Below are 115343 nucleotides of genomic sequence, written 5' to 3' on the forward strand. Positions count from 1 at the left end.
CCTGACTCGTTTCGTTTTCGCTTTAGTGCGTAGCGCTCCGTGTCAGTGGGGTCGCATTATAGGGCGGCGAATTAAAAGCGCAAGCGTTTTTTAGAAAATTTCTGAAGAAAAGTGATAAAAATGGATTGTTCGCGTGATTTTCGAACGAAACAGCTATTTTTGGTAGTTTTATGTACATATTAACTATGCATCAGCTAAATAAACTCGCTATGGCTTCTTTATATTGAAAGCTCTACACTAAATTTAAGAACAAAAAATTGGTATTTATATATGTTGAGAAGTTACAAAAAGATCACGCCTAAATTAGCCGAGGGCGTTTATGTTGATGAATCATCGGTATTAGTTGGTGATATAAGCATTGGTAAAAATAGTAGTATTTGGCCATTGGTTGCAGCAAGAGGCGACGTCAACTACATCAAGATTGGCGCTAGAACTAATGTGCAAGACGGTTCCGTACTCCATTTGACCCGCGCGAGTAAAAGTAATCCTAATGGTTATCCGCTGATCATAGGTGATGACGTGACCGTTGGACACAAAGTCATGCTACACGGCTGTACTTTAGGTAATCGCATTCTGGTGGGTATGGGTGCCATTGTGATGGACAACGTGACTGTTGAAGATGATGTGATCATTGGTGGCGGTGCACTCGTCCCTCCTAATAAAACACTTGAGTCTGGTTTTTTGTATGTCGGCAGTCCAGCAAAACAAGCCCGCCCTCTGACAGAGGATGAGCTTGCTTTTTTGAAAATCTCAGCACAAAACTACGTACAATTAAAAAATGAGTATTTAGAGGAAGGCGAGTAAGACACTACCGTCGTTTTGAAACTCTTCATCTTCGATAAGTTGTTCCGCCATCATTTCATAATCAAATTGCTTTACCTTGAAATGAGCTAACGCCTCTTCTTCATTTATAGGAGGCGTTGGAATTCTACATTCCACCATCATCCCTCCAACCATTGCTGAGAACTTTAGGACATTCGCTTTGCTGTCCATACTCACATCATCATTAAATAAAATACTCTGATTCATCTATAAGGTGCCTTGTTTTATGGCTGCCATCACTTGGGTTACATCAGGTTGTTTAACTCGCCACAGGTTATATGCCTCTGCAGCTTGCCCAATGAGCATACCCAAGCCATCAACGAGTTTGGCTTTATCATTATAGGTAGCCACCCAATTTAAAAAACTGGTTTGCTCGTCACTGTAAAACATATCGTAGGCAAGATGGCAGCTTTGAATATGAATTGAATCTATATTAGGCGTTTCACCAGTGACACTTGATGAGGTGGAATTAATTACGATTGAAAAATCATGGTCATTAATATTATCCAGCCCACACCCTGTTACATTACCCAAACGACGAAACTCATCAGCCAAGGCCTGTGCTTTACTTTGTGTTCGATTGGCTATCACTATTGATGATACATTTGCTTGTAATAGTGGATATATACAGCCACGTGCCGCACCACCCGCGCCAAGCAATAATACCTTCGCACGTTCAAGCGGCGCACCTTGTCTCAGGAGATCAGCAACTAAACCCGCACCATCCGTATTATCACCAAGTAACTCCCCTGACTCTAAGAGCTTGAGAGTATTTACAGCACCCGCCAGTTTCGCGCGTTCGGTGAGTTGATCTGCTAGTGAAAATGCCTGTTCTTTAAAAGGCAGAGTTACATTGGCTCCTTTGCCACCAGCAGTAAAAAACGCGTCTATAGACTCTTTAAATCCGTCCAAAGGTGCTAGAATCGCCTCGTAACTGATATTTTCATCACATTGCCGCGCAAAGGCTTGGTGGATCATCGGTGATTTAGAGTGTTTTATTGGGTGACCAAACACCGCATATTTGTCCATGTCTATGCCTAGAAGTTATTGAGTTTATGAAGCAGTTAATTAAACGCATCTTCAATAAAGATGCAAGCCAAGAAAATACCAACAGTACACCAACGCCAGAAAAAACACCTTATGAAATCATGGGTGGCGAGTCTGGTGCACGTGCATTAGCTGATAGATTTTATGACATTATGGAAAGCGACCCTTATGCAAAACCGCTTTATGACATGCACCCGCAGCCGCTCGATAGAATACGTCAGGTATTTTTCGAGTTTTTATCGGGTTGGTTAGGTGGCCCTGACTTATTTGTTGAAAAATACGGCCACCCAAGATTGAGAATGCGCCATATGCCCTTTCCTATTGACCAATCGCTTAGAGATCAATGGATGCACTGTATGAACAAGGCGTTAGATGCGGAAATTGACAACCCATTGCTTCGTGAAGGACTGCGTCAATCCTTATCTCAACTGGCAAGCCATATGATCAATCAAGACTAAAGTCGCAAGCGAACTTAGCTGCTCTTTGCGCTAAGTCAAAATCTGGTTCTACCACTTTATTCATAATACGCATCCTATAACGGAGATTTGTGCGATGCGTGTGACTTCTATTCAACATAAAATATATGCCTTACTGGCAGTAACCGGTATTTTGGTACTGATCGCCAGCATTTTAAGCAGCTCAAGCCAACAACAACAATTGGCACAAGATACAGTGGCTGAGAATATCCGCTTACTTGCGGATAACTATTTCGACTCGATTAATACCATGATGCTCACAGGCACCATGGCCAATAGAGAAATACTCAGCGAAAAGCTCAGAGCTCACCCAAATATCGAAGATGCGCATATTATTCGCGGTTCACAAGTAGTTAAAATTTACGGTGCGGGTAATGCCAATCAAGCCGCAGCAAATGATACCGAACGCCAAGCGTTGAACGGCAAAGAGTCCTTATTTATAGAAACTAGAGGTGACTCTCGCATTATGACCTACTTGCGACCTATGATCGCAAAAGCAGATTATAAAGGCACGAATTGTTTAGGTTGCCACCAAGCACAAGAAGGTGATGTTCTTGGTGTAGTTAGGATCAGCTATTCATTGGATGATATTGACTCTTCCGTACAAACCAACACCTGGTTAAGCACAGGCCTCCTCACGGGGATTTTCATGATCACCTTTGTGATTTTAGGTACGTTGTTTCGCAAACTGTTTATTACGCGCTTAAAAACGCTTGGTCGCACCATGCGCTTGGCTTCACAAAATAAGGACTTAAGCCTGCGTATCGACGATACCATTAACGATGAACTAGGCCGTTTAGCCATTAACTACAACAAGATGATGGCTTCTTTCAAAGAAAACATGAGTCAGGTATCTCACACCTCAAAGGTGTTGATCCAATCTGCGGAAACCATCTACACCTCTGCAGATACCACTGAGCAAGCAATCCAGCAACAAAAGCAAGGCACTGACTCCGTTGCAGCAGCAATTAATGAATTAGAAAGCTCATCCAGTGAAGTTAAAAATACCACTCACTTTGCTTCTGAGAAGTCTGACAGCAGTAATCACCTTGCGGAAGAAAGTATGGCCGTAGCTGAACATACGGAGCAAAGTATCAATCAACTGGCGCAAGATGTTCGCCAAGCAGCAACACAAGTAAGCCAATTACAAGCACAAACACTTGAAGTAGGTAAGGTACTTGAAGTGATCAGTAGCATTGCTGAGCAAACGAACCTGCTTGCACTGAATGCTGCAATTGAAGCGGCTCGTGCAGGGGAAGCAGGTCGAGGCTTTGCTGTAGTGGCCGACGAGGTACGTACACTTGCAACGCGTACACATGATTCTACAGATGAGATAAAACGTACCATCGACAAATTACAAAGTGAAGCCGAGCAAACGGTAAAAGCCATGAGTGCCTCATGTGAAGAAGCCGATGATAGGGCCGCGCAAGTTAAGAAAGTGGCGCAGGCGTTGAAAAATATTTCTAACCAAATGCACGAAATTAACGACTTGAACGTACAAATTGCCGATGCGACTGAGCAACAAAATTTGGCCGCCGAAGAGATAAATCAAAGTGTGATCGCAATTAGAGATAATGCTGAGCAATCGCTCATTGATGCCCATGGCAGCAAGCAGGTAAGTGAAGAGTTACTTTCGCTAGCACGCTCTTTAGATGAGCAGGTAAGAAGTTTTAAGTTAGATTAAACAATCTAATTCGGACAAGAGTTGTTATGCTGTGATTCAGGCGCCCCACAAGGCGCCTTTTTTATTTAGTTAGAGCATTAGCCAGTTTTGTGGCTTTAAATAAAAGTCGTACAACTTAGCTTCTGCACTCCCTACTTCAGGAGTGAAGTTATACTCCCAACGTGCCAAAGGCGGCATAGACATTAAGATAGATTCAGTGCGTCCACCAGTTTGCAAACCAAATAAGGTACCTCTATCCCATACTAGGTTAAACTCCACATAACGGCCACGACGATAAAGCTGAAATTGACGTTCGTGCTCAGTGTATGCGGTCTCTTTACGACGCTCAATGATTGGTACATAGGCATCCAAATAGCCCAGACCAACCGCTTGCATAAACGCAAAGCTCTTTTCAAAACCCCATTGGTTTAAATCATCAAAGAACAGCCCACCCACACCGCGGGTTTCACCACGATGCTTTAAATAGAAATAATCATCACACCACTTTTTATAATCATCATAAACTTGCTCACCAAAAGGCGCACATAAATCGTGTGCCACCTGATGCCAATGCTTAACATCATCCAGTTCAGGGTAAAAAGGCGTTAGATCAAACCCCCCACCAAACCACCAAATTGGCTCTTCACCCTCTTTTTCAGCAATAAAGAAGCGAACATTGGCATGACTTGTCGGGATATGTGGGTTTTTTGGGTGGATCACAAGTGACACTCCACAGGCATGAAAACTACGACCTGCAAGCTCTGGGCGATGTGCAGTGGCTGAAGCCGGCATAGATTCACCAAAAACATGTGAATAGTTCACGCCACCTTGCTCGATGACCACCCCGTCTCTGATCACACGGGTGCGTCCACCGCCACCCTCTTCACGGGTCCAGGCATCTTCCACAAACTTGGCTTGGCCATCGGCCGTTTCTAAGCCTGCGCAGATTGAATCTTGTAATGATAGTAAAAACGCCTTAACTGTTTCTAAATTCACCTTACTCATAACTGTGATTAATTCCCTCGAATAACTGCACCCGTAAGTGCGTGTTTTATTTGACTAGGTGCAGTATTACCGCCAAGTTCCCCTTGCACATAACAATCCACTTGCTTATTAAAAACGACACGCGCTTCATCTAAGCTCATGACGGGCTGTTCACCCGATAAATTAGCACTGGTTGACACCAAAGGCTTACCGAATGACTGACATAATGCTTTGCATTGTGGATGAGCTGTAATGCGCACCGCGATGGTGTTATGAGTGCCCGTCAACCATTTGGGTGTGTTTGCCTTTGCTGGCAATAACCAGGTAATAGCGCCTGGCCACGAAGAAAATAGCTCGGTACGCTTATCCATCGGGATCTTTGCATCATCAACGTAGGGTAAACATTGCCCATAATTGTCCGCAAGCAAGATCAACCCCTTGCTCACATCACGTTGTTTAATGGCTAATAGTTTTTTGACCGCTTGTTGATTATCGGGGTCACACCCTAATCCGAATACCGCTTCAGTGGGATAGCAAATTACCCCACCAGCATTCAAAGTATCACATACATCATTGAAGTTATTAGGATTGTTTGTCACTCGGGATCTCGACTTTATGCTGACATGCCTTTTGTGGGCATTGTAACACAGCTTTACCGGCACGTTGTTTTTCCAACATCACAGACCAACCACATGCTGGGCACGCATGTGCCACAGGTTTTTGATTAAGGCTGTATTTACAATGCGGGTATGTATCACACGAGTAAAAGAACTTACCGTACTTATTCTTACGTTTAGTCAGTGACCCTTTATGGCATTTAGGACACGCCACGCCTTGCTCAGAATCTTGTTCTTGCTCATCATGAGCTATGTAATGACAGGCAGGATAACCCGTACAGCCGATGAACATACCATAACGACCATTACGGATCACCAGCGGCAAGCCGCATTCAGGGCAAGGTGAATCATCAAGTACTTTAATATCATGATTATCGTGTTGAGCTAGCGGGCGAATAAAATTGCAATTTGGATAACTAGCACACCCTAAAAACGGCCCATTTTTACTGTGCTTCATCACTAATTCTGAGCCACATTCGGGGCACACTTCATACTCTTTTTCTAAGGCATGACGATCCGCGTTAAACAAAGAATGGTCTATCTTACTCATCAGGTTTTATAGCTCGTGTTCAACTTTGCGCCTAATATAACCGTCATATATTTGGGGTCAAGGTTTGACCCCAAAAACCAACTAGTGCAAATAGCCGCCCGGCTCATCAAAGATCAGGTCTTCCATCTGTGCATAAGCTTGTTCTTTGCCCGGGACGTTAAAGAGTACCATTAAAATGACCCATTTTAAGTCATCTAAACCTATGTGGGATTTTTCGAGGGCAAACAAACGATCAATGACCATTTCGCGAGTGGTAGAATCAATCACGCCGACTTGCTCAACAAACATTAAAAAACCGCGACACTCAACATCTAACATTTCGCACTCTTCTGGGGTATATATGCGGATGGCACTTTCCGCCTTGCTATTTAGGTAGGGAATTTCATCACTATGCTGCAAGTCAGCCAGCTGCTCTAACCAATCTAGCGCTTTGTAAATTTCCTCTTGATTAAAACCTGCCCGTAACAACTCATCGGTTAACTCATTTTGCTCAACAAAGATATCCGCTTCACTGTGGATATAGTTCTCAAAAAGATACATTAGGATATCAAACATGATTAACCCCTCGCTAATTTAATGTAGCCGTCTAAGACGCGTTCTACTTTATCTTCAAGCTCTAGGTCCAATAAACGTGTCACCACACGTTCAACTGGCCATTGGGTCCTTTGCGATAAGGTGTCCACTGAAGTGACCTCAAAGCCAAGGTTTTTTAGTACTGGGCAGTCCTCCTGTGGTAAATCGTTTTTTATCACGCTTTCTATATTATATAGACCGTTTTGGGACAAAAAGCTCACATCTTCGATGATGTCTTCAACATTCTCGGTCAGCTTTGCCCCTTGTTTTATCAAATAGTGGCTACCTTGTGAAAGTGAACTTTTTATTGAACCGGGCACCGCAAACACTTCGCGGTTCTGCTCTAACGCATATCTGGCAGTAATCAGTGAGCCGCTTTTTAACTGCCCTTCAACGAGTACAACTCCTAACGAAAGTCCAGATATCACTCGATTTCGACGCGGAAAATGTGTAGCACTTGGTGCGGTACCCGGAAAAAACTCGCTCACTACCAAGCCTTTTTCTAAAACTTGTTCATATAAAAGGTTATGGCGTTTGGGGTAAACAATATCAACCCCTGTACCAAGGACAGCAATCGTTTCGCCCTTACTGGCAAGTGCACCTTTATGAGCCGCACCATCAATACCACGAGCTAACCCTGACGTTACAACGAGGCCTATATTATTCAGTTGATGTGCAAATTCAGAAGCAATCTCTAAACCAGTCGCTGTCGCATTACGACTGCCAACAATGGCAATTTGTGGCCTATGTAGAAGCGACACTTCCCCTTTACAGAACAAAATAAGCGGTGGACTGGCGATTTCCTTTAACAGGTGGGGATAACATTCGTCAAAATAGCTGACGATTTTGATTTGAAACTCGTCACAAAACGATTGCACGTGCGATAAATAAGCCCAATCTGTTTGAGCAAGATTAAGGGCGATTTGTTCATTCAAACCGAGCTGAGTTAATTCCCGTTGGGGTAAGCTAAACACGGTTTGAATAGGAAGTTTCTTTTGAAGCGCCGATATGGTGGCCACGCCAAGCCCCTTACACGCATGCAACGCTAGGCATTGCTCAATAGATAAATGCTGTGCCATGCTCCCTCCTTAGAGCAAAATAAAAACTTGTTAATTTACGCCAACACTGTCTCCAACTCGAATTGGTTGTGTGGCGCTGGTGACCAGTGCATAACTCACTTTGTCATACACCTTAAACACCATAAGTTCCCCAACTTTTTCCTGGGGCATAGTCCACACGACGTTTTGCTCAGATGTATCAGCACCAAATAATTCTTGCACATTTTTGCTGAACTTCTCAAAGCTGTTGGCATCTTCTACGTAGCGAGGTCCCGCACCACCTTCGATAACTGTAGGTGAACGCTTGCTAATATCAAGCACATGTCCTTCTTTAAGCTGTTGTTCTCTACCGAGATTAAGCACAACCACCGAGGTTGAACCAAACTCACGAAGATTGTTATCACTGGCGATGATATTTCCAGTGATCGCTTGCTTTGGTCTTTGCATACCAAATTGCGCACTGAAACTCTGCCCCTCTGATAAAGGTATTAGAATATCCTGCGCTTTGATTTCCTTCTTAACCATTTCAACTTTAACGGTGGCGGGTTTACCTTGCGCCAAATTTCCTTCATCCAATACCCGGCCAGAGCCTACAAGCGTTGTTCTGTATGCCAAAACATTATTGGATTCAGGGTCCAAATAGGGCTCACCTACACGATAGATGCCGTAATGGGTATACCGCTGTAACTCCCCTTTAACGTAAAGTAAGTGTCCTTGCGTCGCGAGCTTGATATTGTAGTTTGCACCCAAGATGTATGGGCGATTTTCGGTTCGCGCTTTATCAAGCGCGAGTTCATAGGCCAAAATAGGCTCAACTACCGACATAGGCAACGTCGGGATTGCGTTACTCTTTTGTAACGCAACACGCGCACTCGGAGAGAGCTTTTTGACACTCTTTTTAAACGCCAGAATAGGGTTGCCTTGTGCATCATACTTCAGCTGCAGCACATCACCCGGGTAAATGAGATCGGGATCTTCAAGCTGGGGGTTTTGCTTCCAAAGAATTTGCCATTGCCAAGGAGTTGATAAATAGATGTTAGAAATATCCCATAACGTATCACCTTGCTTGACGACATATTCGGTTGGTGCATCATTTTTGACCTTTACAGTGTCTGCAAGAGTATAAAATGACACACAAGTTGCAACGAACAGAGCAGTAAATGGATATTTCATTACGGCTTCCTTTAGTTATTTTTCGATATTATCAACCAAAACCTGTTAAAGGGGAACGCGAATGGCTAAAATAAGAACATACAAAATTATGCAGTTAAGCTTAACGATAAAAGGTAAACATGGCAAAGTTAGAAGTACTTAGATTTCCAGATGAAAGACTACGCACAGTTGCGAAACCAGTAGCTGAAGTAAACGACGAAGTACGTCAAATCGTCAAAGACATGTTAGAAACCATGTATGACGAAAATGGCATTGGCCTTGCAGCAACGCAGGTCAATATTCATCAACGTATTGTGGTTATCGACGTATCAGAAGAGCGCAACGAGCCATTGGTATTAATCAACCCTGAAATCACTAAAAAATCAGGTTCAACTACCAGTGAAGAAGGCTGTTTATCTGTGCCACATTCATGGGCAAAAGTAGATAGAGCGGAAGAAATTACCGTTAAAGCACTCAATGAGCAAGGCGAAGAATTCAGCTATGATGCAGATGGCTTATTAGCGATTTGTACTCAACACGAACTTGATCACCTAATGGGTAAGTTATTTATCGATTACTTGTCGCCGCTAAAGCGCCAACGTATTCGCAAAAAGTTGGAAAAAGAAGCAAAGTTTGCTGCTCGCTAACTTTGCCACAATCACCCACTCTTATTAATTTACTTTGGATAGTTCAGTGACCAAGCCATTACGTATTGTTTTTGCAGGTACGCCCGATTTTGCGGCCCGCCACCTACACGCACTTATCAACTCACATCACGATGTTGTCGGTGTATATAGTACACCCGATAGACCCGCTGGACGCGGTAAAAAGCTCAAAGCCAGCGAAGTGAAAAACCTCGCACTTGAGCATGATTTACCTGTCTATCAGCCAGAGTCCTTAAAAACAGCAGAGGCGCAAGCACAACTGGCTGAACTGAACGCTGATGTAATGGTTGTGGTGGCTTATGGCGTATTGTTACCTAAGGCAATCTTAGAGACGCCAAAACTGGGCTGTTTAAACGTACATGGCTCTATTCTACCTCGCTGGAGAGGCGCTGCGCCAATTCAACGCGCGTTATGGGCAGGAGACACTGAAACTGGCGTGACCATTATGCAAATGGATGAAGGGTTAGACACGGGCGATATGTTACATATTGCAACTTGTCCAATCACAGAACAAGACACCAGCGCCAGCTTGTACGATAAACTAGCGGAACTTGGCCCTGTGGCATTACTTGAAACGCTTGAGCAACTTAATAATGGCACGGCGGTGGCGACCAAGCAAGATGATGCACAAGCCAATTACGCTAAGAAGCTACGTAAAGAAGAAGCCGATATTGATTGGACTATGAGCGCCAAGCAAGTTGCTCTTAATGTTAGAGCATTTAACCCATGGCCCGTGTGTTTCACGCAAATGCAGCAGCAAACCGTGAAAATTTGGCAAGCATCGGTTATAGAACGTCAAGGTGAACCCGGCACGGTGCTAAGCAGCGACAAAAATGGCATCGTGATCGCCTGCGGTGAACAAGCGTTGAATATTACTTTGCTGCAGCCACAAGGTAAGAAACCGATGACAGCACAAGACTTTTTGAATGGTCGCGCTGATTGGGTAGAAACTGGTTCTAAGGTAGGTCACCCATAATGGCCAATGTTCGCGCGCTCGCCGCAGAAACCTTATTTCAAGTCGTCGATAAAGGGCAATCGTTAAGTGCTTTACTCCCCAAAGCCGCACAAAAACTAGGGCCGAAAGACAAAGCACTCTTACAACAAATTTGCTATGGCGTTCTGCGCTATTTACCAACACTAGAGCATTATTGCCAGCAACTTCTGGAACAGCCATTAAAAGGTAAACGACGTGTTTTTCAGTTTTTGCTTTATGTTGGGATGTATCAGCTACAGTATATGCGCACGCCTGAGCACGCAGCCGTTGCTGAAACCGTCAATGCATTACAAAGCATGCGCGCACCGGGTTTAAAAGGGCTAGTCAACGCAATTTTGCGTACCTTCCAACGTCAATTTAACGAACTTGAAGACAGTGCCAGCCGCATTCCGGTATGTGAGTACAATCATCCAGGATGGTTTATAAAAAAAGTGCAAGCGGCTTACCCTGAGCAATGGCAAGCGATTTTACATGCAAACCAAGAGCAAGCCCCCATGTGGCTGCGTGTTAACCGCGCTCATTACACCGTTGCTGAGTACAGTGAATTATTAGCTCAGGCTGGTATTGCCCACGATATAGATAGCACATTTACCGACGGTATTATTTTGCAAAAGCCATGCGATGTATATGCATTGCCGGGATTCAGAGAAGGCGCTTGTTCAGTACAAGACGCTGCCGCGCAGCTAGCGGCCCGTTACCTCACCCCTAAAGATGATGAACGTATTTTGGATGCGTGTGCCGCGCCTGGTGGTAAAACTTGTCATATTTTAGAACTCGCTAATGCTCAAGTGGATGCACTTGATGCTGATAGTGAGCGATTACTTAGAGTTCAAGAAAACTTAACGAGACTGGGGCTGCGCGCAAACTGTATTCATGCTGATGCTTCCAAGCCACAGATGTGGTGGGATGGCCAACAGTATGACCGTATCTTGCTAGATGTGCCTTGTTCTGCAACGGGCGTTATTCGCCGTCATCCAGATATAAAATGGCTACGTCGCAATAGCGATATTGACGAGCTGGCTGCTTTACAAAAACAGATCTTAGACAACATTTGGCCACTACTTAAACCAGGTGGAACGCTGGTTTATGCTACCTGCTCTGTTTTACCTGTGGAGAACAAAGAGCAAGTGGCCAGCTTTTTAGCTCGAACTGACGATGCACTACATCAACCATTGCATGATAACGACACCACGTCATCACCTGGCTTACAGTTGTTGCCAGGCAACAGTGATGGTTTTTACTACGCAAAAATAACCAAAAAATAATAAGCTACCATTATGAAAATCATCATCTTAGGCGCCGGACAAGTCGGTGGTACGTTAGCGGAAAACTTGGTTGGCGAACAGAATGAGATCACCGTCGTTGATATCGACGCGGATCGATTGCGCGAACTTCAAGATAAATATGACCTGCAAGGCGTGAACGGCCACAGTGCTCACCCCGATGTACTTCGTCAAGCAGGTGCCGAAGATGCTGATATGATCATTGCCGTTACCAGCTCCGACGAAGTCAATATGATCGCCTGCCAGGTAGCTTATAGTATTTTTAACACCCCCACCAAAATTGCCCGTATTCGTTCCGAGCAATACTTAAAATACAAAGAAAAGCTATTTCAAAACGATGACTTACCTGTGGACCACTATATTGCACCAGAGCAGTTAGTAACAAAGTATATTCGCCGCTTGATTGATTACCCAGGGGCATTGCAGGTATTGCAGTTCGCCGACGGCATGCTGTCATTGGTGGCTGTAAAAGCCTACTACGGAGGTTTGCTGGTTGGTTATGCGTTATCTGCGTTAAAAGAGCATATCCCAAATGTAGATACCCGTGTGGCGGCCATTTACCGCCAAGGTAAAGCCATTAAACCGCTAGGCACCACCGTCATCGAAGCAGACGATGAAATCTTTTTTATCGCTGCGACTAAACATATTCGTGCGGTAATGAATGAGCTACAAAAACTCGAACGTTCTTATCGTAAAATTATGATAGCCGGTGGTGGTAACATTGGTGCTGGTTTGGCGCGTTCACTCGAAAGCAATCACAGTGTGAAACTCATTGAGCGCAATCAACAGCGCGCCACAGAGCTTTCAGAAATGCTTGATAACACGGTTGTCTTTTGTGGGGATGCATCTGACCAGGAGCTATTGTCGGAAGAGCATATTGAGCAAGTCGATGTATTCATCGCCGTTACCAATGACGATGAAGCGAATATCATGGCCGCCATGCTCGCCAAACGCATGGGCGCACAAAAAACGATGGTACTGATCCAACGAGGTGCCTATGTCGACTTAGTGCAAGGTGGCGAGATAGATATTGCTATTTCACCACAGCAAGCCACCATTTCTGCCCTGCTGACACACGTACGACGCGGTGATATTGTGAACGTTTATTCATTGCGCAAAGGTGCTGCAGAGGCCATCGAAGCAGTGGCGCATGGCGATGAAAATACCTCAAAAGTCGTCGGTCGGACTATTGGCGAAATTAAACTTCCGATAGGTACCACCATAGGTGCTATCGTACGTGACGATGAAGTACTGATCGCCCACGACGATACCACCATACTATCCGGCGACCACGTGATCATGTTCCTTATTGATAAGCGACAGATCAGCGTAGTGGAAAAACTATTCCAGGTAAGTGCACTATTTGTTTAGTTTACTGCTGGTTATGCAGCGCTGTTAAATCAATAAGATACTCTTGTAACAGCGCTTCTATTTGTGTTTCTTCAGACAATAGCTTAATACCAATCATCGCCAACTCATCTTGATGCACCATGCTACATACTTCACCTTGCAGCTCTATGGGCTTTTTATTTTTACCTTCGATGAGCACATGACAAGATTTGTCATGAACTGGTAAATCCACTTCAGATTCGAGCATGCTAAATTGTACGCCGCTGCGTGAAATATCCTTGATAACCCCATTGCAGGTAGAACGTTTGGTCATCAATTTAGCTGGGATCAGCGTTGGTACACGTACGTGAGAGCGCAAGCTATGGCTTTGTATTTCTTTAGGTAAATACAAAAATATCAATTTGGTTGGAGTATATGAAATTGCTTTGACATCGGTTTTAAATGCAATGATTTGACCATCACTGTGATCAGCAACCGCCCTAATAATCACGTTTGCACCTTCTTTAATATGGTCAGCAGCATTTCCCAATGCCTTTTGATTAGGGTAATTGATGATCAAATAATGCCCTTTTAGATAGCCTATAAATTCCGTTTTCACCCGCTTGGAATTAGCAGCCATAAGAATTTCCAAGTCGATCATATTACCAACCGAGATCAACTCTATCTTTTTACAGCCTCGGGTGGACTTACTTTTAAACATGGTCAATCCAAGTACATCCTATGAATTAACAAAGCTTACAACAGTTCCGCTTAGGTTGATATAAAACATATAAAAAAGGGAACACTTGTGTTCCCCCTTATTAGCCTCTTTGACAAGACTTAGCCACGCCAAAAAGTAGGCGTAAATAGCACCAATAACGTGAATATTTCTAAACGGCCAAATACCATAGCAAGCGTTAATATCCATTTGGCCGTGTCACTAATATCACCATAGTGCGCAGCAACGGCACCAAGCCCTGGGCCGAGGTTATTTAAGCACGCAGCGGTTGCCGAGAACGCACTGATGTTATCAAGCCCTGTGCCTAGCAGCGCTATCATGATAATCACAAACACCAGCGCATACGCCGAGAAAAACCCCCAGACCGCTTCAACCACTTTGTCGGGCAACGCTTTACGCCCAAGTTTGATAGAGTAGATAGCGCGAGGGTGAACTAAGCGGTTTAGCTCTCGCACGCCTTGTAAATAAAGTAAGAACACCCGAACAACCTTCATGCCTCCGCCAGTCGAGCCCGCGCACCCGCCGATAAAGCTAGAAAAAATCAACAGAATAGGCAAAAACAATGGCCAAGCGGAGAAATTATCTGTCGCAAAGCCTGCGGTCGTACTGATAGAAACAGCCTGAAACACGGCTTGATCCAGCGTCTCATCCCCATTAGCGTATATTTGATTGGAAGATAACACCGCAAAACAAATCACCACCAGAGTCAGCTGGATCATTAAAAACACTTTAAACTCGGGGTCACGTAAATATGAACGCACGCTGCGGCTGGCTACCGCCGCATAATGCAGTGAGAAGTTAACGCCGGCAATAAGCAAAAACAACACACAAATAAAGTTGATCATTGGGCTATCAAAGTGGCCCATTGACGCGTCATACGTTGAGAAGCCGCCAATCGCAATCGTTGAGAAGGCATGACAAATAGCATCAAACCAGCCCATACCTGCAAGCCAGTAAGATATCGTACACGCAGCAGTCAGCGATACATAGATATACCAAAGGTGCTTGGCGGTATCAGCAATACGCGGCGTCATTTTTGAGTCTTTCACCGGCCCCGGTGTTTCTGCACGATATAGCTGCATACCACCTACGCCAAGCATTGGTAATACAGCAACGGCCAATACGATGATCCCCATACCGCCAAGCCACTGTAATTGTTGGCGATAAAACAACACTGATTTTGGTAGGTATTCGATCCCCGTCAATACGGTCGCACCCGTTGTTGTCAGCCCAGAGAAAGCTTCAAAAACCGCATCGGCCAAAGACAAGTTGGGAGACTGTAAGAAAATCAGCGGTACCGATGCGAAAAAACCCAGCACCAGCCAAAATAACACCACGATTAAAAAGCCTTCACGAGCTTTTAAATCACCGTTTTCCTTACGGTTTGGATAGTAAGCAATTAAGCCAATAATGATGCTAAACACAAATGCAAGCACAAATGGCACACCACCACCATCTCGATAAATCAAGGAGACCAATGCAGGCGGCACCATGGTCAGGCTAAATAAAGCCACCAATTGGCCGAGTATTTTTATTATGGTACGAAATTGCATGCTGCGTTTCGCTATCTCAGTTATTTGAAATTATAGAATGTTGATTGTCTTATGCTTTGATTTTTAACTCAACCACACCATGGCTCAAATCATAAATTTCTTGGCAGGCACGTTTAGCCTCTCGGTGGTCAATTTCTATTTGCCAATCGATGACTGCGCCATATTGTTTATCAACGGCTAACACCGTAAAGTGTGTATTAAGATACTGCTCGATTATTCCTTGTAACCCATAATCGGATTGCCCAACTAGCACCAGCGAAGGTATTTTGACGCTCGTTTGTAACTGGGCCAATGCATTATTTAGCGTGCCTCCGTAGGCTCTCACCAAACCGCCAGTCCCCAGCTTTATTCCACCAAAATAACGCGTGGTTACCGCTGTGATCTCCCCTAAACCAGATCCAATCAGCACATTTAGCATCGGCTTACCTGCCGTGCCATTTGGCTCACCATCATCAGAAAACCCGTAAACATGGCTGCCCCCAGGTTGACCTGCAACATGCGCCCAACAATTATGCCTCGCATCAGGATACTGATCATTTATCTGCTTGATAAATGCTTTAGCATCCTCGACCGTTGGTGTATGCGCGAGGTGCACAATGAAGGTGCTTTTTTTGATTTCTTCGTGATAACTCAACGAGTCGCTGGGTATAGAGTATTCAGACATGGAAATATAATACGCCTTAAAACAAAAAAGGGAGCCATCCGCTCCCTTCCATAATACAACGACTAATTAGTCTAAGTCTAAATCACGAGTCATATTTTCGAGTCTATCCTCATGGACGATAATATTATCTTCAATGCGAATACCACCGTAAGGCTTGAACTGCTCGACCTTTTCCCAATTGATATACTGCTTATTGTCCGTTTGGGCTAAATCTCCCAACAGTGAATCAATAAAATACAAACCTGGTTCAATAGTGAACACTTGCTTAGCCTCTATCTTTCGAGTGCAACGTAAAAATGGATGCCCTTCAGGAGGTGCTTGATGAGAGCCCTGCTCGTCGGCCATAAAGCCACCCATGTCATGTACTTGTAATCCTAGGTGGTGACCTAATCCATGTGGGAAGAAGGTTGAAGTGATGCCTTTGGCAAGAATATCTTCCGCTGGGAGTTTAACAATGCCAAAGTCCGCTAGCACCTGAGCGATACGCGCATGACAATCTATGTGTAATTCACCGTATAACTTACCTGGGTTTAGTGCTTTACCTAATTGAATTTGGTGATCGTTCATGACCTTAACCAGCTCAGCAAATTCACCTTGCTTTGCAAAATCATAGGTACGCGTAATGTCTGACGCATAGCCATTAAAGTTGGCACCAGCATCAATCAAGAATGAACGGTGCTGTGCAGGTGCCTGACGCTCAAAGTGAGTGTAATGCAAAATGGCACAGTTTTCGTTCAGAGCAACAATATTGCCATATGGCGTATCATTTTCCATGTGCTGACACGCCGATAAATATGCTTGCTGGATAGCAAACTCTGAGCCACCGGCATAAAAAGTATCGCGAGCCGCCTTATGACCTAATACCGCCAAGCGGTTCGCTTCGCGCAAACAGCTTAATTCGTATTGCGTTTTATAAGCACGATGATAGTGCAAGTAATTCATGACCGTTTCTGGGTTCATCAATGAGAACCCTAGTGCTTGTGCCACTTCTAAATATTCACCAATGTACGCAAAGTTAGCTTTATCGTATGGCAAAAACTTTTCTACTTGGTCCGGTTGAACCAGTAGCTCAATATCAAAATAATCAGCCCAAAAATCACTCGGTACGTCGGGCACCTTGTGCCAAAAATCGACGGGGCGATAAAAGACTAATTTGGGTTTATCAATCCCATTGACCACTAACCAACAATGCGGATTATCAATTACAGGCAACCAAGCTTTAAACTGTGGATTGACCTTAAATGGATAATACATATCATCCAAAAATTGACGTTTCGCCTGACCAGAATGGATCACCAGACCTTCCAACCCTTCTCGTTCAAGAATGGTTTTTGTGCGCTGCTGCAAAGTTGCGATGTGCTCAGCGTAGTATTGTGCTAATTGTTCCATGGTTAACCGTTTTGTTAGTAGTGATGATTTTGAGTCTAACACATGCCCAGAAAAGCAATCCAGCGAAGTCGCTAGATTGCTATTTGCAAGGTCGTCAAGCTGTCCACTTTCTAATACAGGTACGTTTAGCCACCAATTTGCATCTCAAGTATTGGCGCTAACACATTTCCCTCTCTACCTAGTCGAGTATGGTACACCTGCCGATATGCAAACACATTTTTGACGTAATCGCGCGTTTCTCTATAGGGAATAAGCTCGATCCACAGTTCTGCTGGCATCGCTTCTTTTGGCAACCATCTTTTTATGCGGTGGTAACCGGCGTTGTAAGACGCGGTGGCTAAGATCTCGTTACCGTTGTTTTTCTTTTTCAAGTACTCCAAGTAATCAGTGCCCATTCGAATGTTGGTCGCAGGCTGGAATAGATTCCGTTTGGACACACTTTGTTTACTGATATAACGTGCGGTACTCGGTAATAGTTGCATCAACCCATAGGCATTAGCATGTGAACGCGCGTCAGGTGCAAAAGAGCTTTCTCTGCGTGCAATCGCAATACTCCATGCCACATCGACGTGATTGCGCTTGCTATAGCGGTTAAACAGCTCTTCAAAGGCCATAGGAAAACGCAAGTCAACGTAATCCCACGCTTTGATCTGTGCCAATGTATAAATGGTGCTGTCATACCAATCGAACTCAGAGGCCAATATTGAAGCCGCCAACTTCTCCGCAACACTTGATGTATTGGTCAAATAGTTCCACTCTCGTCTTGCTTGGGTATATCGCTCTAGCTCGTAGAGCGCTTTGGCGCGTTTAAACCCTGGAGCTTGAGATACTTTGGCTAGCAAGCTTGGCGGCACATCCAATGACTTGTTATTGAGAGAAATATCTAAACCCAGACGCCCTGCTGCAAGAAACCCGTAATAATCGCGCTCCGATGCAATGCTTTGCCATAATTGCTCCGCTCGTTCGGTTTGCCCACGTTGTGCATAACTGTATGCCAACCAATATTTTTGCCCATGACTAAGAGTATCAACCCCTGTAAACAAGGCCGCAATACCTGACCAGTCTTGCTCTTTGAGCATGTTACTCATGAGCCATTGGCGCAGCTTGCTATCTTGTTTTTCAACAGGCACCTTATTTAACCAAAACCGAGCTTGAGGATGACCTTTGGAGGCCAATGCCAAAGCAAATCGGTAGGCCACACTCTCCTTTTGCTGATCGCTAAACTCGAACATTCTTTGCAATTTATCCCACGCACGTAACGCCAATTTTTGGTCACGCCAAATCAACCTACGAATACCATAAACCGCAATCTCAGACTCTTTTTTATTGCGCTTTTTATAGCGATAAAGCCCCGCAGCAGCGCTCGGATCACGCCTTACCGTGGTATAAAGATCTGCAAGATATGCTTCATGCTCGGGTAGCAATGTTTTCAGGTAGCGAAGTAGTGACACTTGGCCGCCTTGCGCAGCCGAGGTGATACGTTTCCATACACGTTTGTGCGTTAAATACCCGCCCTTTTTCCACGATGAGAATAACCTATCACAAGCTTTGGGCTGCGATTTACCCACAGTCCACAAATCACTGACTTGCTCAAGTATGGCTTTTTTCGGAGCGCCCAAATCAAGTTGATACTGCAAATAAGTGCACTGCAAATTTGCATCTGTGGTATCGCGATAATATTCCACAAACAGCGCTTTTTTATTGCTGCGCTTTAAATGTTTCAGCCAGCTTTCTCGCACAGGCCATTCGAGCGGCGTGCTTTGATAAACATTTAAAAAATTGGCGATTTCTTGATGATATTTCATACGTGGATGGCGTTCATAAAATGCCATTTCAACATAAGGCTTAAGCGGATGATCTAACTGCCCAATCGCCTGTTTGTATGCTTTGTAATTGCCAGACCAAGCAATGCGCTCAGCCCGCTTAAATACTTCATGGTCGTCGCTCCCCGATGAAAACCAGCTGGTGATCCCCAAACCAGTCGCAACAACCGATAAGATCCATGATTTCATATCAACCTGTTAAGTAGTTTGTCTTTAAAAACGCGCGAAGAATACAGGCTTACATAATTCATCTTCGCAACCCAACTTATAAAGCAAAGCCAGAAAATCCTGACTAGGCTGTAAGTGCTTAAAACGAGACTCAGTCACCATAACATCAAAGCACGTGCTTTTTAAGGTATGGGTAAACACTGAGTAAATTTTTCATTGCAATTTTCATTTAAAGCGGCCAAACTGGGTGAAATAGCAACTCATCGTACCAGTGTAAACACACGGGAGAACAAGCATGTTATACAAGAGCGAGTCCTTTGTTGTTGATTTTTGCAAAGGCAAGATTGCTGAATTCAAATTTTGTATGCCGGGTTCGGTTAACAAACTATCTCAGCAAACCCTAAAAGAATGCGCTCAAGCATTCCAAGAATTAAGCCAGCGCGACGATATTGACGCGATGGTATTCACCAGTGATAAAGACCACTTCATTATTGGTGCTGACATCTTCGAATTTTTACCTACTTTCCAGCGCCCAGAAGAAGAACTTGTTGGCTGGATCAAAGATGCCACTGACGTATTTGACGCCATTGAAGATTTACCTTTCCCAACCGCTTCTGCCATCCATGGATTAGCATTAGGTGGCGGCTGTGAATGGTTACTTGCTACCGACTTCCGTATCGCGAGCAGCACCGCAAAAATTGGCTTGCCAGAGGTAAAACTCGGCATCATGCCAGGCTTTGGTGGTACCGTACGTCTTCCTCGCTTAATCGGCGCTGACAATGCCATGACATGGATCAGCACAGGTAAAGAAAACCGCGCTAACGATGCACTCAAAGTAGGCGTAGTCGACGGTGTGGTTGCACCAGAGAAGTTATTTGATGCTGCAATTCGCGTATTAGAGCAAGCGGTTGAAGGTAAGCTTGATTGGCGCGCAAAACGTCAAGTGAAGCTTGAACCACTGAAAATGAACCGCACAGAGCAAGGCATGAGCTTTGCGATGGCAGAAGGCATGGTATTGGGTCAAACAAAAGGCCATTACCCTGCACCACTGATGGCGGTTAAAACCATTAAAGCAGCAGCAGGTTTAGGTCGTGCTGAAGCAATGGCACTTGAAAATGCTAACTTCGCCAAATTGGCGAAAACCAAAGAAGCGGCTGCGCAAACTGGTATCTTCTTAGCAGATCAATACATCAAAGGTGTCGCGAAGAAACAAGCCAAAGCCTCAAAGCTTGAGATCAAACAAGCCGCGGTACTCGGTGCTGGCATCATGGGTGGTGGTATTGCTTATCAGTCAGCCTACAAAGGCACACCGATTGTGATGAAAGACATCAACCAATCAGCCCTTGATCTAGGTATGAATGAAGCGGCAACCATCCTTGGGAAGAAAGTACAACGTGGCCACATGGCCATGGATAAAATGGTTGCAACCCTAGGTAAAATTAAGCCGACATTGGAAGAGCGTGATTTAGAGCATGCTGACATCATTGTTGAAGCGGTTGTTGAAAATCCAAAGGTAAAACAAGCGGTGCTTTCAGCTTTGGAAGAGCAACTACCAGAAGGCACAGTGTTAACTTCTAATACTTCGACCATTCGTATTGATGAATTGGCATCAGCGTTAAAGCATCCAGAAAACTTCTGCGGCATGCACTTTTTTAACCCTGTACCCAAAATGCCATTGGTTGAAATCATTCGCGGTGAACAAACGTCGGAAGACACTATCAACGCCGTTGTTGATTACGCATTAAAGCTTGGTAAGTCACCGATTGTTGTCAATGATTGCCCGGGCTTCTTCGTTAACCGAGTACTGTTCCCATACTTCGCTGGCTTCAGCCAAATGGTTGTTGAAGGTGCTGATTTCACACAAATCGACAAAGTCATGGAAAACATCTTCGGCTGGCCGATGGGTCCTGCATACCTCCTTGATGTTGTCGGTATAGATACCGCAAATCATTGTACTGGTGTGATGGCAGATGGCTTCCCTGAGCGTATGGCTCGCCAAGAAAAAGACCCTGTTGCGGTGCTCGCTAACGCAGAGCGTTTTGGCCAGAAGAACAAACAAGGCTTTTATCAGTACGCACCTGATCGCAAAGGTCGCCTGAAAAAATCTAAAGATGCAGCATCGGTTGAACTACTGAGCAGCATTTGTGAGCCAAGCAAAGAGTTTGATAAACAAACCATCATTGAACGCTGTATGGTACCTATGCTGAACGAAGTCCTCCTTTGTTTACAAGAAGGTATTGTCGCTTCTGCGCAAGAAGCTGATATGGCATTGATTTATGGTATCGGCTTCCCTCCATTTAGAGGGGGTGCATTCCGCTACCTTGACCAAGTTGGTTTAGCAAACTTTGTTGCCATGGCAGATAAATACGCACACCTAGGTGCGATTTATCAAGTGTCTGAGCAAACTCGCGCATGGGCAAACGAAGGTAAAGTGTTCTATTCAGTGGAGGGCCAGTAACATGTCAACTATGCAACAAGCTGTAATCGTCGATTGTCTTCGCACCCCAATGGGCCGCTCAAAGAATGGCGTATTCAAACATCGCCGCGCTGAAGACTTAAGCGCACACTTGATGAAAGGTATTTTAGAGCGCAACCCAAGTGTAGATCCTGCGTCTATCGACGACATTTATTGGGGCTGTGTCCAGCAAACCTTAGAGCAAGGATTTAACGTTGCGCGTAACGCCGCACTCCTTGCAGGTATTCCTCATACAGTACCAGCTGTAACCGTAAACCGTTTATGTGGCTCATCAATGCAAGCACTTCATGATGCTGCGCGCGCTATAATGACCGGTGCCGGTGATACGTACTTGATCGGTGGTGTTGAGCATATGGGTCATGTACCAATGACCCATGGTGTCGACTTCCACCCAGGCCTATCCACATCAATTGCACAAGCTTCAGGTTCGATGGGCTTGACCGCAGAATACCTAGCGACTATCCATGGTATTAGCCGTGAGCAACAAGACCAATTCGCTTATCGTTCACACCAACGTGCTCATGCAGCGACTGTCGAAGGCCGTTTTTCACGTGAAATCTTACCGATGGAAGGCCATGACGATGATGGTGTACCGGTATTGGTAGAGCACGATGAAGTAATTCGTCCAGAAACAACAGTTGAAGGCTTAAGCCAGTTGCGCCCAGTATTTAACCCTGCATCGGGTACTGTGACCGCAGGTACCTCTTCAGCGTTGTCTGATGGCGCTTCTGCCATGTTGGTCATGAGTGAAAGTAAAGCCAAAGAGCTTGGTTTACCTATTCGCGCTCGTATTAAGTCAATGGCCGTTGCTGGCTGCGATCCATCTATCATGGGCTACGGTCCGGTTCCAGCAAGTAAAAAAGCGCTACAGCAAGCAGGTATCACAATTAACGATATCGATGTAGCAGAGCTTAATGAGGCATTTGCCGCACAGTCACTGCCTGTACTTAAAGACCTAGGGCTACTTGAAGTCGCTGACGAAAAAGTAAACCTAAATGGTGGTGCCATAGCATTAGGTCACCCACTAGGTTGTTCAGGCTCACGTATCAGCACATCTTTGATCCACATTATGGAAGATAAAAACGCTAAATATGGCTTAGCAACAATGTGTATCGGATTGGGGCAAGGTATCGCGACGATATTCGAACGAGTCGATAATTAATCATCCCTGAGCCAAGTAAGTTGTCAGCTTGGCTATTTCAATTCAACTTGGTGACAAAGGCAAAGTAACGTTTTTACTTTGCCTTTTTTCTTGCCATATTGCACTGTTTAGTTTATTTGTCACTTTTCTATGGTTAAAATAGCACCCCAATAATTTTAGCTAGATGTAAGTGAGTTAGCCTATGCCATTTTCGAATCCCGATCATACTCTTGATGCTGTGGGACTTCGCTGCCCAGAACCAGTGATGATGATCCGTGGTATGGTGCGCAAAATGGATGATGGCGAAACCTTGCTGATTCTGGCTGATGACCCGTCAACAACGCGAGACATTCCCAGCTTCTGTGAATTTATGGATCACACGTTAGTTGCCCAAGATATTGAGCAAGTACCTTTTAGATATGTGGTAAAAAAAGGCCTCTAGGCCTTAGCTTAACTAACCACGACTGATCATTACGGTTGGTGTACTGCTATCAGTGTAATTAAAAGTAATGGTATACCAGCCCTTTTTGTCTGGCACAAAACTGAAATAGTTGTACACGGTATTGCAATCAGCCAAAGCCGGTTTATTCAATACCAATGAGCCCTGCACCTTGTAACCGCAGTTGTAACCTTGACTCCAATCAGCATCCGCCAATTTAAATTCATACACCTTACCGGGCGTCATAAACTTTGCCTTAACGGTATAAACCCCAGGCTGAGCTTCTTTTATCAGATAATGAGGCTCAGCATCCCATAGTGTAAAATCACCGCGTAGAAACATCGCTCTATCTAACGTATTAACGATGGCCAATTGCCCATTTTCATGACTTAATTGCACTTGGCTTGAGCACGCAGACAACAGCAAAACCATGGTTAAAGTTGCGATTTTCTTCATTTGTGCACCCATAAATTCTTTCATTTTAAACTCTTTAAGTGAACACTTGCTTACTTTATAAACACTTCATTTTGGCTGAAAATAAAAAAGCCAGCACGTTTGCTGGCTTTTAACAATCACTCGCTACTAGTTCTGTAATACAGAAATATCGGCTGTATTTAAGAATAAGCGGCTTAGTTGGCTAAGTAGGGCTAAACGATTTTGCTTCACTGCTTCATCATCTGCCATCACCATCACGTTATCAAAGAAGTTATCAACTGCTTCACGTAGGCTTGCTAGACGCGTTAATGCTTGCTGATAATCACCTTGCTCATAAATTGGCGCAAGCTCTGCTGACAATGCCGCAACTTGCTCTGCAAGTACTTTTTCTGCGGCTTCAGCTAATAGCGCGTCATTTACCTTGGCATCGCTGGTAACATTGTTCTTAGCTAAAATGTTATTTACGCGCTTGTTTGCCGCCGCTAATGCGTCTGCCTCAGTCAATGTGCGGAAATGGCTCACTGCTTTAACACGACGGTCAAAATCAACCGGCGCGCTTGGACGACGGGCAAGTACAGCTTGAATCACATCAACGCTGATCCCTTCATCTTGATACCATGCTCGGAATCGACCCAGCATAAACTCAAGAACATCTTCAGCAACATTATCATTACTTAATTTATCACCGAATAAGGCTTGTGCTTTAGCAACCACATCGTTGATATCAAGCGCGAGCTCTTTTTCCACCATAATACGTAGCGCACCAATTGCAGCACGACGTAAAGCAAATGGGTCTTTATCGCCTTTTGGCGCTTGGCCAATGCCAAAAATACCCACCAATGTATCAAACTTATCAGCTAGCGCAACGGCATAGCTGATGGGGTTTGACGGTAAATCATCGCCTGCAAAACGTGGCATATATTGCTCGTTTTGTGCCAATGCTACTTCTTCTGCTTCTCCATCGATACGCGCGTAATGCATGCCCATTACACCCTGTACATCGGTGAACTCCATGACCATTTCGGTCATTAAGTCTGTTTTACTGAGCAAACCCGCACGCTCAGCCAGTGCTTTATCCGCACCTACTTGCTCAGCAATATAGCCAGCTAACGCAGAAATACGCTCAGACTTATCTTTCAGCGTACCTAATTGCTTTTGGAATAATACAGTATCTAGTGACGCTAAGCGGCTTTCTAGCGTTTTCTTCTTATCGGTTTCAAAGAAGAACTGTGCATCAGCTAAACGCGGACGAACCACTTTCTCGTTGCCTGAGATCACCACGCTTGGATCTTTACTTTCAATGTTCGACACAAACAAGAACTTATTAATTAGCTTGCCGTCATTATCCAGTAACGGGAAGTATTTTTGGTCATCCTTCATCGTGTAGATCAGCGCTTCTGCAGGGACTGCCAAAAACGCTTCTTCGAACGATGCCGTAAGCGTCACTGGCCACTCTACCAATGAGGTGACTTCTTCAAGCAAGTCTTCATCCATCGCTACTTTAGCATTAACCGCTGAAGCCGCCGCTTCAATTTGCTTACGGATCATTTCTTTACGAGTTTGGTAATCAGCTACAACGTACGCGCTTTTAAGCACGTCAAATACTTCGTCCGCATGTTGTACTGTCACACGTTCTGGATGATGGAAACGATGACCTTGAAGCTCATTACTGATCTGCTTGCCCAGTACTTCACCTTGTACTTGAGTACAACCTAATAAAGCCGTCACAGTGTGAACCGGACGAATAAATTGTGTTTTGTGTGCCCCCCAGCGCATAGGCTTAGGAATCGGTAATTTTGCTAGCGCTTTGTTGATTGCACCTGCTAACAGCTCAACCGTTTGTTGACCTTTCACGGTCGCACGGTGCATCAGCCATGCACCTTTATCGGTTTCTAAAGTTTGCGCTTCGCTCACTTCAATACCGCAGCCACGAGCCCAACCTTGCGCTGCTTTAGTTGGATTACCATCAGCATCAAATGCGGCCTTAGTCGCAGGTCCACGCTTTTCTACAACTTTGTCTTGTTGTTGCGTTTCTAGTGCAGCCACTTTTAAACCAAGACGACGTGGCGAGGCATACCAGTCAATAGCTTGATAACCTAATTCTAGCGCAGCTAACTCTGCTGCCATATTTTCACAAAACGCTTCTGCAAGTTTACGCAGTGCTTTTGGTGGTAACTCTTCAGTACCAATTTCTACTAATAGATTGTCAGTCAACATGCTTAATCCTTACAAAGCGGGAAACCAAGCGCTTCACGCGCATCATAATAAGCCTGTGCACACGCTTTTGATAACGCACGTACGCGTAAAATATAACGCTGACGTTCGGTTACAGAGATCGCATGGCGCGCATCTAACAAATTAAATGCATGAGACGCTTTCATAACTTGCTCATAGGCCGGTAAAGGTAAGCCAGCTTCAATCAGCTTTTCACTTTCTTTTTCGCACTGATCAAACTGCGCAAATAACGCGTCGACATCAGCATGTTCAAAGTTATAAGTCGATTGCTCAACTTCGTTTTGATGGAATACATCCCCGTATGTGACTTTACCCATCGGACCATCAGTCCATACAAGGTCGTAAATACTATCTACACCTTGTATATACATGGCTAAACGTTCTAAACCATAAGTAATTTCACCGGTAACTGGTGAGCATTCTAAGCCACCCACCTGCTGGAAGTAGGTAAACTGAGTCACCTCCATACCATTAAGCCATACTTCCCAACCAAGTCCCCAGGCACCTAACGTAGGTGATTCCCAGTTGTCTTCTACAAAACGTACTTCGTGCGTCAGTGTATCAATCCCCATCGCAGCAAGAGAGCCTAGGTAAAGTTCCTGAATATTGTCAGGCGATGGCTTAAGTACCACTTGGAACTGGTAGTAGTGTTGTAAACGGTTAGGGTTTTCGCCGTAGCGGCCGTCAGTAGGACGACGACATGGTTGCACATAGGCGCTCGACATTGGCTCTGGGCCAATCGACTTAAGGAAAGTCAACGGGTGGAATGTACCCGCACCAACTTCCATATCAAGTGGCTGTGCGATTACACAACCCTGTTGGGCCCAGTAGTCCTGTAAAGCCAGGATCAACCCTTGAAAGGTTTTAACGTCATATTTTTGCATAGTTGGCTTATTTATAATTAGGATCGTATTAGCCTTGAAGCATGCCTTATTTAGTTGTGACAGCCAAGGTTTGATGATTGAAAATTACGCTCAGTATACCGCGTGCAGGGTCACGTTTTAAGCGTTAAAATGCAAAAAAGCAGCCATTTGGCTGCTTTTTTTCGGCATTGTATAAATTGTTAAACGTCTAAGTTTACAACTCGTAATGCGTTTGTTTCGATGAACTCACGGCGAGGTTCAACTTGGTCACCCATAAGCGTTGCAAACAATTGGTCAGCTGCAATTGCATCTTCAATGGTCACACGTAACATGCGGCGTGCAGTTGGATCCATGGTTGTTTCCCAGAGTTGGTCTGGATTCATCTCACCGAGTCCTTTATAGCGTTGTGTATACAAGCCGCGCTTAGATTCACCAATCAGCCAATCTAATGCTTCCACGAAACTCTCAACTGGTTGCGTCTTCTCGCCACGCTGAATATATCCACCCTCTTGGATCAGCGTGCTGATCTGCTTACCTGTATGTGCAATACGTACATAGTCTTTAGAAGTGATAAAGTTATAGTCAAGTGTATAAGCCTTATCAACACCGTGCTGACGAATTTTCACAACTGGGTAATACATATGACGTTCATCGTCATAGCTTACTTCAGAGCTAAAAATAGTGGCATCTTCATCACAGTCAATAAGGTCTTTCACGAGCGCTTCTGTCCAAGCCGTTACCTTCGCTTGATCAGCTAAATCCGCTTCAGCTAGTTCTGATTGATAGATAAGGCGGTTGGTTACAGACGCAGGGAATTTACGATTGAGTCGCTCGATAATTTTAACCGTACTTTGGTAATCATTAACGATATTTTCTAAATCCTGACCTTCTACCGGCGTTGCACCTTCGCTTGGGTAAAGCGCTGCACCATTCAGAGCAAGTGACGTTAAGTAAACCGTTAAAGCGGCATCATCTTTGATGTACTGTTCTTGCTTGCCTTTCTTCACTTTGTAAAGCGGTGGCTGTGCAATATACACGTAACCGCGCTCAATGATTTCCGGCATTTGACGGTAGAAGAAAGTCAACAACAACGTACGAATGTGAGAACCATCGACGTCAGCATCGGTCATGATGATGATTCGGTGATAACGCAGTTTCTCTGGGTCATATTCATCACGGCCAATGCCACAACCTAGCGCAGTGATTAATGTTGCGACTTCTTGTGAAGACAACATTTTGTCAAAGCGTGCTTTTTCTACGTTTAGAATTTTACCTTTAAGTGGCAAAATCGCTTGGTTCTTACGGTTACGCCCCTGCTTTGCAGAACCACCCGCAGAGTCACCCTCCACTATATATAGTTCTGAAAGCGCGGGATCTCGCTCTTGGCAATCAGCCAATTTACCAGGTAAGCCAGCTAAATCCATCGCGCCTTTACGGCGTGTCATTTCTCGGGCTTTACGTGCAGCTTCTCGAGCACGTGCTGCGTCAATAATCTTACTTACAACGGTCTTGGCATCGGTTGGATGTTCTAATAAGAACTCACTTAGCTTTTCAGCCATTGCCTGTTCTACTGCAGACTTCACTTCGCTAGATACGAGTTTGTCTTTAGTTTGAGATGAGAACTTAGGGTCAGGCACTTTTACGCTAACAACCGCTGTTAACCCTTCACGCGCATCATCGCCCGTTGCATTACTGGTTGTTTTGGCTTTTTTATTAAAGCCCTCTTTTTCCATGTAATTGTTCAACGTACGTGTTAAAGCAGCTCGGAAACCAGCTAAGTGTGTACCACCATCGCGTTGTGGAATATTGTTTGTAAAACAATAAATGTTTTCTTGGAAACCATCATTCCACTGCATTGAAACTTCAACGCTGATGCCATCTTCACGCTCAGATGTGAAGTGGAAAACACTTTGATGAACAGGTGTTTTCTTACGATTCAAGTACTCAACAAATGCTTGAATACCACCTTCATATTTGAAGTGATCTTTCTTATTCTCTTCTCGTTCATCAGATAAAATGATACTCACACCTGAATTAAGGAATGAAAGCTCGCGCAGGCGTTTTGCTAAAATATCATAGTGAAAGTTGGTGTCTGAGAACGTTTCGCTACTAGGCCAAAAGCGTAACTCGGTGCCGGTTGTATCCGATTCTCCAATCTCTGCCAACGGAGCATCTGGTACACCCATGGTATATTTTTGCTGATGCACTTTGCCTTCACGGCGAATTGTTAATTGTAGTTTTTCAGAAAGTGCGTTTACAACAGAAACACCTACACCGTGTAGACCACCAGAGACTTTATATGAGTTGTCATCAAACTTACCACCCGCATGTAGAACAGTCATGATAACTTCCGCGGCTGATACACCTTCTTCTTCGTGTATAGAAGTAGGAATACCACGGCCATTATCTCGTACTGAGACAGAGCCATCGGTATGGATGGTCACATATATATCGTCACAGTGACCCGCCAGCGCTTCGTCGATTGAGTTATCTACAACCTCGAATACCATATGATGTAGACCAGTCCCATCATCAGTATCCCCTATATACATTCCTGGACGCTTTCTTACCGCATCCAATCCTTTCAGTACTTTAATACTGGACGAATCGTAATTTTCAGACATGGTTTCTTCCAATTATTTTGTTATTAAGCTGCCATGTTTCACGTGGAACATACTACATGCTCTTTGCATGGATTCCACCACAGCAGAAATACTTTCAGAGGTGATCGCCGTAATGAACAGTTGCGACTGACATTGTGCTAACAAGGCAGATACGTTCTGCATTGTCTCTTCACCTAATTCTGAAGGTAAATCATCTATAAGCAGTATTGACTGCTTATCTGTCTCTGACTCAATCAAACTATTCTGCGCCACTTTGAGTGCATACAAAAGTAGCTTGAGTTGGCCACGAGATAATATATTCTCTACGCCATGGCCTTGAACATAAAAGCTAAAGTCAGCTTTATGGGGACCCTTACTTGTATAGCCAAGCTTTGTATCCCGCTCAAATTGCTGCTTTAACTGCGTTGCCAGGCAATCTTTCCACCCAGCATCATAGCGTATTTCTAGCTCAGAAAATATGGGTATTTGACATACTATTTTATCAAAAAATAGCGCCTCAAACCTACTTATATAAGCTTTTCTGTAATTATTTATTTGTTCCGCTAGACGTACAAATTCTTTGTCCCAAAATTGCACCTGTTCCGTGTAATTTGAAGGCCGAGATTTGAGTAAAGCGTTGCGTTGTTTCAATACTTTATTAAAGCTACGCCACGCATCAAAAAAAGCATGTTCCACGTGGAACACGCCCAAATCTAAAAATTTTCGTCGCTCTTTTGGCCCACCAAAAAACAATTCGTAGCTCTCAGGGGTGATCACTTGAACGGGAATTAACTGAGCAAGTTCAGACATTTTTCGGCTTGCTTGGCCTTGGATCTTGAGCTTAGTTTCACCCTGCGTATCTTTACTAATACCGACCGGTATAGACAAGTTATGTATTTGTTTTTTGGCGTGAACGACACAACGTGTTCGTTCGTGGCGAATAAGGATTTTATGTTTGTTAGTACGAAAAGACTTGCCGTGAGAAAGAAAATAAATCGCTTCGAGTAGTGACGTTTTACCGCTACCATTGGCCCCGTATATAATATTAATATCTGGACTGGGCTGAAACGATAATGCCTCGATGTTTCTAAAATCACCGAGGCTTAAATGGGTCAAACTCATAAACTACAGACGCATTGGCATCACAACATAAGTGGCTTCTTCGTCCCCAACACCCTCAATAAGCGCACTGCTATTTGAGTCGAGCAAAGTAAACTGCACATCTTCTGTTTTTAGGGTGTTCAATACATCGAGTACATAAGACACATTAAAGCCGATTTCTAAATCGTCTCCCTGATAGCCCACTTCAACCACTTCTTCCGCTTGCTCTTGCTCTGGGTTATTCGCACTAATTTTCAAAATGCCATTAGACAAGTTCAAACGTACGCCACGAAACTTTTCATTAGATAGAATTGAAACTCGTTGGAACGCGCTACGTAACCACTCGCGATTAGCATGAACCAACTTGTCGCCACCTCTTGGCAACACACGTCGATAATCCGGGAAACGACCATCAACCAACTTACTGGTAAAAATAAATTCAGAATCAATCAAACGTACATGATTGGCGCCGAACTGAATGGTGATGAGCTCATCATCCGCTGGCATCAAGCGCATGATTTCTTGCACCCCTTTTCTAGGAATGATCAATTGACGCTGAGTGTTTACAGAGCTGCTTAATGTTTTTTGCGCAATGGCTAAACGATGTCCATCAGTAGCAACCGTTTTGATTTCGTTGTTATCAACTTCAAAAGACATACCATTCAAGTAATAACGTACATCTTGGTTTGCCATCGAAAAATGCGTGCTCTCAAGCAACTTTCTCAACTCCAAACGTGTACATTGAAACTCAACTTCACCATCCCATTGTTCGAGGTTAGGGAAATCTTCCGCTGCTAGCGTGGTAAGAGAAAAGCGACTTTTGCCACTTGTCAGCAGCAGTTGGTGTTCTTGGCTCGCTAACTTTAACTCACTGCTATCGGGTAAGCTTTTACAAATATCGAGCAGCTTTTTTGCTGGCAATGTAATTTTCGCATCAGCTGATGGTGCATCCAACTCAACTGTAGCAACGAGTTCAATTTCAAGGTCAGTACCTGTCATAGCCAAAGTACCATCTTTTATTTCCAACAATACATTAGAAAGGATCGGCAACGTGTGTTTGCGCTCAATCGCTCCCGACACCTGCATTAATGGCTTCAAAAATTGCTCTCTGGAAATCGTAATTTGCATAACTTAAACAGCCCTTAAGATGACAATGTTCTGATCAGGTTTTGGTAATCTTCTTTTACTTCATGAGACTCATCACGAAGTGCCTTCACTTTACGACATGCATGAAGAACCGTAGTGTGGTCCCTGCCACCAAACGCGTCGCCAATTTCTGGCAAGCTATGGTTTGTTAATTCTTTTGATAACGCCATCGCAACTTGTCGAGGTCTAGCCACTGAGCGGCTGCGACGTTTTGATAATAAATCAGATACACGAATACGATAATATTCAGCCACCGTACGCTGAATATTGTCGATGGTTACGAGTTTATCTTGTAGCGCCAACAAATCGCGCAACGCTTCTTTTACAAAATCGATAGAAATAGGCCGCCCGGTGAAATTTGCATTTGCGATAACGCGGTTCAACGCTCCCTCTAACTCACGCACATTCGAACGCAATTTCTTAGCAATAAAAAACGCCACTTCATGAGGCAAAGTAATATTACTTTGCTGCGCTTTCTTCATTAATATTGCGACACGAGTCTCAAGCTCAGGCGGTTCGATGGCGATGGTTAAACCCCAACCAAAACGAGATTTCAATCTGTCTTCAACACCTTCAATTTCTTTTGGGTAACGATCAGACGTTAGAATGATTTGCTGATTACCTTCAAGCAAAGCATTAAAGGTATGGAAAAACTCTTCTTGTGAACGCTCTTTATTAGCAAAAAATTGAATATCATCAATCATCAAAGCATCGACACTACGATAGTAGCGTTTGAATTCCTCAATCGCATTATTTTGCAACGCTTTAACCATATCTTGAACAAAACGCTCTGAGTGCATATAAACAATTTTTGCATCTGGTTTTTTATCTAAAATGCCATTGCCTACTGCATGTAATAAATGCGTTTTACCTAAGCCGGTTCCACCATAAATAAACACAGGGTTAAACGCTGAACCCGGATTATCTGCAACTTGCGTTGCAGCCGCTTTTGCAAGCTGGTTTGATTTACCCTCAACAAAGTTATCAAAGGTATAGTTTTCTTTGATGTTTGGTTTATAAGCTGATTTTGGCGCGGGTTCGACTTTTTCCGACACCGCACTGGCTTTAGATGGACTGCTTGTTTCGTTAGCAGGTGTCGCAGCTGTAGTCGGTTTATCCGCAACCGTTGCCGCGGCATTACCAAGTATTGGCTTGCTACCCACGTCAAAACGAAGCTCGGGCGCTTCATCTCCACAAATCTCAATGAGTAACTCATTAATGCGGTTTAGGTATTTTTCTCTCACCCAATCCAATACAAACCTATTAGGCGCGTAAATAGTTAAGGTATCTTCGGTACTTTCTGCCTGAAGGGGTCTAACCCACATGCTAAATTGCTGAGATGGCAATTCATCCTGCAATACATATAAACAACTTTGCCAAACCGACAGATACACACTGAACTCCAAAAGCAGTTAATATTCCCGGTCACCGAATAAGGTGAAAAAAGAGGCGGGAATTTTCGTTTATTATCATAAAATTATTCGTGGAAGCCGAGTATTATGAAGTGATCTTATCCACAACTTCAATATTGACTTTTTTAAAAATGAGGATCTTGTTGATAAAAAATTTCAAACCACTGTTTCTCAACAACTTTTATTTTAGATCCAAGAGTAAGATCATAGCAAAAAAGCTATAAGATCTCATCCTTATTTTAAGATCTATTTTAGTTTTCCAAAGCTTTTTGCCATATTTCACCCAATCCCTGTGGAAAACTTCAATCAGATCAGATCGTTTTCGATCTGCTAGGTTGTTCGAAAGATCTTGCTATATAATAGTACCAACCCTAACTGGCAGGCTGATTTTGGCCGGTGGCGCAAAAAACCACCAGTAAAGTAAGATTATGATTGACTTTAGGGCCTGTCGGCATTACTATCTCGCGCTCGCAATGGCACCTGTGCCAGGATCGCGACCTGCATAGGATGTTTTAAACTTAACCGATCGGATGGAATTGTTATGAAAAGAACTTTTCAACCTAGCGTATTAAAGCGCAAACGTACTCACGGTTTCCGTGCTCGCATGGCAACTGCAAATGGCCGTAAAGTACTAGCACGTCGTCGTGCTAAAGGCCGTAAAGTACTTTCTGCTTAATACTTAGTGGAAAGCTTTAGCTTTGGCAGGGAGTTACGTCTGTTAACTCCCTCGCATTACTCCCGAATATTTCAAGAGCCTGCTCGCGCAGCAACCCCCTTTTTTACTTTACTTGCAAAGCCTAATAATGTTGGACAACCGCGTCTCGGTTTAACTGTGGCCAAAAAGCGCTGTAAGTTAGCCTGCCAACGTAATCGTATCAAGCGACTCGCTCGCGAAAGTTTCCGCTTGAATCAACATAAACTCGATAACATTGATATTGTGTTAATGGTTAAAGATGGCATCGCGCAGCAAAGTAATGAAGAGCTCACTAAGCAACTCGATAAATTATGGCGAAAAATTAACGAGCGCTGTAAGCCAGGTGCGCCAAAACCTAAGCCGTTTAAAAAGCGTACGAACAATCAAGCTAAGCCAAAAAAGTCTCCACCAAAGGCTGAGCAAAAGCGCGATAATAAGCCCCGCTCATAGCTTTAGCACCTGATTTAAGGTATCTTTAGCTCACCTTTTGAACATAGTTTGTGTGACAATGACCAATAAAGCGTTTCAGCCTTGGTATAGACATTTAAATGCGTTACCAAAAGCAGTATTAATTACTGTGATCAAAGGCTATCAACGCTTTATCAGCCCAATGCTTGGGCCCCATTGTCGTTTTAATCCAACTTGCTCTCATTATGCAATTGAGGCGATAAATTGCCACGGATTGCTAAAAGGGAGTTGGTTGTCTTTAAAACGCATATTAAAATGTCACCCTTTAAGCGCAGGTGGGGATGATCCCGTGCCTGCTAAATCAACCCAAGTTAAACACCAACACGAGAAATAAGAGCTGTTATGGAATCACAACGCACGTTTTTATTTATCGGTTTAATGCTTGTATCGTTTTTATTGTTTCAAGAATGGAACAATACTTACAACAAGCCACTAACTGATACCAGTGCCACCACACAAGTGACCACCCCTACGTCAACCCCAGCACAAAATGATATCCCGGCCTCAAGCCAAGGGGATGTACCTGTTGCCGCAACTAAAGCAATCCGCTCTACGATTTCTGTTACTACAGATTTGTTTGCGGTGAAGATTGATACTAAAGGTGGTGATATTGTTGAAGCAAAATTACTTCAACATGCTGAAACACATGGCAGTGAAGAGCCTTACCTGCTGCTAGGCGAGTTTGAAAACAAGCAATATATCTCACAAAGTGGCTTGATTGGCTTAAATGGCCCTGACGCTTCTCGTGATGGTCGCCCTGTTTATCAAACATCGCAACAGGCTTACACGTTAAGTGGTGACGAATTACGTGTGCCACTTACCTACGTTGATAACAAAGGTGTTACCTTTACTAAAACCTTTGTATTCAAAGCGGGCAAATACGATGTAAGCCTTGAGTACAATGTAAACAATACAAGCGCCGACCCAATCCAAGTGCAGTTGTATACACAAGTTAAACGTACTGCTCAAGGCAAAGGCAGCATGGTTGACCAAACCTATTTAGGTGCTGCTTATGGTACGAGTGAAGATCCATATGAAAAGTACAGCTTTGACGATATGGCCGAAGCGAATCTGAATAAGAATACCCAAGGTGGTTATATCGCCTTTATCCAACACTATTTCGTGAGTGCTTGGGTACCGGACCAAAACGTCAATAGCACAATTTATACATCATTGCGCAATGGACAAGGTATCGTGGGTGTTAAAAATGAGCCAGTTAACATTGCAGCGAACAGCACAGCAGTACTTAGCTCAACCTACTATATGGGTCCTAAAGATGGCGATGCACTTGAAGCCATTCAACCAGACCTTCATCTAACTGTCGACTATGGTTGGTTGTGGTTTATCTCTAAGCCATTATTTGTATTATTGAAGCTAATTTATGGTGTCGTCGGTAACTGGGGTATAGCCATTATTGCAATCACTATCATAGTTAAAACTGCTCTCTACCCACTCACTAAAGCGCAGTATACTTCAATGGCTAAAATGCGCATGCTTCAGCCAAAAATGCAGGCTCTAAAAGAGCGTTATGGTGATGACCGTCAAAAATTCGGTCAGGCAACCATGGAACTTTACCGCAAAGAAAAAGTAAACCCTATGGGTGGCTGTCTACCTTTATTACTACAGATGCCTATTTTCTTAGCGCTATTCTACGTTTTCTTAGAGTCAACCGAGTTACGTCATGCAGAGTTCGCGCTGTGGTTAACTGATCTATCATCAAAAGACCCATACTACATCTTACCACTGCTATTTGGTGCAAGTATGTTCTTAACGCAAAAGTTGCAACCAATGACGGTTACAGACCCAATGCAGCAAAAAATGATGACGTACATGCCACTGGTGTTTACTTTCTTCTTCGTGATTTTCCCATTCCCTTCAGGTTTGGTACTTTACTGGTTAGTCTCTAACTTGATCACCATTGCTCAGATGCTTGTCATCTACCGTGGTATGGAGAAAAAAGGGTTAAAGGTGAGATAACATCCACCTCGTATTACTCAAGATAAAACGCTCACTGTTCTGTGGGCGTTTTTTTTTGTCTTGTTACTGCCTCAAGTCAAGGCATCCACCTTGTTAATCAATGTTCCGGCCTACTCACTTCACACACAATCCAAACAATCACATCTCTTTTGTTCGCAACAACCAAACTCTGTTAAAAAATATGCCTAATTCAGACAAAATTCTTATCAACTAAAGTCTAATAACTTAATGATTTAAATATTTATATTTATTTTATATAGATTTAAGGCGTTATTGATACCAATCTCTGGCATATCAATTAACTTTGAAGCGAAACATTCACCGACGCAGCAAAGTTAAAGCACATGTCAGAATCCTTTTTTATTGATTTATTACAGCAAGACACGCCCAGTCTGTATTGGCTTGGCGTCGCACTATTGATGGGCATACTGACCAGTCTGTCTCCTTGCATCTATCCAATTATCCCGATCACTGTTGCAACTTTAGGGCAACAAGAAAGCGGCTCACCTATTGCCTTAAGAGCACTGCTTTACTGCTTAGGCGTAGCAGCAGTTTATACCTTGCTCGGTGCCACAGCGGCCATGACAGGGCAATTCTTTGGCACGGTGGCAAGCAATCCCATTGTGCAAATTGCCTTTGCCAATCTATTACTGCTGTTTGCTTTCATACTCAAAGGCTGGCTTCCACTACCTGCATTTATTACGCAGCAAAGCTTTCACACCAACTCAAAATCGGCATTTTTGATGGGCATCGCCAGTGGCTTCGTGGCTGCACCATGCAGTTCACCGGTGTTGGCCGCAATACTACTTTTCGTCGCTGAAAAACAGAGCCTATCTTGGGGCGTATCAATTCTCTTCATGTTTTCAGTTGGTATGTGCTTACTTCTATTTTTTGCTGGGGTATTTAGCGGGTTTATCAGCAAACTGCCAAAGTCAGGGAAATGGCTTAATACCATTCAATGGAGCCTGTTTTTGCTATTCCTCATTATGAGTGAATATTACCTGTTGCGTGCCGGACAACTTTTATATTTATAAGGATCAACAATGAAATATCTAACCTCTCTGAGCGCTGCTGCGCTCGCTGTTGCAAGCTTTTCTAATCAAGCAGTGGAGTCAGTTGCTCCCCCTTTTAAAGCAACCGCGATTTCTGGTCAAACACTGCCTACAGGCAATGCGCCAATCTACCTAAAGTTTTGGGCCACTTGGTGCAGCTATTGTTTGGAGGAAATGCCACACCTACAAGAGACCTATGAACACACCAAAGATACTTTAGAGGTCATTTCAGTCAATATTGGCTTTAACCAAAATGTAGGGCTTGTTAAGCGCTTTTTGGACAAGCATGAATACACTATGCCCACGATTTTCGACGAACATGGAGAATTGGTAAAAAAATTCCATGTGACAGGTACCCCAACACACATTTTGCTTAACTCGCAAGGCAAGGAAGTATTTCGCAGTGCACTGTTAACTGATGAACTAAAACAGCGTCTTAGCGCACTAAAATAAGGAGCATCTGATGAAAAAAAGACACATTCTGGTCAGTCTACTTTCGCTATTGGCCGTCAGTGAGCCAAGCCTTGCCGTTAATATTCCAAAGCAAGGTGGCGCTTTTCAAATGCTGAAAAAAGAAACGGCGTTAAACCCTTTAAAACACGGCAAGGTAGAGGTTATTTTTATTAATCTATGGGACGAATACTATACCCCCACCGCTTTGCCAGCCAAGCAAGAAGGTGTTACGCGTATTTTTTTGCAGCCGGATATTAATGTTGATAGCAATGTACTCAGCAGCTTTTTAATTGCGCATCCACAGTTTTCAGGGCTAAAAATCGACAAGAGTCAAAAGCTCGCCTTAGAGCTGGGTGTATGGCAAACCCCATCTCAAGTATTGCTCAATGACGGAGAAGTAACAGCAATTAACTTTCTGGGTGATAAATCCGTATCCAGTGAGACCATAAGTCATGAAAATATACTGCATGAAGGACAACAAGAAGCAACTGTGACACTCAAAGATATGAGTGGCAACCGCCATCGCTTTGGTCCTGAGAACAACGCTCAAGTACTATTTTTTAGCGATGCCTTGTGTCCTTTTCAACATCTGCCTAAATGCGAGCAAAAAATCAAAGCTAATAATCGTTTGGTAAACTTAAATCAGCTGCCAGTCAAAACCATCATCAAGCCATTTTACATTTCTCTTCAGGACGTGACATCGTACCAACAACGCTTTGCACTGAACCATCCTGTCATATTGGATGAGCATAATCAGCTGTTCCAAAAATATCAGATCACAAGTTTGCCGTACTGGGTTGTTTTAAACGATGAAGATGAAGTGATATATCGCGGTGAAAAGCCCCCGAAACGACTTTAAAAGACATTCTCTATCCCTTTTAAAATCGACGGCTTCGGCTGTCGATTTTTTATGCCACTTAAACCCAGACATATTGATACCCTATTGACTCGGATAAGCCGACAATAAAAAAGCCATGTAAATGTACATGGCTTTAAGGTATTAACGAAGTTAATACAGCTTTATACTGCAACGTTATCTGGCTGCTGGCGATAACTACGTTCGGTATTTTTCGCAAAACAGCGAGTAAAGCCATAATCGGTGAGAGCGAGTACTTTAAGCGGTGTATCGCCAGTGTTTTGCGTATAGTGATCATACCAACGCGGTACATAGGCCAAGTCTCCCGCAGAAACCTTGATCTCTTGCTCACCCACATGCACGATGCCCGAACCACTTAACACATAAAAAACCGACTCATGGGCATGGCGATGTTTTTCATTGCGTTTACCTACGGGGATCTCTAATAAACGCGGGTCGATCACTTCACTAGCCACTTTGAAGCGCGTCACTTCAAAACTAACACTTTGATCATCTGCACTATTTTTGTACAGCGGTACGCCTTGTTTATTCGTTACGCTAGCGTGAAAATCATTCACCTGTGCAAGCGCTGCGTAAGGCTTTTCATCCGTTACCTGTTTTATCAACTGGTTCAACTGGCGCGCTTCAAGCTCTTCATAAAGCTTTGTAAAATAACGATCACGTAAAGTAAGTGAGTGATCAATCGCTTCTTCTATTGCCAACCAGTGTGTCTCTGTATCATCGTTGCAGGCATCTAATGCAATTGCTTCGATCACTTCGGAATGTTCATCGTCACATTCCATATGTAAGCTCAAATAAAGTAGCTCTTCTGCTGGCACGCCTAGCTCAGTTAAGCCATTGAACCAGTGGCTGTATATACGAGGTACTACGCCTTCTGTACCCCAACCAAGAAATGCTGCGGCACGGATCAAGTCACCATTTTTTAAGTAGTCTAAGCACTCATTAAAGTAGTTGACGGTGTAATCTCTAAATTCGGTCGCATCTGGATTATCCAAAGAGAAGGTATTGGTGATCATGCGACGTAGTAAATTAGAGTGGCAGTTTTCTTGATCTTCTTCACCTGCTTCTTCCCACAAGTTATGAGACAGCTCTGCACGGTAGTAATCATTGTCACACTGCATCATGAGCGCTGATAATAAACGCGTAAAACCACGCGAATAATAAAAGTGCTGACTAATCACAAAGCCATAATCTTCTAGGCTTAATGTGTTGTTATTACAAGCAACTAATAGCGGGTTTTGCCAAATAGGGTGCTTAGCGACAAATGATTCGAAACGTTCACCAATACGTTGATGACGACTATTTTCATGTTTAGCCATTTTTTCTTTCCTTAGTGATAATGTGATTTACCAGGCTAACTGCTGGTTGTCTAAAACAAATTGACCATGGTAGTTTTTAGTCGGCTCTAAAGTGGCATTGACAATACTGCGAGCGCCTTGCTCTGCGCTTCTTGGTGCTGCATCAGTGCCCATATCCGTTTGGCACCACCCTGGTGATACGACACTCACCGCCAAATTCGATTGCGCATACTCTTTAGCGAGCTGTGCTGAGTACATGTTCAGCGCCGCTTTTGAAATGCGATACGCAGTACCATTTACGCCGTAATATTCGTTATTTGAGTCGGCCGCATAAGAGACTGAGCCTAAGTCACTGCTAACGTTAATCACTTTCGCAGAGGATGATTGCTCTAGCAGCGGTAGCAAGTGCTGCGTAATCTCAATGGTGCCAAATAAGTTTGTTTTGAGTGTGTCGTTCAACTCATCAAGATCAAGCTTGGACGCGCTCGACTCCCAATCGAAAAACACACCCGCATTGTTGATCAATGCATCCAAACGTTGATAACGATTGTTCAAAGTCTGTGCGAACGCTTTGATGCTATTCGAATCACTGATATCCAATTGTATAAAGTCTGCTTCTAAGCCCTGCTCTGCAAGTAAATGACACGCAGCCTCTCCAGCTTGTACATTTCTAGCTGTTAACACCACCTTATGCCCCAATTCGGCAAGTTGTTTCACCGTTTCGAAACCTAGCCCTTTATTTGCCCCTGTAACCACTATCAGTTTTTGCGCTTGATTATTACTCATGCCTATTGTCCTTATTTATTCGGCTAATTCAGGTTGAGGTACTACGCCAAGCAGTGTCAGCATTAACAAAGTACCGTTGTAGTGAAGTTTTTTAGACACAAATGTGCCTGTGGATTCGCGTGTTTGCTCTGAGATATATTGCGCCGTTTTTTCCGCGTTTTGCCCATACTCTTCAAAAGCTTGTTTCGCTTGTTCTATAAAGCGATATACCCCTTGCTCGGCGAGTTTAGGCGCACTTTGTGCAAGCGTCCCATACAGCACGCCGTGATGGCCCAATACCAGCTGTTCAATCTCTAAAGCTTGTAATTTAGCTAACGACGCAAGGTATGCAGGGTAATCTTGGAAAATCAGCGGTTCCCACTGATTGGGTGACACCATTTCGCCCAACGTATCGGATACGTATAAACGTTTGTATTTAGGCTCATAGTAACTCAGCAAGCATTTAGCATGGCCAGGGGTGGTCAATGCAACCATGCTGTGATCATCATCAAAATGAACTTCGTCGCCATCTTCAAGCACCGTTACTGGTATATCCGCCAAAGCCATTCTGTGTTTTTCAAGCTCAGCATCGGCTTGCTCTGCCTCAGGCATAATACGGTACAAGCTTTGAGTTAGTTTGTACGTGACTGCATTGGCCTTAGGGTTACTTAAGGCTTTTTTAGTCAGCGCCGACGCATAAACTTTGGCATTCGGTAACCAAGGTAACAGTAATGGCACAGCACCAATATGATCATAATGAGAGTGGGTAATAAACCAATGTTTAATCAAGCCCAAATCCGACACGATACTTTTTAACTGCCTAAGAATAAGCGGAGCAAGCGGCTCAACTGAGCCCTCTATCAACGCCCAGCCATCGGACACTTTTAACAAGAATATCGGCACATCGATGGTGCCAAGTAGGTGCAAGCCGCTCTCATGCTCACCCATGTGCTGTTGCCACAATAATTGACTATCTTGCATCATCCACCCCTTAAAATTGCACCAATGCACCGGCCCATGTGGCACCAGCACCATAGGATAATATCAATACCCGATCAGCAGATTTAACTACGCCTTCATGGCAACTTTGGGCAAGCGTGACCGCCGTTGAAGCCGAAGCCATGTTCCCGTATTTGGTGACATTGATTGGCATCTTTTGTGGGTCTATATCCAAACGCGCTTGGATCTCTTCCAGCATGCGTAAGTTAGGCTGGTGCACAATAAACTTATCGATGTCCGCAACAGTCAGGTTGTTACGCGCTAATAGCTGCTGGGCAACTTCACAAAATTTACTTACCCCATGTTGGAAAACATCAGGACCGTTCATACGCATGAAGCTATGCCCTTCATGGCCATCATTGGCACGGTGAAACTGTTGCTGCGCACTGCCTGGCACACGTGTGACCAAGCTTTCCCATTGTCGTCCATCACCATTGATCATGATATCGAGGAGTTGGCCGGTCATTTGGCTACCATCGCGAGGCTGATCCGACACAACCGCAGCACCACAACCATCCCCTAGCATTACCGCTAAATTTCGCCCTTCATCACTGGTATCCATGCGTTTGGACAATAATTCACCTGCCACGACTAAGATGCAGCGTTTATCATTGGCGGTAATAAAGTTTTTAGCGATATTAATGCCATAAAGTAACCCGCTACACTGGGCGCGAATATCAAATGCAGGCACTTCCTCTAGCCCTAACTTGCTAGCAAGAATGCACGCTTGCGCTGGATCGTGTACATCAGGACTCAGCGTATTGACGATCAACATGTCGATGTCTTCGATATTCACTTTGGCGCTTTCAAGCGCCATTTTCGCAGCCTCTAACATTAAATCGCTGCACGCCTGCTCTGGCTTGGCGTGAAAGCGTGTTTCAACGCCTATTCGATTGCGAATAAACTCGTCAGAAGTATTAATAACTTTTGATATCATGTGGTTATCAACACGATTGCTTGGTAAGTAAAAACCAGTGCCTAAAATATAAGATGGGTTCATCGTTGTTCATTCCTTGTTGCTGCTTGGCTGTCTATCTCGCTTTGGTGTATCTGCGCGCTGTACTTTGGTAACTCACCCAGCTGCCACACTTGTGCACCAAACCCCCAGCCAACGGAAGGGCTGGCAATAATGATTTGGCTATTCGCTGCAATCTTTTGCTGCTGCAATGCCAAGTTGAAAGCAAGTGGCATCGCCGCTGATACAGCACAACCATACTCTTGCATGATTTTGATGGTTTTTTCTGGGGGAATATTCAAAAAAGCGCACCATGCATCAATCAGCTTTCGTGCCGGTTGATGGAACACAAAAAAGTCAATATCGGTGGTTTGTAATGCCTGCTTTTCCAGCGCCTTGAACACTAATTTAGGCAGCGTTTTTGGCACAAATTTGCCCATTTCACTGGCGCCACCATCATGCATATGAAAGCTCAATCCAGTCGCTGTTTTGGGGGTTTTATCCCAATTTACGGTCGCCAGTTCATAGTTTTGAGAAAAACTCTGGTACGCCTGAGATTGAATACCTAAACGCGGATCGTCATGGCGACTCAAAACAATCGCGGCATAACCATCACCAAAGTTCATGCCATTAGCATGTGTTCTATCGAGGGAGTTACTCGATGTTTCAAATACCACCAGCAATACATGCTTTGCACGACCCATTTTTATAGCATTATGACCAATTTGCATGGCATCCATCATCGTTGAGCACTCATTTTGAATGTCAAATTCAATGGCTTTTTCAAGACCTAGCATTTGTTTGAGCGCTTGACTCACTCGCGGATAGAGCAATTTTTCAGGCAAGCCACAGTCGTCATTTTTTGCCAGTTGCACCACATTGGTCGTACCGCAAATAAACATATCTATATCTTCAGCTGATAACTGAGCTAAAGATACCGCTTCTGCTGCGACGCTATGAGCAAGCGCTAATGGCGTGTGACGTTCATTATCTGTGAAAAATCGTTGCTCTATTCCCCACTTATCTTGCCAAGCCTGTTGGTCTTCCGTGCTTATCTGACTAAACCACTGATCATCAAAATTCTTAACCGCAATATTCGGCACTCTGGCCGCAACGGCTTTGATCGTTACTCCACATGTATTCATCGCTTCCCCCCAACTTCTAATTCACGCGCTAGCAAACGCTTGCGAAACACTTCATAACTCACCCACAGCACACAAGCCGATTGTGTGTTGAGTGACGCCCAGCTTTGCCATTGCATTTCGGGTTGCTCTCGCTGTAAATGACGATACACTTGCGCTTGCAAATAGGGAGGAAGATCGAGTAAAACCGGAACCGAGCTATCATTGTGTTTTACCAATTGCATCACTGCGTCACATAACAAAGTACTCTCATGCTCATCTGCGGCAGATATATCAACCTTATTATCATCAGTAAGTACTAACGTACGCTCATCGTTTAGCGGCAATACCTGACTGTGCATTACACAACTTGTGGCTGTATCCGATTTGCTCAATAACGCAGCGCGAGCGCCATTAAATAGCTGCGATGCAACAGGCTGTGCAAACGAGTTGGCTTCCACAACCAACACCCTTTGCATATCAGTACAAGTAAGATAACCATTTGCAATCTCAAAGGCTTGTGCCCATGATGTGTCTTGTAAGTCCAGCACAAAGGCATTACTCGCCTGTATATGATGCTGAATGGGATAACCCAAGCGAGGTGACTGTATCGATGTATCCTCGGTTAAATGATCAACACTCATACTCAGCGTTAAGATCAAATCAATACTTTGGGCAGTCACTTGATTATCAGATAGAAAATTAGGTAACACATCGCTGATATAGTCCATGCAAGTGCCACGCGTGTTGCCCGTTGCAATTAACTCTTTTGATAAACCCATCAGCTGCAAGGTATTGGTTGCTTGCGTATTCATACTGCACATTCCTTTTGCATATTCATCTGTAAAAAATCTGCGTAAAAGCGGCTGCGCTTACTGAGTAGCACGCTCAGTTGCTGCACATAATCATCTGGCAGTAATGCGCTAAACTTAGGCACTTGTAATTGCGTGCCATTACGTAAATTGGGCAGTGAACGAAGCGCGACAATCTGCTCGCTGAGCTGCCCATCAAACAGTTGATCTAAGGTTTTCAACAGTAATACCAGTGGCATCAACCAAACATGTCTCAAAGATGATTGTTGGCCATTAAGCTCACCTAACAGAGGTAAAATAGGCTGTAATGCTGCGTTAAGTGCTTGCAGATGCTCTGCAAACTCTTTTTGCTCTGATGCGCCCATTAAGGTACTAATTTTGCTGTGTGCAAAGTCAATTGCAGCCATGTCATTCAACACTTTTGCCTTTTCCCATGCATCATTTGGTAACAAATTATATTCTCGGTACACTTGCGCTAACCACAGTGCTATCACGGTAGAGTCACAAATACTATCGTTATCAACGACTAAGGTTGGTACTCTCGCCAATGGGTTGTAACGTAGTAACGATGCAGGCTTTGCTTGGTAAATATCGATTTCCGTATATTGGTGATCGAGCTCCAGTAACGCCAATGCATAACGTACACGCATCACATACGGACAAATACCATATCCAAATAACTCTAAACGCGGTGGTAATAAATGTGACTTATTCATGCAACCTCCATAAGTTGACGAAGTCGGCGTTTTAACTTTTTGCCTGTAACACCGGTATGAGCATGTGCCGATTGGAATGTCAGCGCGGACAATAATGGTATTTCATTCAGTTCAAGCATTTTGTTGATCTGATTGAGCAATAGTTCAGGGATCACTAACTCAGCTTCAGGTATAAGCTCCACACAAATGTGTGCTTCATTCACTCCCGATTGATCTGATGGTGCTGCGAAGATACTGCATTCAAAAATGTCGCTAAAATGCGTTAAAATCAGCTCTTCGGTTAAACAACTGTAAATCGTGCCTTGTGCTGTATAAACTGGATCAGTCGTGCGATCCACATGGTAAAAAAACCCTTGCTCATCAAAATAGGCCAAATCACCCGTTAACCAATAACCTGCTAGTTTTGCTTTTTCTGTTAACTCGGGGTTATTCCAATATCCCGCTGTCACAGTATTCGATTTCACACCAAGTTGGCCGATTTCTCCTGCTGATAACTGCTCGCCATTTGGCCCTAAGATTGCGGCTTCAACCCATTCAAATGCGCGACCAATACAACGATTAAATTTATTTTCTGCCAGCGAATGAATATTTCTAAACATGGCAAAGCCAAACTCTGAAGAGCCAAGGTTATCAATAAACACCGACCCCGCTTGGCGCTGTCCATTGGCATAATGATGCCCAAGGGCAATCAGCTTGCGAATATGAGATTCATGGTTCGCGTCACCCGTTGCTATCCAGTAGCCCACCGATTTAAAATCTTCCGGATCAAGCTTCTCACGACATAAGTCAACGTAGGTTTTTGGAAAAGCAACGACCAAATCATGACGATACTCCCGCATGCTTTGACTAATCGCATTGGCGCTTTTATCAGTCAGTACATGAACCTTTGCACCACGTAATAAGCTGGACATCAATACCGAGATAGCGGAACTGTGAGAGTGTGGCAATGCACTCAACACACGCTCCCCTTTTTGTTTGTGCAATTGGCTTCTCACACCAAAGAAAAAGCCTTCGTGACTAAACATCACAGCTTTGGGTATACCCGTTGTGCCTGAAGTATGTGCTAATAGCACAACATCGTCTGATTGATACTGTTTAGCTGGCGGCACGGGCTCTGAACACATCACCATCAACTGTTTATCAGTCATCAATTGTAGTGAGTCGCATTCCAATTGACGCAAAGCAGTATCCTGCTGTTCATCACAGATAAGTACATTTACTTTATTCATTTGGCAAAACGCCAAGGTGATCTCAGGTGCGAGCTTGTTGTTGATGGCGACCGTGACAGCGCCTAAACGAGTCAATGCAAGGTAATGCAAGAAATAGCTTAGGTTGTCTTGTAAATACAAGCCCACTAAATCCCCTTTATGTACGCCCAACGCGCAATACTTGCTCGCAATTTGTGCTGCACACTGCTGTAACAATCTGATACTAAAAGTAGTTTGCTGGCCAGCATAAAGAGGGATGGCCTGATCAACTTGTAAAGCACTGGCATTGATATCAACGTCTTTAGTTGCAAGCACATCGAGAAAATTTCCTGCGCCAATTTTTTTATCTTCTTGTATTTGTCTAATTATTTCTTTTGAAAACATCTTTCATTTCCTATGGATTTATGCAGCAGCAATAGTGCGAGATAGCTTGCTCAATTTGCTTAGGCCCGTTTCTGTTAACCAGTTTTTCAGCATGGCTTGACCTCCCTCTGACGCGATAGACTCAGGATGAAATTGCACACCATAGATAGGTAACGTTTTGTGCTTTAGGGCCATGACCTGACTCGTGCCGACTTCATCGACAGACTCATGGGAAGTCATTGCCGTGACTTCTAAAGAAGGCGGTAAAGGCCACGCCAAACTCAAACTGTGGTAGCGCGTTACACGTAAAGGGGATGGCAAACCTATAAATAACCCCGTGCTGTCATGCACAATCGCAGAGCACTTTCCGTGTACCGGTTTATCAGCATGCCCGACTTTGGCGCCAAACACATATCCAATAGATTGATGACCAAGACAAACCCCTAAGATAGGGATCAACCCAGAAAAGTAGCGGATCGCCTCACAAGAGATCCCCGCTTGTTCAGGTCCAAAAGGACCGGGGGATACAATCAAGCCGTCAGGTCGTAAAGCTATTAGGTCGTCAATATTGACTTCATCATTACGTACGACTTTCACCTCGTGACCCAACTCTGCAACATAGTGAACTAGGTTGTAAGTAAAAGAATCATAGTTATCGATCATGAGTATCATGCTGATTTTTCCTTATCATTTTCAATTTCTTCAATACCCAGAGCCACTAACATGGCACGACTCTTATTCAGCGTTTCTTGCCATTCATTGGCTGCAACCGAATCAGCCACTACGCCCGCCCCAGCTTGAATGTGTAAACATCCATCTTTAATGAGCGCCGACCGTATCACGATGGCTAAGTCCACGTTTTGCCCAGATAGAACTCCAACGCCTCCGCCATACAAGCCTCTGCGAACCGTTTCGTATTGATCGATCAGTTGCATAGCGCGAATTTTTGGTGCACCACTTAAGGTGCCTGCGGGCAATGTCGCGCGGATCAAATCCAACACCGTGGTTTGCTCTAGCTGCTCGGCACGAACTTCAGAGGTGATGTGCATGACATGAGAAAAATGCTCGACAGACATGACCTTAGGCACCGACACAGAAGCCAACTTGGCGACTTTGCCAACGTCATTTCTAGCCAAATCAATCAACATTAAATGTTCTGCACACTCTTTTTCATCATTGAGTAATTCGGCTTCTAAGCGCTGGTTGGTTTGTTCACAGTCGGTTCTATGTCGTGTACCAGCCATAGGGAACGAAACGATACGTCCTTCATGAGAACGGATCAGCGTCTCGGGCGAAGCACCAAAAATACAACTGTCGTCCATTCGCACATAGAACGAATACGGAGACGGGCTGGCGCTACGTAGCTTGGTAAAGAACTCGATCCCCTCACCACTGACATCCAAACACATGCGCTGCGACAGCACAGCCTGCATAATTTCGCCATCCGTAATATGCTGTTTAAGTGCTTCAACCGCCTGCATAAAACTTTGTTTATTAAACTGATAACGAACACTTCCATGCGTGTGATCCTCAGCCCAATCAAACCCGTTTTCGCTAAGTGCTAGATTTATTGACTGCCCTTGCTCTGCGTAAGCAACGAGCCACATACGCCCTTGCTGGTGATCCATGACCAATAATTGTTTGGGCAACATCAGTGCAATATCAGCGGAATCAGTCAAGTCTTGGTTATTTGGAAAAGGCAATTTATGCGGTTCAAAATAGCGTACGCTTTCATAACCCCAAAAACCGAACCAGCCACCAGCAAAACAGGGGAGTTGATCAGGTGTATTAATATTAAACTCGCTAATAATACGTTCGATCTCAGGCCAAACTTGCGCACTACTTGCTACAGGGTAATGTCCTTCTTCACCCTGCTTTTCGAGCTGTATCACATTATTTTTGACTCGAATGCTGGCAAGTGTGGATAGCCCTAGCACCGAAAAGCGCGGGGGCATGGTTTTCTTCCCAGCGTTATTGTATTCAAATATGAAAGACTGTTTTGGGTCAGCATGGCGCTTATATAGCTCAACCACCTGCTCTATTTGATAGGGCAGCTCACATATCTTATGAGAATAATGACTCTGCATTACGCCACCTCTTGAGCAGTATTGTGAAGCATCTTCCGAATGACCTTACCATTGTCATTGCGTGGCAATGCGTTGATGGTATTGATCATGATAGGTCGTTGATAGCTAGATAAATTGCTGTTACACCAAGCTATTACAGTTGATTCAAGTTCGTTAGAAGCCGGTGTGTGAGCAACAACATAAAGCGCGGCTTTTGTGAGCCCATGCTCATCTTCACACGGCACCAAAGCCAGCTCAGTTATGTCGCTAAACTCGCTGAGTATTCGCGCTTCAATGTCATTGGGCACAACCCACCGACCATTCACTTTGAATAAATCATCTGCGCGACCTTTAAAGTGGATCAATCCTTGTTCATCACGAAGTGCGAGATCACCACTGTTATACCAACCATCCTGAAACTTAGCCTGCGTTGCCTTTGGGTTTCGCCAATAGCCTTGTGATAAGCTTGGTCCTTTCACCCACATAATGCCTGACTCGCCATCCGCTAGCGCATTGCCTTGTTTATCTCGGATCTCTATTTGATACTGTTGCAGTGGCTTACCCAGTGTTCCCGCTGATGCGCTCTCCTGAGTGTGGCTGCAAAAAATATGACACAACTCAGTAGAGCCCAAGCCGTCCAAAATCGTGGTGTTATAGTCGTGCTGCCACTGTGCAAATAGTTTTTTGGGTAGTGGCGCGCCAGCTGACACCGCACTTCTGACACTGATAAAGGCATTGTGTGTTCGACTATCATGCAATAGCGCTTGATACATCGCCGGTACACCACAAAATATCGTAGGTCGATATTGCTCTAAATTCGCCAATACCCTGTCTTTACTCGGCCAATCACTATCCAGTACCACACTGGCACCACATGCCAATGGAAAGAACAAACTATTACCAAGGCCATAACCAAAAAATGACTTAGCGAGGGAATAAAAGCGATCTTCGCTACCCGCATGCAAAATATCTTGCGCGTAATAACGCACGCTATTGAGTGCATTGTTACTGCTGTGCATCACGCCTTTGGGATCACCAGTTGTACCCGACGTGTATTGCATAAATGCCACGTCATCGGCTTGTTTTAAATAAAAGTTATTCCAACCTGCATCGCCATAATTCAGCATCTGTTGAAGCGTAAACGACTGTGCCACTACACCATTGTGATAGCGCTCAAATTGCACCGTATGACTATGCTCACTTACAACAAGTGACGCCTGACTGTCTTCAATAATAAAGTTCAAACTGTCTTGAGATAGTTTGGGGTTGACCACAATTGGAATGGCACCCATCGCAATACAGGCCAAAAAACAAGTATGTAAAGTGGCCCCGTCATTCAAGGCGATTACGACGCGCTCATTCGCTTTAATATCGGTGTGCTGTATAGCACTTGCTAATAAACAAACCTGCTCAAGCAGTGCTTGATAAGTTAATGTGCCCTGCTGCGTACAGATCGCTTCTTTTTGTTTGTCGCACGCATTCACGAGCCACTTAACAACTAAGTTTTCAAAGCTCATTTCTGTGCCTCCACTTGCTAAAACAAATGGCACAGACAAAATTAGTTACCGTGCAAATCATTCCTTTTGCCCCTTTTTGTTGTCGTAAAGAACTACTGCGTAAAGCTTAATAGTGTGCGTTGCCCTTCCACTCATATTTTGAGTTTTTAGACCCTCATCCCAGGCAATTTTGCGCAGACAAGACCCTATAACTAAAATGGTTTTTTTAGCGACACAAAAAGAGTAAAACCTAAGTGAAATTTAAATTTTGGATATAAAGACAAGATAAAATTAAGGTTAACTATATGAATATTTTCATTAAATTATAATGTTGAAAAATTAACCGTTGCAGTAGCTATGACAAATATTTTGCCAGCATGGTTATATAAAAGTCTGATAGTTATAAACAGTTTCACAATAATAGTGGGCTAACCATCAAATATTGATCATCATCACGTTTGTTGAGTGCAATGCGTCAATCCCTTTACTTTAGAACAAATCGAAAGTTGAGCCGAGTTCGTTAAGACTGCGGTAAACCTGATACCACAAACAAAAAAGGCCCTGAATGGGCCTTTAAAATGGTGCAAGGTGTATGACTTATTTCAAGCCAGACTGTAAGTTCCATTCCGATTCACAGTACACGGAGTACGGTTTTTGTAGTGTATTCAACCATTTAACAGATTGGATGGGTTGTTTTCCATCGAGTAGCTGAGTGAGGATAGATTCATCTTCCTTTCGCCAGTATGAACCAAAATGCTGCTTCGTCTTCTTCAACTGCGCTATCGCATTGTTGATATCATTAGCTCTGAAGTAGGCAAAAGCCGCGTAATCATAAATGAGTTTTTTATTAAACTGCTTGGATTCCGATAATGCGATAGCTTGGCTGTCATTGCCTAATTGTAAGTGCGCATAAATCAAAGAGTAAACTGCGTAGCTCTGTGAGTCTGTCATTTTTAATTCACCATACAGGCGATTTGCATGGCCAAGTGTCTCAAGTGCCTGTGGATGTTGTTGCAAGGCAAGTTGGCTCCAACCTTTCAAAAGATACGCATCCGCTTCAAGATTTGCAAAATCGTCGACGCCAGATAACTGGGTTAATAGCTGTGTAAATGCCTGTTTGGCACTTTCCAATAGCTGTGCGTCTTTAGTCGCAATACCCGCATCCATTTTTGCCATCGCTAGCAGCAGGGTGTTGTAATAACGCAATGGCACCATATCAAGTTCATGTTTTAAAACATCTGCGGCATGATTAATATACTGTAGCGCTTTATGCCCCTCATGAAGTTGAATAAAGTAAAAGCCAAGGTAATTGGCTATCTTAATTTGATAAACCACTTCTTGTTGCTCTACAGCCAAATCTAGCGCACTAATCAGCGCATTCAGTCTTTCATCTAAGGGCGCTAAAAAGTTTTGTCCTAATGCAAAATAGGTTTTCATGAGCAGGCTTAAATTACCGTTCTCTTTGTAAAAACGCACCGATTTATGAAGACTGTCTAAGCTTGCTTGCAAATCAATAGGTTGATCTTTATCAGGCCTCGCAGCTGGTGGGTTACCAATATAATACAAACGCTGCGCTTCAGATTCGGTCATATCATGCATATCAAATAACCGCTTTGCCTGCAGTGAAAAATGTTCTGAGCGACTTTTATCATGCTGTAACCACGCAATGGCAGAGAGTTTGTTGTAGATTTTTGATCTCAATACATCATTATCAATTTCATCAACTCCCATAAGCGCCTGCTCTAATAAGCTATTAGCGGTTTTATAATCCCCTTGAGCAAGCTTGAGCTCCCCCCAATATTCAAGCATTCTCGCTTTGAGCATTGAGTTTTCAGCCAATTGTGGATCATCGTTTAAGTGATTAAAAATCTCACTCGCTTGCGCCAGTCTGCCGGTGTGCCAATAAGTTCTTGCCAGCTCAACTTGAGAATGTAGATTATTTGGGTCATGAAGTACCGAGGCTTCAAAGTAACGCATCGCAAGTCCAACGCCTCGCGTTTCTAATGCGTACAAGCCTTCAAGGTAATCCTTAGTAGAAAAGTCGTTCGCCGACACATGATAGGTACTCACCATGCCATTTTTTCCGATCACCTGCTTGGCTAACGTTGCAGCTAAGTCGGCCAAGGGGCTGGTTAGATCATCACTATAAATCACCCCTTTTTTGGCCTTACCTTCTTTACTCGATAAGGTGTAATGAAACACAAATAAGCCATTTTCTTGCGACACACTCGCTTCTAACCAGCGGTCTGCACGCCCCTGTTGCACCAGTGCTTCCAGCGTTTGTGCCATATTGCTATGTGCTTCATGCTCTTGCGAAAACAAGTGATAAGCGCTCTTATCAGGGATAATGGTAAAGACGCCAGAATCTTTTAAATTCTGGATCAACAAATGGCGTAAGCCATAGTTCAACCAATCGAACTCCGTTTCACCAGTTAAGTTTTTAAAAGGTGCAATTAACAAACGTTCATTATGATTTTTTTCATATTTCGAATGCGAGATAAAACTATTTTTTGATACCAGAAAAGTCACAGTCCCACTGACTAAAATCAACATCAGCGCAGTCATAACGATAAACAAAGGCTTTTTGTACCAAGTTGGTACTGTGTGTGTTTTTGCTACCTTCTCAACAACAGCCTGCTCGTTAGTATTGCCATGATGCAATTGCGGCTCACAGATCCACACATACCCTCTTTGCGGATAAGTTTTGATAAATATAGGATTTTGTACATTGTCGTTTAACTGTTTGCGTAGCTCCCTAATGCTCTGGGTTAAAGAACTTTCTCGGTACTCTCCATTGATCCACAAAGCCGACAGCAGTTCTTCACGGGTGATCACCCGTCCCGCATTTTGCAAAAAATACTCTAATAGCTGCGCTAACTTAGGTCTTAGTTGAATTTCTTGTTCTGCTTGGTATAACACCCCCAACTCAGGGTCAAACCTGTAACTATCAAAAATGTACGCCATATATTCCTTCACAACTTCCGTCAATGTAATAAATTACTACATTCGTACTAAAGTAAACCAACCGTATTGTATTATGCTCATCAGCTTATAGTCCAATAAATGAGAAAAAAGCATGATAAACCCACTATCATAGCTGCGCAGTCCACTTTAAGATACAATTGAGCATTATGTAACGCTCTATTGATATTCAGCATGATCACAAATCAAGATACTATTGTTGCCCAAGCCACTGCACCAGGACGAGGTGGTGTTGGTATTATTCGAGTTTCCGGTCCTCTTGCAAGTCAAGTTGCAAAAACCATCATTGGTAAGACACCAAAAGTTCGCTACGCCGAATATGTACCATTTAATAATCTTGCTGGTGAGCAGTTAGATCAAGGTATTGCATTATATTTTAAAAATCCGCATTCATTTACCGGTGAAGATGTCCTTGAGTTACAAGGTCATGGTGGTCCAATCGTCATCGACATGCTGCTTAAAGAAATTTGCCAAATTGATGGCGTGAGACTTGCCCAACCAGGTGAGTTTTCAGAGCGTGCCTTTATGAACGACAAAATGGATCTAACTCAAGCGGAAGCGATTGCCGATCTGATCAATGCCACCAGCGAACAGGCTGCCAAAAGCGCCCTGCACTCGTTGCAAGGTGACTTTTCAAAGCACATCAATACACTGGTTGAGAAAGTGATCCACCTGCGCATGTATGTAGAAGCAGCAATTGACTTTCCCGATGAAGAAATTGATTTTTTATCCGATGGCAAAGTCAGTGGCGACCTTAACACCATTATTGAACAACTCGATAATGTCCGTCAGCAAGCCAAACAAGGCAGCATCATGCGTGAAGGCATGCGCGTTGTGATTGCGGGTCGTCCAAATGCGGGCAAATCAAGCTTGTTAAACGCCTTAGCAGGGCGAGAAGCCGCTATTGTTACCGATATTGCCGGCACAACCCGAGATGTACTGCGCGAACATATCCATATTGATGGTATGCCACTGCATATTATCGATACCGCAGGCCTGCGCGAAAGCCCAGATAAAGTCGAGCAAATTGGCATTGAGCGAGCATGGGATGAAATTCGCCAAGCCGATCATGTATTGTTTATGGTCGATGGCACCGACACCCAAGAAACCGATCCAACCCAAATCTGGCCTGAATTTATGCAGCAATTACCAAGTGGCATGGCCGTGACTGTGGTACGCAATAAAATTGATCTCTCGGCCGAAGAATCTGGCATGTGCCAACAAGGTGACTACCCAGTACTGCGTTTAAGTGCCAAAAACACCCAAGGGGTTGACCTGTTACGCGATCACTTAAAAGCCTGCATTGGCTATCAAGGTGCCACCGAGGGCGGCTTTATGGCCCGTCGTCGTCACTTGGATGCACTAGAGCGTGCCGCGGAGCACTTAGATATAGGTAAAACCCAGTTAGAAATGCATGTTGCCGGAGAAATTCTGGCAGAAGAGCTACGCCTCACTCAACAATACCTCAACGAGATCACCGGCGAATTTACCTCCGATGACCTACTTGGCAAAATCTTTAGTTCGTTCTGTATTGGTAAATAGCCTTTAAACACCATCACAGCAAAGCGTTATGATGCGCTTTGCTGTAACAACTTATTTACCTCTCACTATCTCCTTGATACTCTTGTGATTAAAAAAGTACCAAGGACACCATGGCACATTATCAAAACCCCGCCGCATGGCAAATTGCACTTGAGCGTATTCAAGCAGCCTATGACACTGGCAGTGACACACTCGATTTATCCAATTTAAGATTGCGTAGTATTCCTGAGGAAATTAGCTGTTTAGCTGGGCAGTTAAAAAAGCTTGATATTAGCAGTTGCTCTGGGTTATTTGATATTACACATATCGCTGATTTAACTGAACTGGCTGAACTTTCCCTAAAAAGAAATGATAAGTTATCTGATTTATCTCCTTTGCGATCTTTACTGCGATTAAAAACGCTTGATTTAAGCTGGAGTAACGCACTATGTGATATATCCATACTTAGTAATCTCTTTCAATTACAAAAACTTAATTTAAGCTGGTGTTCTAAATTAAGAAACCTATCTGGGCTTGATAACCTGACTCAATTACAACAACTTGACTTGAGCGGATGTTATGAATTAAACAACCTGTCAGAGCTTGATAATCTGACTCAATTACAGCAACTTGATTTAGGCTGGTGTAGCGCACAGAGTGATCTATCCCTGCTTAATAACCTGACTCAATTAAAAAAACTTGATTTGAGCGGTTGTGATGGGCTAAACGACCTATCTTCACTCAACAACTTGACTCAATTACAGCAACTTGATTTAAGCGGGTGTCGCGCACTAGGCAACCTATTTCCACTTAATAACTTGACTCAATTACAACAGCTAAATTTAAGCGGGTGTCGCGCACTAGGCAACCTATTTCCACTTAATAACTTGACTCAATTACAACAGCTAAATTTAAGCGGGTGCGATGCGCTGAGCGACCTATCCGTCCTCAATAACCTGACTCAATTACAGCAACTTGACTTGAGCGGGAGCGTTACGTTAGATGACCTATCGTCCCTGAATAACCTAACCCAATTACAACAACTTGGTTTGAACGGGTGTGATGCGTTAAACGACCTATCCGTCCTTGATAACCTGACTCATTTAAAACAACTTTATTTAAACGATTGTAGTACACTTAGCGACCTATCAGTCGTTAATAACCTAACTCAATTACAACAACTTAGTTTAATACAATGTGATGCACTGAGTGACCTATCAGTCCTCAATAACCTAACTCAATTGCAACAACTTAATTTATTCATATGTAATGCACTAAGCGATCTATCCCCCCTCAATAACTTAACACAATTACAACAGCTTATTTTAATCAAAAGTGATGCACTGAGTAACCTATCAGTCCTCAATAACCTGACTCAATTACAACAATTGGATATAAGCTGGTGTGATGCACTGAATGATCTATCCGAGCTTAATAATCTCAATCAATTACAACAGCTTGATTTAAACGGATGTGATGGGCTTAAGCATCTACCTAAATTTGCAAAAATGCCTCACTTACAAACAATTGACTTGAGCCATTGCAAAAGCTTGTCCCCGTTGTCGCAGAGTGACTTTTTAACACTCATATCTGAACTCCCGTTCCTCAATAACTTTAGAACCCATTCAAGCAACTTGAAAATAACAGGTGTACCTGAAGAGCTAACCAAAGATATTCGTGATTTGCTGGCCCTTGAGGACTATTACTTTGCCTTACAACAATCGGGCGAAGTCACCGTTAATCAACAAAAGCTGATGATTTTAGGTAATGGCCGTATTGGTAAAACCCAACTAACGCGCAGGCTTCAAGGGCTCTCATTTGATGACACGATCCCAAGCACCCACGCATTATTTTTAGATGATCGGGCCGTGTATTGCTTGCTTTGGCACCCGGATTTTGAAAATGAGAAAGTCTTTGCTGAACAAGAATCCGGTATACCGATGAAAAACCATTTACTCAGTTACTGGTTGGCCTACATCGACTCCATTGCGGGTGAAAAAGCCCCGGTGATTGTATGCCAAAGCCAATGTGATAGCTCATCTGAAGTGCAACAAGCCCCTATTCCAGCACATAATTTTAATTGGCTACAATCAGTGCAGATCAGCGCCAAAAACAACGATCTTAAACGTTTTCAGCCACTGCTTGATTGGGCTTTTGAGTATCAAGCAGAGCGTATTGGCGAAATTAAATTACCCAAATGCTGGTGGGCAGTGGCTCAGAAGTTACTTGAACAAAAAAAACAACAGCAAAAGGTGGTCGAAAAAGACGCCTATCTTACACTTTGTGCGCAGCATCAAGTCAGTGCCCCTGACAGTTTGCTCATTTATTTACACCGTTGTGGCTTGGTATTTTACAAAGCGGGGTTATTTAACGACCAACTAATTTTAGATCAAGCTTGGGCACTACAAGGGGTATATAGCCTACTTGAGCGTGGCACAACACTGCCAGTATTACAAAAACAACACGGGCAATTCTCTCAAACGTTACTGGCTGAGCTGCTCTGGTCTGATTATCAATACAGTGATGATGAACAACAACTGTTTTTAACCATGATGCGCCAATGTGGGGTGTGCTTTAAAATCGCAGAAGACAGCTACATTGCGCCCGATTGTTTACCCGAACGGACGGATCAGGATATTCAGCAGCGTATTGCGCAGTTGCAGCGCGGTGCACAAGCCAAAATAGAAGTCGAACTCAACTATGCGTTTTTACACGAAGGCAGCCAACGCAGTATTTTAAGTGCCATTGGCGAACAGGCGGGAAAATATGCCACGTACTGGCGCTATGGCTGTTGTTATTATGATGACAAACACCGTACCGTCGTCTACTTGCAGTGCGAAGCCAATAATCAACTCAGTGAAGATGAACTGGCACATTACGGCCACCCCGGCCGAATACAGTTAAAACTCTACTGCGAACAAGCCCATGAGCTTGCTAAACATATCATTAACTCTATTTTACAAAGTCATCAGTTGGGTAAAGCGCCCAATGTTCATTGGCTAAAAGGACAACCCATGAATATAGAAGAGCAAGAACAAGAACAACACCAGCCATTTAGCAAACTGGGTGAAGCAAGGCCGGCCGAGCCGCTGCCCAAGGTGTATTTTTCTTATGCATGGGGCAGCGAAAGCGATAGGCACCAACAAGTATGTGATGAACTGTATGAATATGCGCAAGACTTCGCAAAGCCAGTGAGAGATCGAAACGCCACAAATACAGGTGATTCTATCCTTGCTTTTGAGCAACAAATTGGCCAAGCCCAGCTGGTGGTGGTGATCTTAAGTGATAAATACCTAAAGTCAGAGCATTGTATGCGTGAGTTAAATTACGTATATCAAAGCTCACTCAATAATGGCCAAAAATTTAATCAACGCATTTGCCCATTTATACTCGATAATGATGAGAACGACCCTAGGGATCAAGGTGTAAATATAGATACAATGAAAGGTCGGCTCGCCTACACAAAATACTGGAATACAGAGTTAACGGAGATTGAAAGTTTAATTAATGAGGTCGGGCATGAAGCAGCTGGCCAAGAAGCGGTTAGATACCAGCAAGAGATCCGCAGCTTTATGAATAATATTGCTACTATGCTCTCTTGGCTAAGCGATCAAATCGTCTCGCGCGATCCTGCCAATTACCAACAAACACTTAAGGATCTTATAACTCGTAAAGGTAAAGCGTGATCGTCACGCTTTGTTAGGTTTACGGTTTGATACTGTACACCTAACAAAGCACTGTTATTTATAATTTATCGAAATTCACCTCAGGCAATTGTTCTAATGCGGGCTTAGCAAAAAAATAGCCTTGCATCAGAGCCACGCCAGCCTGTTTCAACCATTTGTACTCTTCTATACATTCCACACCTTCCACCAGCGGTGTGATATTAAGATCGCGAAACAAACCCAAACAATGTTTAACAATGGCTTGGCGCACAGGATCTCGATGAATATTGCGGATCAAGGCCATATCCAACTTGCTGATATTGGTTTGAAAGTCAGCCAATAAACCGAGGCCTGAGTAACCTGCACCAAAGTCATCAATTGCCGTGGTAAACCCTAAAGATTGGTAATAATGCACGATGGATTTGATATGTTCACTGTCTTTCACTTTCTCAACTTCTGTGAATTCAAACATAATATGCTCCACAGGAAAGCCATACCGCTTCGCCGCCTCAATCGTTGTACGAATACAGCGTTCAGGTTTATAAATAGCATTAGGTAAAAAATTGATACTGAGTATACTTTGCAAGTTTAATGAAGCAGCCAATGAGATGGCCTTTACTCTACACAATTGATCAAACAAATAGCGATTTTCATCATTCACTTGCGAGATCACCGTAATAGCTGGCTCATCATTGATGCCACGAACAAGGGCTTCATAGCCAAAAATTTGTTGCTTAACGCAATTAATGATCGGCTGAAAAGCCATGGTGAAATCAAACTCGAGCTTTTTATCGTCCAAACAATTTGCACACGCCGAGCGCTTATACTCGATGGGTATCTCACTCATCCTGTTTCCTTTACATGTGATCTGTCTTTAAAGGCTAGCTGCCCTTCTTCAGTGATGCAATTTTGAATTAAAAGTAAGCATCGCATCGCTTAAAACTAGGCTCACTGGTTTTAAACCATCCATTCAGACTTATGTGTATGACAAGATCGACTGAACAATGCTGATCATTTCAACGTTTTTTAGATTATTTACTTATATGGATCTGCAATCTTAGATCTAAGCAGTTGCGATCAACCGATACCGATCTGCAGTTATACACATCAAGTCTATCCACATTAACAAAGCACAGGTTAATACGCCCTAGTGAGGTAAAATAGATCCATATCATCGCGATCAAAGTGGTCAATTAGATCGGGTTATCTAAAACTCGTTGCCAGCTTATCCACAAATAACCAACCTTTTTATTCTTTGGAATAATTTATTTGTGACATAAAAATCAATAACTTAAACTGTTAGAGCGTAAAAAAGCACAAAGTTATAGCAATATTTTTTATCCAAACCGTTTTATCGATACTTTACTTCTGTAGATAGCGCATTAATATGTCGCCTCTGATTTATCAATACCCAATGCCATGGAACACATAGAGATCATAGTTGGAAGCCAAATGGGCTCAGCGGAATATGTTGCAGATCAACTGCACGAAGCGCTGCAAGATCAAAGTTTTAGCGTACAAATACATGAGCAGCCTAACTACGACGATATGTCACAAGGTATCTGGCTGGTGGTCACTTCCACTTATGGCGCTGGTGACTATCCAGATAACCTTTTGCCTTTCATCACACAGTTAGAACAAGCTAGTTCATTAGATCAGCTCAATTTTACAGTGGTTGGTTTGGGTGACAAAAGTTACGATACGTACAACCACGCAGCAAAGAACTGCACGCAGTTACTGAAAAGTAAGGGCGCTAAGCAAATTTTGCCCAATTTAGAGCTGAATGTGCTTGATGAAGAATTACCTGAAGATAGTGCACTAGCGTGGCTTCCTCAGTTTATTTCAGCTATCAGGAAATAAGCTCATGTTCTTTTCAATAAGTTATTCACAATTTATGTGATAATTAGATCGATATGTGGATAACACTTGATCCAAAGGCGGATCTAACAGAAGTTATCCATGGGATAAATTTCTTTGGATCTAGAGCTGTGTATAAATAAGCGTTTTGATCAGAGCTTTTACGCCTGTAGATCCGATCTAATTCACACTTATTGATCCGATCTATTTCGCTGTTTTATATGATCAAAATAAGCTTATTCACAGATAAGGCTGTTACTAGTAATAAGATCTAATAAAAGATCTTTAAAAAGATCCTTATATATATTTAGTGATCGAACTAACCCCTTTTATGGGTTGTTTAATATTTAAACATTTCCCTTTAGAGTATTTCTAGGTAGAATACGCTCCCTTTCAAAATTTGCTGGTTGTTTTTAAGTAGGATCCCGTAAATGATTTATCATGAACATTTTGACGTTATCGTAGTAGGTGGTGGACACGCAGGTACAGAAGCAGCGCTTGCTTCGGCTCGTATGGGCATGAATACCTTATTGTTAACCCATAATATGGATACTTTAGGTCAGATGTCATGTAATCCTGCTATAGGTGGTATTGGAAAAGGGCATCTGGTTAAAGAGATAGACGCATTAGGTGGCGCAATGGCTCAAGCCATTGATAAGGGCGGTATTCAATTTAGAACACTCAATTCTTCCAAAGGCCCTGCCGTAAGAGCAACACGTGCTCAGGCTGATCGTACGTTATATAAAGCGGCTATCCAAGATATCTTACAAAAACAAGAAAATTTAAAGATCTTCCAACAGTCTTGTGATGATCTGATTGTTGAACAAGATCAAGTAAAAGGCGTTGTTACTCAAATGGGGCTTCGTTTCAGTGCAAATTCCGTAGTACTGACTGTAGGCACCTTTCTTGGCGGTCAGATCCATATTGGTATGGAAAATTTCAAAGGCGGTCGCGCTGGCGATCCTCCTTCTATTGCACTGGCAAAACGCTTACGCGAACTCCCATTTCGAGTGGACCGTTTAAAAACAGGTACACCTCCTCGTATTGATGCCCGTACAGTTGATTTTTCAGTGATGCAGGAACAGCCTGGTGACACTCCGACCCCTGTATTCTCGTTTATGGGTAAACAATCGGATCATCCTCAGCAGATCCCCTGTTATATCACCTATACCAATGAACAAACACATGATGTGATCCGTGAAAACTTACACCGCTCACCTATGTATGCAGGTGTGATTGAAGGGATAGGTCCTCGCTACTGTCCATCAATCGAAGATAAAATAGTTCGTTTTGCTGATAAAGAGAAACATCAGATTTTTGTGGAACCGGAAGGTTTAACATCATACGAATTATATCCAAATGGTATTTCAACCAGCTTGCCATTTGATGTGCAACTACAAATAGTGCGCTCAATCAAAGGCTTTGAAAATGCACATATTTGTCGCCCTGGTTATGCCATTGAATATGATTTCTTCGATCCGCGCGATCTCAAGCAGTCTTTAGAAACTAAGTTTATCAATGGTTTATTCTTTGCTGGACAAATTAACGGCACTACAGGCTATGAAGAAGCCGGTGCGCAAGGTCTAATTGCTGGTATGAACGCAGCACTACAAGTGCAAGGTAAAGATGCTTGGACACCACGTCGTGATCAAGCTTATACCGGCGTTTTGATTGATGACTTAGCAACATTGGGCACTAAAGAACCGTACCGTATGTTCACTAGCCGCGCAGAATACCGTTTGTTGTTGCGCGAAGATAATGCAGATCTACGCTTAACCGAAAAAGGCCGTGAACTAGGTTTAGTAGATGATACACGTTGGGCCGCTTACAATGATAAACTGGAAGTCATGGAGCAAGAATCTCAACGACTTAAGTCAACTTGGATCCATAAAGATCACCCTGCTTTGGCACAAGTAAATGAATTACTTAAAACACCGTTGACACGTGAAGCGAGTCTAGAGGATCTGATCCGACGTCCAGAGGTTAATTATCATGAGCTAATGAAAATTGAAGGCTTAGGATCTGAGTCAACGAATACTCAAGCATTAGAACAAGTTGAGATCCAAACTAAGTACGCAGGTTATATTGCTCGTCAGCAAGATGAGATCAACAAACAGCTTCGCCATGAAGAAACTGTATTACCTGCGGATTACGATTACGCTCAGGTAAGTGGTTTATCTAATGAAGTGGTGGCTAAGCTAAGCGATGCTCGTCCACAAACCATTGGCCAAGCTTCACGTATTTCTGGTATCACCCCAGCCGCTATTTCGCTATTATTAGTGTATCTGAAAAAGCAAGGGTTGCTACGCAAGTCAGCGTAGCAACATAGGAATACTGTGTTACAACAACAACTAACTTCTTTGTTAGCGCAAACGGATATTGCGCTAAGTGAACATCAACAACAGCAATTAGTGCAGTATGTTGAGTTATTAGACAAATGGAACAAAGCCTACAACTTAACCTCAGTTCGTGAGCCACAAGAAATGATGGTAAAACACATCATGGACTCTCTTGTTGTCGCACCGCATCTTAAGGGCCAAAATTACATTGATGTGGGCACTGGACCAGGTTTACCTGGCATTGTGCTAGCTATTGCCCTACCGAATACGCAATTCGTATTACTCGATAGTCTTGGTAAACGTGTGCGCTTTTTAATGCAAGTAAAACATGCGCTTGGCCTTGATAATGTCGCTCCTGTGCAGTCGCGTGTTGAAGAATATTCGCCAAGTGTTAAATTAGATGGTGTACTTAGCCGTGCATTTGCTTCATTGCAAGACATGGTTGATTGGTGTTCACACTTGATTGATAACACCGGGCACTTTCTAGCGCTGAAAGGTCAATTCCCAGATCAGGAGCTTGAACACTTACCTGAAGGGGTAAAATTGCAGCAAGATATTCATCTTAGCGTGCCAGAGTTAGATGCAGAACGACATTTAATTATTCTTTCTAAAGACTAGTATTCGAGGGTAACGTGGCAAAAGTCATTGCAATTGCAAACCAAAAAGGTGGCGTTGGCAAAACTACTACGGCTGTGAACCTTGCAGCATCGATGGCAGCAACCAAACGCAAAATCTTACTTATTGATTTGGATCCTCAAGGTAACGCGACAATGGGGAGCGGTATCGACAAATATGGCGATGTGGCGACCATTTATGATTTATTGATTGAAGAACAAGCGATTGATGACGTCATCTGTAAAGAGACATCTGGTGAATATCATCTGATTGCCGCAAATGGTGATGTGACTGCGGCAGAAGTGAAACTCATGGAACTGTTTGCTCGCGAAGTACGTTTACGCAATGCACTGGATGCGGTTCAAGATAAATACGATTTCATTTTTATTGACTGTCCGCCTTCTTTAAATATGCTAACCGTTAACGCGATGGCAGCGGCAGATTCCATCTTGGTGCCGATGCAGTGTGAATACTACGCACTGGAAGGCTTAACAGCCTTGATGGATACCATTACGCAGTTGGCCAAGTTGGTAAACCCTGAATTACAAATTGAAGGGATTTTGCGTACTATGTATGATCCGCGAAATCGCCTTGCAAATGATGTTTCAGAGCAATTAAAACAGCACTTTGGTGACAAAGTGTACCGCACAGTGATCCCTCGTAATGTACGTTTGGCTGAAGCGCCCAGCTTTGGAGCTCCGGCAATGTACTATGATCGAGCGTCAAGTGGTGCAAAAGCCTATTTAGCTTTGGCAGGCGAAATGTTACGTCGTAAAGAAAAACAATCCGCAGCGGTTGCCTAAGAGGATAATAACAACATGTCGGTAAAAAAACGCGGTTTAGGCCGAGGCTTGGATGCCTTACTCAGTTCAGCAAAACCAGCGCCTAGCGCTGATCCCGTTGAAGTTGAAAATGTTGAACATGCGCCTAGCACATCTTCATCTGAATTAAATCTGGATGGTGAGCTCAAGCGTATCCCCATTGAGTTTTTACGTCCAGGAAAGTATCAGCCGCGTAAAGATATGTCAGAGCAAGCGCTTGAAGAACTCGCTAGCTCAATTCGTGCTCAAGGTGTGTTGCAGCCGATTGTCGTTCGCAAAGTTGACGATAAGCAATATGAAATTATTGCTGGTGAACGTCGTTGGCGTGCATCCCAGTTGGCAGAGCTGGATGTTGTACCCTGCATTTTGAAAGAGGTTGCTGATGAAGCGGCGGTAGCCATTGCGTTGATTGAAAACATTCAACGTGAAGATCTTAATGCCATGGAAGAAGCGGTGGCGTTAGATAGGCTGTTGCATGAGTTTGAGCTGACACACCAACAAGTAGCTGATGCAGTTGGTAAATCACGTACCACAGTCACTAATTTACTCAGGCTCAATAATCTCAATGATGATGTTAAAAAAATGCTAGAGCATGGCGACATTGAGATGGGTCATGCTCGCTGTCTTTTAGCACTTGAAGGTGAGCAACAGTCTGAAGCCGCTCGGACTGCGGTTGCTAAGGCGCTCACCGTGCGCGAAACGGAAAAACTGGTTCGTTCAATATTAGAACCGGTGGAGAAAAAACAAACAAAAGAAAAAGATCCAGATGTCAAATTGTTAGAACAACAGTTGGCAGAAAATCTGGGTGCTAAAGTAGAGATAAATTATAACCAAAAAGGTAAAGGTAAATTGGTTATTTCTTATGCTAACTTAGATGAGTTAGACGGCATATTGGGGCGTATTCAGTCCGATATGCAACAACCTTCCTAATGTGCGAATAATCCGCAAATGTGGTGCTGAAAAAGCGCCACATTTGGTCGCTTCAAGTTGCAAAATCACCAAAAATAAGTATAATTTCGCCAGTTTTTCATGCCCTGATAAAATTTAGCGTCATAAAGGTTAATAAATAGTGACTCAATCGTTAGCAGGCCCGTATAGACGAGCTGCATTAAAAGGCGTAGGACTTCAGGGCATAGTGACAATTGTCGCTGCAGTAATCGTTTTTGTTGGTTGGGGAGTGAACGCAGGCCTATCAGCGTTAGCCGGTGGTCTCGTTTTAGTACTCCCTAATTTTGTTTTTGCGTTATATGCGTTTCGTTTTATGGGCGCGAGTAAGGCAGAACAAGTATTTGCCTCGATAAAACGAGGTAATGGATTAAAATTTTTGCTCACTGTGTGTTTATTTGCACTGGTATTTAAGTATTTTTCAGTGATGGCTGTGCCATTTTTTTGCTGTTATTTACTGGTGTTATTTTCACAGTGGTTTGCACCGATTTTTTTTAATCATTAACTTTTGGGATAAAACATGGCTGCAGAAGAAGTGACTCTATCTAGCCATATTCAGCACCACTTAACCAATGCTAAGATGTGCTCGACCGATGCCGGTCTTGCCTTCAACAAAGCATGTGCGGACAGTGGTTTCTGGACATGGCATGTAGATACCCTCGCATGGTCAATCGGTTTAGGTCTTATTTTTTTATGGATCTTCCGTAGCGCCGCTAAAAAATCAACTATGGGTGTACCTGGTAAATTTCAGTGCTTCATTGAAATGATCGTTGAAGTTGTTGCTAACAACGTCCGCGAAACTTATCACGGTAACAGTAAGTTGATCGCTCCTTTAGCCCTGACGATATTCGTTTGGGTATTTTTAATGAACTTAATGGACTTAGTGCCAGTTGATTTCCTACCTGCTTTTGCCGGCTTCGTTGGTGAGCAAGCGTTTGGTATGGATTCTCACGATGTTTACATGAAAATTGTACCTACAACGGATATCAATTTAACCGCAGCGTTGGCGCTGGGTGTATTTATTTTGATGATCGGTTATTCAATTCGCATGAAAGGCATTGGTGGATTTGTTGCTGAGTTAACACTTCACCCGTTCAGTTCGAAAAACAAGCTACTAATGGTGATCTTGATCCCATGTAACTTCTTACTAGAAACCGTCGCGCTAGTTGCTAAACCTTTTTCGTTAGCACTGCGTTTGTTCGGTAACTTATATGCCGGTGAAATGATTTTCATCTTGATCGGCGCAATTGGTTTGATGCAACTACCGTTGCACTTTATTTGGGCTGTATTCCACATCTTGGTAATCGTATTGCAAGCATTCGTATTTATGATGCTTACTATCGTTTATTTGAGCATGGCAAGCGCAGATAACCACTAATTAAATAATTTATATAGATTTTTTTAACTTTAACTTTAAAAAACTTTGGAGAAAAAAATGGAAATCGCAGTTGCTATTAAACTTATCGCTGTTGCATTACTAATCGGTTTTGGTGCTATCGGTACTGCACTTGGCTTCGGTAACATGGGTGGTAAGTTCCTAGAAGCATGTGCTCGTCAGCCTGAACTTGCACCTCAACTACAAACTAAAATGTTCATCCTAGCTGGTCTAATCGATGCGGTAGCGATGATCGGTGTAGGTATCGCTATGTACATGTTGTTCGCTCTTTAATTTTTAGAAAATACCTGAAACGAACAACTGTCAAGTAAGGAGGAGCGGTCGTGAACTTAAACGCCACTCTAATAGGTGAATTAATTGCATTTACCGTCTTCGTACTATTTTGTATGAAGTACGTTTGGCCTCCGCTAAATGGTGCAATTGAAGCTCGCCAGAAAAAAATCGAAGATGGTTTAGCTGCTACTGATAAAGCTGAAAAAGAACTTGAGCGTGCGCGCCTTGAAGCTGCTGAGCAGCTAAAAGAAGCGAAGTCTCAAGCTGCTGATATCATTGAGCAAGCTAAAAAGCGTGCAGCGCTAATTGTTGACGAAGAGACAACTCGTGGTCAGCAAGAGCGTGAAAAAATTATTGCTCAAGGTCACTCTGAAATTGAATCAGAGCGTAGCCGCGTAACAGAAGACTTGCGTAAGCAAGTTGCTACTCTGGCTGTGGTTGGCGCAGAGAAGATTTTAGAGCGTGAAATCAATCAAGCCGCACACAGTGACATCGTTGAAAAACTTGTCGCTGAGCTGTAATTAGGAGGGTATGAGCATGTCTGAATTGACTACTATCGCTCGCCCATACGCTAAAGCGGCTTTTGAACTTGCCGTTGAAAAAGGCAATGTTGAAGCATGGAACGATATGCTGTTCTTCGCTGGTCAAGTGGCCAGCGATGAGCAAGTATCGGCTGTGCTTTCAAGCATGCCGACTGCTACAGAGCAAGCTGATGTATTAATCAAAGTTTGTGCTGAGCAACTCAACGAGCAAGGTCAGAATCTTATCAAGCTGATGGCCGAAAATGAGCGTTTAGCTGCCATTCCAGCAGTTGCAGATATTTATGCTGAATTTAAAGCTGAATATGACAAAGAAATCGACGTTGATGTGGTTTCTGCAGCTGAGCTTGCTGCTGAGCAGCAAGATAAATTGGTCGCGGCACTTGAAAAACGTTTCGCACGCAAAGTTAAGCTGAATTGTAGCATCGACGAGACCGTAGTTAGTGGTCTTGTGATAAAAGCCGGTGATACCGTTATTGACGGTTCTGTTCGCGGCAAATTAGACCGCTTAGCGGTTTCGCTACAATCGTAATTGGGAAAAAGAGCATGCAACTTAATTCCACAGAAATTTCTGCGCTGATCAAACAACGTATTGAACAGTTTGAAGTTGTAAGTGAAGCACGTAACGAAGGTACGATTGTATCTGTTACTGATGGTATCATCCGCATCCACGGTCTTGCTGACTGTATGCAAGGTGAGATGATCGAGCTTCCTGGCAACCGTTATGCTATCGCACTAAACCTTGAGCGTGACTCAGTAGGTGCTGTAGTAATGGGTCCTTACGCTGACCTTAAAGAAGGCGTAAAAGTACAATCTACTGGTCGTATCTTAGAGGTACCTGTTGGTCGTGGTCTACTTGGTCGTGTTGTAAACACACTAGGTCAGCCTATCGATGGTAAAGGTGCACTAGATAACGATGGTTTCGAGCCAGTTGAAAAAATCGCACCAGGTGTAATCGAGCGTCAATCAGTAGATGAGCCAGTACAAACTGGTTATAAGTCTATCGATGCGATGATTCCAGTTGGTCGTGGTCAGCGTGAGCTTGTTATCGGTGACCGTCAGACTGGTAAAACAGCACTAGCAATCGATGCTATCATCAACCAAAAAGACACAGGCGTTAAGTGTGTGTACGTTGCGGTTGGTCAAAAAGCGTCAACAATTGCTAACGTAGTACGTAAATTAGAAGAGCATGGTGCACTTGCAAACACAATCGTTGTTGTTGCATCAGCTTCTGAATCAGCAGCGCTTCAATTCCTAGCGCCATTTGCTGGTTGTACTATGGGTGAATACTTCCGTGACCGCGGTGAAGATGCACTAATCGTATATGATGATTTGTCTAAGCAAGCTGTTGCTTATCGTCAAATTTCATTGCTACTTAAGCGTCCACCAGGTCGTGAAGCATACCCAGGTGACGTATTCTACCTTCACTCACGTCTTCTAGAGCGTGCATCGCGTGTAAACGCTGATTACGTTGAGAAGTTCACAAATGGTGAAGTGAAAGGTAAAACTGGTTCATTGACGGCATTGCCTATCATTGAAACTCAAGGTGGTGACGTTTCTGCATTCGTACCTACTAACGTTATCTCAATCACCGATGGTCAGATCTTCTTAGAAACTGACTTATTCAACGCAGGTATCCGTCCAGCTGTTAACGCTGGTATCTCGGTATCTCGTGTAGGTGGTGCTGCGCAAACTAAAATCGTTAAGAAACTAGGTGGTGGTATCCGTCTAGCGCTAGCTCAATACCGTGAACTAGCGGCGTTCTCTCAGTTCGCTTCTGACCTTGACGATGCAACTCGTGCACAACTTGAGCACGGTGAGCGCGTAACAGAGCTAATGAAGCAGAAACAGTACGCTCCAATGTCTGTTGCTGAAATGTCTCTATCGCTATTTGCTGCTGAAAAAGGCTATCTGAAAGACATCGAAATCGCTAAGATCATGGATTTCGAAGAAGGTCTAATCGGCTTCGCTAACAGCACATACGCAGAGCTTATGGCTCAAATCAATGAAACAGGTAACTACAACGCCGAGATCGAAGCGCAGTTGAAAGAACTTCTTGAGAAGTTCAAGTCAACGCAAACTTGGTAATTTAGTTATGGATGGTGAGCATTATCGCTAATGTTCACCTTGATTCGGAGAGAGAGTCATGGCCAGCGGAAAAGAGATTAAAAGCAAGATCGGGAGTATCAAGAATACTCAAAAGATCACCAGCGCAATGGAAATGGTTGCTGCTTCTAAAATGAAGAAAGCACAAGACCGTGTGGCTTCAAGCCGTCCATACGCTGAGAACTTACGCAAAGTGATCGGTCGTGTTGCTCAAGCTAATCTTGACTTCCAACATCCGTTCTTAGAAGAACGTGATGTAAAACGAGTTGGTTATATCGTTATCTCTACTGACCGTGGTTTGTGTGGCGGTTTGAACTCAAATGAGTTTAAAAAAGTTGCACAAGACGTGAAAGCGTGGAAAGAAAAGGGTGTAAGCGCTGAGTTTGCAGCCATTGGTAGCAAAGCTGCTGGTTTCTTTAAACGTTTTGGTGGTCAGTTACTTGCTAAAACAGCAGGTCTTGGAGATACACCTTCGGTACAGGACGTAATTGGTCCTGTAAAAGTAATGCTAGATGCATTCGAGGAAGGAAAAATTGACCGTTTGTACGTGGTATACAACAACTTTGTAAATACCATGAAGCAAGAGCCAGTAATCGATCAGTTATTACCTTTGCCAAAAGCTGAAGAAGAAGTATCAACCCATGCTTGGGACTACTTATATGAGCCAAGCCCAGAAGCGATCCTTGAGACGCTATTGGTCCGCTTTATTGAGTCACAAGTTTACCAGGGTGTGGTTGAGAATGCTGCCTCTGAACAGGCTGCCCGTATGGTTGCGATGAAAGCCGCAACTGATAACGCAGGCGACCTGATGGATGAGCTGCAGTTGGTTTACAACAAAGCACGTCAGGCTGCAATCACACAAGAGATTAGTGAGATTGTGGGCGGTTCGGCTGCTGTTTAACGCTTCGGCAAAGTTTAACGAGAGGAATAGACATGAGTTTAGGTAAGGTCGTCCAAATTATCGGCGCCGTTGTGGACATCGAGTTTCCACAAGACAACGTGCCAGCCGTATATGACGCACTAAAAGTTACAGAAGGCGACTTAGCAGGTTTGACTCTAGAAGTTCAACAGCAGCTAGGTGGCGGTGTGGTACGTGGTATCGCACTAGGTACTACTGACGGTTTACGTCGTGGTACAGCAGTAGAAGGCACAGGCGAGCCAATCAAGGTTCCAGTTGGTACTAAGACCCTAGGTCGTATCATGGACGTATTAGGTCAGCCAATCGATGAAGCAGGTCCAATCGGTGAAGACGAGCGTATGTCTATCCACCGTGCTGCGCCTTCATACGAAGATCAATCAAGTTCAGTTGAACTACTAGAAACAGGTATCAAGGTAATCGACCTTGTATGTCCGTTCGCTAAAGGTGGTAAAGTTGGACTATTCGGTGGTGCCGGTGTAGGTAAAACCGTAAACATGATGGAACTTATCCGTAACATCGCAATCGAGCACAGCGGTTACTCAGTATTCGCAGGTGTTGGTGAGCGTACTCGTGAGGGTAACGACTTCTATCACGAAATGAACGATTCAAACGTACTTGATAAAGTATCGCTTGTTTACGGTCAGATGAACGAGCCACCGGGTAACCGTCTACGTGTTGCTTTGACTGGTCTAACTATGGCAGAAAAATTCCGTGACGAAGGTCGTGACGTACTTTTCTTCGTAGATAACATCTACCGTTACACACTAGCGGGTACTGAAGTATCTGCACTTCTAGGTCGTATGCCTTCAGCGGTAGGTTACCAGCCTACACTAGCTGAAGAAATGGGTGTACTTCAGGAGCGTATCGCTTCAACTAAGACTGGTTCAATCACTTCAATCCAAGCGGTATACGTACCTGCGGATGACTTGACTGACCCATCACCAGCTACAACGTTCGCGCACTTAGATGCAACAGTAGTACTTTCACGTGATATCGCGTCTCTTGGTATCTACCCTGCGGTAGACCCACTAGATTCAACATCTCGTCAGCTTGATCCACAAGTAATCGGTAACGAACACTATGACACTGCTCGTGGCGTTCAAACTGTACTTCAGCGTTATAAAGAGCTGAAAGACATCATCGCGATTCTAGGTATGGACGAGCTATCTGATGAAGATAAGCAAGTTGTATCTCGCGCACGTAAGATCCAGCGTTTCCTATCTCAGCCGTTCTTCGTTGCTGAAGTATTCACGGGCGCGCCTGGTAAATACGTTTCATTGAAAGACACTATCTCTGGTTTTAAAGGCATCTTAAACGGTGACTACGATGATATGCCAGAGCAAGCGTTTTACATGGTTGGCTCAATCGACGAAGCAGTTGAAAAAGCTAAAAACATGTAATTAGGAGGGTGTTATGGCAACGACAGTACATCTTGATGTAGTCAGTGCAGAAGAGAATTTATTCTCTGGCTCTGTGTCAGCTATTCAAGTGACAGGTAGTGAAGGTGAGTTGGGGATCCACCCTGGTCACGCGCCACTATTGACTGGCCTAAAACCTGGTATGGTACGTTTAGTTAAACAAGATGGTAGTGAAGATATCATCTATGTTGCAGGTGGTACGCTTGAAGTACAACCAAACATTGTGACTGTTCTTGCGGACGTGGCAATGCGTGGTGAAGACTTAGATGAGCAAGCTGCTGAGCAGGCTGTACGCGATGCTGAAGCACAAATGGCATCAAGCACAGCAAGCGAGCTTGACCACCATGCTGCGGCTGTACAATTAGCTGAGGCAATTGCTCAGCTACGTGTTATTCGCCAACTGCGCAAATAAATACAAACCTATCTGGTTTAAAAAGCCCACGCCATGCGTGGGCTTTTTTTTTAATATCATTGCGCAATAACAGTTAGCCCTTTTGAAGGGTTACACCTCACATAGTGGTACTAACGACAAGGTTGTCTTGCGTCAAAATCAGACTGGGTCGTATTTAATTTTCTCATTTTACACGTTTGTCTTATTCATATACGAGTTTAGTATGTAAGATAAGCATTTTGAGATGCTTTATACCTCTTTTTGTTGTAAGTGTTTAGTATTTTGGGATTAACAAATATTATTATTTTTTTCATTTTAAGTTGCATTTTTTTGTGTAAAATGTGATCGTTTTTAGTGGTTATACTACTTTTAGGCCTGGCTTAGTAGAATTTTTATGATATTTGTTATTGAGTTTAGAATGATAATAGGCACAATCATAAATTGTACTAAGGGAATATTAAATTACTCATAATGAATGAAGTTAGGTTTTCACGCCAAGTTAAGGAAGTAAAGTTTGGGGCCTGGACCTTAGACCCAAAAAAGCAGTGTATTTGTGATGGTTCTACAGAGAGAGAATTAGAGCCACTGTTATTTCGACTTCTTTGCTATTTTATCATAAACAACGAGCAGATCATCACGCGTCAGGATTTGGTTGATGATGTGTGGTGTCAAAAATATGTGGATGATAATGCTATCAATAGAGCCATGTCGGAATTGCGCAAGATACTCAAGTCGGATGTGCAAAAAGGCATTGTGGTTAAAACGCACTATAGAAAAGGGTATAGCTTCTTTTTAGAACCTGAAATAATCTATCATCAAGAGCAGCCCAAAGAAGAACCGATTACCTCCCCCCCCCAGAAATTACACAAACGTTCAGTTGCCTTAAAAGAAAAAAACGACAATACACGTACTAAATTTGGCATATTCGTTGTTGTAACGCTATTTGCGTTGGCGGCCTGCTATAAGCTTGTTGAGAATTATCAAGCAGATGACACTGGCTTTATGGTTGAGCATAAAGACATTACCGAAAAAGTCTTGTCTTGGGTACCCGGACGCTATGCTCAACTACGCTTGTCTTATAACAAAAAATTGCTCGCGTTTGCATTCTCGCCACAAGACACCAAGCATTATTCATTAGTTGTAAAAGAGCTTGATAGTGGCTATGAGCGTCGTTTAGGTGAAGAGGGCGTAGATTATTACCCATTAGGTTGGTCGACAGACTCGAGTACACTTTATTATCGAGCTAAAACCAAGGAAACGTGTCAAATATGGCAAATTAAAGCGGATTTTGCTGAAGGAAACAAAGCACTGTTTGACTGTAACATGCGAGGTTTAGTTACAGGCAGTGGAGTTGGTAAAGACCGAATTGTGTATTCTAAATCTGGATACCGAAATAGGGATGAGCTTTCTGCTTTAACGAGTCGAAATTTAATTACAGGTGCTGAGTATCAAATCAGTTCGCCTAATTTGAACTCTTATGGCGATCAGTTTTTGGCGTATATTCCGGAAAAAGAAGTTTTGCTATTTGAACGTCGTCAATATGATACGAATGAGCTGTATATGACGGACCTAGATGGTGGTGACCAAATTAAGCTATTGGAATCACCGAGCCGCATATGGTCTTTGAATTACGATGCTGATTCAGATTTACTGTTGTGGTTCGACAACAATAAAAACACGGTATTTGGTTACAGTTTGAGTGAACGCAGACTGGTCAAAAAAGATAAGCTAAATACATCACAAAGTTATGCAATATTTCAGTTTATTAATGAAGATGAAATGTTGATCGTTAGCTATCCATTTAGTTCATTTATCTATACATTAGATTTGAATAAAAAGGTGATGAGTGCTGACATAGAGTTGAGTTTAGGCAGTACTAAGCCAATCAAATTCAAGCAAGGCTACATGGTACTAACTGAGCATGGTGGTGGAAAAGTGGTGACCCAAGTAGGCAACAATGGGGACAGCAAGGAGCTCGCAATTCCTGCGGGTGACATTCGCAATATCCGCTATTACGAAAAGAACGATTTGCTACTTGTTCACCATCGCCGCAAGATTGATATATATAAATATGCAGATCTATCACTAATAGACAGTGTCGAAGTGGATGGTGCTATCATATCAGCGGAGTTTTTAAGTGATAGTGAAGTGGGTTATGTTGTTTTAGGTGAGCATAAGGTAAAAAGTAGTTCGTACAAGTACTCACTTAAATATAAAAAGCACACCTCAATTCCAACACTAAACTCGGTGTGGATAGGTCGTCTCGATGATAAGACACTCATTTCCTTGTCTTCAAATGATACGGTCGTACTTTATGACATAAACTCAGGCAGTACGGTTCAAGAGTTTGAACTTCCCAAAGCAATATATAGACACTCTGTTACCGTAGGTGAAGGCTATATTTACCACTCCGACGGCAAGCGTATCTATCGCTTTGACAAAGAAAAAGGGACGGTTGTTGAACTGGTCTATGAGGTAGAAAGTTCTCGATATTCTATTGGTAATATCAGCTACTCACCTCATGAACAGTCGCTATGGATGAATATAATTGAAACCAACGAAAATCAACTCCTCGATATAAAAATGGGCAAACAAGAACAAGTAAACTAGCTCCTTATCACAAGAACTTTCTGATTTACTTCTGGCCGTGAACGTTAACTTTCCCCCTGAGGACTAGCTTCTAGGGAGAGTGGTGACGCCGACAATAGATGATCTCCCGCTTAAAGTCTTATTGCGAAGACTATAGTAAAGCCTGTACGCACACTTTAGCGGTTTGATGCATATGTTAAAGTCGCCTATTTTACAATTTCCCTTGAGCATCGTTGCTTTTTTCCTAACACAAAGCCCATTATTTCTCTTCATCAAGGAGTCTATGAAGGTCATTTTTTATGGCTTTATTTGTCTCTGGCGCTGATCGTCTAGTTTGATTTCACTAAGGTTTAGATAATGTTTCAGGAATAAAATAAATAAGCAATTAAATCAATGTCTTGGGGAAACCTTATGACAGGATGTGTAAGGTTTGATAACTACATAAAAAAGAGAAGTTTGTTTAATGTATTAATCGTTCTCTAATAAAAATACAAAACAATCAAGGAATCACATTATGTTATCTACTCTAAAATTAAAGCTTAAAACAAAGAAAATGAAGCAACTATCGACTGACCATGCATTAAATACAAAACAAACTAAAAAAATAGCTGGTGGCGCTTGCGATTCAGAAACAGAAACTTTTACAGGTTATCCAGAGTAGGCTGCATAGCGATATGCATCATTTATTTGTCATTATAAGGAGATTCAATTGGGGTTAACTTATTCGCTGCTTGCAGTATCTATAAGCCTTGAGCCTAACGTCGGAGTGCTAAAGCTACAAGAGCCTGTACGTGAATATTATTATTCTAGAGAGTCTGGAACTGTGATTCATGGATATGATTTGTCACGAGAAGATAAAGTGACTAAAGGGCAGACGCTATTAACATATATAAAAACCCCCGAGCAGGTGGAGAAGACTATCGTCTCACGCACAACAGGCTATCTTGAATACGTAAATCGTGGGCTGTCTAAGGGCAGCCCAATTGCAGCAGGAGAAATGCTTTACAAGGTTAAATCTAATCTAGTCTATGGCTGGTACTACACGCATACACTTAACACAGAAAAGCTAAAAACAAACTCACCGTTATGGGTGTGCTCGGCTCAGGGGGAGCAATGGCAATTTAATATTGATGCCGTAAAAGCAGATAAAATATTAGTTTCATCAGCATTTAATGCTAAAGACTACAACCGTCTTTACGCACTTAATCAACAAAAGTTGGCAATGTACCAACAAGACCCAGAGTGTGCAAAGAGTGTTCAATAGGTCGTTCACTCTTTATAACTATCCTTTCTGATTTTTTTACCCTGACATTATTTGATTACCACTTTCATTGAAATCTACTTAACCTCAAGTTTGCAAAGAGTTTTGAAATAAGCAATGTTTTGAAAGTTGCTCTCAACTTTGATGATATTCTGTTCAGTATCAAGGCGTTTTTACGTGTTAATAGCGGGTGATTATGAGTAAAAATGAGGTACTGAATGGATAAGGTCACTTCATTGGGGTTATTCGCTTATCCGAAGTTGAAGCTAACTAATTAAGTTTCTTAAATTATTCGCCCAAGTGCTCTTTCTCTGATATCTAAATACACATACCGATAGTGCTTTCACGAGCAACGTTGCCGGCTCAATGTGTATCATTTATAGACTCAACTGCTTTGTGGTCCTGATTTACTTCAATCATGCTTCATATTCGTAGCGTGATGGAGTTTATCGGCAAGGAATACAATGCCACAATTCAATATGCTTCCCTATAGAATGTTCTGCGCCCTAGACATTTATTTGTGCGTTGTGACGATAGTGCATACTCTTTGGGGGGAGTGAATACCGTGAGCAATTGTATCTCCTATGCGATTCCTTATCTTCTTGCCTAAATTTGAGTTTCATACCTTTGTTCAGCGACTCGTTTTTTCATTAAATCAGTGCATCAAACAGGCCCTTGTTAAGGCAAAAGCGTAAAACGCATTAATTTGGTCAATAGGCTTGTGCATGCAAAAAGGCCGTTAGCCCTTTAATAACGTGAGTTGCGTATCAGATAAGGATTCTCTTGTGAAAAATAAAACAAACGCATGGAATAATACTCGCCATTATCAATCAATATGCAGATCATTTTTTTAATAATGATTGGTTTTAACTTTTTGTTTTTTAATATTTGTTTTTGTTTTTGCGTTTTTTGACGGATGTATTTTATGCACCCAAAATAGGTTTCGAACACAAGTTACTTTGTGTGATTTTTTCAACGTATGATACGCGGAGTGAAAGATGCAAAATCAAATTGACAATGACTTTTTCGACCCATTTAGAAGTGGTGCGGTGCTTAATGATTCAATAGCCAAGTTTGAAGGTGTAAAGCAGGAGGCAGAGCTAACCAATATTTTATGTGATATCGCGTTCAGTTCAGGGTATGAATGCCTCGCTTTTATAGATTATGCCCCTTTATCAACAAAAAACTATCACAAGCATCTATATGGAAAATATGGCTCTGAGGTTGAGGGTTATCTCGATAGCGAAGAAATATATAAATATTGTAAGAGTGGTTTCCGTATGACGCCCTTAGAATCTTTATTGACACAAAGAAGTGATATTGAACACTTGTATGTTTTACCACTGAGAGGTATGTCAGGGATTGTTGGTGCGCTTGTTTTCAATATTCCGCACGATTTTTTGGCTTACAAAAGCATTGAACTTATAGATTGGTTTTGGACCATTCTTTCACCTTATTTATTACATGCTGCATTACGTTGTCGCCGCGACCACTTGAACATTACCGATAGAGAAAGGGATTGTTTATTGTGGGCTTCGGAAGGTAAGACATCTTGGGAAATAAGCCAAATATTAGGAATATCAGAAAGAACAGTAAATTTTCACCTATCAAATTGTATTGGTAAAACTGGTAGCAGTAATCGCCAGCAAGCAATAGTAAAATGTATTTTAAACGATGTTATATAAGTTTATATAACATCAAACCTTTTTAGTTTATATCTACAAATAGAGTCCTGAATTCAGATAATAAGTACACCACGCATGGTTCAATGATGAGAAGAGAACAACTGTCTGTTGGTGATACGCTGTAATCGCCAAAAGAGAAAAAATATTTGATTCAATGGGCTACAAGTGGTGGTGAAGGGTAAAGATACCCGTTTGAGGCATATTTATGTGAGGGCTTTAGCTATCGAGGGATCGGAAAAAAGCGAAAAGTGGACCACAGCACCGCAAGTTGTGAAGTGAGGCGTAATAGTGTTTGGAATCATTATTTTGATTAGTTGGGTGAGCAAGTAGGCTCCCCGTTTTGATGAGCTTACTGACGATCATATTTGGTATGTTGACGTTGGCATTACTGCCTAGTATTGGGGTCGAGAACTATCGGGGGTTAGTCGTCATCATAGCCGCAAGCATGCTGTGCAGTTTGTATTTTCTCTACCCGTAGTATCTGCCTTATAGCATGCTACAAGGCCTTTTTATTGTGCTAAAGATATGAGGCCTCAAGGCTTTGAGTAATGGGGATTGGCAGTATGGATGTGCACTTTTTGTATTGTGCTTATCATCATTGCCAAAGCTAGTTACAATAGACAATATTGTGTATAGGGTTAATTATATGCCTATGCTTAGTTGTTTCTATAAAGTTGTATATACAGCTGATATTTAAGGATATTGTGTTCATGGCGCTCACTTCAATCATTCTTGCTGCGGGAAAAGGCACTCGCATGCGCTCGAAATTACCAAAAGTACTCCACTCAATAGCTGGCAAGCCTATGGTTCAGCATGTGATTGATAACGCGGCGACGCTTGGCTCTTTGCAAGTCAACCTTGTCTACGGACATGGCGCTGAGCAGTTAAAAGCAGCACTTGCACACAATCAAGTGAATTGGGTTCATCAAGCGGAGCAACTTGGAACGGGTCATGCGGTCGCAGTCGCCAAAGAACATATTGGTGATGATGACACGGTTTTAATTTTGTACGGTGATGTGCCATTAACTAAAAGCGAAACACTCGAACGCTTGCTTGCCGTCACACCTAAAGACGGCCTATCTGTGCTGACGGTTACCTTAGATAATCCGATGGGTTATGGCCGTATGATCCGTGAAAATGGCAAGTTGGTGGGCATTGTTGAGCAAAAAGATGCGACGCCAGAACAACTCGCTATCAACGAAATTAACACGGGCATCATGGCAGCCAATGGACGCTTACTGAAAAAGTGGCTCGGACAGTTATCAAACGACAATGCACAAGGTGAGTATTATCTGACGGATATTGTTGCTATGGCACACAGTGAAGGGGTTGAGATCACATCAGCGCAACCTGAGCACCCAATGGAAGTGGAAGGGGCGAATAACCGAGTGCAGTTGGCGGCACTAGAGCGAGCTTATCAAGCGTGGCAGGCTGAAACATTGATGCTCAATGGCGCAAGTTTGGCTGATCCAAGCCGTATCGATGTGCGCGGCACGGTTAAAACCGGTCAGGACGTACAGATCGACGTTAACGTGATTTTTGAGGGCGACGTTGTGTTAGGCGATGATGTCGTGATTGGCCCTAACTGCGTGCTGAAAAACTGTATCATCTCTGATGGCGTCGTCGTGAAAGCCAATACCATGATTGAAGATGCACAAGTGGCAGCTAAGTGTACGTTAGGTCCATTTGCGCGTTTACGACCTGGTACGGTAATGGAAGAAGATTCGCATGTGGGTAACTTCGTGGAAATGAAAAAGACCCGTTTAGGTAAGGGCTCGAAAGCGAATCACCTGACTTATCTTGGTGATGCAGAAATTGGTGAAAGAGTGAACATTGGTGCGGGAACCATTACCTGTAACTATGATGGCGTGAATAAATCAAAAACCATTATTGGCGATAATGCCTTTATTGGCTCTAATTCGGCCTTAGTTGCCCCGGTCAAAATCGGTGACACGGCAACCATTGGTGCAGGCTCTGTGATCACGGCGAAGGTTGAAAATGAGCAACTAGCCGTTGCGCGTGCTAAGCAGCGTAATTTATCTGGCTGGCAACGACCCACAAAAAAATAGTAAGTGAGTCACCTCAGCTGAGGTAAAGTAAAAAAGAGCGCTTTGTAGGCGCTCTCTTTTTAACTGTTGATTGTTTTAAAAATGTAAACCAACAAGCTTGGCTTGCGACGGCAATGTCGTCTGTATAAGAACTGGCACTAGCATTCCTTTCTGTCACCGAGCGTGGTACATTGTCAGTTCGATGAAAAATTTTTAACAATATTGTTACCCGAAGTAGAGCTATGGAAAACTTATTCCGCAAAGAAGTCATGGAGAGCAAGCGGCATCGGCTTGAGGGGGCGGTTTCACTTGTTCAGCCTCCTGTATTCAGTACGTTAACTATGCTGATAGTCGTTGTTGTTGTGGTGAGCCTAGTGTTTTTAGCACTTGGTAAGTATACCCGCAAGGAGAGAGTCACTGGGATAGTTGAACCCAATACTGGGGTGCTGCGACTTAAAGCATCTCAAACCGGCGTCATATCAGAGATCCTCGTTAAAGAAGGTGCGTTGGTTGAAAAGGGTACCCCCATTTTGCGTATTGCTTCAGCTAAACATAGCAAGCATGCTATTGAACTCAACCAAGCACTTTTAAATCAATATACGTTTCAGTTGCGAGGTCTTGAGCAACGCTTACAGCAGCAACAGCTGCAAAACAAAATCGATTTACAAGAACTGCAAAGCAAGAAAGTCACTGCGCAAGCAAGACTAGTGGAGCTTGATAGGCAGGCAAAAACATTTGCTGAGCGTCTGAGGCTTAACGAGCAAATGGTGGATCAGATCAGCACCTTAAAAGGCACAGGTTATATCTCTGAGTTGGAATTACAGCGGCAACGGGACACTCTACTTTCGTTGCAGCAGCAGGCTTCAAACATCGAGTCGGAGCGTTTGTCTTTGCAAAGTCAAATAGAGCAGTTGTCTAGTCAACTAGAGAAGTTACCGCTTGAACAAAGCAGTTTGTTGTCTCAGCTGGAGTCGCAAAAGGCAGAGTTGCAAATTCAATTATCTTCTATCGAACAACAGCGTTTGGGTGAACTCAGAGCGCCAACAACAGGGGTGATCAGCGGTTTACTCGCCAAAGTAGGTAATAATGTGGTGAGCGGACAAAACCTGCTGACTATTTTGCCAGAACATAGCCAAATGCAAGCGGTGGTATTTGTGCCCACAGAGGCGTTTGGCTTCGTGAACGAAGGACAAAAAACCCGTTTGCGCTATCACGCATTTCCTTATGAAAAGTTTGGTGTGTATGACGGTGAAATTATTGAAGTGAGTCAATCGGTTATTTTTCCAGATGAAACCAGTACACCGGGTATTATCACCACGCCTGCCTATCGAGTGGTGGTGGCGCTTGAACAACAACAAGTAAAGGCGTACGGCAAAGCATCCGCATTACGACCTGGTATGACCCTAGAAGCCGATATTATCATTGAAGAGCGCTCGTTGCTTCGTTGGTTGTTCGATCCCGTATTTAGTATTCAAGGTCAGCTGTAGGCTGAGGAGTTTGAGAAAGTATTATGCATGTTGAAGACGAAGAGCCGGTAGCGAAGCTACAGTTTTGGTCAAGGAAATCACTGCCCATTATTTTACAATCAGAGGCGGCTGAATGCGGCCTTGCTAGTTTAGCCATGGTGGCAGCCTATCATGGCTATCACAGCGATCTTATTTCCTTAAGGCAACGCTTTAGTATCTCTCTTGAGGGGGCAACATTACTTGATATTATGCACTTTGCAGAAAAGCTCGAGCTGACTTCTCGACCTTTACGTATTGAGTTAGAAGATTTAGACGCATTGCAAACCCCCTGTATTTTGCATTGGGATATGAATCATTTTGTGGTGCTTAAAAAAGCCAATGAAAAGCGTATAGTGATCCACGACCCCGCTTCGGGAGAGAAAACCTTCACGCTGGAAGAGGCGTCAAATCATTTTACTGGTGTGGCACTGGAGCTGACACCCACCAAGAATTTTGAGAAAAAAGAATCAAGACCCTCATTACGATTTGCTGATTTTTGGAGCCGCATTACCGGCCTGAAACGCTCGCTATTTTTGATATTCGCTTTATCACTGTTGTTACAAGTCTTCACGCTGGCATCGCCTTATTACATTCAGCTTGTGATAGACGATGTGGTATTGACTGGCGACACGTCGCTGCTCACCGTTTTGGCTCTCGGCTTTTTCCTCGTCATGGTCTTTGAGATAGCCACCAATGCGTTACGTGGTTTTACGTTGCTGCATTTTGGTAACCAAATGAATATTCAGCTGGGGGCTAATTTATTCCATCACCTTGTTCGCTTGCCTTTGAGTTACTTTGAAACGCGGCACATGGGCGATGTGGTTTCTCGCTTTGGCTCACTGCAACAAGTTAAACAGTTGCTTACGACAGGGGTTATCGAAGCGATTATTGATGGCTTAATGGCTGTGATCACCCTAGGTATGATCTTTTTTTACAGTCCCAAACTGTCATTTGTCGTTTTAGTAGCGGTGGTGGCATACGCGTTGGTACGCATTGCTATGTACAGGCCGTTTCGTGCCATCAGTGAGCAAGAAATCATGGCGCGGGCCGAAGAAAATTCGAACTTTATGGAGACGGTGCGTGGCATCCAAACTATTAAATTGTTTGGATCAGAGGTGAAACGTGAGGGGCAGTGGCAGAATCGCAATGCCAAAGCCATAAACCAAAACATTCGCCTAGGTAATTTCCAAATTGGTTATGATGCGATAAACAGAGCGTTATTTGGCATAGAGAATATTGTTGTTGTGTACCTTGCGGCTCACTTGGTGATCCAAGGTGGCTTTAGTACGGGTATGCTGTTTGCGTTCATGTCCTATAAGCGTCAGTTTATGGATAAAACCGCGAATCTAATTGAAAAGTTCATTGAATTCAAAATGCTTGGCTTGCACTTTGATCGTATCGCCGACATTGCCTTAACTGAAAAGGAAGAACTACAACCTGAAAAGGTCAAACGTCACACCATTGAAGGTGGTATCGAAATAAAGAATGTCAGCTTTGCCTATTCAGATGCGACGCCGAATGTGCTGAATGAGTTGAGTTTAAAGATTAATCCGGGTGAGTCTGTGGCTATCACAGGCCCATCGGGGTGCGGTAAATCAACCTTACTCAAAATTATGCTTGGCTTGATCCCCGTTAAAAATGGTGAAGTGCTGATCGATGGCATTCCCATTGAGCAAATTGGTGCGCGTCAATATCGTCAGCAAATTGCAGCTGTGATGCAGGATGATGAGCTGTTATCCGGCTCGGTGGCCGACAACATTGCCTTCTTCGATACGCCAATTGATATGGAGCGTGTGGTGTATTGTGCCGATCTTGCGGCAATTCACGATGATATTAGTGCGATGCCTATGGGTTATGAAAGTCTGATTGGTGATATGGGATCCAGTCTTTCAGGTGGCCAGAAGCAGCGTATTATTTTAGCGCGGGCGCTATATAAAAATCCGAAGATTTTATTTATGGATGAAGCGACTAGCCACTTGGACACCAGCCTAGAGTCAGATATTAATGACGCGGTGTCTCGACTAAAGATCACGCGTGTGATTATTGCACACCGTACAGAGACGATTGCTTCGGCGGATCGAGAAATAAAACTACAAAAATATAAAGAAGAAGATAAAACCCAAGCTTAGTGACGCTTAAGTGTATCGCGATATAAGCGCGTAGACTGTTCGTCGCCCAATGGCTTGGATGTAAATGGTTAAGGATAATTATGACTATTGAAAGTATATTAACAGCGCAAAAAATAACAAAAATAGAAGCTATCATCAAAGCGCTCGCAGAGACGGTGAGTACATTCGACTGTTCAAAAGAAGCGCATGGATTGCTAAGTGGTTTGGCAGGACAGCTACTCTTTTTGTACAAGGCCCATCAATACAATAGCGATTGGGTGAATGAGACTCGGTTTGAAGAAAAGTTAGAACAATTACAAGATGCGCTTGGCGAGCAGTCTTTTGAGATGAGTAATGGCCTAGCGGGTCAGACATGGTTGCTTGAATACCTTAATCAGGCCAATGAAGAAGACTACGATGTTGAATTGTTAGCAGATATTGACCAGCTTTTTGCTGACGCTTTGTCTGTTTCGCCTTGGCCTGGCGAAATAGAGTATGTGCTGGGTATGGCTGGATACGCACCATATGCGGCGAGGCGCGCTAAATTTAGTGACCAAACCGTGCTGTATCGTACAATTTTGGACGCTTTTAAAAGCACCATGGTTGAATTAAATGATGGCCATATTACGTGGTCTCAGCCTTCTAACTCTGTGTATCGTCTCAATAAAGATGATCTCATCAGCGCTGAGTACAATTTGGGCTTAGCACATGGTGTACCGGCAGTCATTGCCGCCATTCTACCTGCGTTATCTATTCCTAGCCTTAAAGATGAAGTCACAACGCTTTTACTCGGTAGCTGTGATTGGTTGATTGCACAAGCCAGCTCAAACAAAGAAGATGAATCTTGGTTTGGCAGTTGCGTGGGTAAAGGGCATCGCTCACGGTTAGGCTGGTGTTATGGTGACCTCACCATTGCGCTGACATTGGCAAGAGTTGGGCTGGCACTAGATCGTCCAAGTTATGTCGAGTTTGCACAAAAAATGGCATTAAATAGTGCATCTAGAGACGCAAAGTCGGGCAATATTATCGATGCCGGTATATGCCATGGTTATGTTGGCTTAGTGACAATATATCAATTGCTTAACCATTTTATGCCGCATCCTCAGTTTGTTGCGGCAGTTGAGTATTGGTTAGATCATGCTTTGGCACAGTATGATGAGAAAGGGGTGGAGTCGCTGCACGCTTTTTACGGTATGGATAGCTCCTATAAAGCCGACTATGGCTTGCTGATGGGCTTTGCTGGAGTAGGTGTTGGTTTAATAAGTGTACTGACCAATGATGTGGACTGGGCTGATTGCTTACTAATGGCATAAGGAAAAACGAATGAGCAAAAACTTAAATCAAGGTATTGAATGCGGTAAGTTTTTTGTTGTAAGAACGCCTCGTTTAGCAATAGAACACCTCAGTGCCTATGCTGATAACACACTCAGCACTCAGCAAATTCTTGAAGATTGGTTAGCATTACCCGGAGTGATGGAAGCACTGTACTTAGCCAGTCCATCGTTGCTTGAGCGTATCGAGCTTTGGCGTGCAAAACCAGATTCAAAGCAAGGAAAAAAGGTGGCGCAAGCGCTCATTAAGTACATGGTACGCATGTGCTCAAGATCGACACCATTTGGACTATTTTCTGGTATTCATAAAGGCCAAGTTGGCGCGCAGACGCTATTGCAAGGTGGTTGCCACACGGGGGATAGCCGTAAAACTCGGCTAGATATGTTTTATTTATCGGCGTTAAAAGAGCATTTTATCAAGCATGCTTCACGCTCGGACAAATTAAACTATAAGCCTAATCCATCGCATTATTTTGTTGCACAACAGTGCCGATATATCGAAACCTATTTATCCGATGACAGCATGCAGTATCGACTGAGTGCTGTTGAAAGCGATGAGTTTTTTAAATTTGCTTTAGAGATTGCGAAATCGGGGCTGAGTTTTAATGCGTTGGTAGACGCATTTTGCGCACAATACCCGGATGCTGAGCACGAAGATGTTGAAGGTTATATCCAAGACTTAATTGACGAAGGAGTGTTGCTTGCCGATATCCCCTTACCCTTAACGGGTGACTCACCAGATGCCGCACTGATCAAGTCACTGCAACAAATTGGTGAATATGACACGGCGGACCATCTCGCAACTGCATTAGCGCAGATCAGCGCGTTAGATGAACAACGCACGGGCGAGATAACGCCGTACAAGCAGTTACTCTCTCACCTTGAGCAACTGCCTGTCAAAGTACAGGAAAACAAGCTATTTCAATCAGATGTATATAGAAGCTTCGAGCAATGCCAACTGAGTGAACAAGAGCTAAATCGGTTTAAAAAGCAGTTGGAGCTGATAGCAGGTCTGAGTGCTGAGCGACGCACGCCGCCCATGGAGCGCTTTATTTCGCAGTTTAATGCACGTTTTGAGGGGCAATTTGTGCCGCTTGATGTGATTTTAGATGATGAATCTGGAATTGGTATTTCCGATGAAACGGGCTACGAAGCGCCTTTGATTGCGGGTTTAGCATTGGCTAAAAGCACGTCTGCGTCATCAACTCAAGCACCTATGAGTGCAATGGATAACATTATTTGCGAGGCAATTAGTTTACCCGAAAACCGTAACAAAGATTGCATTGTACTGAGCAGCAAAACGTTAAAATCTAAGATAACGAACAAGGATGCAGCGTCAAAGTTTCCAAGTTCTTTTGCCGCCATGATGAGCGTCTATGAAGATGATAAGCAAAACCCAATTTTAAAATTAAACGGCTGCTATGGGCCCTCATCGGCTAATTTATTGGGTCGTTTTTGCCATCTTAATGAAAGCCTCAAGCAGGATGTTATCGCCGAATTGGAACAAGAACAGGCACATTCGGATCAGGTAATATTTGCTGAAGTTGTGCACATGCCAGAAGGCAGGCCAGGTAATGTGATAGCACGCCCTCACTTACGTCAATACGAAATTGTTTTTATGGCCGATAGTAGCTTAGAGGATGAGTATCAAATTCCACTGAGTGATTTATACGTATGGGTGGAAGGACGCAAAGTTAAGCTATGGAGCAAGCGTCTTAACAAGCAAGTGATCCCGCGTTTATCAAGTGCGCACAACTATTCTGCGCGCAGTCTCAGTGCGTACAAATTCTTGTGTATGCTACAAAGCCAAGATGGCCGTGCGCCAAATTTCAGTATGCCTTCGAGCACTGAGCACAGTGCATTCTTACCCAGAATCATGTTGGATAACTTGATTCTGAACGAGAAAACTTGGCGTGTAGCACGAGACGAATTAGAAGCGGTATATAACAAGGGACAGCTTGATTTCAGTAAGCTTGAGGCACTACAAGAAAAGTACTTACTTGACCCGCAAGTGAGCTACGCCATCAGTGATAACGTATTGCAGCTGGACCTACGTAACGTGGATATGTTGGGTATATTGCTAGCCGAAACAAAAGGTTTGCAGCACATTACACTCAAAGAAGTGCTCAGTGCACACTATGCGTCACGCGTAGTCGATAAACAGGGCCATCGCTACAGCAATGAGTTGATTGTGCCATTTTTCAATCATATGGCGACACCTCACAGCCATTTTGTCGAGGACCCAATCGCTAATATCAATGCGAAGCCTATTAAACGTCGCTTTAGTGCTGGCTCACAATGGCTTAGCTTGAAAATATACTCAGGGAACACGCTGGTCGAACAGTTGTTAGCTGAGCGTTTACAACCATTGATTGAGCAGCATCAAACGCTATACGAGAAGTGGTTTTTTATCCGCTATGGAGATCCCGATTGGCACCTAAGACTGCGCTTTTTTGGTGAACCAAGTGTGCTATGTGGCCAGCTATTACCGATTTTGAATCAATTATTAGATCCGATGATTGAAGATGGCGAGCTACACAAAGTTGAGCTGATGACTTATGAGCGTGAAGTGGAGCGCTATGGTGGACCAGAGTCAATGGCGTTGGTTGAGTCATTGTTTATGTTCGACAGCACTTTAATAGCAAAAACTTGTGCACTGATTGAAGAACACGGTGAGGCAGTGCGTTGGCGTATGGCGCTGCTGTGCACTGATCAGCTGTTGACGCTGTTTAACTATACCGATGTAGAGCGTTTGGCCTTGATCAGTCGACTACGAGATGGTTTTGGGCGAGAGTTTAATGACAGTAGCGCGGTTAGGAAAATACTCGGCAATCGGTTCAGAGAATATCAATCGACGTTAGACGATGACTTTGACAAGTTTGCAAGCCAAACACCTGGTAGTGACGAGTTACAACAGGCGTTATTTGCACTAACAGCGCAATGGCGTGTTGCAGCTGAGCCAGTAGTCAGTCAGCTAAATCAATTAATCGCGCAAGAGGCATTAAACTGCAGTAAAGACTCATTATTAGGCTCGCTACTACATATGCATAATAATCGTATGTTTAAAGCTTATGGGCGAGAGCAAGAGCTGGTGATCCACGACTTGCTACGTCGTAAGTATTTTTCTGCGAATAAAAAATAACCGTCAAGTGTTTATAAATCAGGCTAAAGTTTCAGTTATCAATGTTTAAATTAAGGAAATTTAATGAAATCTCCTAAGCTTAGCCTGATTCGTATCTTGTTACTGACGAGCTCAATGAATGCAATGGCACAGTCTTTGGTGGATGAGCTGAAAGTGTTTGAACCATACTTGGGCACATGGCAAGCTGATTTTCCTGCGGCAGAGAACAAGCCTGCGATGCAGGATGTGAGTCATTGGGAGCGCGCTTTAAATGGAACGGCGGTGCGAACTTTACATTCGATCAATGATGGAATGTACGGTGGAGAGTCACTCATTTTCTGGGATAAAACCAAGCAACAAGTGGTGTTTTACTATTTCACCACGGCGGGGTTTTACACCACAGGGTACATGTCCATTTTGGCAGATGGTAGCTTTGTCGCTTATGAAGACGTTGAAGGCAACCAAGACGGCATTAGCAAAGTGAAATCAACAAGTCGCTTTGTTGAAGGCAAGATGCACGTGGCCACGCAATACCTTAAAAATGGTCAATGGACATCACCTGAAGCACGCGTATATGAACGATCGAATAAACAAGTGATGTTTCGGTAACCAGACAAAATAAATAGAGCACCACAGGGGGCTCTATTTATTTTATTTGTTCAGCTATTTGATAAAAATAGCGTCAGTTTTTCTCCAATGCGTAACGCATCATCCGAACGTGCATTCCACTGCTTTATTTCACTTACCTTGACGTTAAAGTGCTTGGCGATTCGCCATAAGCTGTCACCCGAGCGTACCACATAATCGATTTGCTGATCGGCCAGTACGGGCAAGAGCAGCGTGTCTCCCGCTCTAATTCGGTTACCCGTGAGTTGGTTAAATGATTTTAATTGCGAGAGCGTTAGAGCAAAACGCTTGGCAATCACGCTTAGACTATCGCCACGTTGAATTTTGTACTGTTGCCATTGCGTGTTTGGCATAGCTGGCAATTGAGCGATGTACTGGTGCCAGTCTTGGGCTTTATCCGCTGGTATCACAATATGTTCAGGGCCATCTAATAACGCTGGGAAGCGAGTGTATCCCGGATTTAAATCACGTAGTACGCGCCAGTTTTTATGTGTGTCGAGCATCAAACCGCGCTCAAGTGGCAAAACTGTAATAGCACTTTGATTGGCGATCGGTGGAAACACCATTTTTTGCTCTCTAAGTAATTGTGCTGCAGCCAAGAGTTTTGGTACGTAATGTTGTGTTTGCTTTGGTAATGATAAGGCAAAAAAATCCGTGGGTTTACCTTGTCGCTTGTGCTTTCTAATCGCTTGTGCGACTCGACCTTCGCCTGTGTTATAGGCAGCAATCGCGTGATACCAATTACCATCAAAGCGTTTATGTAGGTAGCTTAAAAAGTCCAGTGCGGCGTTTGTTGCATCAATAACATCTTGTCTGCCATCGTACCAAGGTCCTATTTTGATGCCGTAGTGCTTCGCTATCAAAGGGGTGAGTTGCCAAAGACCTGATGCATGTTTATGAGAGTAAGCATTGGTATCAAAGTCACTTTCAATTAACGGCATAAGCGCTAACTCAATGGGTAAGCCGCGTTGCTCTACTTGCTCGACAATGTAATGCAAAAATGGACCTGCCCGTTTGCTGATCACCTCCATATAGTTTGGGTGTGATAGGTACCAGTCAACACGTGCTTGTACGCTGGGGTGAGAGTTGGGGGCAAACGTCAGTTGAGCGCGAATACGCTGCCATACATCACTTATTTCTTGTGGCTTAATGGCTATAGCGATTGGTTTTGGTCCTGAGCTGGGATGAGTCACCTGATTATTAACGGTTGGTGCCTCGGGCTCGATATGCGCTGACACAGTGGGTTGAGTGGACTGACAGCCACTGAGTAGCAGTAAAAACAACGGGAATAAACGAGATAACGACATAGAAACCAAAATATTAATTATTATTTGCGTGAATTGTAACTAACTTATAGCCAAGAGGCTAAGCGTGTTTATTATGCCTTTGGGGGCTTAATTGCATATGAATTGCAACTCAATCGTGTATTTAACCTCTGCGACACATATAAGTTGGAGAGAAATACGAGTTTCTCTCCTGTATATACAACTCACATTTCGCCCAATAGAGGTCAGTTAAAGGTGCCTCTGAGCGTCATTTGGAATTCAGGCTTAGTCGTTTCCGTCACGATGCGATGCCCATTGCGCTCATTGGTACGGTTGCTGTGAAAGTACTGTTGCCACGCGTTGTCTTTTTCATCAGCGAATGAGCTAATTGAGAAGCGCATTTGTAGTGTGTCATGTAGTTGTGCTTCGATGTACGCGCTGGTGGAATATGCACTATTTTCCTTTATAAGTTCATCAATATAGTACTCAGTGCTCTGCTCGGATGCAGTGTATTCAAGCCCCCACGAGAACGTATCTAAATCATGACGAAACTCAGCACTAAACACATGTGGAACCAGTTCATTGGTCGTGCGCTGTATGCCAAGGGTGTCGTTGTAGTGCGCATTGGTATAGTTGTGATTGAGTGTTAATGTGCTGCTCGCTAGTAGCCAAGGTGTTTTCAGATCGAGCAAGGTGTTGACGCCAAACTGTTGAGCATCGCCCGCATTACCTATTTCTTGTTCACCGTTATCAAGCAGCACATACTCATGAATCGCTTTACGCCACTTATGATAAAACGTGGTGTTCAACGTCAGCCAGTCATCATAGCTGTAATTAAGCTGCATTGATAACTCACTGTAATGTTCTGGTTTTAGGTCGATATTACCTAATTGTACGCGGCCATAAGTCACATCTTGACTGGCGACAAACAAACTAAAATCTAGTTGTTCTACTTGACGCTTAAATTGCCAGATTACGCCCCAGTTATTCTTGTTAACACTGAGTTTCACGAGTGGTTTGAGATGATGTTGCGCAAATATTGTGGGCTTATCACGTTGTGTTTTAAGCTCTGTACGTTCGCCATTAAGTCGTGCATAGAGCTGCCAGTCTGGGTTCAGTTGCCAAGTAATGGCGGTAAAAGGTTGATAGCGCGTTTCTGAGACTTTACTGGCATAAGTACGGGTGTTGACATGGCTCGTGGCCACTAAGTTATTGCGGCTTATTTCAAGTCCAAATTCAGGACTAAGAGGCCATTGAAAAACTTGTATAGACAATTGCATAACCTGCTCTTTTTGTTGATTTTCCAAAGAGAAGTCCGCACTTTCTTTTGACAATGACTCATCAACTCGATGTTGTTGATTATCTTTTATAAATCCCAGCAACTGCAGTGTGTTGCCATTGCTAAAAGTGTGTTGCCAATCAGCACCCAGTTGATATTCGTCTATATCGAGCCACTCGATGGTGGTTTCGTTATCAAATGCATTTGTTTGTAGGGGTTGAAAGTACTGGTGTCGAAAGTCTGTTTGCCAGCGCTCAGAGATAAACTTACTGGTGATCTGTAAACGATCTGACTCACTGCCTATACTGGATTGTGTATCTATCTGAAAGAGTTTTAATTTTTCGATAAAGTCTTCGGTTTGTACCTCAATGTGCTGGTGTCGTGCGTCGAATTCATCGGCCCGTGTAAAGGACACAAACTCGCTGTTTTCTGCAGTGAGGTTGATTTGTTGGATCCATTGCCCCGTGGGTGCTCTGAGCTGTAGTTGTAGCTCGTTAAAGGAATTACGTTGGTTGCGTAGCGCAGTATCTGCCTGCCAGTTGAGCGTGGTGTGTTCGCGCCTCGTAATGATATTGGCAACCTGTGAATGATGCGACACACTGCTAAAAGGGTGGCCGGTATTATAAACCTCAACCTTTTCAACAAGCTCTGCACTGAGCTTCTTTAAAATTCCTGATAAAGACTCTGATTTTGACAAAGGTGGGGTGCCATCAATCAATACATTGCCCGCCGTATTCGCTAAGCCCCTTTGCCCGCTATTTTCGACTAACGCAAACCCCGGTAGTTGCTCAATGACATCTAAAGCATGTTGCACGTTAAATGGCTCAAAGTAGTCGCGCTGATACTTTTGCAGTGTATGAGTCGGCGTGTTGTTCGCATCACAAATGGCTGTATAGCAACATAAGCTAAAAATAGCACTGCTGATGAGTGCTTTTGCGTATTTCATTGGAGTCCCCCCAAGTTTAATCCATCGTTGCATTTGAAAATATCAAACCAAATAAAACAATTGGTTAGGGGTGGGGTGACGTATTTTGGGACGAATGAACCGCCCAAAACTCAATTTAATGGAGAGCGTTACTCTGCCCAGCACACATCGACTTTACTTTTTGATAGTAACGTTTGCTTAAAGGAATAACCTGAGCATTGGTTAAGTGCACTAATGCACTCCCCGAAGGCTTGCGCTCAATGTGCTTGATGCAGTGCACGTTGACCAGATAAGAGCGGTGTGTACGAATAAATGGCATATGCGCCAAGCGCTGTTCCAAATGAGTGAGCGTGGCGCGTTTTATGTAGCTTTGCTCATTCGTATGTATCTCAACGTAATTACTTGCGGCACTGACCGATACGATGTTTTCAAAAGGCAATAAGGTTTTGTTTTTGCCTTGGTCAACGAGCAGCACAGGTGCAGCGGTCTCTTTGGTGCTGTGTTTCCAAAGTTTGTTCCAAACCAACAGATGCAAAATTAACACAACGGCGTGTGAAGGAATGAAATACACGAGAGTTCCCAAAATCGCATCGTCATAAACAAAGTAATCAAATATTGCCTGATATATCAATGTGCTGAGTAGTACAGGAAGAAATACGAGTAGATATCCAAGGGGGGCTAATCGGGCTTGTTTTTGTAAATTATCAAGCAGTGAAAAAATAATGGGTGTCCATAAATACCACAAACACCATTCTTGCAGTGCCCACCAAGCATAGTTATCGATACGATGGGCGGGCAAAACAAGTAAATCATGAAATTCGGTAATGCAGCTGAGCAAAGTAATAATCACGGTCCACACCACACAGCCTAACAGGCACTGATATTTAAAGCGCTGCTTTGGCTCATTCATAAGGGTGGTAAAGTTTTCCATGGGTACTTGCAGTGTTTCAAATTGAGGTATTTTAAGTGGCGCAGTGGCATCAATCAAGCCGTCACAAAAGCTATTGAGTGACGGCCACTATGAAAACTAACAGGCTTTGAAAGCGATGGAAGCGTTTGTGCCACCAAACCCGAAAGAGTTGGAGAGTGCATATGTCACCTTGGCTTGTCGGCTTGTTTTCATGATTAAGTCTACGCCTAAGCAAGCTGGGTCAACATTGTCTAAGGTAAGGTTCAGTGTGTACGGCAGCACTTGATGTTTGAGTGCTAACGTTGTGAACACAGCTTCAATTGCCCCCGCTGCGCCAAGCAGGTGGCCGGTTTGTGCTTTAGTTCCAGAGATGGCAACGTTTGATGCATAATCGCCAAAGGTGTTTTTAATGGCGGCTATTTCTATGCTGTCGGCGGCCGTACTAGTACTGTGAGTATTAATATAACCGACTTGCTGAGCGTTGATGTTGGCCATGTTCAGTGCATTTTGCATTGCACGCTGGGCACCAAGCCCTTGCGGGTGCGGTGCGCTTATTGCAAAGCCGGTATGGCCATCACAGGTTCGGCCAAAGCCTGCCACTTCACAATATATTGTTGCACCACGCGCTTTAGCATGGTCATAGTCTTCAAGTACCAAGCACGCTGCGCCTTCACCCATCACAAAGCCGTCACGGTCTTGCGTAAATGGTCTAGAGGCTGAGCTAGGATCATCATTGCGCGTAGAAAGCGCATTTTGCGCATTAAAGGTACCAATACCAACAGCGGTGATGGCGGCTTCGGCACCACCTGCAACTATGACATCGGCTTCACCGTTGGATATCGCATTACAGGCATCCATGATGGCGTGGGCACTGGCTGCACAAGCTGTGCAATGGGCGTTGTTTGGTCCACCAAAATTCCAATGGGCTGATATGTAACCTGCCGATAGATTTGGTAAAAACATTAAGTTACCGAATGGAGATTGTTTTTTACCCGCGTCAGCTTTAGCGGCACAAATTTCAAGGCTGTTAAGACCGCCAACACCTGTGGCAATGTTTACCCCGATGCGGTGCAAAATGGCTTCGTCTTTTATGAGGTCTAATTTTGCCTCAGAGATGGCTTCAGCGGCGGCTATCATGGCAAATACTTGATGCCGATCTAACTTTTTCAGCTGTTTGGTACGTGTGCTTTCATCCATAGCACTAAACGGTGGAAGTGAACCCGGTTCAAAGTCAGCACTGACTTGTGCTGCAAAATGGCTTTTACATCCAGTTTGCTGTGGTTCGAAATGCTCAATGGCACGAATGCCGTGTTCGCCCTGTAACAGGCGATCAAAACTACTTTGTGCAGTATGGCCAATCGGAGATATAGCACCGATGCCAGTAACAACGATTCGTTTCATGGTATTCCTTGTTTTTCACAGAGCGTTATTAATAGTGACGGCACCATTATGGTTAACGCGAGTTTAGCTTTACCAATTTAATGCGATGCTGTTGCAAATTAATGACACTGCAAAGATGGCACAACCAAGCCTTGCAATGGCATGAACTTTTTTTGAACAAAAATTGAACTTGTTTCCTCACTGTATCGTTTAACTAGTATCTCAGTCAAAAAAGGTGTATTCCGATGCTAGCTCATGACCTAAAAATGCAGATCAGCCAAGAAAAGCTCGATACCGTTATTCTCAGTTATGCCGACTCAAACCATTACTTGGTGGGAGGGGTGGACCACAATGGAAATTTTCATGCTTTGACCAATCATAGCGGCAAAACGATCACGTTTAATTCACTGCGTGAGGCAGAAGTGATGCTGGCGGGGTTAGGTGTTGACCGCGCTGTGTTTGAGATGCAAAGCGCCTACGATGAAATGGTCTCTTCAAGCTCTTCAGGAAGCGCTAAAATAACCGTAAACGTGTTTCACTAAACTTCCCTTCGTCTAGATCAAGACTGAAACGTCGGTCTTGATCTATTTTCTACTTTTTACCTACCGCTCTTCATTTTTGGGTGTTGTAGAAACATTTTGTACTTTGTTCGTTTTTCACCTTGTAAAGGGCAACAAGTTTCGTTTAAACTTACTTTAAATTTCGAAACGAAACTTAATGAGCGCGAATATGACGAAACGAAATACTCAGCAACGTCGACATACTATACTCTCGACAGTAAACAAGCAGGGTGAAGTGAGTGTGGATACGCTAGCTGCAGAGTTTGAAACTTCAGAAGTTACGATTCGAAAGGACTTAACCGCACTGGAAAAAAGCGGGTTATTGTTACGCCGTTATGGCGGTGCTGTAGCATTGCCACAAGAAATCGTTGCAAAAAGCAACGACAAACGCGATTCACTTCGCAAAATGGCAATCGCCAAAGCGGCCGCTGAGTTAATTAAAGATCATCATCGCATCATTATTGATAGTGGCAGAACCACCGCAGCGATGATCCCTGAACTTGCTAGTAAGCAAGGGTTAGTGGTGATGACGAATGCTATGAATATAGCTAACCGATTGTTATCGCTTGAAAATGAGCCGACACTTTTGATGACCGGTGGAACTTGGGACCCACATTCTGAGTCGTTCCAAGGGCAAGTCGCTGAAAAAGTATTGCGCTCTTACGACTTCGACCAACTATTTATTGGTGCAGATGGCATTGATGTTGCGCGTGGTACGACTACCTTTAACGAATTGGTTGGTTTGAGCCAGGTGATGGCTGAATCCGCCAGAGAAGTTGTCGTGATGGTGGAATCTGACAAAGTAGGACGCAAAATCCCCAATTTGGAATTGCCTTGGTCTCAAGTTACAACCTTGATCACTGATGACAATCTTGCATTGGACCTTTGCCAGCGTATTGAAAGTAGCGGCGTAACTGTCATTCGAGCGAGCATTTAAAGAGTTTAATGCTATGTACGGGCGACAACATCGTGCGTAGTCAACATTATTATGACAACACACTTCACGTGCAAAATGGAGAAATTATGTGTGGTATTGTAGGGGCGGTTGCTGAACGTCCAGTAAATAAAATTTTGATTGAAGGCCTAAAGCGCCTTGAATATCGTGGCTATGACTCGGCCGGTGTTGCGCTGAGTTTAAACAGCGCTTTAAATACCGTAAAAGCGGTAGGCAAGGTGGTAAACCTTGAGCAAGCACTTGAAAAAGCAGCGGTAAAAGGCACCACGGGGATTGCACACACACGCTGGGCAACGCACGGCGGTGTAACTGAAAGCAATGCGCACCCTCATGTATCAAATAGCGAAATCGCCTTGGTACACAACGGTATTATTGAAAACCATGTCCCACTGCGTGATGCGTTAAAAGGCGACGGTTACGAGTTTTTATCGGATACCGATACCGAAGTAATGGTGCACCTCATTCACCAACTGCGTCAGCAACATGACAGCTTACTTGAGGCTGTTAAAGCGGCAGTAAAACAGCTGGAAGGGGCATACGGTACCGTGGTTTTCGACAAAGCCAACGACCAAGAAATGATAGTGGCGCGCTCTGGTAGCCCGTTGGTTATTGGCCTCGGTTTAGGTGAAAACTTTATTGCCTCTGATCAGCTCGCGCTGCTTCCAGTAACACGCAGCTTTATCTTCCTAGAAGAAGGTGATGTAGCGCGCATTACCCGCGATAGTGTTGAAATTTACGACATCAATGGTGAATTAGTTGAGCGTGAAGTGGTTGAGTCAAGCATCACCCAAGACAACTCAGGCAAAGGAGAATACCGCCACTACATGCTCAAAGAAATTTACGAGCAACCATTGGCTGTGCGTAACACCCTTGAAGGCCGCCTTGAGAATGACCGTGTTGCAGTGGACGCTTTTGGCGACAGCGCCCAACAAATCTTTAAAGATGTAAAACACGTGCAAATTATTGCCTGTGGTACGTCTTACCATTCAGGCATGGTTGCGCGCTACTGGCTAGAGCAATTTGCAGGGGTAAGCTGTAACGTAGAGATAGCTTCAGAGTTCCGTTATCGCCAATCGTTTGTACATGAAAACAGCCTACTTGTGACCATTTCACAATCAGGTGAAACCGCAGACACGCTAGCGGCTTTGCGTCTTGCCAAAGAGCAAGGTTATATGGCATCCATGACCATTTGTAACGTACCAGGTTCATCGTTAGTGCGCGAATCTGACTTGGCGTTTATGACCAAAGCCGGTGCGGAAATTGGTGTGGCGTCTACCAAAGCATTCACCACACAACTTGTTGGCTTATTGATGCTAACTGCCTCAATCGCGCAAGAAAAAGGCCTAGATCAAAGCAATATTGTTAATGCCATCAAAACCTTACCAAACAAGTTAGAAGAAGCCTTAACACTGGCGGGTTCAATTGAAGACTTAGCGGAAGAGTTTGCTGACAAACACCACTCACTATTCTTAGGTCGCGGTTCACAATACCCAATCGCAATGGAAGGCGCGTTGAAATTAAAAGAAATTTCATACATTCACGCCGAAGCCTACGCAGCGGGTGAACTAAAACACGGCCCACTGGCACTGATCGACGCAGACATGCCAATCATCGTGGTTGCGCCAAACAACGAGCTACTTGAAAAGCTCAAATCAAACGTTGAAGAAGTCCGCGCTCGCGGCGGCATCATCTACGTATTCGCTGATAAAGACTCCGCGTTTGCCTCTGACGACACTATGCGTGTTATCAACGTCAACCACGTAGAAGACATCCTAGCACCAGTTGTATATACAATCCCATTACAGCTACTGTCATACTACGTTGCTGTGATCAAAGGCACCGACGTTGACCAACCAAGAAACCTAGCCAAGTCGGTGACGGTGGAATAAGAAAAGGCGCGAAAGCGCCTTTTTTTGTGGGTGAACAATAAAGTTTCACCCCATACAATAAAGCATCATCCCAGACAATAAAGTTTCATACTTGGTTATTTTTGTGGGTTATCTAGCCAAGACCGTTTCTTTGTAACTTCCCATTCATCTTTTAATATTTTCTGAAGTTCAGCTACCGCACTATTTAAGGGGGTATCGTCTAAACTATGTCTATCTTCTAGCATTTCTTTCTTAAAACTATCTAATAATATAAAGAGGTTTTTAGAAGCATCATCTTCGTTTTTAAAAAACATTTTTAACTTAGCTTCTAATCCGTAAAAGTTTGATCTTGCTTCAAGAAATTTTTCATAGTGGGCTTTTGATTGTTCAATGAAAGAGTTAATTTGTTCAGTGGTGCCTTTAATTCTGTCGGAGGTGGATAAGTTCTTTTCAGCACTTTGTTTGAAATCTAATACAATCGTTCTCCTCATATAATGCAGTTGGCAAAGGTGCATGGTCTCTATTAATTCAGATGCTGTTTCTCTTAATTCTTGTAACCAGTGGTGGCGAAACTCTGAAATTTTGTTTTCATGCTCAGCCTCTTTCCCTTTTTTTTGTACTCGGTAAGTTACTATGGCGCTACCCAGCACAATAGTGACCGTAACTAAGAATGGTAGGTTAGACCAAAGTACACTCCAGCCATTTAAAGCTTCTTGCTTTAGCTCTACTGGAATAGAGTTTTCAACCTTGAGTAATACGTCGGAATTTAGTCTTGCCATTTGTACTTTCCTTTCTTAATTCATTATTGTTGATTGATTATATGGTAAATTCTCAGCTATGCTGAATTTTCAATCAGTTATAGCGGTATATTATGTCTAGGAAGATTGGCCATACTGAGGCGCAATATCTTAAGTGGATCAAAGAAGGACGCGGTACTGGCGAGTATCAGGATTACAAGCCGTGGTTAACGGTTTATGATGCGCCATCCGATGGTCGTGTACATCGAGTCTTTGGTTATAAGTCCAAACGAACACACCATTTATTATCCGATCTTGAACTATCCATGTTCTACTTGCTTGAGTGGCGGCAGGATGTGCTGCAAGTCAAAGAGCAGTTTCCGCTAGAGCGCGAGATAACATTAGAGCTAGCTGAATCTGCTGGCATCAAACATCCAAATGTTCGAGGCGTAGACCAATACTTATCAAGTGACTTTCTTGTTGAAACAACCTCGCGAGATCTCCCCTATTTTGCTCTACAAGCCAAGTATGTCAGCGCTTTGGAAGAGCAGCGCAAAATAGAGATACTTGAACTCGAGAAACGCTTTTGGCATGAAAAGCAGATCCCTTGGCAAATAGTCACTGAGCAAGAGATCCCAAAAGTGGTTAAAGCGAATGTTGAGTGGATTTACCCACTACAAGGTGAGCATGAAGAAGCACCAGACTCAGCCATTGAGCAAGCCAGATTCTATGCTGATTACTTTGTAAAGCACCCAACCAAAACCCTCATAAACGCCTGCAAAGAGATAGATACCGCCTATAGGCTAGACTTAGGAGAGTCGTTGTTTGAGATAAGAGCGTTGCTGGCTGACCGTTACTTTACCTTTGATATTTTTACGCCAGTTCAAAAGCTACAAGTTGGTCACCTAAAACTAGGTAACGTTGAGAAAATTCAGGAGGTGTTTCGTGTTTCAAATCAATGAAGTATTGCAATACGAACAAACCTTGTATCGCATTTTAATGGTATTTGATTATTACGTGCTTTGGATAAAAGTGCACGATGACAAAGCCTTTCCTGAACTTGTTGAAATAACTGAGTTAGAACAGGGTTTTCAAGATGAAGTGCTCAAACGTGCAGCCGACCCATATAGCGATATTACTACTGTTATTCCAGAAGTAGGTTCTACCGCTCAGTTAAAACGTGATGCGAACTATGCCGTAATTAAGCCATTGGTAGAGCTTGAGAACTGCTACGAACCGAAAGCGCGTGGCAAAGTGGTTAATCGAATAATGGTTGAGACGGGCAAAACCAAACAGTCTATTTATCGTTTTGCTCGTAGATACTGGCAACGTGGTCAGATCCCCAACGCATTATTACCCGATTATAAAAACTCAGGTGCAAAGGGCCAAAAGCGTCGAGCTACAACAAAGTTAGGGCGACCGCGCAAATACATGCCAGGCACTGGCGCTTTAATTGATGATTTCGCAGAGAAGCTTTTCCGCATAGCGATTGAACGACACATATTAACTGACAAAGGCAAATCATTTAGATATGCGCACAACAGGCTCAAAGATATTTATGAGCAGTACTTTCCTGATTTACCCGAAGAAGAATTGCCAACACTCAGGCAAATGGAGCATTTCTACAAACGTGAATATCGCCAAGTAGACAAAATTGAAGCGCAGGCGGGTGAAATAAAGCGAAAGAAAGATATACGACCACTAACTGGTACTGCCGCCGCAGATGTTTTGGGCCCTGGTATGCGCTATGAAATTGACGCCACAATCGCAGACATCTATTTAGTGTCTGACTCCCAACGAAGCAATATCGTTGGTCGCCCAGTAATTTACATGGTAATTGATGTATTCAGTCGCATGGTGGCTGGGTTTTATATTGGTTTTGAAAACCCTTCATATGCTGCTGCTATTCAGGCAATACATATGGCCACGACGGATAAAACAGATTATTGCCGCGAGTTTGGCTTTGATGTAACACCAGAGCAATGGCCTTGTATAGGCCTACCTACCGCCTTGCTGGCTGACAGAGGCGAGCTAATGGGGCATCAAATTGAATGCCTGGAAAAGGGTTTTGGTGTTCGCGTTGAAAATACGTCACCATTTAGAAGTGATGCAAAAGGGGTTGTCGAACGAGCCTTTCGCACCTTCCAACAAGCATTCAAACCGTTTGCACCTGGTGTGGTCACTGGTACCAAAATTAAAAAGCAAGGCGATAGGGATTATCGCTTGGATGCCAAGCTTACGATCCAAGAGTTTACTCGAATCATCTTAGCTTCTGTACTTTATCACAATCAATATCACGTGATTGAAGACTACGATAAAGCCGCTGATATGCCAACGGACTTACCAAATAACCCTCTGGCGATATGGAATTGGGGCTTGCAGCATCGAACTGGTCGGTTGAAAAAGCCAGCTGCTGAACATCTTCGTGTGGCATTGATGCCAAGAACTCGGGCAACGATATCTGATGCGGGGGCCTGTATATTTGGCGTGTATTACACCAGCGCTGAGCTTTTAAAGTCGGGCTGGATGCATCGGGGTAAGGAAGTGAAGCGCCCTAAAAGTGTGGAAGTTGCCTATGATTTGGCAACGGCAGACTATATCTACATTTATCTCGGACCTAACAGCAATGACTATTTTATGTGTCAGTTGGCAACACGTTCAAGACAGTTCTCAGGTGCGAGTTTTTGGGATGTGTGGCAGCAAAATGATGAGTTAAAACAGACTCATGCTGATGCAAAACTAGTCGCTGATGAGCAAAAGCGTGCCTTGGAGCGACAAGTAATAGAAGTGGTTAATCAGGCTGAAAAGGCCGCGCCAAAACATATTGGCTTGTCAGATGCGGAGCGTATTCGCAATATTCGCGACAACCGCGCAGAAGAAAAAGCCAAAGAGCGTAAAGAGCGCGCCTACAAGCCTGTGGACATCGACACGAGTAAATCAGCGCAAGTACATTATCTCTCCGAGCCAGATGACGATTTGGACTTTCCAGACTTTTCAGATCAGTTGTTTAAGGAGGATGACGACGTATGATTTTACCCTCTAACATCTTCCGTGCGGTGTATCAGGAGTCTGAGATCGAGCGTTACAAAGGTAACCCGTTTATTGAAGCGCTACCAAGAGTAAGCAAAATAGAAGAGCTGAAAACTAAGCTAGAGGGCAAAGTAAAATACAACCCTGCGGCGGGGTATTTAGACGCGAGGCAGCGTGCTCACGAGTTATGTGGTTTGCTTGATGACTTCTTTCAACCTTTGTCGATGCATGTGGCGCTTGAGGAAAAAATAGCGTTGATGATCCGTGGGGGCTATGTTGCCAGAAACATTGCAACTGGCCAGCTTCAACAGCATCTACAAAACGGCTACGAGCGTTTGATGACGGGCGACATTAGCAGCTTTCGTTTTGCCGAAGCGCCCTCTACGGCACGTTGCTTGTCACTTATTGGTTGCTCTGGATGTGGTAAAAGCTCCAGCGTGTTGCGGATATTGGCCACCTACCCACAAGCGATTTATCACGAAAAATATAATACTTACCAGCTCGCCTATTTGCGTATCGAGTGCCCAGTAGATGGGTCACTAAAAAGTCTATGTTTAAATTTCTTTCAAGAGGTTGATAAGCATCTAAATACTAAACTCACAGAAAGGTATTGCTATAAGCGTCATAGTCCCGAAGTGCTTTTAGCATTTATGGGACAAGTCGCCAATCAATATGCTATAGGCGTGTTAGTGATTGATGAAATTCAAAGGTTGGCCCGAAAGAAAAAAGAAGGACAAGAACGTATGCTCGAGTTCTTTGTGGCTTTGGTGAATATTATTGGTGTGCCGGTGATTTTAGTTGGTACCCCCAAAGCGAGACCCATATTCGAACTTGAGTTGCAATCAGCAAGACGCAGCACTGGCATTGGCTCTATGGTGTGGGCGCCCCTGCCACAGCACAAAAATAGGATCGATACAGCAACGGGTAAACCAAAACCCACAGAGTGGCGATTGTTAACTGACAAGCTTTGGCAGTATCAGTGGCTTATTCACCGCGATGAACCGCTCACCGAAGAAGTCCGCAATACTTGGTTTGAGCTGTCACAAGGTGTATTAGATATTGTGGTTAAGTTATTTGTGCTTGCACAACTACGCGCTATTATTACTGGCGTTGAACGGCTATCTTCAAAACTATTCACAAAGGTATATGAGTCTGAATTACAGCCGATCCATCCAATGATTGAAGCGCTCAAGTCTGGTAAAGCAAAGAGCATTGCCAAGTATTCAGACTTAAAATACAAAGAGATTGATAAGCGGTTGTTGGAGCTCAGCCAGCAGATCTCTGAAGTTACCGCAGCTAAGTCAGACACACTCCCTTTTGCGAGCGACTCAGAGGCCATGAGGCTTTATAACCTTTTGCTGGGTATGGGGTGTGAATCAGAGTTATTGGTACCATTAGTGCAAAAAGCTATTAAAGATCATCCACACTTACAGGTAAGAGCGCTTATTCCACTCGTTCTTGAATGGTATGAGCAAGTACCAGATGAAGTGGAGGAGCCAAAAGAAAAGCCCGCAATCATCAAGCTCAAGGACTGGCATACATTGCCTAGTGACGATTTACGTTTTGGCTATTCTCAACATAAAAAGCAATCGGATGAGCTTTACCAATACTACAAACAACAAGGAAAGATTTTTGATATGACCGCTTGGCTTAAACAAAGCGTGTAGTATGGCCTGTTTACCCGTACCTTACCCTGATGAGCTGCTTTACAGCGTCATCGCAAGGTACGGCGTACATGCAGGTATCACTTCACCCAAGCAATTGCTTGATGAGGTATTCCAAAACCGCCAAATAATTGCCTCAGTAGCTCTTCAGGGGCATTTATCGCAGATCTCCGCTCACTATCAAGGTAACGCTGATTTAACACCATACAAGCTGTTACAGGGGCATACGCTTTTTCCGTTGTACTCTCCTTTTGTGCACCCCGACATTGCAGCTCAAGCTAAATATGAGCTACTGACTGATTGCAGGCACTCGGCAGAAGTACAGCTAGGCAAAGCCGCATCCAAAGTTAAAAGCCCGCACTACCTGCGTTACTGCCCTTTGTGCGTAACAGCGCAAATAGAGCAATATGGAGAGCCTTTTTGGGCGCGGCGCTGGCAGCAACCTGGTTTATCGGTATGTGCGGAGCATGGCATGCAGTTAATCAGCAGCCCTGTTTTGATCAGCGAAGCACATAGGCAGCAATTTACTGCGCTAAGTCCTTATGTGCTTTTACACTCAACTCCAAGGCTTACAAACCACAAAGCCACGCTGCTAGCGGCGTATGCTCAGCAGTTACTGAACTTTTCAGAACACCTTATATACTCGTTGCAATGGCGTTATTTTTATCATGATTTGGCTTATCAGCTGGGGTTTGTTAGGGGTAAGCAGGTTGAGCATGAACTGATCGCGCAATTGGTGTTAGGGTATTGGGGCCGCCATACCCTCGCAAGCTTTGGGCTCGATATAAACAAGGCAGAAGACACTAATTGGCTGAAGTGTTTGTTTAGAAAACACAGAAAATCATTTAGCTACCTTCAGCACCTATTGGTGTGGCAAGCATGCTATGAGCAGCAGTTGGATATATCGAACATACTCAGTACCGCATCAGCATTACCGCACACCCCATACGATTATGTGCCTGTATACACTGAGCCTGTGGTAGTTGACCAAACTCGTCGCACAAAGTGGCAACATGCTGTGGCTAAATTTGGCGTTAAAGGCGCGAGACAAAATGGTTTTGCGGGTTTATACACATGGCTATATCGGCATGATAAACAATGGTTGATGCAATTTAATCAAAGCTCTGCCACACCCAACATTGCAAAAACAGGTAGAGTTGACTGGTCAAAGCGAGACAAAAAATACGTAAGGCAACTTATTTCATTGATTAATAAAGCAGAAACTCAGCTTGGCTCAAGCCGCCACACGATAACTTGGCTAGTTACCCATGCACACATCTCTTTGTCTCAGATCAAACACTTAGAAAAGTTACCGTTATGTAAATTGTTTTTTAATAAATATTGTGAAACTATAGAGGAATACCAATGCCGTCGTATCGCTGTGGCATGTATTCGTTGTAATGCAAAACATCAAATACTCAGAACTTGGCGAATTGAACGCATGGCAGGGCTAAACGAGAAAAGGACCCGACCACTCGCGTCGCAATTGCTAGGATTTGCAGTAAAGTATGAACCAAGTTGATAGATTTAAAACACTACCAGACGACGCCAGAATACAGGCGATAGGCAATCTGTTTAAATACAATAACCGCAAAACTTGGGATATTGGTGTTCGCTTTAAGCAATCCACGCGCAAAGCCCTTAAGTTTAGCCAGCTACCCTATTTAAGCCGACAAGTCGTACTAAACCAAACTGTTGATGCCATCCCTCTAGGCTTCCCGATTAAATTTACTTTACCTGACCGTGCATTTTGGCAAACCGCCACGGTGGGCGACAGCGGCTTAGTGACGTATAAGCTGAGCGAAGAGCAATCGCAAAAATGCTTTGTGTTTGAAAGTGCAGGCAAAACTATTTATTTACCACAGTTGGAGCTGGCCAGAGCCTTATTTTTTACAAACAACTATCTGGCAAACGCTGCACTCATTAACAGTGCGCTCGACTTAGAGTTTTACGTTGACCACTACCCAAACAACGATGATAAAGAGTTTCCTTTAGATCTCGTGATAAACGCCTTACCAACAACACTATGTCCAAAAGTACTGTTTGATAATGAAGGGTTTAGACATCAAATCGCTTGGTTATTGTTAAACAGTGACATTAAAAATTCGTTTAACAGTATTTATCAGTATTTTTCGCAAGAGCGAGTTAGGGCACCTAACGTTGAACGTTGGACTTTTCGATTCGACCCTCCCCAGCTTAAGGATGTAAAAGTGGCCGCAAGAGGCTGGAAGTCACGTGATGAAAGCACTTGGTTTATCAACCGAATAGAATTATTGGATGGTTTGTTCTTCCCTGATATTTCGGATATTGGCTTTTCACATCCAGGTTTCACTGAAAACAAACCAGGTTCGGGTAAAGGAAAAGGGTGTACCTACCCACAACTGCCTACACAGCGAGAAATCGATGAAAACAGCGACGGCAGCGAAGATAACGAGTCTGCATTGATATTCTGTGATGCAACACAGCGAATATACAACAGAGTGCCACGTACTCGTAAAGTCGGTGCACAGCCTAGAAAAAGCCCTGGTGGTAAAGAAGATGAAGGTAAACCCAACAACTTACCACCTGCCGTAAGCACCGACGATCCAAATTCGCGAGGCGACACACCCAGAGCCGCCGTAGATGGCTTAGATGATTTAACCGACAACGCCGATTTATATCTCAACAAATTCGATAGCTTCTTTAAAATGCTGGAGATATTAGAAAAAGAGCACGGTGTTAAACAAAGTAAGCCCATTGTTCGTAAGCTACCAGAAGTGGGGCGCAGTGAGAGTCATCTTATGGTAGATGGTTCGCCTAGATGTATGGCAATTGTAATGATTGAACATCAAAACGAAGGTTATTTCTTATTAGAGGTGGATACCTCTGATGGCAGAGCTTCCATTGCCACCAAAGTTATCTCTGCGCGAGCATTAGTGCCAAAAGGCAAGCTACGAGACTTTATACCTGAGATAGAAAGAAGGTTGCTCAGCAACCAATTCAGTTGGCCAAAGAAATACTTTGATGCACTGGTTGGAGAAGGCAATCACAAAAGTGTGTCGCATCAAAAGTCTAAGAGCGAAGGTCGGTTGGGTGAGGAAGACATTATTGCTTGGAGTGAGAGGTTTTCAAAAAAGTTTAAATTTATGTTACTGTGAAAGGTTTTTATATTGTGTTATGAGATATTTTGAGTAACATACCTGGAATTTTTTGCAGTTCTTGACTAAAAAGTTAAGAGGGCTTTTTTAGCTTTTAGAGTGGTATTTTAAATGGGGTTAGGTGAAAGAAAAACAAAGGGAATTTATATTGACCTCTTTTCAGGGTGTGGTGGCTTATCTCTGGGTTTAGGCCATTCCGGATGGACCGGTTTATTTGCTGTTGAAAAAGATCATATGGCTTTTGAAACCTTTAAACATAACTTAATTGACGGTAAATATAATCATTTTAGATGGCCAGATTGGTTACCTAAAAAAGAAACCACAATCCAAGAACTGTTAACAAACTACCAAAGTCAACTCGCTGAATTAAATGGGCATGTAGATTTAATAGCGGGAGGGCCTCCTTGTCAGGGTTTTTCAATGGCAGGTAGGAGAAAGATGGATGATCCAAGAAATAAGCTTTCAGAAGAGTACATTAAAATGGTACAGCTTATTTCTCCGAGATATCTCGTGCTTGAAAATGTAAAAGGTTTCAACTCCACGTTTAAAGATAGTACTGGTAATCGGAGTAAAATACCTTACTCAGAAATAGTGAAAGCTAGACTGGAAGAGTTGGGATATAAAATTTTTACAGGCTTCATAAATAGTGCTTGCTTTGGTGTGCCCCAAAATAGAACTAGGTTTATTATGGTTGGGGTGAGAAAAGACCAGCTTCACTCAGAGTTAGATCCATTTTTAATACTAGAAGAGCTTCGAGAGCCCTTTTTAAAAGAGAAGCAGCTTCCAAACAAGCCAGTAAGTGTTCGATCAGCAATAAGTGATCTTGAACAAACCAGTGCAGAAATCATATATCACTCAGGATCTGAAAATAATGGCTTTAAGCAGCTAAACTACACCTCTCCAAATAGGTTAACTTCCTATCAAAAAGCTATGAGAAAAGGGTTGCAAAGTAAGTTTAAGCCAAACAGTTTGAGAATAGCTCGCCATAAGCCTGAAACAGTCGAGAAATTTAAAAAAATTCAAAGTATATGTGTTCCAGGAAAAGGCCTAACGGACGAGCAAAAACAGCTGATAGGAACTAGAAAGCAAGTCATAACGGTGCTAGATCCATCACAACCTTCTAGGACTTTAACAACTTTACCAGATGATCTTCTTCATTATTCGGAACCTCGAATTTTGACAGTAAGAGAGAATGCTCGTATTCAATCATTTCCTGACGACTTTGAGTTTAAAGGGAAATATACCACAGGTGGTAGCCGACGAACGCAGGAGTGCCCTCGTTATACGCAAGTAGGAAATGCTGTTCCGCCTTTAATGGGAGAAGTTTTGGGCCGTTTAATTGGCCTACTGAACGAAAGGAGTTCTTAAAAGTGAAGTTTAAAATAAGCTCTGGTCTAAAAGATATTATAGGAAAAGAGCTAATAGTGGACGACTTTGTCGCTATATTTGAGCTGGTTAAAAATTCATTTGATGCATATGCTGACAGAGTAGATTTGTATTTTGATGAAGATAAAATTTATCTTATTGATAATGGCAAAGGCATGTCTAAATCAGACATTGAGAATAAGTGGCTGTTTGTTGCTTATTCTGCGAAGTCAGATAAAACAGAAGATAAAGCATTAAGTAATGATTATCGTAAAAATTTGAGGGCAACAAGGCAGTCCTATGCGGGGAATAAAGGAGTCGGACGATTCTCATGTGATCGTTTGGGAGCAAACCTTACTATTCAGTCAAAAAGCTCCTCTGAAACAGAAGTTAATCTGGTTACTATAGATTGGGGAGAGTTTGAAGTAGATCAGAACATGCAATTTCAGGATGTTCTGATAGAGCATCATAAAGAGCGAGATTTTAGTTTACCAGAAGAGCTCTCCGGTTTGCAGTTTGATACTGGCACTATTTTAGAGATATCCAGATTAAGAGACCCAGAATCATGGGATCGGGCGAAGTTGAAAAAGCTCAAAGCTTCAATTGCGAAGTTGATAGACCCTTTTGGTATCAAAAAAGATTTCGATATCTATATACATGCTCCAGCGGAAAAAGACAGGGATAAAAAGGAGCTATTAAATAACAGTGATGTTGACCAAGATTCTCCTTACTTTGATATTATCAATGGAAAAATTAGTAACTTAGTGTTTGAAAGGCTAGCGGCTAAAACGACAAGAATAAAAACTATACTCTCTAATGATTGTACAAAAATTACCACTGAGCTAATAGATAGGGGAGAGAGAGTTTATAAGATTGAAGAACCTTCAACTTTTAAAGCTCTTCATTCAACATCGCTATCTGTTGAATTATATTATATGAATACTGTTGCTAAGATTAATTTTACTAGGTCAATGGGAGTCCCGGTAAATCAGTTTGGTTCAGTATTCCTTTTTTTAAACGGATTTCGGGTTGTGCCTATTGGAGACCCCAATGATGATTATTTTCAACTTAACGCAAGAAAGGCACAAGGTTATGCTAGATACCTGGGTACTCGAGAGGTGTTGGGGTTAATTGATGTAAAGGGTGACAACTCTAAATTCAGAGAAGCAAGTAGTCGAGATAAAGGGTTAATACCTACACAAGCATCAACAGAGTTGAGTGAATATGTATTTGAAAAGGCTCTAAAGCGATTAGAAGCATATGTTAGCAAAGTATCATGGCCTGATAAGCTTGACTCTGACTCTGCTGATTTAAGCCGTATTTTGACGGATCAAGGGAAAACGCGCGTAATAGAAGTTCTTTCAAAGCTTATTTCTGGCAAGAATATTAAATTACTAGAATTTAGTGAATCGATGATTGATACAATCAGCATAAGAGATGAAAGCTTTGAAAGCACTATCAGAAACTTGCAGGTCTTTGCAGAAAAGTCCGATGCAGAAAATTTGCAAGATAAAATAGATTTGGCTCTAAATAGATACAATGATCTAAAGGCTGCTGAGGCTGCTGCGAGAGAAGAAGCTGAGCGGGAAAAGAAAATTAGGTTTGCAGCAGAACTTGAAGCTAAGAGAGCCAGAGATGAAAAACTAGCTGCTGAAAAGGAGAGAGATAAAGCTTCTCAATCACTAAAAAGTGCGGAGAAGAAAATTGGTATTGTTGAATCAGCCTTAACTGAAGAAAAGAAAAGAAATTTATTCTTGAAGCAAGCATCTTCAGTTGAAATAGATACAGTCCGAAACTTTCACCATCAGATCGGAATATATTCTTCGAATATCAGTCACTACATTCAGCATAAGCTAGATACTTTAAACCATGGGGAACCGTTGAGCATAGACGATGCAAAATCTCTATTAGAAGAAATTAGCTTTAGAAATCAACAGATTTTAACTATTAGCCGAATAGCAACGCTAGCTGATTACAGGATGAGTGCTGAAAGTATAACGGATGATATTATTGAGTTTTCAAAGCAATATTTGGAAAATGTGGCCAGCCAATATCACCCTGATATAGAGGTCTCTTGGACGACCGATAATACTGAGTGGGTAATGGAGTTTATGCCACTGGAGTTAATGATTGTTATTGATAACCTTGTCCATAATGCTGCGAAGCCAAATACTGGTTGTACTAGAATTACATTTGCATCAAGAACTACTAGCAAAGATAGACTAGAGATTGATATTTTTGATGACGGGTTAGGTTTCGCAGATCATTTGCAACTTGATATTGAATCTGTTTTTGATATGGGCGTAACGACTACAGATGGTTCTGGGTTAGGACTTTATCATGTTAGACAAGTTATCAATAGTATGGGTGGAAGTATAAAAGTTGATCTGGAATATGAGGGTGGAGCTAAGTTTGTTGTGAGGTTCGCACGATGAAACAAACATACAATATTCTCTGGATTGATGATCGTCAAAATCAGGTTGAGAAAGCGCAAAACCGTGTGAGAGAAAAGCTTGCTAGAATGGGGTTTGAATTAGAACTTAAGAAAGTTAGCAAAATAAATAATGATTCTGAGTTAAAAGGTCTTTTTAAATCTATCCAGTATGACCTGTTGGTTGTAGATTATAAAATGCAACAGGGTGCTAAAGATGGTAGCGAACTGATTAAAGTTATTCGAAGGCACTGTACAGCGACAGATATAGCATTTTATAGTAGTGATACACCTCAAAACTTGAGAGCTAAGATAAACGTCGATGGTGTTTATTGCTTTAACCGCGCAGATCTTCCAAATCAGCTAATACACTTGATTGAAACTCGTTTAAACCGCCTGTTAGATTTAAATCAAATGAGGGGGTTATACTTAGCCGCCGTTGCCGATTTTGATCATCTCATTGATGAAATAATCCATAACTCCTTTAGTAAGATTAGTTGTAGTAATGTAAAAAAAAGCACTATTGATCATATTTTCGATACTGTCTTGAAATTTCATCAGAAGAAGGCCAATGAAATAGGGAAAAGTGACAGAACTGGCGATATTTCTGATTATACTCACTTGCTGACTAGCCAGCCAAAAATAGAGCTACTCCTGAAAGTTCTTAATGAATTAGAAGATGAACAGCTGTTTACTCATGTAGAAAACCTAAAGCGATATTGTGAAGATATAATCCAACCAAGAAATAGACTGGCTCACTCAATGGAAATTGACTCCACAGGAGGAATTTACACTGTCAGAAACAATATGAAAGAGAGTAAGTTCGAGAAAGAAGACTTTTTATCGCTCAGGCATAAAGTTTTAAATTATAGAGATACATTACTGAGTATAAAAAGCCTTGTATGACACTTTATTATCTAACTTTTGAGACTCTCTAGATATATGGTTGGGTTGAGTATGAAACTCTATTTTCCCAACCTCAAATTCCCAAACCAAAACACAGACCCTACAGCCCCGCTCAGTATGAAACTATATTGCGGGGCGACATTTTTTGTGGGTGAACAATAAAGTGCTAGGCGACATTTTTGTAACTTATAAAGTCCTAAGTCACAAGGCGAGAAAATGCCTTTTTGAGGATGAACAACTAAGAATACGGTCACACTTTTATCAATGCTGGGCTTCGATGCGTTTAAAGATAATCGCAGTTTACAGGGCGTTTTAAAACATAGTGTGAGCTTTTGCGGTGATGTAGATACCGTCGCATCATTAGGGTTGGGGATTGCTAATTTAAGCGATGAATTTGAACCATCTCTACCAGCATTTTTGTACGATAACTTAGAAAACGGCGCGTATGGCCGAGATTATATCGCTAAAAAGTCGGCAGCTTTGATGGCGTTGGTTGGTAAATAAAACAATGCTTGATCATGAGCACTTAGCTCAACATTCATCCCAATTTGGGGGGTGCACTTACGGGGTTTTCTGTGTTGCGACCTAAGTGCACATTCACTCAAAAATAGCTTAGGTATCAAGTTAATAACTAAATTTGACCTCGGCGTTTCTTTTTAATTGGCTTGCCACGTTTTCGGCAAATTCAAAGGTGTTAAAGTTGCCTTTGAAGTAGGAAATATCATCTCGTTCGGTGTAAGTGCTCTCTAACACTTCTCTAAAATCCAGAACATCTTTTAGATTTTCAGTGTTTACATCATACTTGCCCCACGCATTGGCCTTACCGTCGGCACCTCTGTCGTAAGCCATGCCTTTCATCAAAACATCGGGAACCTGCTTGGCTAATTGCACAAGCTCTGTGTTTTCATTGAGCTTTTCTTCCAAATAGGCTTTGTCTTCATCACTGATAGAGCCTGTTACAACTAGCTGGCCGCTTTCATCAACAGAAAAGCCCCATTCTTGTTGTGCCAACTGTGGATCTGATTTTTCCAGTTCACTCATAAAGTCTTGGTAATGAGATTGCATATCTCTAAATAAACTGGGTAATTCACCAAAATAAAGCGTTTGAGACACCTTCGCAAATCGGTCAGGCTCATAAACGCTCACAGATGTTACTTCAATGTCGTGTAGATTAGCGTTGTTTGCCAGAGCAGGATCATCATTTATATTGCTTTGGGCATGTTGCTGTTGGGCAGCAGTGTTAATCTCATCGCTAATGGGTTTTTTGCTGTCAGGTACTTGCTTTGTTGTATTAAGCTGGGCCTGACTAATGGCTGGGTTACCTATCTTCATAACATATTCCTTATACGTGAAGAGGCCTTATTTATCGGTAGGTTCTTTAAATTACTTTAGTAAAATTTAACACTATTTTTTCATTTACTCCAAATACCTGCAAATAAAGCTGAGCAGTGTTTGAACACTGCTCATATAATTCAATAGGTTACGATGGTGTGCTACTTACTAAATCTTGATCGCATAAGTGACCAAACCAGACGTATTCGACGTTGTCGCCGCCAACACCTAGCCCAACAGAATGGGGCACTTCCATTCGCCAAACACCATAAACTAAGTCAGTATCCCATATATTTTTATAGCCAAAGCTGTATTCTGTGTGTCTTAGCGTGAGGTCGCTATAGCAAGAGCCTAAGTTCACTGTGCCTGAAACCACCCCTGCGCTGTTAGAAACTGCCTCATAGTCTGTATACACAATGAGATTCTCTGGCTCTCTGATATCTTGGTCAAACTTCAGTACTGCAGTTGCACCTTCTACCGGTTGGCCTGTTGAGTCTTTTAGTGTGATCCCCCAAGTAAGCTTGCGATACGCTTGGGTCGTAGCATAAGGTAAGCCCGAGATGAATGATGAGTAAGGTACGCGGTTTACATTACTTTCACCGGAGACATAGTGATTTGATGCCGACACCACTTTGCTGCCGAATGTCAGGGTGTATTGATTATTTGGGTTAACAGGCAACGCCAAGTTGGGACGCACTCTGACATAAATCTCTTGGTTGGGTTGTAAGTTGCCCAGCGTATTATCGGCGTTTTTGGTAAAAGGTTGCCAACCTGCGCTGTAGTATTCAGCAATCCACTCATCTGAATTGTTATCCGAGAAGTTAAGCAACACATCTTGACCTCGGACCGATGTGAATTTATAAATATCTATATCAGTTGCAGAGTCCATATTTGCAATGATCTTATGTTGCTTATCGGCTAATACGGTTGCCGTTGCAGCGGTATCATTAAATTCATAGTCATCGAGTGCGGTTGCAACTGCAGCGCCAAAGTTAAATGCGGCACCGGTGGATTCTTGTGCTTCCATAAACCAGTAGTAGTGACCCGGTTCGGTCAAAACAACGACAGTTTCATCGGCATTTCCAGTATTATTTGAGGTGCCTAGTGCCGTGTAGGTATTATCTGCGTTGTGTCGTATGATGCTAAGATCAATGTTGTTTCCGGTTTCCTGATTGAGCAACAATGCCGTTGTCTTACTTCGTGCCGTTATTTCAAAATGATAACATGCTGTATCACCCGCATTTAAACCAGATAAAGTATACAAACTGCCCGTTGCAAGTGTTGGGCACTGTGGTGTAATACTGGCTGTAGACACCTCGGTATTTGCCGTACTGTATACCTCTTTTTTATTTAACTTTTTACTGATGTTAAAGGTGGGAGATTTTTTGGAGAGTTTTACTTCCCCCGCTGGTTTTAAATTAAGATCTTCGGAACTGACTTGAGCGTGTGCACAAAGCGCCGAAGTTAACGCAGCAGTTGATAGTAAAGCCATTGTTTTTTTCATACGTCATTTTCCTTATTATGTAATCAATTCCATATAATCATTATCTTGTTTTTAGCACAACCCACTGTAAATTAAGGGTGTTTTTGTATTGGGCACAATTGTTGAATAATTCGAAAAATATTTGGCTTTTTGCGGCTTTTTTTAAAGCAACCGCTTTGTATTTTTGAATAATAATATTTTTTATTTGGGGTTGTTCTGACCATATTTAATGGGGTGTAGATAAGGTTTGTGTTGCTAAAATTTAAATAAGCAAAAAAAGTTCAAAAAAAGTTCATTTTCATTTAATCACCGTTATCTAGGCAGGATGCAGGCAGGTTTGCCTATGTGCAGCTGAGACTAGTGAATTTTAATAATCTCAAGTGTGGTATTTATCGACTCATCAAACGCTTATTCTTTTGACGAATAAGCGCGATAATAAAGCGTGCAAATGCGAAATTGATACTCAGTTATGTGAAGTAATGGTAAATACTTGGCGATTAACTCTGCCCCAATATACATCTTCGTATTCGGACTCAGTAAATGAAACGCCGTTCATTGATAAAGCGTTACGCCAAAATTGTACCGCGTGATCGGCACCTTGGATTTGTTTTACCTGCCAATTGCCTGGATGCGCTTGCCAAATTTTGCCGATAAACTGCGAGCCTATTTTTCTTTTTCTGATGCTTGGAATAACGTAGAACTCACACACTTCAAAGGCACCATCATCGATTGATATATTGGCCAGTGCAACGGGGTGTTCACCGTCAAAGGCTAAATATCCGATATGTCTTTTATCCAGCGGCGTATCAAGCGCAAAAACGCCCTGTCGATTTGGCAACTTGCCTGTGAGCGACGAGAATTCTGCTTCATAGGCTTGAGCTAAATTCATGTAAACTTCAACTAATTCACCTGCTACCTGGCGTACATCCACGACATCTTCCTCTAATTTGAGCTGTTAAAAAGTAAGTATGTGAATACTCACACTATCGGCGGTATAAGTAAATGATGTGTCGATTGCGAATAGGAAAGTAATACAATTAGTTATAAAAATCGTCGTTGTGCGTATTGCTGTGTTATGCCAACGAGGGGCATGGCCCCTCGTGCTTAGATTGGGTTTGGCCGTGCCAGCAAAGAGACAATTTCCACCTCTTTGGCCAACCAATCTTGGTATAGTTCAAACACTTTTTGGGTATAACTCTGCTGATGATGAAAATCAAATGCGGCTTGGCTTGCAAAGCGTTCAACCAGAGTCAGTTGAGTGCACGCTGTGTTTTCATAGAGTTCAAAACGTAAACAACCAACTTCACCGCGAGTTGCAGGGATAATTGCCTGAA

General features: G+C 43.2%; 97 protein-coding genes and 1 pseudogene (1 of these 98 running past the window's edge). 56 read left to right on the top strand and 42 right to left on the bottom strand.

From position 1 onward, the window contains the following. Positions 1 to 270 precede the first annotated feature (270 nt). The gene (locus tag ACW689_RS07390) at positions 271 to 804 is read left to right on the top strand and encodes a gamma carbonic anhydrase family protein (protein WP_476289885.1); all 534 of its coding nucleotides are present in this window, start codon (positions 271 to 273) and stop codon (positions 802 to 804) included. Here the strand turns inward: ACW689_RS07390 and ACW689_RS07395 are convergent. Both ACW689_RS07395 and aroE read right to left on the bottom strand, forming a co-directional pair. Next, positions 787 to 1029 (bottom strand): DUF1488 family protein, encoded by a 243-nt coding sequence (locus ACW689_RS07395; protein WP_476289887.1) that lies wholly within the window; start codon positions 1027 to 1029, stop codon positions 787 to 789. The two genes, ACW689_RS07390 and ACW689_RS07395, sit on opposite strands and share 18 nt — an antisense overlap. After that, a complete protein-coding gene (gene aroE, locus ACW689_RS07400; protein WP_476289889.1) occupies positions 1030 to 1851 on the bottom strand; it encodes a shikimate dehydrogenase in 822 nt (273 codons plus the stop codon). 26 nt (positions 1852 to 1877) lie between these two features. Between aroE and ACW689_RS07405 the strand changes: the two genes are divergently transcribed. Both ACW689_RS07405 and ACW689_RS07410 read left to right on the top strand, forming a co-directional pair. Beyond that, positions 1878 to 2327 carry a group II truncated hemoglobin gene (locus ACW689_RS07405; protein ID WP_476289891.1) on the top strand — a complete coding sequence of 150 codons (450 nt, stop codon included), beginning with the start codon at positions 1878 to 1880 and terminating at the stop codon, positions 2325 to 2327. Between the two features lie 94 nt (positions 2328 to 2421). Next, on the top strand, positions 2422 to 4029 hold the full coding sequence (locus ACW689_RS07410; protein WP_476289893.1) for a methyl-accepting chemotaxis protein: 1608 nt from the start codon (positions 2422 to 2424) through the stop codon (positions 4027 to 4029). Between the two features lie 69 nt (positions 4030 to 4098). Here ACW689_RS07410 and hemF read toward each other — a convergent pair whose 3' ends face one another. From hemF to ACW689_RS07440, 6 genes are all read right to left on the bottom strand, one after another. Next, the gene (hemF, locus tag ACW689_RS07415; protein ID WP_476289895.1) at positions 4099 to 5013 is read right to left on the bottom strand and encodes an oxygen-dependent coproporphyrinogen oxidase; all 915 of its coding nucleotides are present in this window, start codon (positions 5011 to 5013) and stop codon (positions 4099 to 4101) included. An 8-nt stretch (positions 5014 to 5021) separates the two neighbouring features. After that, entirely contained in the window at positions 5022 to 5591 is a 570-nt protein-coding gene (tsaC, locus tag ACW689_RS07420; protein WP_476289897.1) for an L-threonylcarbamoyladenylate synthase type 1 TsaC, read from the bottom strand. Further along, a complete protein-coding gene (locus ACW689_RS07425) occupies positions 5575 to 6159 on the bottom strand; it encodes a DNA topoisomerase family protein (RefSeq protein WP_476289899.1) in 585 nt (194 codons plus the stop codon). Before ACW689_RS07425 ends, tsaC begins: the two co-directional genes overlap by 17 nt. A gap of 81 nt (positions 6160 to 6240) precedes the next feature. Next, entirely contained in the window at positions 6241 to 6714 is a 474-nt protein-coding gene (locus ACW689_RS07430; protein WP_476289901.1) for a DUF494 family protein, read from the bottom strand. Between the two features lie 2 nt (positions 6715 to 6716). Then, positions 6717 to 7811, bottom strand: coding sequence for a DNA-processing protein DprA (gene dprA / locus ACW689_RS07435; RefSeq protein ID WP_476289903.1), 1095 nt, complete (start codon positions 7809 to 7811; stop codon positions 6717 to 6719). 30 nt (positions 7812 to 7841) lie between these two features. Next, on the bottom strand, positions 7842 to 8963 hold the full coding sequence (locus ACW689_RS07440) for a LysM peptidoglycan-binding domain-containing protein (protein ID WP_476289905.1): 1122 nt from the start codon (positions 8961 to 8963) through the stop codon (positions 7842 to 7844). A 119-nt stretch (positions 8964 to 9082) separates the two neighbouring features. Between ACW689_RS07440 and def the strand changes: the two genes are divergently transcribed. Genes def through trkA form a run of 4 tightly spaced genes read left to right on the top strand, consistent with a single transcriptional unit; the run spans position 9083 to position 13255 of the window. Beyond that, on the top strand, positions 9083 to 9589 hold the full coding sequence (def, locus tag ACW689_RS07445; protein WP_476289907.1) for a peptide deformylase: 507 nt from the start codon (positions 9083 to 9085) through the stop codon (positions 9587 to 9589). Between the two features lie 46 nt (positions 9590 to 9635). After that, complete coding sequence (fmt, locus tag ACW689_RS07450) at positions 9636 to 10583, top strand: methionyl-tRNA formyltransferase (RefSeq protein WP_476289909.1); 948 nt, start codon at positions 9636 to 9638, stop codon at positions 10581 to 10583. After that, positions 10583 to 11866 carry a 16S rRNA (cytosine(967)-C(5))-methyltransferase RsmB gene (rsmB, locus tag ACW689_RS07455; RefSeq protein WP_476289911.1) on the top strand — a complete coding sequence of 428 codons (1284 nt, stop codon included), beginning with the start codon at positions 10583 to 10585 and terminating at the stop codon, positions 11864 to 11866. The genes fmt and rsmB overlap by 1 nt, the downstream gene beginning before the upstream one ends. A 12-nt stretch (positions 11867 to 11878) precedes the next feature. Then, complete coding sequence (gene trkA, locus ACW689_RS07460; protein ID WP_476289913.1) at positions 11879 to 13255, top strand: Trk system potassium transporter TrkA; 1377 nt, start codon at positions 11879 to 11881, stop codon at positions 13253 to 13255. 1 nt (position 13256) lies between these two features. On the opposite strand, the gene ACW689_RS07465 is transcribed toward trkA, so the two are convergent. The 5 genes from ACW689_RS07465 to ACW689_RS07485 form a co-directional block, all read right to left on the bottom strand. Further along, positions 13257 to 13934, bottom strand: coding sequence for a flagellar brake protein (locus ACW689_RS07465; protein ID WP_476289915.1), 678 nt, complete (start codon positions 13932 to 13934; stop codon positions 13257 to 13259). A gap of 119 nt (positions 13935 to 14053) precedes the next feature. Further along, complete coding sequence (locus ACW689_RS07470; RefSeq protein ID WP_476289917.1) at positions 14054 to 15505, bottom strand: TrkH family potassium uptake protein; 1452 nt, start codon at positions 15503 to 15505, stop codon at positions 14054 to 14056. 49 nt (positions 15506 to 15554) lie between these two features. Then, positions 15555 to 16169, bottom strand: coding sequence for a YigZ family protein (locus ACW689_RS07475; protein ID WP_476289919.1), 615 nt, complete (start codon positions 16167 to 16169; stop codon positions 15555 to 15557). Between the two features lie 66 nt (positions 16170 to 16235). Continuing rightward, positions 16236 to 17558: a Xaa-Pro dipeptidase gene (pepQ, locus tag ACW689_RS07480; RefSeq protein WP_476289921.1), complete on the bottom strand. Its 1323-nt coding sequence runs from the start codon at positions 17556 to 17558 to the stop codon at positions 16236 to 16238. Between the two features lie 125 nt (positions 17559 to 17683). Beyond that, the gene (locus ACW689_RS07485) at positions 17684 to 19570 is read right to left on the bottom strand and encodes a transglycosylase SLT domain-containing protein (RefSeq protein WP_476289923.1); all 1887 of its coding nucleotides are present in this window, start codon (positions 19568 to 19570) and stop codon (positions 17684 to 17686) included. Between the two features lie 274 nt (positions 19571 to 19844). On the opposite strand from ACW689_RS07485, the gene fadB reads away from it, so the two are divergent. The 3 genes from fadB to tusA all read left to right on the top strand — a co-directional run bounded on the left by fadB (position 19845) and on the right by tusA (position 23608). Next, positions 19845 to 22007, top strand: a complete 2163-nt coding sequence (fadB, locus tag ACW689_RS07490; protein ID WP_476289925.1) for a fatty acid oxidation complex subunit alpha FadB — start codon at positions 19845 to 19847, stop codon at positions 22005 to 22007. Positions 22008 to 22017: 10 nt separating this feature from the next. Further along, positions 22018 to 23187, top strand: coding sequence for an acetyl-CoA C-acyltransferase FadA (fadA, locus tag ACW689_RS07495; protein WP_476290271.1), 1170 nt, complete (start codon positions 22018 to 22020; stop codon positions 23185 to 23187). Positions 23188 to 23368: 181 nt separating this feature from the next. Further along, positions 23369 to 23608, top strand: a complete 240-nt coding sequence (gene tusA / locus ACW689_RS07500; protein ID WP_476289927.1) for a sulfurtransferase TusA — start codon at positions 23369 to 23371, stop codon at positions 23606 to 23608. Positions 23609 to 23620: 12 nt separating this feature from the next. Here tusA and ACW689_RS07505 read toward each other — a convergent pair whose 3' ends face one another. The 7 genes from ACW689_RS07505 to dnaA all read right to left on the bottom strand — a co-directional run bounded on the left by ACW689_RS07505 (position 23621) and on the right by dnaA (position 33382). Beyond that, a complete protein-coding gene (locus tag ACW689_RS07505) occupies positions 23621 to 24085 on the bottom strand; it encodes an early set domain-containing protein (protein ID WP_476289929.1) in 465 nt (154 codons plus the stop codon). A gap of 102 nt (positions 24086 to 24187) precedes the next feature. Beyond that, positions 24188 to 26257, bottom strand: a complete 2070-nt coding sequence (glyS, locus tag ACW689_RS07510; RefSeq protein WP_476289931.1) for a glycine--tRNA ligase subunit beta — start codon at positions 26255 to 26257, stop codon at positions 24188 to 24190. A 2-nt stretch (positions 26258 to 26259) separates the two neighbouring features. Next, the gene (glyQ, locus tag ACW689_RS07515) at positions 26260 to 27159 is read right to left on the bottom strand and encodes a glycine--tRNA ligase subunit alpha (RefSeq protein ID WP_476289933.1); all 900 of its coding nucleotides are present in this window, start codon (positions 27157 to 27159) and stop codon (positions 26260 to 26262) included. Between the two features lie 179 nt (positions 27160 to 27338). Next, on the bottom strand, positions 27339 to 29762 hold the full coding sequence (gene gyrB, locus ACW689_RS07520) for a DNA topoisomerase (ATP-hydrolyzing) subunit B (protein ID WP_476289935.1): 2424 nt from the start codon (positions 29760 to 29762) through the stop codon (positions 27339 to 27341). 12 nt (positions 29763 to 29774) lie between these two features. Further along, positions 29775 to 30863, bottom strand: coding sequence for a DNA replication/repair protein RecF (recF, locus tag ACW689_RS07525; protein WP_476289937.1), 1089 nt, complete (start codon positions 30861 to 30863; stop codon positions 29775 to 29777). Between the two features lie 3 nt (positions 30864 to 30866). Then, positions 30867 to 31970: a DNA polymerase III subunit beta gene (gene dnaN / locus ACW689_RS07530; protein ID WP_476289939.1), complete on the bottom strand. Its 1104-nt coding sequence runs from the start codon at positions 31968 to 31970 to the stop codon at positions 30867 to 30869. Between the two features lie 14 nt (positions 31971 to 31984). Further along, positions 31985 to 33382 (bottom strand): chromosomal replication initiator protein DnaA, encoded by a 1398-nt coding sequence (gene dnaA / locus ACW689_RS07535; RefSeq protein ID WP_476289941.1) that lies wholly within the window; start codon positions 33380 to 33382, stop codon positions 31985 to 31987. 559 nt (positions 33383 to 33941) lie between these two features. On the opposite strand from dnaA, the gene rpmH reads away from it, so the two are divergent. The 7 genes from rpmH (at position 33942) to ACW689_RS07570 (ending at position 38903) form a co-directional block, all read left to right on the top strand. Then, the gene (rpmH, locus tag ACW689_RS07540; protein ID WP_008488847.1) at positions 33942 to 34076 is read left to right on the top strand and encodes a 50S ribosomal protein L34; all 135 of its coding nucleotides are present in this window, start codon (positions 33942 to 33944) and stop codon (positions 34074 to 34076) included. Between the two features lie 6 nt (positions 34077 to 34082). Further along, on the top strand, positions 34083 to 34544 hold the full coding sequence (gene rnpA / locus ACW689_RS07545) for a ribonuclease P protein component (RefSeq protein WP_476289944.1): 462 nt from the start codon (positions 34083 to 34085) through the stop codon (positions 34542 to 34544). Positions 34545 to 34602: 58 nt separating this feature from the next. Then, positions 34603 to 34896, top strand: a complete 294-nt coding sequence (yidD, locus tag ACW689_RS07550; RefSeq protein ID WP_476289946.1) for a membrane protein insertion efficiency factor YidD — start codon at positions 34603 to 34605, stop codon at positions 34894 to 34896. Positions 34897 to 34904: 8 nt separating this feature from the next. Continuing rightward, positions 34905 to 36539 carry a membrane protein insertase YidC gene (yidC, locus tag ACW689_RS07555; RefSeq protein ID WP_476289948.1) on the top strand — a complete coding sequence of 545 codons (1635 nt, stop codon included), beginning with the start codon at positions 34905 to 34907 and terminating at the stop codon, positions 36537 to 36539. Between the two features lie 344 nt (positions 36540 to 36883). After that, complete coding sequence (locus ACW689_RS07560; protein ID WP_476289950.1) at positions 36884 to 37573, top strand: cytochrome c biogenesis protein CcdA; 690 nt, start codon at positions 36884 to 36886, stop codon at positions 37571 to 37573. A 9-nt stretch (positions 37574 to 37582) separates the two neighbouring features. Beyond that, positions 37583 to 38044: a TlpA family protein disulfide reductase gene (locus ACW689_RS07565; protein WP_476289952.1), complete on the top strand. Its 462-nt coding sequence runs from the start codon at positions 37583 to 37585 to the stop codon at positions 38042 to 38044. A gap of 10 nt (positions 38045 to 38054) precedes the next feature. After that, positions 38055 to 38903: a TlpA family protein disulfide reductase gene (locus ACW689_RS07570; RefSeq protein WP_476289954.1), complete on the top strand. Its 849-nt coding sequence runs from the start codon at positions 38055 to 38057 to the stop codon at positions 38901 to 38903. Between the two features lie 161 nt (positions 38904 to 39064). Here the strand turns inward: ACW689_RS07570 and ACW689_RS07575 are convergent, their stop codons facing one another. The 12 genes from ACW689_RS07575 to ACW689_RS07630 form a co-directional block, all read right to left on the bottom strand. Beyond that, a complete protein-coding gene (locus ACW689_RS07575) occupies positions 39065 to 40240 on the bottom strand; it encodes an iron-containing redox enzyme family protein (protein ID WP_476289956.1) in 1176 nt (391 codons plus the stop codon). 27 nt (positions 40241 to 40267) lie between these two features. Then, positions 40268 to 41005 (bottom strand): SDR family oxidoreductase, encoded by a 738-nt coding sequence (locus ACW689_RS07580; protein WP_476289958.1) that lies wholly within the window; start codon positions 41003 to 41005, stop codon positions 40268 to 40270. A 15-nt stretch (positions 41006 to 41020) separates the two neighbouring features. Continuing rightward, complete coding sequence (locus ACW689_RS07585; RefSeq protein WP_476289960.1) at positions 41021 to 41968, bottom strand: MBL fold metallo-hydrolase; 948 nt, start codon at positions 41966 to 41968, stop codon at positions 41021 to 41023. 7 nt (positions 41969 to 41975) lie between these two features. Next, positions 41976 to 42983 (bottom strand): 3-oxoacyl-ACP synthase III family protein, encoded by a 1008-nt coding sequence (locus ACW689_RS07590; protein ID WP_476289962.1) that lies wholly within the window; start codon positions 42981 to 42983, stop codon positions 41976 to 41978. Continuing rightward, the gene (locus ACW689_RS07595) at positions 42980 to 44083 is read right to left on the bottom strand and encodes a 3-oxoacyl-ACP synthase III family protein (protein WP_476289964.1); all 1104 of its coding nucleotides are present in this window, start codon (positions 44081 to 44083) and stop codon (positions 42980 to 42982) included. Before ACW689_RS07595 ends, ACW689_RS07590 begins: the two co-directional genes overlap by 4 nt. Further along, positions 44080 to 44874, bottom strand: a complete 795-nt coding sequence (locus ACW689_RS07600; protein WP_476289966.1) for a hypothetical protein — start codon at positions 44872 to 44874, stop codon at positions 44080 to 44082. The genes ACW689_RS07595 and ACW689_RS07600 overlap by 4 nt, the downstream gene beginning before the upstream one ends. Further along, positions 44871 to 45587 carry a glutathione S-transferase family protein gene (locus ACW689_RS07605; protein ID WP_476289968.1) on the bottom strand — a complete coding sequence of 239 codons (717 nt, stop codon included), beginning with the start codon at positions 45585 to 45587 and terminating at the stop codon, positions 44871 to 44873. The genes ACW689_RS07600 and ACW689_RS07605 overlap by 4 nt, the downstream gene beginning before the upstream one ends. Continuing rightward, a complete protein-coding gene (locus ACW689_RS07610) occupies positions 45584 to 47179 on the bottom strand; it encodes a class I adenylate-forming enzyme family protein (RefSeq protein ID WP_476289970.1) in 1596 nt (531 codons plus the stop codon). The genes ACW689_RS07605 and ACW689_RS07610 overlap by 4 nt, the downstream gene beginning before the upstream one ends. An 18-nt stretch (positions 47180 to 47197) precedes the next feature. Further along, positions 47198 to 47830 (bottom strand): anthranilate synthase component II, encoded by a 633-nt coding sequence (locus tag ACW689_RS07615; RefSeq protein WP_476289972.1) that lies wholly within the window; start codon positions 47828 to 47830, stop codon positions 47198 to 47200. Further along, positions 47827 to 49245, bottom strand: coding sequence for an anthranilate synthase component I family protein (locus ACW689_RS07620; protein WP_476289974.1), 1419 nt, complete (start codon positions 49243 to 49245; stop codon positions 47827 to 47829). The genes ACW689_RS07615 and ACW689_RS07620 overlap by 4 nt, the downstream gene beginning before the upstream one ends. Beyond that, the gene (locus tag ACW689_RS07625) at positions 49245 to 50741 is read right to left on the bottom strand and encodes an AMP-binding protein (RefSeq protein WP_476289976.1); all 1497 of its coding nucleotides are present in this window, start codon (positions 50739 to 50741) and stop codon (positions 49245 to 49247) included. The genes ACW689_RS07620 and ACW689_RS07625 overlap by 1 nt, the downstream gene beginning before the upstream one ends. Before the next feature lie 576 nt (positions 50742 to 51317). Next, positions 51318 to 53684, bottom strand: coding sequence for a winged helix-turn-helix domain-containing protein (locus ACW689_RS07630; RefSeq protein WP_476289978.1), 2367 nt, complete (start codon positions 53682 to 53684; stop codon positions 51318 to 51320). Positions 53685 to 53879: 195 nt separating this feature from the next. Here ACW689_RS07630 and mnmE point away from each other — a divergent pair, with 195 nt between their 5' ends. Continuing rightward, positions 53880 to 55244 (top strand): tRNA uridine-5-carboxymethylaminomethyl(34) synthesis GTPase MnmE, encoded by a 1365-nt coding sequence (gene mnmE / locus ACW689_RS07635; RefSeq protein ID WP_476290273.1) that lies wholly within the window; start codon positions 53880 to 53882, stop codon positions 55242 to 55244. Between the two features lie 110 nt (positions 55245 to 55354). Continuing rightward, entirely contained in the window at positions 55355 to 58909 is a 3555-nt protein-coding gene (locus ACW689_RS07640; protein WP_476289980.1) for a COR domain-containing protein, read from the top strand. A gap of 58 nt (positions 58910 to 58967) precedes the next feature. Here the strand turns inward: ACW689_RS07640 and ACW689_RS07645 are convergent, their stop codons facing one another. Next, a complete protein-coding gene (locus tag ACW689_RS07645; protein ID WP_476289982.1) occupies positions 58968 to 59735 on the bottom strand; it encodes an EAL domain-containing protein in 768 nt (255 codons plus the stop codon). Between the two features lie 572 nt (positions 59736 to 60307). On the opposite strand from ACW689_RS07645, the gene mioC reads away from it, so the two are divergent. The 25 genes and pseudogenes from mioC (at position 60308) to ACW689_RS07770 (ending at position 88764) form a co-directional block, all read left to right on the top strand. Then, positions 60308 to 60748 carry an FMN-binding protein MioC gene (gene mioC, locus ACW689_RS07650; protein ID WP_476289984.1) on the top strand — a complete coding sequence of 147 codons (441 nt, stop codon included), beginning with the start codon at positions 60308 to 60310 and terminating at the stop codon, positions 60746 to 60748. Between the two features lie 428 nt (positions 60749 to 61176). Beyond that, the gene (gene mnmG, locus ACW689_RS07655) at positions 61177 to 63066 is read left to right on the top strand and encodes a tRNA uridine-5-carboxymethylaminomethyl(34) synthesis enzyme MnmG (protein ID WP_476289986.1); all 1890 of its coding nucleotides are present in this window, start codon (positions 61177 to 61179) and stop codon (positions 63064 to 63066) included. A 15-nt stretch (positions 63067 to 63081) separates the two neighbouring features. Further along, complete coding sequence (gene rsmG / locus ACW689_RS07660; protein ID WP_476289988.1) at positions 63082 to 63702, top strand: 16S rRNA (guanine(527)-N(7))-methyltransferase RsmG; 621 nt, start codon at positions 63082 to 63084, stop codon at positions 63700 to 63702. A gap of 14 nt (positions 63703 to 63716) precedes the next feature. Beyond that, positions 63717 to 64502, top strand: a complete 786-nt coding sequence (locus ACW689_RS07665; RefSeq protein WP_476289990.1) for a ParA family protein — start codon at positions 63717 to 63719, stop codon at positions 64500 to 64502. Between the two features lie 15 nt (positions 64503 to 64517). Continuing rightward, positions 64518 to 65450, top strand: coding sequence for a ParB/RepB/Spo0J family partition protein (locus ACW689_RS07670; RefSeq protein ID WP_476289992.1), 933 nt, complete (start codon positions 64518 to 64520; stop codon positions 65448 to 65450). A gap of 139 nt (positions 65451 to 65589) precedes the next feature. After that, positions 65590 to 65970 (top strand): ATP synthase subunit I, encoded by a 381-nt coding sequence (locus ACW689_RS07675; RefSeq protein ID WP_476289994.1) that lies wholly within the window; start codon positions 65590 to 65592, stop codon positions 65968 to 65970. A 15-nt stretch (positions 65971 to 65985) separates the two neighbouring features. Beyond that, positions 65986 to 66843 (top strand): F0F1 ATP synthase subunit A, encoded by an 858-nt coding sequence (gene atpB, locus ACW689_RS07680; protein ID WP_476289996.1) that lies wholly within the window; start codon positions 65986 to 65988, stop codon positions 66841 to 66843. A 57-nt stretch (positions 66844 to 66900) separates the two neighbouring features. Further along, positions 66901 to 67134, top strand: a complete 234-nt coding sequence (atpE, locus tag ACW689_RS07685) for a F0F1 ATP synthase subunit C (protein ID WP_476289998.1) — start codon at positions 66901 to 66903, stop codon at positions 67132 to 67134. Between the two features lie 50 nt (positions 67135 to 67184). Then, a complete protein-coding gene (atpF, locus tag ACW689_RS07690; RefSeq protein WP_476290000.1) occupies positions 67185 to 67655 on the top strand; it encodes a F0F1 ATP synthase subunit B in 471 nt (156 codons plus the stop codon). A gap of 16 nt (positions 67656 to 67671) precedes the next feature. Continuing rightward, on the top strand, positions 67672 to 68205 hold the full coding sequence (gene atpH / locus ACW689_RS07695; protein ID WP_476290002.1) for a F0F1 ATP synthase subunit delta: 534 nt from the start codon (positions 67672 to 67674) through the stop codon (positions 68203 to 68205). A 14-nt stretch (positions 68206 to 68219) separates the two neighbouring features. Beyond that, positions 68220 to 69761 (top strand): F0F1 ATP synthase subunit alpha, encoded by a 1542-nt coding sequence (gene atpA / locus ACW689_RS07700; RefSeq protein WP_476290004.1) that lies wholly within the window; start codon positions 68220 to 68222, stop codon positions 69759 to 69761. 58 nt (positions 69762 to 69819) lie between these two features. Then, positions 69820 to 70680, top strand: coding sequence for a F0F1 ATP synthase subunit gamma (gene atpG / locus ACW689_RS07705; protein ID WP_476290006.1), 861 nt, complete (start codon positions 69820 to 69822; stop codon positions 70678 to 70680). A 32-nt stretch (positions 70681 to 70712) separates the two neighbouring features. After that, positions 70713 to 72098: a F0F1 ATP synthase subunit beta gene (atpD, locus tag ACW689_RS07710; protein WP_476290008.1), complete on the top strand. Its 1386-nt coding sequence runs from the start codon at positions 70713 to 70715 to the stop codon at positions 72096 to 72098. A 13-nt stretch (positions 72099 to 72111) separates the two neighbouring features. Then, positions 72112 to 72528 carry a F0F1 ATP synthase subunit epsilon gene (locus ACW689_RS07715; RefSeq protein ID WP_476290010.1) on the top strand — a complete coding sequence of 139 codons (417 nt, stop codon included), beginning with the start codon at positions 72112 to 72114 and terminating at the stop codon, positions 72526 to 72528. Between the two features lie 450 nt (positions 72529 to 72978). Next, positions 72979 to 75117 (top strand): winged helix-turn-helix domain-containing protein, encoded by a 2139-nt coding sequence (locus ACW689_RS07720; RefSeq protein WP_476290012.1) that lies wholly within the window; start codon positions 72979 to 72981, stop codon positions 75115 to 75117. A gap of 493 nt (positions 75118 to 75610) precedes the next feature. Further along, complete coding sequence (locus ACW689_RS07725) at positions 75611 to 75757, top strand: hypothetical protein (protein WP_476290014.1); 147 nt, start codon at positions 75611 to 75613, stop codon at positions 75755 to 75757. Between the two features lie 48 nt (positions 75758 to 75805). Further along, positions 75806 to 76360 carry a hypothetical protein gene (locus ACW689_RS07730; RefSeq protein WP_476290016.1) on the top strand — a complete coding sequence of 185 codons (555 nt, stop codon included), beginning with the start codon at positions 75806 to 75808 and terminating at the stop codon, positions 76358 to 76360. Between the two features lie 995 nt (positions 76361 to 77355). Further along, positions 77356 to 78042 carry a helix-turn-helix transcriptional regulator gene (locus ACW689_RS07735; protein WP_476290018.1) on the top strand — a complete coding sequence of 229 codons (687 nt, stop codon included), beginning with the start codon at positions 77356 to 77358 and terminating at the stop codon, positions 78040 to 78042. A gap of 182 nt (positions 78043 to 78224) precedes the next feature. Continuing rightward, positions 78225 to 78347 (top strand): annotated as a pseudogene (locus ACW689_RS07740) (IS30 family transposase); the annotation flags it as partial. 405 nt (positions 78348 to 78752) lie between these two features. Continuing rightward, complete coding sequence (gene glmU, locus ACW689_RS07745; protein WP_476290020.1) at positions 78753 to 80111, top strand: bifunctional UDP-N-acetylglucosamine diphosphorylase/glucosamine-1-phosphate N-acetyltransferase GlmU; 1359 nt, start codon at positions 78753 to 78755, stop codon at positions 80109 to 80111. 221 nt (positions 80112 to 80332) lie between these two features. Then, on the top strand, positions 80333 to 81577 hold the full coding sequence (locus ACW689_RS07750; protein ID WP_476290022.1) for an HlyD family secretion protein: 1245 nt from the start codon (positions 80333 to 80335) through the stop codon (positions 81575 to 81577). Positions 81578 to 81600: 23 nt separating this feature from the next. Next, the gene (locus ACW689_RS07755; RefSeq protein ID WP_476290024.1) at positions 81601 to 83724 is read left to right on the top strand and encodes a peptidase domain-containing ABC transporter; all 2124 of its coding nucleotides are present in this window, start codon (positions 81601 to 81603) and stop codon (positions 83722 to 83724) included. Positions 83725 to 83804: 80 nt separating this feature from the next. Then, positions 83805 to 85016 carry a lanthionine synthetase C family protein gene (locus ACW689_RS07760; RefSeq protein WP_476290026.1) on the top strand — a complete coding sequence of 404 codons (1212 nt, stop codon included), beginning with the start codon at positions 83805 to 83807 and terminating at the stop codon, positions 85014 to 85016. A 10-nt stretch (positions 85017 to 85026) separates the two neighbouring features. After that, positions 85027 to 88176, top strand: coding sequence for a lantibiotic dehydratase (locus ACW689_RS07765; RefSeq protein ID WP_476290028.1), 3150 nt, complete (start codon positions 85027 to 85029; stop codon positions 88174 to 88176). A 63-nt stretch (positions 88177 to 88239) separates the two neighbouring features. Next, complete coding sequence (locus tag ACW689_RS07770) at positions 88240 to 88764, top strand: hypothetical protein (protein WP_476290030.1); 525 nt, start codon at positions 88240 to 88242, stop codon at positions 88762 to 88764. Positions 88765 to 88814: 50 nt separating this feature from the next. On the opposite strand, the gene ACW689_RS07775 is transcribed toward ACW689_RS07770, so the two are convergent. The 4 genes from ACW689_RS07775 to ACW689_RS07790 all read right to left on the bottom strand — a co-directional run bounded on the left by ACW689_RS07775 (position 88815) and on the right by ACW689_RS07790 (position 94562). After that, positions 88815 to 90089 carry a LysM peptidoglycan-binding domain-containing protein gene (locus ACW689_RS07775; RefSeq protein ID WP_476290032.1) on the bottom strand — a complete coding sequence of 425 codons (1275 nt, stop codon included), beginning with the start codon at positions 90087 to 90089 and terminating at the stop codon, positions 88815 to 88817. Between the two features lie 203 nt (positions 90090 to 90292). Beyond that, positions 90293 to 92272: a TonB-dependent receptor gene (locus ACW689_RS07780; protein ID WP_476290034.1), complete on the bottom strand. Its 1980-nt coding sequence runs from the start codon at positions 92270 to 92272 to the stop codon at positions 90293 to 90295. Positions 92273 to 92387: 115 nt separating this feature from the next. After that, the gene (locus tag ACW689_RS07785) at positions 92388 to 93239 is read right to left on the bottom strand and encodes a LytTR family DNA-binding domain-containing protein (RefSeq protein WP_476290036.1); all 852 of its coding nucleotides are present in this window, start codon (positions 93237 to 93239) and stop codon (positions 92388 to 92390) included. 39 nt (positions 93240 to 93278) lie between these two features. Continuing rightward, a complete protein-coding gene (locus ACW689_RS07790) occupies positions 93279 to 94562 on the bottom strand; it encodes a beta-ketoacyl-[acyl-carrier-protein] synthase family protein (protein ID WP_476290038.1) in 1284 nt (427 codons plus the stop codon). A gap of 224 nt (positions 94563 to 94786) precedes the next feature. On the opposite strand from ACW689_RS07790, the gene ACW689_RS07795 reads away from it, so the two are divergent. From ACW689_RS07795 to glmS, 3 genes are all read left to right on the top strand, one after another. Then, the gene (locus ACW689_RS07795) at positions 94787 to 95083 is read left to right on the top strand and encodes a DUF6482 family protein (protein ID WP_476290040.1); all 297 of its coding nucleotides are present in this window, start codon (positions 94787 to 94789) and stop codon (positions 95081 to 95083) included. Positions 95084 to 95270: 187 nt separating this feature from the next. Beyond that, the gene (locus tag ACW689_RS07800; protein ID WP_476290042.1) at positions 95271 to 96038 is read left to right on the top strand and encodes a DeoR/GlpR family DNA-binding transcription regulator; all 768 of its coding nucleotides are present in this window, start codon (positions 95271 to 95273) and stop codon (positions 96036 to 96038) included. 86 nt (positions 96039 to 96124) lie between these two features. Next, complete coding sequence (gene glmS / locus ACW689_RS07805; RefSeq protein WP_476290275.1) at positions 96125 to 97945, top strand: glutamine--fructose-6-phosphate transaminase (isomerizing); 1821 nt, start codon at positions 96125 to 96127, stop codon at positions 97943 to 97945. A gap of 95 nt (positions 97946 to 98040) precedes the next feature. On the opposite strand, the gene ACW689_RS07810 is transcribed toward glmS, so the two are convergent. Continuing rightward, a complete protein-coding gene (locus ACW689_RS07810) occupies positions 98041 to 98703 on the bottom strand; it encodes a hypothetical protein (RefSeq protein WP_476290044.1) in 663 nt (220 codons plus the stop codon). A 92-nt stretch (positions 98704 to 98795) separates the two neighbouring features. Here ACW689_RS07810 and ACW689_RS07815 point away from each other — a divergent pair, with 92 nt between their 5' ends. The 9 genes from ACW689_RS07815 (at position 98796) to ACW689_RS07855 (ending at position 111698) form a co-directional block, all read left to right on the top strand. Further along, entirely contained in the window at positions 98796 to 99623 is an 828-nt protein-coding gene (locus ACW689_RS07815; RefSeq protein ID WP_476290046.1) for a TnsA endonuclease C-terminal domain-containing protein, read from the top strand. Beyond that, the gene (locus ACW689_RS07820; RefSeq protein ID WP_476290048.1) at positions 99607 to 101691 is read left to right on the top strand and encodes a Mu transposase C-terminal domain-containing protein; all 2085 of its coding nucleotides are present in this window, start codon (positions 99607 to 99609) and stop codon (positions 101689 to 101691) included. Before ACW689_RS07815 ends, ACW689_RS07820 begins: the two co-directional genes overlap by 17 nt. Continuing rightward, a complete protein-coding gene (locus tag ACW689_RS07825) occupies positions 101688 to 103358 on the top strand; it encodes an AAA family ATPase (protein WP_476290050.1) in 1671 nt (556 codons plus the stop codon). The genes ACW689_RS07820 and ACW689_RS07825 overlap by 4 nt, the downstream gene beginning before the upstream one ends. Before the next feature lies 1 nt (position 103359). After that, the gene (locus ACW689_RS07830; protein WP_476290052.1) at positions 103360 to 104877 is read left to right on the top strand and encodes a TnsD family Tn7-like transposition protein; all 1518 of its coding nucleotides are present in this window, start codon (positions 103360 to 103362) and stop codon (positions 104875 to 104877) included. Then, positions 104864 to 106492: a Tn7-like element transposition protein TnsE gene (locus tag ACW689_RS07835; RefSeq protein ID WP_476290054.1), complete on the top strand. Its 1629-nt coding sequence runs from the start codon at positions 104864 to 104866 to the stop codon at positions 106490 to 106492. Before ACW689_RS07830 ends, ACW689_RS07835 begins: the two co-directional genes overlap by 14 nt. Before the next feature lie 111 nt (positions 106493 to 106603). Then, positions 106604 to 107860 carry a DNA cytosine methyltransferase gene (locus ACW689_RS07840; RefSeq protein ID WP_476290056.1) on the top strand — a complete coding sequence of 419 codons (1257 nt, stop codon included), beginning with the start codon at positions 106604 to 106606 and terminating at the stop codon, positions 107858 to 107860. 2 nt (positions 107861 to 107862) lie between these two features. Continuing rightward, positions 107863 to 110292 carry an ATP-binding protein gene (locus ACW689_RS07845; RefSeq protein WP_476290058.1) on the top strand — a complete coding sequence of 810 codons (2430 nt, stop codon included), beginning with the start codon at positions 107863 to 107865 and terminating at the stop codon, positions 110290 to 110292. Then, positions 110289 to 111194 carry an ANTAR domain-containing protein gene (locus ACW689_RS07850; protein WP_130127185.1) on the top strand — a complete coding sequence of 302 codons (906 nt, stop codon included), beginning with the start codon at positions 110289 to 110291 and terminating at the stop codon, positions 111192 to 111194. The genes ACW689_RS07845 and ACW689_RS07850 overlap by 4 nt, the downstream gene beginning before the upstream one ends. Before the next feature lie 264 nt (positions 111195 to 111458). After that, on the top strand, positions 111459 to 111698 hold the full coding sequence (locus ACW689_RS07855) for a hypothetical protein (protein WP_476290060.1): 240 nt from the start codon (positions 111459 to 111461) through the stop codon (positions 111696 to 111698). Positions 111699 to 111818: 120 nt separating this feature from the next. Here the strand turns inward: ACW689_RS07855 and ACW689_RS07860 are convergent, their stop codons facing one another. From ACW689_RS07860 to ACW689_RS07875, 4 genes are all read right to left on the bottom strand, one after another. Continuing rightward, on the bottom strand, positions 111819 to 112526 hold the full coding sequence (locus ACW689_RS07860) for a hypothetical protein (protein WP_476290062.1): 708 nt from the start codon (positions 112524 to 112526) through the stop codon (positions 111819 to 111821). 148 nt (positions 112527 to 112674) lie between these two features. Beyond that, complete coding sequence (locus ACW689_RS07865; RefSeq protein ID WP_476290064.1) at positions 112675 to 114030, bottom strand: hypothetical protein; 1356 nt, start codon at positions 114028 to 114030, stop codon at positions 112675 to 112677. Between the two features lie 442 nt (positions 114031 to 114472). Beyond that, positions 114473 to 114940 carry a GNAT family N-acetyltransferase gene (locus ACW689_RS07870; protein WP_476290066.1) on the bottom strand — a complete coding sequence of 156 codons (468 nt, stop codon included), beginning with the start codon at positions 114938 to 114940 and terminating at the stop codon, positions 114473 to 114475. A gap of 173 nt (positions 114941 to 115113) precedes the next feature. After that, positions 115114 to 115343: the 3' portion of a putative quinol monooxygenase gene (locus tag ACW689_RS07875; RefSeq protein ID WP_476290068.1), read on the bottom strand. Its footprint extends 79 nt past the window's final position; the window shows 230 of its 309 coding nt (coding positions 80–309); its start codon lies beyond the right edge, outside the window — the gene reads right to left on this strand; its stop codon occupies positions 115114 to 115116.

The sequence above is a fragment of the Pseudoalteromonas sp. ABE4_541 genome (genome assembly GCF_056312285.1).

What these genes read in the sequence shown, in the direction of transcription:
- fadA (WP_476290271.1), top strand. Translation starts at nt 22,018, where the DNA reads ATGCAACAAGCTGTAATCGTCGATTGTCTTCGCACCCCAATGGGCCGC.
- ACW689_RS07390 (WP_476289885.1), top strand. Translation starts at nt 271, where the DNA reads ATGTTGAGAAGTTACAAAAAGATCACGCCTAAATTAGCCGAGGGCGTT.
- ACW689_RS07395 (WP_476289887.1), bottom strand. Translation starts at nt 1,029, where the DNA reads ATGAATCAGAGTATTTTATTTAATGATGATGTGAGTATGGACAGCAAA.
- ACW689_RS07610 (WP_476289970.1), bottom strand. Translation starts at nt 47,179, where the DNA reads ATGTTTTCAAAAGAAATAATTAGACAAATACAAGAAGATAAAAAAATT.
- ACW689_RS07760 (WP_476290026.1), top strand. Translation starts at nt 83,805, where the DNA reads ATGACTATTGAAAGTATATTAACAGCGCAAAAAATAACAAAAATAGAA.
- ACW689_RS07505 (WP_476289929.1), bottom strand. Translation starts at nt 24,085, where the DNA reads ATGAAAGAATTTATGGGTGCACAAATGAAGAAAATCGCAACTTTAACC.
- atpB (WP_476289996.1), top strand. Translation starts at nt 65,986, where the DNA reads ATGGCTGCAGAAGAAGTGACTCTATCTAGCCATATTCAGCACCACTTA.
- ACW689_RS07565 (WP_476289952.1), top strand. Translation starts at nt 37,583, where the DNA reads ATGAAATATCTAACCTCTCTGAGCGCTGCTGCGCTCGCTGTTGCAAGC.
- ACW689_RS07865 (WP_476290064.1), bottom strand. Translation starts at nt 114,030, where the DNA reads ATGAAAAAAACAATGGCTTTACTATCAACTGCTGCGTTAACTTCGGCG.
- ACW689_RS07850 (WP_130127185.1), top strand. Translation starts at nt 110,289, where the DNA reads ATGAAACAAACATACAATATTCTCTGGATTGATGATCGTCAAAATCAG.
- ACW689_RS07830 (WP_476290052.1), top strand. Translation starts at nt 103,360, where the DNA reads ATGGCCTGTTTACCCGTACCTTACCCTGATGAGCTGCTTTACAGCGTC.
- ACW689_RS07835 (WP_476290054.1), top strand. Translation starts at nt 104,864, where the DNA reads ATGAACCAAGTTGATAGATTTAAAACACTACCAGACGACGCCAGAATA.
- ACW689_RS07840 (WP_476290056.1), top strand. Translation starts at nt 106,604, where the DNA reads ATGGGGTTAGGTGAAAGAAAAACAAAGGGAATTTATATTGACCTCTTT.
- ACW689_RS07605 (WP_476289968.1), bottom strand. Translation starts at nt 45,587, where the DNA reads ATGAATAAGTCACATTTATTACCACCGCGTTTAGAGTTATTTGGATAT.
- dprA (WP_476289903.1), bottom strand. Translation starts at nt 7,811, where the DNA reads ATGGCACAGCATTTATCTATTGAGCAATGCCTAGCGTTGCATGCGTGT.
- ACW689_RS07425 (WP_476289899.1), bottom strand. Translation starts at nt 6,159, where the DNA reads ATGAGTAAGATAGACCATTCTTTGTTTAACGCGGATCGTCATGCCTTA.
- ACW689_RS07485 (WP_476289923.1), bottom strand. Translation starts at nt 19,570, where the DNA reads ATGAAATCATGGATCTTATCGGTTGTTGCGACTGGTTTGGGGATCACC.
- ACW689_RS07600 (WP_476289966.1), bottom strand. Translation starts at nt 44,874, where the DNA reads ATGAATACGCAAGCAACCAATACCTTGCAGCTGATGGGTTTATCAAAA.
- ACW689_RS07595 (WP_476289964.1), bottom strand. Translation starts at nt 44,083, where the DNA reads ATGAATACATGTGGAGTAACGATCAAAGCCGTTGCGGCCAGAGTGCCG.
- ACW689_RS07570 (WP_476289954.1), top strand. Translation starts at nt 38,055, where the DNA reads ATGAAAAAAAGACACATTCTGGTCAGTCTACTTTCGCTATTGGCCGTC.
- ACW689_RS07475 (WP_476289919.1), bottom strand. Translation starts at nt 16,169, where the DNA reads ATGTCTGAATACTCTATACCCAGCGACTCGTTGAGTTATCACGAAGAA.
- ACW689_RS07630 (WP_476289978.1), bottom strand. Translation starts at nt 53,684, where the DNA reads ATGGCGTACATTTTTGATAGTTACAGGTTTGACCCTGAGTTGGGGGTG.
- ACW689_RS07800 (WP_476290042.1), top strand. Translation starts at nt 95,271, where the DNA reads ATGACGAAACGAAATACTCAGCAACGTCGACATACTATACTCTCGACA.
- ACW689_RS07405 (WP_476289891.1), top strand. Translation starts at nt 1,878, where the DNA reads ATGAAGCAGTTAATTAAACGCATCTTCAATAAAGATGCAAGCCAAGAA.
- ACW689_RS07615 (WP_476289972.1), bottom strand. Translation starts at nt 47,830, where the DNA reads ATGATACTCATGATCGATAACTATGATTCTTTTACTTACAACCTAGTT.
- ACW689_RS07440 (WP_476289905.1), bottom strand. Translation starts at nt 8,963, where the DNA reads ATGAAATATCCATTTACTGCTCTGTTCGTTGCAACTTGTGTGTCATTT.
- ACW689_RS07640 (WP_476289980.1), top strand. Translation starts at nt 55,355, where the DNA reads ATGGCACATTATCAAAACCCCGCCGCATGGCAAATTGCACTTGAGCGT.
- atpD (WP_476290008.1), top strand. Translation starts at nt 70,713, where the DNA reads ATGAGTTTAGGTAAGGTCGTCCAAATTATCGGCGCCGTTGTGGACATC.
- ACW689_RS07670 (WP_476289992.1), top strand. Translation starts at nt 64,518, where the DNA reads ATGTCGGTAAAAAAACGCGGTTTAGGCCGAGGCTTGGATGCCTTACTC.
- rsmB (WP_476289911.1), top strand. Translation starts at nt 10,583, where the DNA reads ATGGCCAATGTTCGCGCGCTCGCCGCAGAAACCTTATTTCAAGTCGTC.
- aroE (WP_476289889.1), bottom strand. Translation starts at nt 1,851, where the DNA reads ATGGACAAATATGCGGTGTTTGGTCACCCAATAAAACACTCTAAATCA.
- ACW689_RS07430 (WP_476289901.1), bottom strand. Translation starts at nt 6,714, where the DNA reads ATGTTTGATATCCTAATGTATCTTTTTGAGAACTATATCCACAGTGAA.
- hemF (WP_476289895.1), bottom strand. Translation starts at nt 5,013, where the DNA reads ATGAGTAAGGTGAATTTAGAAACAGTTAAGGCGTTTTTACTATCATTA.
- atpA (WP_476290004.1), top strand. Translation starts at nt 68,220, where the DNA reads ATGCAACTTAATTCCACAGAAATTTCTGCGCTGATCAAACAACGTATT.
- ACW689_RS07410 (WP_476289893.1), top strand. Translation starts at nt 2,422, where the DNA reads ATGCGTGTGACTTCTATTCAACATAAAATATATGCCTTACTGGCAGTA.
- glyS (WP_476289931.1), bottom strand. Translation starts at nt 26,257, where the DNA reads ATGTTGACTGACAATCTATTAGTAGAAATTGGTACTGAAGAGTTACCA.
- def (WP_476289907.1), top strand. Translation starts at nt 9,083, where the DNA reads ATGGCAAAGTTAGAAGTACTTAGATTTCCAGATGAAAGACTACGCACA.
- ACW689_RS07825 (WP_476290050.1), top strand. Translation starts at nt 101,688, where the DNA reads ATGATTTTACCCTCTAACATCTTCCGTGCGGTGTATCAGGAGTCTGAG.
- yidC (WP_476289948.1), top strand. Translation starts at nt 34,905, where the DNA reads ATGGAATCACAACGCACGTTTTTATTTATCGGTTTAATGCTTGTATCG.
- ACW689_RS07790 (WP_476290038.1), bottom strand. Translation starts at nt 94,562, where the DNA reads ATGAAACGAATCGTTGTTACTGGCATCGGTGCTATATCTCCGATTGGC.
- ACW689_RS07590 (WP_476289962.1), bottom strand. Translation starts at nt 42,983, where the DNA reads ATGAACCCATCTTATATTTTAGGCACTGGTTTTTACTTACCAAGCAAT.
- fadB (WP_476289925.1), top strand. Translation starts at nt 19,845, where the DNA reads ATGTTATACAAGAGCGAGTCCTTTGTTGTTGATTTTTGCAAAGGCAAG.
- ACW689_RS07855 (WP_476290060.1), top strand. Translation starts at nt 111,459, where the DNA reads ATGCTGGGCTTCGATGCGTTTAAAGATAATCGCAGTTTACAGGGCGTT.
- dnaN (WP_476289939.1), bottom strand. Translation starts at nt 31,970, where the DNA reads ATGCAAATTACGATTTCCAGAGAGCAATTTTTGAAGCCATTAATGCAG.
- ACW689_RS07465 (WP_476289915.1), bottom strand. Translation starts at nt 13,934, where the DNA reads ATGTTTAAAAGTAAGTCCACCCGAGGCTGTAAAAAGATAGAGTTGATC.
- yidD (WP_476289946.1), top strand. Translation starts at nt 34,603, where the DNA reads ATGACCAATAAAGCGTTTCAGCCTTGGTATAGACATTTAAATGCGTTA.
- atpG (WP_476290006.1), top strand. Translation starts at nt 69,820, where the DNA reads ATGGCCAGCGGAAAAGAGATTAAAAGCAAGATCGGGAGTATCAAGAAT.
- tusA (WP_476289927.1), top strand. Translation starts at nt 23,369, where the DNA reads ATGCCATTTTCGAATCCCGATCATACTCTTGATGCTGTGGGACTTCGC.
- ACW689_RS07775 (WP_476290032.1), bottom strand. Translation starts at nt 90,089, where the DNA reads ATGTCGTTATCTCGTTTATTCCCGTTGTTTTTACTGCTACTCAGTGGC.
- gyrB (WP_476289935.1), bottom strand. Translation starts at nt 29,762, where the DNA reads ATGTCTGAAAATTACGATTCGTCCAGTATTAAAGTACTGAAAGGATTG.
- ACW689_RS07770 (WP_476290030.1), top strand. Translation starts at nt 88,240, where the DNA reads ATGAAATCTCCTAAGCTTAGCCTGATTCGTATCTTGTTACTGACGAGC.
- atpH (WP_476290002.1), top strand. Translation starts at nt 67,672, where the DNA reads ATGTCTGAATTGACTACTATCGCTCGCCCATACGCTAAAGCGGCTTTT.
- ACW689_RS07755 (WP_476290024.1), top strand. Translation starts at nt 81,601, where the DNA reads ATGCATGTTGAAGACGAAGAGCCGGTAGCGAAGCTACAGTTTTGGTCA.
- ACW689_RS07735 (WP_476290018.1), top strand. Translation starts at nt 77,356, where the DNA reads ATGCAAAATCAAATTGACAATGACTTTTTCGACCCATTTAGAAGTGGT.
- ACW689_RS07815 (WP_476290046.1), top strand. Translation starts at nt 98,796, where the DNA reads ATGTCTAGGAAGATTGGCCATACTGAGGCGCAATATCTTAAGTGGATC.
- pepQ (WP_476289921.1), bottom strand. Translation starts at nt 17,558, where the DNA reads ATGGAACAATTAGCACAATACTACGCTGAGCACATCGCAACTTTGCAG.
- mioC (WP_476289984.1), top strand. Translation starts at nt 60,308, where the DNA reads ATGGAACACATAGAGATCATAGTTGGAAGCCAAATGGGCTCAGCGGAA.
- ACW689_RS07720 (WP_476290012.1), top strand. Translation starts at nt 72,979, where the DNA reads ATGAATGAAGTTAGGTTTTCACGCCAAGTTAAGGAAGTAAAGTTTGGG.
- trkA (WP_476289913.1), top strand. Translation starts at nt 11,879, where the DNA reads ATGAAAATCATCATCTTAGGCGCCGGACAAGTCGGTGGTACGTTAGCG.
- atpE (WP_476289998.1), top strand. Translation starts at nt 66,901, where the DNA reads ATGGAAATCGCAGTTGCTATTAAACTTATCGCTGTTGCATTACTAATC.
- ACW689_RS07585 (WP_476289960.1), bottom strand. Translation starts at nt 41,968, where the DNA reads ATGATGCAAGATAGTCAATTATTGTGGCAACAGCACATGGGTGAGCAT.
- ACW689_RS07810 (WP_476290044.1), bottom strand. Translation starts at nt 98,703, where the DNA reads ATGGCAAGACTAAATTCCGACGTATTACTCAAGGTTGAAAACTCTATT.
- ACW689_RS07470 (WP_476289917.1), bottom strand. Translation starts at nt 15,505, where the DNA reads ATGCAATTTCGTACCATAATAAAAATACTCGGCCAATTGGTGGCTTTA.
- ACW689_RS07625 (WP_476289976.1), bottom strand. Translation starts at nt 50,741, where the DNA reads ATGAGCTTTGAAAACTTAGTTGTTAAGTGGCTCGTGAATGCGTGCGAC.
- recF (WP_476289937.1), bottom strand. Translation starts at nt 30,863, where the DNA reads ATGAGTTTGACCCATTTAAGCCTCGGTGATTTTAGAAACATCGAGGCA.
- ACW689_RS07860 (WP_476290062.1), bottom strand. Translation starts at nt 112,526, where the DNA reads ATGAAGATAGGTAACCCAGCCATTAGTCAGGCCCAGCTTAATACAACA.
- ACW689_RS07765 (WP_476290028.1), top strand. Translation starts at nt 85,027, where the DNA reads ATGAGCAAAAACTTAAATCAAGGTATTGAATGCGGTAAGTTTTTTGTT.
- rpmH (WP_008488847.1), top strand. Translation starts at nt 33,942, where the DNA reads ATGAAAAGAACTTTTCAACCTAGCGTATTAAAGCGCAAACGTACTCAC.
- ACW689_RS07580 (WP_476289958.1), bottom strand. Translation starts at nt 41,005, where the DNA reads ATGAGTAATAATCAAGCGCAAAAACTGATAGTGGTTACAGGGGCAAAT.
- glmS (WP_476290275.1), top strand. Translation starts at nt 96,125, where the DNA reads ATGTGTGGTATTGTAGGGGCGGTTGCTGAACGTCCAGTAAATAAAATT.
- ACW689_RS07725 (WP_476290014.1), top strand. Translation starts at nt 75,611, where the DNA reads ATGTTATCTACTCTAAAATTAAAGCTTAAAACAAAGAAAATGAAGCAA.
- ACW689_RS07780 (WP_476290034.1), bottom strand. Translation starts at nt 92,272, where the DNA reads ATGAAATACGCAAAAGCACTCATCAGCAGTGCTATTTTTAGCTTATGT.
- ACW689_RS07795 (WP_476290040.1), top strand. Translation starts at nt 94,787, where the DNA reads ATGCTAGCTCATGACCTAAAAATGCAGATCAGCCAAGAAAAGCTCGAT.
- ACW689_RS07620 (WP_476289974.1), bottom strand. Translation starts at nt 49,245, where the DNA reads ATGCAGAGTCATTATTCTCATAAGATATGTGAGCTGCCCTATCAAATA.
- mnmG (WP_476289986.1), top strand. Translation starts at nt 61,177, where the DNA reads ATGATTTATCATGAACATTTTGACGTTATCGTAGTAGGTGGTGGACAC.
- ACW689_RS07715 (WP_476290010.1), top strand. Translation starts at nt 72,112, where the DNA reads ATGGCAACGACAGTACATCTTGATGTAGTCAGTGCAGAAGAGAATTTA.
- ACW689_RS07575 (WP_476289956.1), bottom strand. Translation starts at nt 40,240, where the DNA reads ATGGCTAAACATGAAAATAGTCGTCATCAACGTATTGGTGAACGTTTC.
- ACW689_RS07645 (WP_476289982.1), bottom strand. Translation starts at nt 59,735, where the DNA reads ATGAGTGAGATACCCATCGAGTATAAGCGCTCGGCGTGTGCAAATTGT.
- ACW689_RS07750 (WP_476290022.1), top strand. Translation starts at nt 80,333, where the DNA reads ATGGAAAACTTATTCCGCAAAGAAGTCATGGAGAGCAAGCGGCATCGG.
- glmU (WP_476290020.1), top strand. Translation starts at nt 78,753, where the DNA reads ATGGCGCTCACTTCAATCATTCTTGCTGCGGGAAAAGGCACTCGCATG.
- ACW689_RS07560 (WP_476289950.1), top strand. Translation starts at nt 36,884, where the DNA reads ATGTCAGAATCCTTTTTTATTGATTTATTACAGCAAGACACGCCCAGT.
- glyQ (WP_476289933.1), bottom strand. Translation starts at nt 27,159, where the DNA reads ATGCAAAAATATGACGTTAAAACCTTTCAAGGGTTGATCCTGGCTTTA.